Consider the following 115,343-nt stretch of genomic DNA (forward strand, 5'->3'; position numbering starts at 1 on the left):
ACCATTACTTTTCGCGTTTGCGGCGGCCACATGGGTTTCCTGTAACAACAACGATGAAGGAAGCGCCCAAACCATCGACGGCGCGTACAAGCTCGTCAGCGTACGCGGCGGCATTGCCGGCACCAACGACACCTTCAACGACGGTTCCATCACCTGGACATTCGAAAACAACGGCACCGTCACGGTCTGGAACACCAATACCGACGACAGCAAACAAGATTTAATGGAATCGGGCGAATACCTGTACACCTTCCAGCCCAATCCGGCCACGCCCGAGAGTTGCGCAGAAGCACTGTATATAGACGGCGTAAGTTATGGCTGCTACGGGTTAAACGGAAACACCATGACGCTCAACCAAGTGGAGAATGACGGTTACGAAGTCACGCTGGAGAAATTGAACATCGTGGTCGATTAAAAAAATCCCGCCGAAGCAGGATTTATATGGTTAGCGGCGCGCCCACTTTTTCGTGTAGACCTTATTTCCAGACATCACCTTAATCACGTAAATGCCCTTGCGGAGGCCAGACGTGTCCACAAAAAACGTATTCTCCCGTCTGTCGGCCAAGTGGCAAACTTCTTTCCCGGTAAGTGTCGTCATCAGGATTTCACGTTTCTCCGACGCTTTTCCGGCCACCGAAATCATGACGAAATCGTCGGTCGGGTTCGGGTAAATCGTGATGCCTTTGGTATTGCCGCCGAGCAGGTCAAGCCCGATCGGGTTTTCAAATTTGTTGGTGCCGTCCGGGTTGAGTTCCGTGCCGTTATCGGCGGGCACATGGTCCGGTTTCTTAGGCTGCGCATGGCCCAAAGCCAAGGCCAGGCACAAAATTGCAGTAGGTAGTAGTTTCATTCTATTGAGACTGAACCCATTGGAGAGAAAGTTCAGTGGTGCAAACATAATAAAAAAATAATACCAATTGCATTTCGTCGATTATTTTTTGCATTTTATCGGATATGGGCGTTGCCTGCGGCCCGGGCTGTCCACTATATCTTTTCCGGCTTGCTCACGCCGCCGCAAAAGGATGCCGTTTCCATCCCTAACGCGGGCCGCCGTAAAAAATGAAACCTTGCGCGGCAAAACGGAACCATTTGTTTAGTTTTGTTTCAAAGCCCAGCCTATGAATCCTGTCCAGTTACTCGATCTTGTCCAGCAACACGGCGCACCGCTGTACGTCTACGATGCCGAAAAAATCCAAGGCCAATACAAACGCCTCACCGACGCCTTTTCCAAAGTCGAACAATTGCGCATCAATTACGCGGTCAAGGCATTGTCCAATATCGCCATCCTCCAGCTGTTCAAGAAAATAGGTGCCGGGCTAGACACGGTTTCTTTACAAGAAGTGCAATTGGGTTTGCACGCGGGCTTTACGCCAGACCGGATCATCTATACGCCCAACGGGGTTTCTTTCGAGGAAATCGAGCAGGCGGCCCAACTCGGCGTCCAGATCAACATCGACAATCTTTCGGTGCTGGAACATTTCGGGCAACTGCACCCGACGGTTCCGGTATGCATCCGGATCAACCCGCACGTCATGGCCGGCGGCAACAACAATATTTCGGTCGGGCACATCGACAGCAAGTTCGGGATTTCCATCCACCAGATGCCGCACCTGTTGCGCATCGTCGAGAATACGGGCATGCACATCAACGGCATCCACATGCACACCGGCTCAGACATCCTGGACATCGAAGTATTCCTGTATGCCGCCGAAATCCTGTTCGAAGCCGCGGCGCAATTCAAGGAACTGGATTTCATCGACTTTGGTTCGGGGTTTAAGGTGCCGTACAAAAAAGGCGACATCGAAACCGACGTGGAAGATTTGGGCAAGAAACTCTCGAAACGGTTCAACCAATTCCAGAAAGCGTACGGAAGGCCGCTTGCGCTGGCCTTTGAACCCGGCAAATTCCTGGTGAGCGAAGCCGGATTTTTCCTCGCCAAAGTCAACGTCGTCAAGCAAACCACGTCAACCGTATTTGCGGGCATAGACAGCGGCTTCAACCATTTGATCCGGCCCATGTTCTATGGCTCGCAACACGCCATCGAAAATTTGTCGCATCCCAAAGGCAAAGAGCGCTTCTATACGGTCGTGGGCTACATTTGCGAGACCGATACCTTCGCCACCAACCGGCGCATCACCGAAATCCGCGAAGGCGACATTTTGTGTTTCCGCAACGCCGGCGCGTACTGTTTCTCGATGAGTTCCAATTACAACTCGCGTTTTAAACCAGCTGAAGTGTTGTGGCGTGACGGAAAAGGTATTTTAATCCGGGAAAGGGAAACCTTTGAGGATTTGCTGAAGAATCAAATCATGATTGACCTGCGCTAATTTTTCAGTTCCGGATGCCGCGCCGATTTCATCCGTGCCAGCAGTTCAAAAATGGCGAGAAGGACAACGGCAAGGACGAATCCGCGCAAAAGGAAAGACACGATCACCAGCGCGATAAATGGGATTTCGCCATCAAAGTAACCCGGCGCATAATCGCGGTGCAGGCTTGTGGTGATGATCACGAACCGCTCGAAGTAAAACCCGATTTTCATCAGAAAGACGACCAGCAAAATGTAGAAAGGCTTTCGGCCGAGTTTCCGGTGTAACAACGTCAGCGGGAAAGCCGTCGCGCAAATCAACATCAGCCAATACGCGAACGCATATCGCCCGGTCGCGCGGTGTGTGAAGGCAAATTCATCGGGAGAAACAATCATCCCGGCAATGAAAAACAACGTAGACACCACAGTGTAGCCAATGACCATCCATCGCACCAACGCGATGACTTGCTTTGTGCGGAACCGGTTCTTGAAAATCCGCTCAATCAGCAACAGCCAAACCAGCAACGGCAAGAGCGAAAAAATGACGTGCACGTCGAGAAAATCCAGGATTGCGGCGGCAGTTTCCATCTTAGTGCTTCACCCATTTTACAACGGCCGTTTTTCCGTCTTGCGATACTTTGATGACATACCATCCGGCGGCAAGCCCAGAAACGTCCAACGCGACATCGCCGTCCGCGCGCCGGTTGATGATGGTTTGCCCCATGCTGTTCAAGACCTGTATTTCGGCTTTGGAACCAATCGTAAAGTCGATGGTAATGGCATTTTCCCCAGGATTCGGATATATGCTGAACATGGCTAAGTCAGCAATATCGGTATGCAGCGGCGGCGGACACGTGCCATCGGCCACAAAAGGCATGAACCAACGCAAGCAGTCCTGCAAGATGGCGTCGCCTTCGTCGGTTTCCACATCGCGTCCGAGCCAGACCGAAACCTGCGCGTCGTCCGGGCATTTCGGCACGATGGCGAAAGCTTCAATGTTGATGTTGCCATCGGTAGGATTCGGCAGAAAATACTCGTTCACCAAATTGAATTTGCGGGCCGAACCCGTTGTCACGACCGAAGTCAGATCGGTCACTTCGAGATAATTCGCGTCGATGTTGTGCAAGATGTAGAGCATTCCGGTGGTACGGTCAAACGCCAGATCGGTACTTTCGAGCCGGTTGGTTTCGTATTTCCCTACGTACAGAAAATCGTTATTCACGGCCGGGTTCACGTCGAACACCCAAAGGTAGCCTTCGTCCTGGTGCGCCACGAACAGCAACCCGCCCATGCCTTTCTGTGACACATACAAATTCCCCGTTTGCTGGCTTACAAAACCGGCTTCGGCCAGCGCCGCATCAGGGATAAAGACGATGCCTTCCGTACCGGTGTTGCCCGTGTCTTCCATCGGCGAGGGCGATTGCAGTAAATCCCAATGGCGCGACTCGGTCAGGTTACCGAAACTGCCGTTGTGGGTAAACTTCCTGATCTCATAATTGTTTTCGTCGATGGTGTAAAATTCATTGGCCGAAAAATCAACTTGCGTAATGCCTTCCGGACCGTCCGGCAACGTGCGGTTCGCGATTTGAGTGAAGCCGGTAGCCGAGGCGTTCATCTGCAAAATCCGCAGCCGTCCGTCTCCTTGTACGCAATATAAACGCTGCGTCACCGGGTTCCAATGCAATCCGCTCAAATCATTGATGCCGTCGGTATTCATGACGGCGGTCAGGTTGTCGGCTGTATTCCAATTGACCGATGGCCATGGTGATTGCGCAAAGGCCACTGCCGAAAACAGCAACGCGAAAAGGAAAGGTTTGGTCATGTCATTAATTTTCAAGGCCAAAGATACGAATTGCACTATGGCATAAGTTAAAAATGTATATTAGCGAGATGACGCATTTGGGGAAAATAACACTCGCATTGATTTGCTTGGGCTGGCTGTGGCTGCAGAAAGTAATCGTCGTGGAGTACATTTTCCACTATGGTTGCCAATGGCTGCCGCAATCAGGCTTTTACACCGAACGGCAAATCATCGGGACGATTTTCTTGAACCTGATTGATTTCGTGATTTGCGTGGCGGCCTGTTACCTGATTGAACAGACCAACGCAAAATACTGGCAACGCTTCTTTCTTTATACCGTCATCATTTCGCCGATCATGCTGGAATTGTCTGATGTATTCCATGATAAAAGCTGCGTACAGGCGTGGCGAAACCTGGACAAAATCTGGTGGTATGCGCTGGTCCAATTGCCAGTCTGGGCGTTTGTCGTGAACCGCGGCTGGGTGTACCGGCGTTGGTTCAACCGCTTTGATTTCGTATTGTTCGCATTGATTTTCATCGCGTACCATTTCATCAAAAAATACTGAGAACATTTGACTTTGGCATAACACGGCTGCGGCGAAGTTTTTTACCTTTACGCTTCGAAACCCAATTCTTATGAACAGAAGAAAATTCTTCCGAAACGGCTCGCTTGCCGCACTCGGCACAACCCTGATCAGCCCGCTCGAACTATCTGCAGGCACTGGCTCTTTCGATGTTCTGTCCAAAGGTAAGAAGGCGAAAAACATCATTTTTATGGTGTCGGACGGGATGAGTTCGGGCACGCTCAATATGGCCGATTTGCTCAAGAACCGGAAACTTGGCCAAGGCACGCATTGGATGCAACTCTACAAAGACAACCGCGTCGCGCGTGCACTCATGGACACGGCCTCGGCAAGTTCCATCGTGACCGATTCGGCGGCGGGAAGCTCCAGTTGGGGCGGCGGCGTACGCGTACCGAATGGTGCGTTGAACATGTCGGCAAGTGGCGAGAAATATCTGCCCATTTTGCAAAAGTTCAAACGCGCCGGGAAGAAAGTCGGGTGCGTGACGACGGTTCCCATTACACACGCCACGCCCGCCGGTTTCTGCGTCAATCAGGCCAGCCGCGGCGAACAAAGCGAAATCGCGGAACAATATCTTGAATTGGGTTTTGATGTAATGATGGGCGGCGGCCACAAATACTTTTCGGCCGATCGCCGGAAGGACAAAAAAGACATGTATGCGTCGTTCCAGGAAAAAGGCTGGCACGTGGCGCGCACCCGCAACGAGATGTTGGCCGCCAGCGGAAAACCACTGTTGGGCGTTTTCGGCGACGATGCCTTACCCTTTTCCATTGACCGGGAAAACGACGCGGAACTTCAAAAGAATACGCCTACATTGGCCGAAATGGCGCAAAAAGCGATTGACCAGATGAAGAACCATCCGAAAGGATTCGTCATGCAGATCGAGGGCGGAAAAGTGGACTGGGGCGCGCACGCCAATGACGTAGCGGCTTTGTTGTATGACCAAATCGCGTTTGACGACGCCATCAAGGTGGCGATTGATTTCGCCGAAAAAGACAAGGAAACGTTGGTCATCATCACAACAGACCACGGCAACGCCAACCCAGGGATTATTTATGGCACATCGGCCAACGAGAATTTTGACCGCATCCAGCGTTATACCAAGACCAACGAATGGATTTTGAATGCCATTACGCCTCAGTCCTCTACGACGCAGATCCGGGAACTGATTGCGGCCACAAACGGCACGACCATTTCTGACGACGACGCCAAGGAAATTATCTCTTACTATCAAGACCTCAATAAAAAGAGCGAAGACGGCCTGTACAACTATAAAAAACTGCCGTTCAAGGCATTCGCCGAAATGCAGAAGAAAACCAACTCCGTAGGCTGGATTTCTATGGAACATTCTGGCGATTATGTAGAATGCTGCGCATTCGGGCCGGGTGCTGAATTGCTGAAGCCTTTCGTCAAGAATACGGATTTGCATTATTTGATGTTGCAGGCTGCGGAAGTGGAAAATAAGTTTTAACTTATTTTCCACTTCCTGACATTGAGGGTTTGGACTTCGTCCAAACCTTTTTTTTTTCGCTGCCGCGGTTTTTTTCAACTTTGCCTCGCCGCAAAGTAGCAAAAGGCGATGCGGCCATGAAATTGGCTAAAAAAATCGAATCGAGCGCGAAAAGAAATTAACTCGCCTGCGGCTCAAACAGAATTTCTTTTGAACGCACGCGCTTTGATTCCGATTTTTTCTAAACGCCAATTTCACGTACGCCGCGACTAAGCGGAACATTTTATTATTTCGGCTCGCTAACGCAGCGCCCGAAGTAAGGACGTTTCCAAAATTGGCTTCCGGTTAGGTAAATTACCATTGTTTCCACAATGGTTTCGGTTTGGTTCTTCGGCCTACGAACCCAAGGCGTAAGAAAACAAGGAAAAAGCTGACGCGGAAATACCGTAGAGTGACGACCAAAGGAGGAACGGCTAGGTATTGTATCGAAGCTTTGACGTAGTTTTCAAGACTGGTTCGTGAGCCTTGACCTTTTGTTACTTTTGCGTCAAGGCAAAAGTAAACCGCCGGTAGGCAATATTTTGTTTCTTTTTCTAAAAGAAAAAATGCCTCGGTTTGGACCAAGTCCAAAAGAAAGGCCGGATGTCGCGGCTACGACAAAACCCCTAGCCCGGATGGAAGCGACATCCTTTTGCGCAGTGCAACGGAGCAAAAGATACAGCGGACAGCCGGAAATAGCTCCAAAAAAAAAGCCGACTCGCACAAGCCGGCTTCACATTACGAACTACTAAACTAACTTTTCTTTCTTTCCTCTTTCAGCGGAGCGGTCTTTGCTCTTTCAGCGAAGCGGTCATTCCTCTTTCAGCGAAGCGATCTTTCTTCTTCCTACTACTTCAGGATGATGAACTCGCAGCGGCGGTTGATGGAATGTTCGCCCTCGGAGCAGTCGTTGCCGCATTTCACGAGTTGTACGCGTTCGCCGTAGCCTTTGGAGCGCAGGCGTTTGCGTTTGATGCCTTGCTTGACGAGATATTCGAGCGTGGAGGCCGCGCGGCGGTTGGACAGTAAGAGGTTGTACATGTCTGATGCGCGAGAGTCTGTATGCGCGCCGATTTCGATTTCCATGGCCGGGTATTTCCGGAGCAGGTCGACGAGCACGTCCAGGATGCGCGCGGCGTCTGGCTTGATGTCCCATTTGTCGAGGTCGAAATAGATGTTCTCGAGCACGATCTGGACTTTGCCGTCCTGGCGTTTGTTGATGATTTCCTCGGCGTCGTCATAGCATTCCATGAACAACTCGATGGTGTAACGCAACTTGCCTTGTTCGTTGGTGGTGAATTCTTCGGCGTGCGGGATGTAGAAATCCTTGATGGCCTCGATGCGGTATTTTTTGTTCGGTTCGGTCACGAAACCGTATTCGGCTTGTGCGCCCACAACGATTTGCGCGATGAGTTGGTTGGTATCCGGGTCGTACAGGCTTACGGTTGTGCCCGGCAGCGGATCTTTGGTGTTCTTGTCCTTGACCTCGCCTTCCACGAAATAGCTTTCCTCGTTTTCTTCTTTGTAGAAGCTGTATAGGTTGTCTGAGCCTTTGCGGTTAGACGCGAGATAACCTTTGTGTGTTTTGTCGTTGATGATGTAACCGAAATCGTCCATGCCGGTGTTGATGGTTTCGCCCTGGTTTACCGGTTTTGCAAATACGCCGTCATAGGCCTTGCTGGAGAAAATGTCCAATCCGCCCATGCCTTGGTGGCCGTCGGAAGCGAAATACAGAATGGTACCGTCGTCTGAGATGAACGGGAATTGTTCGCGGTGCGGCGTGTTGATGCTCGTGCCCATGTTGGTTGGCGTCCCGAATGTGCCGTCTTCATTGACATCGACGACATACAAATCAAAAGAACCCTGCCCTCCGGGCATGTCGCTCGAAAAATACAGCTTCTTGCCATCTCGCGTGAGCGTCGGGTGTTCTACAGAATAATTGTCTGACGAGAACGGCACGCGTGTGACGTTCACCCAATCGTTGTTCTGGAACTCGGCGCGGTAAATACTCACGTGCGCCACTTTTTCTCCATTGACTTCTACCCTTTTCGTGTTGGTACGGCTGAAGAACATGACACGGCCGTCCGCGGAAAATGTCGGGTTGCTTTCGTGGGTTTTGGTGTTGATGGATTTCGGGAATGGCTGGATGCCGGTGAGCAATCCTTTGTCGGACACACTGGCGTTGTACAAATCCAGAAACGGCTTGTCATTCCAACCGTATGGCCCGGCGGCGGCGTTCCTGTAAGACGAAAAGGCAACTTTGTCTCCATAGAACGCAATCCCGAAATCGCCGTTGCTGGTGTTCTTGGCCATGGGTTGGATGATGTAATTCCAAGGCAGGTTGCGCTTGAGGTTGGCCATGAATTTGGGCGTATTGACCGGGAATTTGAGGTAAATCGCCATGATGGAATCGGCCTTCGTATAATCGCCGGTGCCCATGAGCGCGTGTGCGTACCTGAACTGGTATTCCTTGTTGATGCTGTCTTTTGCCGTGGCGAACATTTGCCCGTAGGCGCGCGCCGCATCTTTCATCTGGAAGTTGTTGAAATACGCATCGCCCATGTTCTGCAACACTTTCTGGCTTTGCGGCAACTGCTCGTACATGGCGGCCGCTTTCACGTAGGAACGCTCCGCGAAGAGTTTATCGGCCTGTTTCTCGCTGATCTTCTGTGCCGAGGCCAGCGTCACACTCAACGTACAAATCAAATAAAGGTACTTTTTCATGCTGGTCATATTAGAAGAATCGTGGTGATTTGTCATAGCCTTTTCCTTTGGCGCCGGTGTCTGAACCGATGTCGTACAAGAGGAAGAATTCGTGCGTGCCTGAGTTGAAATTCCCGAGGTTGGTCAGCGTGTAATCGTAGGAATAGCCGATGCGCAACGCCGGTGTGACATAAACCCCGACAAGCCCGGCCACCGAATCGTCCATGCGGTAACCCACGCCAAATTCGATGAAACTGTTGTAAAGCATGTTGGCCGTGACATCGAGCGAAACCGGAGCGCCGGAAACCGCCTTGGCCATGAATGCAGGCTTGAGCTTCAAGCGATCGCTGACGTTGAACACGTAACCGCCCGTAAAGAAGTAATGGATTTCCTCGACGCCAATGGTCGCAATCGCGTTTTGACGTTCGAGGTGTTTGGTGCGAAGCAGGTTTGGCGCCGACAACCCGATGTAATACTGCTCGCCAAAATAGAATGCCCCGACGCCTAGATTCGGGAAAGTTTGGTTGATGTTCTCCGCGAAGGCTGGATCTGGGGTCGTGTCCGAATATTGGAAGCCATTGAAATCGGCGTTGAAGAACGTAATCCCGGCTTTTACACCGAAGGAAATCTTAGTCGATTCACCGGTTGGGATTACATAGGCGATATCCGCATAGAGGTTATTTTCCTTGACCACGTCACCGATTTCGTCGCTTACGATGGAAAGGCCGGCCTCTAAACGTTTCCCTACCGGCGCATGCCCAAATACGTTGACGGTTTTTGGTGCGCCCACTGCCCCAACCCATTGCGTACGGTACAAACCGCCGACATTGATCACGCCGGGTGTGTCTGTGGCGTAGCCGGGGTTGATGACGCTCATGTTGTACATATAGTGCGTGTATTGCGGATCCTGCTGCGCCGTGGCCATGGCCGAAGCGAAGAAAACAGCGGCCAGAAGGATTTGCTTTATGTTTCGTTTTTTCATCATAATTACCTGCTTAAATAAACCCTGCCCTGAAGCGGCTCGCGTTGTCCATCGTTAAATTCGACTATGAAGAAGTAGACGCCTATCGGCAGGTCGCCGCCCATTTTCAGTCCGCCCTGGCTGGCTGTTCCGTCCCAGTTCGGCGTATTGATGTTGCCTTTGTAGAGGATGTTGCCGTAACGGTTGTAGATTTCCAGCTTGAATCTCGGATACAGTTCGGGCAGGTTCACGATGACGAATGTATCGTTGATGCCGTCGTCATTCGGTGAGAAACCGTCCGGAATGATGATGTCATCGCAAACCGTCAAATCTACGGTTACGGCCAATCGTGTTGGGCTTTCGCAACCCGAACCGGCAATATAAGTCGCATAATAGGTGATGCCGTTCTGAAGGAAATCGGTTGACGCATAAGCATTGCCGCCAGTTGGCGCGTCATACCAGACCACGGTGTCGCTACCGGTAATGTTGGCGGACAATTCAGCAACAGTCGGTCGGTCTGAACCGCAGAACTCGTTGCCCAACGGAATCAGCACAGGCGTACCCAATTGCACGACGTTAAAGGTCACTGGTGTAAAATCGGTCCCCGAACCCGCACAAGGGCTGGATGTCGTTGTGATGGATTGAATGGTCAAAGTCGTGCTTCCTGCGTTGGCCAATTCGGCCGCCGGAATAACGAAGCTTGCCACGCCGCCAGCAAAAGTAACGGTAACGGTGTTCGATGCGGTATTCGCACCGGACAAAGCGTAAGCCAGCGTATAATCGCCATCGACCAGATTTGTCGCGCCTGTTATCGAAACGGTGTTTTGGAAACCAATACACGTGCTGCCCGCAGCCATCGTTGCGCCCGCAGCGTTCGGTGCCGAGGAAATCTGGAACGGTGCCGAAGCGTTCTCGCTCAGGTTGCTGCATCCGCCCGATTGGCTAACGATTCCAGTGATTGTTACGGTGTAATTGCCGTTGGTTGTAAAGTTCGCTGCAGGGAAAGTCAATTGTCCTGCACCAGACGCGATCGTTCCCGTTACAGTACCAGTAGCTGGGTTCGCGCCCGGAATCGCATAGTTGAATTGGTACGTGCCGTCCGGTACATTCGCCGCACCGGAAACCACCAACGTCATGTCGGAACCCAAACAGAAATTCACCACTGATAGGTTGGCGCTGTCCAAATCGGCAATCGGGTTGATGACTACGGCCGCCTGTACATTAGTCAGCGCGCTTGAACAATTGGTGATGATGTTGGCGATGTTGGTAAACGTAATGGTCGTAGCGCCCGGGTTGACGAGAATCGAAGCCGGAATGGTGAAACTTGCACCACCGCCAGTCACGATAAGTGCGATGGATTGCCCCGTTTGAGTGTTTGCTCCAGACAAGTCGTAGCTGATGGCATACGTGCCGTCAGCCATTCCTGACAAGGTTACCGCGGCCGCATCGCCCAAACAAATCGAGGACACGACACTGAGGTTGGCGCCCGTCAAAGCCGGAGCAGGCAAAATAACCAACTGAACGGGTTCGGTATCGGTACCGCAACTGTTGGTAATCGTATAATTGTAGGTATACGTGCCGCCGCCCAACGACGAAATAGTGATTGGGTTGGTCACGACGGTATTCGATGAATCTGTCCAGACGCCATCGGGTTGCGCCCCGGTTAACAAAGTATTCAAGTCAAACGTGCCCGCCGATGTACAAACACTTTGCGAACCGCCAAACGTACCCGCGTTCGGTGCCGGTGAAATATTGACCGTCACGGTAGCCGTATCGGACGTACATGGCGATGTACCGCCGGTAACCGTATAAGTGAAGGTAAACGTGCCTGCGCCCAAAACCGATGGATTGATCGGGTTGGTGATCACGGTGTTCGATGAATCTGTCCAAACACCGGTCAAGTCCTGCGTGCCGTTGAGTGCCGTGAACAAATCCACGGAAGTCTCACTGACACAACTGTTGATGAGCAATGTTGCGCCCACGCCACCAGCATTTGGTGCCTGGGTTACCGAAACGACAACATTCGCTGTCGCCGTGCTACAGAAGCCGCCGCCTACGGTGTAAGTATACGTGCCAGCCGCATCAACCGCTGGGTTAAATACGCCGGTACCGCTAGCCAAAGCCGGTGACCACGTACCGCCCGGTTGCGGCGATCCGGTCAAACTCGCAAACAAGTCTGCTGGCGATTGGTTTGAACAGAAGAAGGCCGTACCGTCAGCGCCCGCATTCGGCACCGGATTGACCGTCACGGTAACCGTTGCCGTATCGTTGTCGCAAGGCTGCGTACCGAAGAATGTATAAGTATAAACCCCGGCCGGATCAACCGCTGGGTTGAACACACCGGTGCCACTCGCCAAAGCCGGTGACCACGTGCCGCCTGCCATTGGCGTGCCTTGTAATGAACCAAACAAATCCTGTGAGGCGCTGTCTGTACAAAGGGTCAACGTTCCGTCTTGTCCGGCATCTGGGCCTGGCGTCACCGAAACTGTTACGGTAGCCGAATCGTTTCCACATGAAGGTGCGCCAATAATGGTATAGGTATAAACACCCGCCGCATCTACCGCAGGGTTGAACACACCCGTACCGCTTGCCAAAGCCGGTGACCAAGTACCGCCCGTTTGGGCATTGCTCCCTAATAAAGTAAACAAATCTTGTGGATCGGCATTCGAACAAAGACTTGCCGTAGCGTCCTGACCTGCATTTGGTGGTGACGCCAAGGTTACGGTCACGGTAGCAGTATCGTTTCCGCAAGGTAGCGCGCCCACTACGGTATAGGTATAGGCTCCGGCAGTATCAACCGCTGGATTGAACACACCTGTGCCGCTCGCCAAAGCGGGTGACCACGTGCCGCCGGTTTGGGCAGTGCTGCCTAACAAGGCGAACAGGTCCTGCGATGGCGCCGTATTACAGATGGTAACGGCCGCATCGCTTCCGGCATTGGCCGATGGCGTGATGCTGACGGTAACGGTCGCTGAATCGCTTGCACAAGGCGCAATGCCAGCCACGGTGTACGTGTAAGTGCCCGCCGCATCAACGGCCGGGTTGAACACCCCCGTTCCGCTCGCCAAAGCCGGTGACCAAATGCCGCCGATTTGTGGTGTGCCGCCCAATGAATTGAAAAGATTGACACCGGTGGTGTTCGAGCACACGGTAAGTGTTCCATCGAATCCAGCATTTGCAGGCGTGTTCACCGTTACGTTGACCGATGCGGTGTCATCCGGGCATGGCGCTGTTCCTGCAACCGTATAGACGTATGTTCCTGATGCGTCCAAAGCGGGATTAAAAACGCCCGTGCCGCTAGCCAAAGCTGGTGACCATGTACCGCCTGTTTGTGCAGACGCCCCAAGCAGCGTAAAGAGATCAACGGCCGCACTGGTCGTACACAAAGAAAGATTGGCCACATCGTCACCGGCGACCGGCGGTTGAGTAACCGTCAACGTTACGGAACCGTTGGCCGGTGCGCTACAACTTGGCGCTCCCGAAGTAGCGACACCCACCAAGGTATAGGTGATATCGCCGATGATGCCTCCAGTAATGGTCGCGTTTCCGGCCGCATCGAGTTGAATGGTCTGGTTGCCGCCTCCAGTATTGTAAGTGACGATGGCGTTCGGCGTTCCTGTAAAGGTAATTGTCGCGTCACTCCCTGAACATACCGAAGTAGCGCTCGCCGAAATCGTCACCGTTGGCGGTGGCACGACGGTAATGGTAACCGATCCGGTAGCCGGTTGTGTACAACTTGGCGTGCCCGAAGATGCAACGCTCACCAACGTATATGTTGTGGTCGTTGCGAAAGTATTGCTGATGGTCGCCGACCCCGCAGCATCCAAGACTATGGTCTGGTTGCCGGTGCCGTCGTTGTATGTTACTGTTGCATTTGGCGTTCCCGTAAATGTGATTGTTGCGCTTCCGCCTGAGCAGACCGAGGCACTCGATGCAATCGCAACGGTTGGTGGCGGCAAAACGGTAATGATTACTGACCCATTGGCAGGCGCGCTACATCCAGGTGTTCCTGATGTGGCGACGCTTACCAGCGTAAAGGTCGTAGTAGATGTAAAATTCTGCGCAATTGTGCCGGTTCCGGCGGCGTCCAAGACAATGGTCTGGTTGCCGCTTCCATTATTATACGTGACTGTCGCATTGGGCGTTCCGGTAAAAGTCACCGTTGCGCTTTGGCCCGAGCAGACGGTCGCATCGGCCGATATGCTGGCCGTTGGCGGCGGAGTCACGGTAATAGTCACCGAACCGGTTGCCGGCGCACTACAACTCGGCGTACCCGAAGTGGCCACGCTGACCAAGGTGTAGGTCGTGGTCGAGGTGAACGTTCCCGAAATCGTCGCCGTGCCCGAAGCATCAAGTACAATCGTTTGGTTGGTCGTTCCGTCGTTATAAGTCACCGTCGCATTGGGCGTTCCCGTAATGGTTATCGTCGCATTATCGCCCGAACAGACCGTCGCGCTGCCCGAAATAGTTACGGTTGGCGGCGGCGTAACGGTTACCGTCACAGCACCTGTGGCCGGTACGGAACAACCGGGCGTACCACCCGTAGCGACGCTCACCAAAGTAAATGTAGTGGATGTCGTGAATGTTGAGGAAATCGTGGCGTTGCCGCTCGCATCGAGTACGATGGTTTGGTTGCCGCTTCCCGTGTTGTACGTAATCGTAGCGTTCGGCGTGCCCGTGAAAGTTATCGTGGCATTTTGCCCGGAACAAATGGTAATGCTCCCCGAGATGGTGGCAGTTGGCGGTGGCAATACGGTAATGGTAACGCTTCCGTTTGCCGGCGCACTGCAACTCGGCGTACCCGAAGTGGCAACACTCACGAGTGTAAAGGTCGTATTGGCGGTGTATGTTCCAGTGAGAGTTGCCGTGCCCGCCGCATTCAAGACGATGGTTTGGTTGCCGCTTCCGTTATTGTACGTTACGGTGGCGTTCGGCGTTCCCGTAAAAGTGACCGTGGCGCTTTGCCCTGAACAAATCGTACTATCGGACGCTATCGTTACCGTTGGCGGCGGCGTAACCGTAATCGTGACAGATCCAGTGGCTGGCACACTACAGCTCGGCGTCCCCGACGTGGCCACACTCACCAGCGTAAAGGTCGTGGTCGAAGTGAAATTTTGTGTAATAGTGGCAGTACCCGCAGCATTCAAAATAATGGTCTGGTTGCCGCTTCCATTATTATAGGTAACGGTCGCATTTGGTGTTCCGGTGAACGTTATCGTCGCACTTTGCCCGGAACAAATCGTCGCACTCGATGCAATCGTTACAGTTGGCGGTGGCAGAACCGTGATGGTGATTGTGCCCGTAGCCGGCGCGCTGCATCCCGGCGTACCTGATGTGGCCACGCCGACTAATGTAAAGGTCGTGGTTGCAGTAAAGTTCTGCGTAATCGTAGCGATTCCGGCAGCGTTGAGCGTGATGGTCTGGTTGCCGCTGCCATTGTTGTAAGTAACGATGGCATTCGGCGTACCGGTAAAAGTTATCGTTGCACTTTGTCCGGAGCAAATCGTCGCACTTGATGCAATGGTAACCGTAGGCGGCGGCACAACCGTAATGGTGATGCTTCCGGTAACTGGCGCGGTACAACTCGGCGTGCCCGCTGTCGTGATACTCACCAGCGTAAAGGTCGTGGTCGATGTGAAATTTTGCGTAATGGTAGCGGTTCCGGCTGCATTCAGGACAATAGTTTGGTTGCCACTGCCATTATTATAAGTGACCGTCGCATTTGGTGTGCCCGTAAAAGTGACCGTCGCGCTCTGTCCTGAGCAGACCGTGGTATTGGACGCGATAGTAACGGTTGGCGGCGGAACAACAGTGATGGTTACCGTACCCGCGGCCGGCTGCGTACAACTTGGTGTTCCAGCCGTAGCCACGCTTACCAAAGTAAAGGTTGTGGTCGACGTATAGGTGCCGCTGATGGTAGCTGTTCCGGCGGCGTTGAGGGTAATGGTTTGGTTGCCTGGCGTGCCCGTTACCGTGTAAGTCACGACAGCATTTGGCGTTCCCGTGAACGTCACGGTGGCATTTCCGCCGGAACAAATCGTCGTGTTGGATGCGATGGTCACCGTTGGCGGCGGCACCACTGTGATGGTAACGCTTCCGTTTGCCGGCGCCGTACAACTCGGCGTACCCGAAGTTGCAATGCTGACGAGTGTAAAGGTCGTAGTCGATGTAAAGGTCAGGGAAATCGTAGCCGTACCCGCCGCATTCAGGACGATGGTTTGGTTACCGCTGCCATTGTTGTAAGTGACGGTCGCATTCGGCGTTCCTGTAAAAGTAATCGTGGCGCTTTGGCCTGAACAAACAGTCGCATTGGCCGAAATAGTCACTGTTGGCGGTGGCACTACAGTAATCGTAACAGAACCGTTAACCGGTACACTACAACTCGGAGTTCCGGCGGTAGCGACGCTCACTAAGGTAAAAATCGTGGTCGATGTGAAATTTTGTGTAATCGTAGCGGTTCCGGCGGCATTGAGCGTAATTGTCTGGTTGCCGCTGCCATTATTGTAAGTGACGACTGCATTTGGCGTGCCTGTGAAAGTTACCGTCGCACTTTGTCCGGAACAAACGGTTACATTCGATGCAATGGTGACCGTCGGTGGCGGAACAACCGTAATGGTAACGCTGCCCGTTGCCGGTGCCGTACAACTTGGCGTTCCCGCCGATGTGACACTGACCAAATTATAAGTGGTCGTGGTTGTGAAATTCTGTGTAATCGTGGCCGTGCCCGCAGCATTCAAAACGATGGTCTGGTTGCCGCCGCCCGTATTATACGTGACCGTTGCATTCGGCGTTCCCGTAAAGGTAACCGTCGCGCTCTGCCCAGAACACACCGTGGCGTTGGCGCTGATGGTGACCGTAGGTAATGGTGCGACCGTGATGGTGGTTGACCCATTTAACGGTGTTGTACAACTTGGCGTTCCTGCTGAAGCCACGCTCACCAAAGTGTACGTGGTCGTGGCCGTATAGGTTTGTGTAATCGTAGCCGTTCCCGCCGCATTGAGCGTGATGGTTTGGTTGCCACTTCCATTATTATAGGTCACTGTCGCGTTGGGCGTTCCGGTAAAGGTCACCGTTGCGCTTGATCCTTGGCAAACTGTCGTGTTTGCCGCGATGGTGGCCGTTGGTGGTGGCAACACCGTAATGGTTACTGTTCCCGTTGCTGGAGCCGTACAAACCGGCGTACCGCCTGTTGCGATTCCCACCAATGTATATGTGGTGGTGGCCGCGTAATTTTGGGTGATGTTGGCCGTACCCGCGCCGTTGAGGACAATCGTCTGGTTGCCCGGCACACCGCTTACCGTATAGGTAACCGTTGCATTTGGTGTTCCCGTGAAAGTGACTGTAGCAGATCCGTTCTGACAAACACTAGTGTTGGTGCCGATGGTTACCGTTGGCGGCTGGATCACCGTAACCGTAACCGAACCTGCCAACGTTCGCGTACAGCTAGGCGTTCCAGAAGATGCCACGTTCACCAAATTAAAGGTGGTCGTCGTTGTATAATTTGCCGTAATAGTTGCGGTGCCCGCGGCATTGAGCACAATGGTCTGGTTACCGCCGCCGGTGTTGTAAGTCACGGTTGCGTTCGGTGTGCCCGTAAAGGTTACCGTTGCGCTGCCACCGGCACACACACTGACATTCGATGCGATGGACGCGTTCGGCAACGGCAGTACATTCACCGTTACGGTTCCGGCCACCGTTTGGCTGCAACTCGGTGTCCCGGCCGATGCCACACTCACCAATGTATAAGTAGTCGTTGCTGTAAAAGCCTGGTTGATGGTGGCCGTTCCGGCGGCATTGAGCGTAATGGTTTGGTTGCCGCTGCCATTATTATAGGTAACGGTGGCATTCGGCGTTCCCGTAAAGGTAACCGTCGCGCTATTTCCGGAACATACCGTCACATTTCCGGAAATGGATGCCGTGGGCAAAGGCAAAATCGTGATGATAACGGTCGATGAACTTGGTGTACAAACGCCATTATTTACGGTATAGGTAAATACATATGGACTGCCGGCCAAAGTCATCGTCGCAGGATTGAGCGTACCGAGCGCGCCATTCGTCGTGGCAATCGGGCCAGTCCAACTACCCGTATTGTCTGGCGTGCCGCCTAAAAGCCCAAATAAGTTGAACGGTGCTGTTGTCGCGACTTGGTTTACACAGATGCTTCTGTTACCATTTGTCCCGGAGTTGTTCGGAGCAAGCAGTTGCACCTGCACTTCTAGCCTACTCTGGCTTTCGCATGGCGGGTCAACGGTTGTCGCAAAATAGCTCTGGCCATTCACCAGCGGCGTAGATGTGGGCAACTGTACCGCCGAAGTAGCCGTTGGATACCAATTGTTGACGCCGCTCGCCACAAGGTTTGCAATCGTAGCGCCGGACGTGTTACAAAATTGTTGGATTGGCGGCCCGGTTGGCGTCGGGACAACACCTACATTAACGAAAACCGAAAGCCTTGAACTTTCGCATCCTGTATCTGGATTGGTCTGGCTGGCGTAATAAATCGTGCTGTCTACCAGTTGGGTATTTCCAGGCAAAGGCGTACCGCCCGATGGCGTCGTGTACCATTGCACGTTGTTTCCGGCCGCAATCAGGTCGTTGATTTGCGCATCAGTCGCATCGCCCACGCAAACGCCTTGAAAACTAAGGCCTGTCGGGGCAGAATAAATCGTCACGGTCACTTGAACACGCGCGCCGCAACCCGCCGTACTGTCGGCCCAATAATCTTCTCCGTTCACGAGGCCCGACGCACCTGAAAGCGGCGCACCGCCCGTCGCGTTGGCATACCACACCACGCCGCCGCCGTTGTTGGTAGCAACAAGACTGGAAATGGTCGGCGATTCGAGGTCGCAAAATGATTGGGTGTTATCGGACACCGTCGGACATTGCGCCAAAACACTGGCCGTGCCCAACAAAAACGTGGCGATAAAAAAGAAGAATATGTTTTTAACTTTGGTAGTTATTCCCATAAGCGCGAAGAATTGACAAATTTTTAAAATCCGTCATGTCATTCTACTCCTTGGCCAAAAGGGAAAACCCTTATTTTCATTGCATTTGTTAAAAAACGACACGCCGTAACATGCTACTATATTACTACAAATTCAAGCGTCGCTATTTTTGGACTGTTCAATATTATGAACAAAGTCATTAACAATAAATTAATAGGATTTCGATGTCGTACAAAAAATACAAAAGGCTCTTTTCAGAGCCTCAATTTATTATTACCTAACGCAACCGCCGCTTCAATCCGGATTATTTGTCCTTGTAATTCTCGATATTGTACATCAAGATGACATTCTTTTGGTTGATGTAAAGCTGCTTGCGGCCGCCTTGTTTCTTACGGGTGATAATTGAAATCGTAAACGGATTTCCTTCCTCATCGGCACAGGAAAAGCCATAAATCAGGTCGTCGTCGTTTTCCTCTTCGGGCTGATAGGTCACGATCTTGTACAACTGGATTTCCTGCGAATACACGATGATGCGGTCTTTCTTGGTATCGAGGGTAATGATCAACTCGGTCTTCTGCAGCGGCGACCAATCGCCCCATTTGCCTTTCTCGTTCTTTTCGAGCACGCTGAAACCGGTCGCCTTGAACCGATACACTTGCGCCGATGCCTGCATGCCGACTGCCAAAAATAATATGATGATGAGTGTCTTTAATTTTGCCATTATCCTAAATGTATTGCTTCTTTTTTGGCCTGCTCGAATTCGGCCATCATCTCGGCGACGATTTGCCCGGCGGGTTTGATTTCGTGGATCAGGCCAGCGATTTGCCCGATTTCCAGTTCGCCTTCGTCCATGTCGCCCTCGAACATGCCTTTCTTGGCGCGCGCGCGTCCGAGCAACGCTTTCAAGTCATCCACTGAAGGTGATTTGGCGTACAGTTCCTGCAAATCGTTGTAGAATTTATTTTTGATGAGCCGCACCGGCGCGAGTTCCTTCAAGGTTAATTGCGTGTCGCCTTCCTTAACCTTAACTATCATTTCCTTGAAATTATTGTGCGAGGACGATTCGTGCGACGCCGCAAAACGGCTGCCCACCTGAACGCCATCGGCACCGAGCACCATCGCCGCCAACATGCCGCGACCGGTAGCGATACCGCCAGCCGCAATCAAAGGGATTTGAATTTGCTCGCGTACCATAGGGATCAAAGTCAACGTCGTCGTTTCGTCGCGGCCGTTGTGCCCACCGGCTTCAAAACCTTCGGCAACAATCGCATCAACGCCGGCTTCCTGCGCCTTGAGTGCGAATTTTGTACTGCTGACCACATGGACAACTGTAATCCCGTGTTCTTTCAGGAATGGCGTCCAGGTCTTGGGATTTCCGGCGGACGAAAATACAATCTTCACACCTTCCTGAACGATGATGTCCATGATTTCCTCAATGTTCGGGTACAACATCGGTACGTTGACCCCGAACGGCATTTGCGTTTCCAGCTGGCATTTGCGGATGTGTTCGCGCAGTACGTCGGGATACATCGAACCTGCGCCAATCAACCCTAATCCGCCTGCATTACTGACCGCGCTCGCCAACCGATGGCCGCTGTTCCAAATCATGCCGCCCTGCACGATCGGGTATTTTGTATTGAAAAGTGCTGTAATCCTGTTCACTTATCCTTTGATGAGTTTGCCCGATTGGGTGGTTTGGCCCGCCGTGAGCGTATAAAGATAAACGCCGCTGCCCAAGTTTTCGAGATTGACCAAGCGGTCATGCGAACTAATACTTTTCTGCGCCACGACTTGACCCAGCGGATTGTAAATGGTCATATGGGCTTGCGACACGTTGTCAGGCAACAATATGGAGATTTGCTCTTGCGCCGGATTCGGGAAGACGACGAATTTGGACGCGCCGACTTCTCCGGTAGCCAAAGATGCAAGGTTTAGCGCAGCCATAAAGTCCGGGATTCCGTAGCCCATTTCATCGGTTGGGTTTTCATACAGGCTCGCCGATTCGCGGACGACTTGCATGACTTGTGCGTTGGTTAACTGCGGATAGGCCTGCCAGAACGAAGCCACCATTCCGGCCATGATCGGGCCTGAAAACGACGTACCGCTCGCCGTGACCACCGCACCCGACGGATTGGCCACCACAGACGCTTGCCCTTGCGCATCGACATCGGGCTTGACGCGCCCGTCGAAACTCGGGCCGATCGAACTGAAAGACGCATAATCGCCGAAAGCATCCACGGCACCGATGGTAAAGGCGTTGATGGCATCGGCCGGTGTCGCAATGAAGGGATCGCTGGAGTTGCCTGAGTTTCCGGCAGACACGACCATGATCATGCCGCGCGTAAAAGCGATATTGGCACCGCGCGCACTGAATGTGGTTTGCCCGTCCATATCTTCATAGGTATGGCTGTAGTTCGGGTTGTCGTATCCGAAATAACCCAAGGACGTATTCACGACATCTACGCCAAGGCTGTCGGCGCGTTCGACGGCTTCTACCCAAAATGATTCCTCGATTGGGTTTTCGCCGTTTACGTCTTCGGTGATGAACAAGTAATAAGACGCATCGGGCGCCGTGCCCACCAATTGGTTCTGGACATAGCCGCCCATCGTGGACAATACCATCGTACCATGCGAACTGCGTGTGTAAATATCCTCATTGCGGTCCACGAAATTGTAACCGCCCAGAATCTGGTTGTTGTCCCGCAGGCGTTTGAACGGTTGTACGGTATTTACACCCGGAAAACCGGCATCAAGCACCGCCACAATCTTACCTTGGCCGGTGTAACCTTGCTGGTGCAGGAATTGGCCGTTGAGCATTTCAATCTGGTTGGCCGAACTGCCATATGGGAAATCAACCTGCGTGTCGAGCGTCTTGGCCGTCGTATGCGAAGCGTTCTGTCGACGCGGTTTGCCGGCAGGATTCAGCGACGGATTTGCGAACTGGACATGATCGACGAAATTAAAAGCCGCCAAGGCATTGATTTCGGATTGGCTGCCGCGGACATGGATGGCATTGAGCCACTTGGACTTGGCCATCACTTCCACCGTTCCGAGTTGGGCGATTTGTTCGATGAAACTTTGTTCAATCGGCGCATCTTTGGTATCGAGGCCGATGCCTTGCGCGACGCGTCGGTCGAGCGAACGCTGTGAAAGCATAGTCAACGGATTGCCCAGATACGTATCGGCGTTGGGCTTGTCATTGAAATACACCCATGCGTCTTCTTGCGCAAAAGCAACAGACGAAGCCAACAAAGCGAATATGAAATAGATTTTTTTCATGATTTTTTGAAAATTATCCAAAGCTACAAAATTGTCGCACAGGAAAATGCAACGCGAAAACTTTTTGGCTATTTGGAGATGACGCCCGAACCAATCAATTCATCATCGGCATACCAAGCAACAAATTGCCCCGCGGTAATCGCCGACTGCGGTTGCTCGAAAGACACGTAAAGGCCGTCTGCAAACTTGTGCAAAACGGCTTGTTGCAATGGCTGGCGGTACCGGATGCGCGCCATGACCGGCATGGTTTCACCTGGCGCCAAGGCCAAATCTTCGCGCACCCAATGGATTTCGTCCTCGCGTACGTACAACGCCTTGCGGAACAATCCCGGATGCGCATTGCCTTTGCCAGTGTAAATCGTGTTGGTTTGCACATCGGTGGCAATGATGAACAGCGGTTCGCCCGTGCCGCCCACATTCAGGCCTTTGCGCTGCCCATTGGTGAAATAATGCGCGCCTTGGTGCTTGCCGACGACTTTACCCATATCCGGCGCGTAGGAAAACCCTTCCGCTTCACGGATGAGCGCCTCGGCGGCATCGGGAAACACTTCGCGGTTGGTATAGACCGGATGGTTTCGGTCCACTTCGTAAATCAGTCCTTCCTTTGGTTGGAGTTGTTGCTGCAGGAATTCGGGCAAACGTACCTTCCCGATGAAACACAGCCCTTGGGAATCTTTTTTCTCGGCCGTCACCAAATACATCTTCGCGGCAATTTCCCGCACTTCGGGCTTGGTCAGTTCGCCAATCGGGAACAACGCTTTTGACAATTGTTCCTGTGAAAGTTGGCATAGGAAATACGATTGGTCTTTGTTCTTATCAATACCGGCAAGCAGTTGGTATATTTTTTTCCCGTCAATATCTGTTTCAGACTTCCGGCAGTAGTGCCCGGTTGCGACGTAATCTGCTCCCAGCTCCAAGGCGATTTTCATGAATACGTCAAACTTGATCTCGCGGTTGCATAGCACGTCCGGGTTGGGCGTGCGGCCTTTCTCGTACTCAGCGAACATGTAATCTACGATGCGCGCCTTGTATTGTTCGCTTAGATCGACGGTCTGGAAAGGGATACCGAGTTTTTCTGCGACGAGCAGGGCATCGTTTGAGTCTTCCAGCCAAGGACATTCGTTGGAAATCGTGACCGAATCGTCGTGCCAGTTCTTCATGAACAAGCCAATGACTTCATATCCTTGCTGCTGCAAGAGATACGCCGCCACACTCGAATCCACGCCACCCGAAAGCCCAACCACTACTCTTTTCATGACTTAAAAATAGGCGGCAAAGGTACGATGAAATTTTTAATCTTCTACGGGTTTGGGAACGGTCTTGGCGAACTTACGGCGGAGCGGATATTTTTCCTTCTTCTCGAATTTTCCGCCTTTGTAGAATTCCCAAACGCCTTTCTTGAGGCCGTTTACATATGGCCCTTTTGATGCCAGGTTTCCGTCTGAATCGCGGTAAATGGCAATGCCGTCGGGTTGCCCTTTTTTGTAGGTGACTTCCTCCAGGACGATACCGGATTCCGTGTATTTTTTATAGGCGCCTTCGCGGATGCCGTTCACATAATTTTCCTCTTCGGCGATTTTCCCGCTTTTGTAGAATGTTTTGCGGGCGCCGCTCAATTTACCGGCCTTGTAGAATTCGATGGTCATGACGACAGGCGATGCTTCATGGTAATATTTCCACTCGCCTTCGTACTGTTTGTTGACGACATTGCCCTCGCTGACCTTGTTGCCTTTCTGGTCGTAGAAAATCGTGTAGGCGCCGTTGCCTTTGGTGAAATCACGGGTGGCAATCATGACATGCGCCTTGGTATCGTCGTAAAACTTGAAGATGCCGGTTTCCTTGCCGTGGTCAAAAGCACCTTCGTATTTGACCCGTTTGGATGTTTCATAATAGCCTTTCCATGGGCCGTGTTTCTTGCCGGCGGCATCGACTTGATTGTCACTTTGCTGCTGGGCCGAAAGCGTTCCAAACAAAAAGATCAAGAGTAAGACCATCGCTTTTTTCATCGTCAAAAATTTTGAATATAACTGCGGGGCGCGGGTTTTAGTATAAAGGTATGTAACAAAGTACAATTTCAACGACTTGTTCCGAAAATCAAAACCATGGAATTACCGAAATTCTTTAAATCAACCACCCGAAAAATCATCCTTGGAATGGCCGCTTTTCTGGCGCTGGTGGCGCTCTTCAAGTCTGGCGTACACGTTGGCCAATGGCTGTTCGTGAAACTGCACTAAAAACAAAGCCGCGAATCCACGAATCAAAAATTCGAAAATTCGCGGCGGTATTTTTCCTGTAATTACTTTTTCTTCTGGGCCGCTTTCTGTGCTTCGGCCTGCTCCATCAATTCCTGCATCTTCGCCTGGAACTTGCTCTGCTTTTTCGGCTTGAGCTTGTTCTCCTGGATCTGCGCGTGGATTTTCTTCTCGTCCACGACATATTTCTTGATGACGATCATGATCCCGATAGTCACCAAGTTGGAAATGAAGTTGTACAATGACAAGCCTGAACCGTAGTTGTTGAAGAACAAGAGCATCATGATTGGCGAGAGATAAATCATCACCTTCATGATTTTCGCCATGTCCGGCATGCCTTCCTGCGGCGGTTGCGCCATAGCCTGATCTCCGGTCGTCATCTTCATGTAGATGAAAATCGCAATAGATGCCAAAATCGGGAACAACGACACGTGGTTGCCATACACCGGAATGGTGAACGGCAAATGGTAAATCGCATCGAAAGACGACAAGTCATCGGCCCAAAGGAAACTCTTCTGGCGCAACTCGATCGCGGCCGGGAAGAACTGGAACGACGCGTACATGAACGGCAACTGGATCAGCGCCGGGATACAGCCTGCCATTGGGTTCACGCCGGCTTTCGAGTACAACGCCATGGTTTCCTGCTGGCGCTTCATCGGGTCTTTCTTGAATTTCTCGTTGAGTTCGGCCATTTCTGGACGCAGCACTTTCATTTTCGCCTGAGACAGGAAAGACTTGTAGGTAATCGGCGACATCAGGAGCTTGATCAGCAACGTAAACAAAATGATGGCGATGCCGTAAGCGAAATAAGAACTGATCAGCCCGAACAACGGAATGAAGATCCAGCGGTTGATCCAGCCGAAAATGCCCCAGCCCAAACTGATGATGCGCTCCAGGCCGCGGTCATACTTCTTCAGGATGTTGTAATCCGTCGGGCCATAATACCAGTTCATCTTGTAGTCGAGTTCGCCGCCCGAAAACGCCAATGGCGCGGTCATGCGCATTTCCTTGGTGAACGTCGAGTCGTGTTTTTCGTTGTTGGTCAAATCGTTCGAATACAACTTGGCCGATGCCAAGGGTTTTTCGGTCATCAAGATCGATGTAAAGAAATGCTGCTTGAAGGCAACGTAAGTCGGTTTTTCGATGTCTTCTTCCTGATTGGATCCGGCCGAAACGTAATCGTGTTTGCCGTCTTCGTATTGGTAGTTGATTTCGGTATAACGGTTTTCATACGAAATGCTCTTTTCGTTGCGGAAGGTTTTCATACCCCAGTTCAACTCGGTCGGCGACGACGTGTTGAGCACTTTGGCCAAACCTTGCGAACGGATGTTGAAATCCAGCATGTAATTTTCCGGTTTCAACACGTATTTGTATTCCAGGAACTCATTGGCGCCGGCCTTCAGGCGCATGGTCAAGATCTGGTCTTTCCCGGATTGCGTCAGCGTGGGCTCGAAATACAATTCCTTGGTGTCGAGCACGCGGTTGTCATTGGTCTTGAGCTTGAGGTTGAGTTGCGCGTTGTTCTTATTGACGAGTTCAACCAATTGGCCAGAACCTTTTTCGAACTTCGTGAATTGCTTGAGCGTGGCTTCGGAAATATAACCGCCTTTGTTGGCGATCTTGAGTTTGATCAAGCTGTTTTCCAAAACGGTGTAACCTTCCTTGGCCGATGCCAGCGTACCGGAATACGCGAATGCGCCCAACGTAGCCTTGAGTTTCGCCATTTGCGCCGAATCCTTGAACGTCGTGTCCACGGCCGTAATCGCGCTTTTGATGCTTGCATTGCGGATTTTCTCTTCCTTGGCGACTTGCTCCTTTTTGGCTTTCTCGGCGGCTACTTGTTTCTCGTCGGGTGCGTTCATGAACATGATCCACATCATGATCCCGAAGATTAAGATGAATCCGATGATCGAATTCCTGTCGAACTTTTTTTCTTCCATGTTTAAAATTCAAAGTCCAAAGTTCAAAGTTTTCGGCCACTCTTGCGCCTAACTTTGAACCTTGAACGTTATTTTTGTTTTGCCTTCACCGTCGCCGCTACAAAACTCACGAACAACGGATGCGGGTCGGCTACCGTACTTTTGTATTCCGGATGGTATTGCACGCCGATGAAAAACGGATGGTTTTCAATCTCGATGATTTCCACCAGCCCGGTTTCTGGGTTGATGCCCGACGATTTCAGACCGGCGCTTTCCAGCTGCGCGGCGTATTCTCCGTTGTATTCGTACCTGTGGCGGTGGCGTTCCATGATGCTTTTCACGCCATAAATTTTGCGGGCCAGGCTGCCTTCCTTCAAATCGCACTTCCACGCGCCCAGACGCATTGTGCCACCTTTGTCGGTGATGCTTTTCTGGTCTTCCATCAAATCGATGACCGGGTGCGACGTGCCTTTGTTCATTTCGGTGGAATTGGCGTCCTTCAGCCCCAAAATATTGCGGGAATATTCGATGACGGCCATTTGCATCCCGAGGCAAATCCCGAAGAACGGAATCTGCTTTTCGCGGGCGTAACGCACGGCTTCAATCTTGCCTTCGATGCCGCGCTCGCCGAAACCGGGCGCAATTAAAATCCCGTCGAGGTCTTTGAGTTTTTCGGCAACGTTGTTGGCGTCGATGTGCTCTGAATGTACCGACACCACATTCACTTTCGTTTCATTTGCCGCGCCTGCGTGGATGAACGCTTCCAAAATGGATTTGTACGAATCCTGCAATTCTACATACTTCCCGATCAGGCCGATGTTCACGACGTGCTTCGGATTTTTCAGGTGTTGCAGGAAAATATTCCAATTCTTTAAATCAGGCGTATTCTTTTTCGGGAGCGCGAGTTTCTTGAGTGCCACAACGTCCAGTCCTTCTTGAAGCATCATGTTCGGGACTTCGTAGATCGTGGACGCGTCGATGGATTGAATGACGGCTTCGCGTTTGACGTTGCAGAACAACGCCAATTTCTGGCGCAGTTCGTCCGACAATTCGTGTTCGGTACGGCATACCAGGATGTCGGCTTGGATACCGCTTTCCATCAGGCTTTTCACCGAGTGTTGCGTAGGCTTCGTTTTCAGTTCGCGGGCGGCGGCCAGATAAGGCACGAGCGTCAAATGCACGACGATGCCGTTGTTCTCGCCCAATTCCCAAAGCAACTGGCGCACGCTTTCTATATAAGGTAACGATTCGATGTCGCCCACCGTACCGCCGATTTCGGTGATGACGATGTCATAGTCGCCGGAATTGCCCAGCAACTGCATGCGCTCCTTGATTTCATTGGTGATGTGCGGCACGACTTGTACGGTCTTGCCCAAGAATTCGCCGCGGCGTTCCTTTTCGATGACCGACAGATATACGCGGCCGGTGGTGACGTTGTTGGCCTGCGAGGTCGGGATGTTCAGGAAGCGTTCGTAATGGCCCAGGTCGAGGTCGGTTTCTGCGCCGTCGTCCGTCACAAAGCACTCGCCGTGTTCATAAGGGTTGAGCGTGCCCGGATCGACGTTGATGTACGGGTCAAATTTTTGGATGGCTACCCGGTAGCCGCGTGCCTGGAGTAATTTTGCGAGTGACGCCGCGATGATGCCTTTCCCGAGGGAAGACGTTACGCCGCCGGTCACAAAAATATACTTCGTTTGGTTCATTGTAGTTGTGTTGTGTGGTAAAAAAACGTGGCAAAAATACGATTAATAATTGACAATGGATAATGGATAATTGACAATTATTTTGGGGAAACGGCAGGCTTGGAATTCACGCAAGATGGGCCGCCGCCAGCCAAGAACTACTGCCTGGACCGAGGGTATTGTCTGCGGATGTTACGCACCAAATCTTCCAAACCGTTTAACTGTAATTCGTAGACTTGCTGCATTTGCTGGCCGAGCAATCCGGCGGGGAAACCCTTGTTTTTATACCAGACGAGATAATATTCGGGAAGGTCAATGAGGTAACGGCCTTCGAATTTGCCGAACGGCATTTTGGCATACGCGAGTTTGATGAGGAATTCTTTTTCTGGAACCATGTTTCGGGTGAGGCCGCGTTAGCGATGGAAACGGCATCCTTTTGCAAAGCGCAGCGGCGCAAAAGATATAGTGGACAGCGCGGGCCGAAGGCAACGCCCAAAACAATTTAACGCCATTGGCAGGTAATTTCCTGAACCAAGTCGGGATGCAGGCTCAGTGCCACCGGGCAATGGTGGCCGACACGTTCAAGTACGGTGCGGTCGCGGTCTTCGTGCGTGCCGGTCATGGACAAGGTGACAATGATTTTGGCGATCTTGCGCGGATCCGATTGCATCACTTTGGTGACTTCGGCCGTGGAGCCGGACAAATCAATGCCCATCGTGTCGGCTTTGATGGCCATAGTCGTGAGCATGCAAGTAGCAAGTGAGTTCGCGATCATGTCCGTCGGCGAAAATGCCGCGCCTTTTCCGTGGTTGTCCGTGGGCGCGTCTGACAATACCGTGCTGCCCGATTGCAAATGGACGGATTCGGTGCGCAGCCCACCGACGTAGGTTACTTTTGAGGTCATTGTGCTTCTTTTACGGAAAGGTCTTCCTGATATTCCAACACGTAAACGCCTTTGTTTACAAACCCTTCGCCCGAAGTCGTGTAGGCAAATTTGCTCTCGACCTGTTCTGTTTTTTCGATAGCCGCCTGGTTGAAAGGCTTGTCTTGCGATAGGCGCAGCATGGTATCAAATGTCACGTCGAAACCTCGCACGGCGTATTGGCTTGGAAAAATCTTGTTGTCGCGTTTGTAATGGTTTTCAAATGCGCTGGCCGCCGCACTATTGTTCTCGCGTGTCATCGACGGATACAGCAACTTGAGAATGGTGAGGCGTTTCATGGAAATCTCGTCGTAATCGAGCGTTTCGTTGGCTTCGAGAATGGCCAGTTGCAACTGGAAATTCGCCATTTCGTTAAGCAACAAATTGGTCGTACTCAAGATCATGCCCGTTTTTTCGGTGTCGAGTACGATGAAATTCTGGCGGTCTTTCACGAGCAAACTCTTCAGGCTTTCGATGCTGATGTTGCCGATGTCATCGAGGCCTACAAACTGTGCCTCTGGACAATTCCTTGCAATGAATTCCTTGCTGGTGGTACGTTTGGGATCGTTCACGATGATGATGTTCCCGTTTTTTCGCATCATGTAATCCAGCACGGCCATGCGCCCAACGTCGGTCGACGGCATGGCTTGGTAAAGGTTTGCGTAGGGTTTGCCCGATTCTTTGGACAACGGCGAAATCACTGGAACGTCGGCCTTGTCGAGCAGTTCGGCAGCGCGTTCGGCGTGTTGCTGGTAAAACGGCCCGATAACCGCATCGACTTCCTTGAAATTGTTGCCTTGGATAAGCGATGCCACATTCGAATTGGCTTTACTTTCCTCGGAGTCGTAAATCTTGACATCGATGTTCATCCCAAGGGTTTTGGCTGAATCGATGGCCACGAGCGCGCCGGCGTAAAAGTCGAGCGTCATGTTCAAAAAGGCGTCTTTCTTCAACCTTTCAGCGACAGACTTCAACGAATCGCCCTGTATTTTCGAGGCGTTGAACGGCAGCATCAATACCAACTGCTTCTTTTCGCGTGATGAGATTTTCTTGGTTAAGTCTGTGGTCGCGTCCGTCCTTTCAGCGATGACCGATCCGCGGCCCGGCACTTTCAAGATCATGCCTTCTTTTAGGCCGTCTTTAAGCTGCGGGTTTAAAGTCATGAGTTCTTTTTCTGAGATGCCGAACATCTGCGTCAGGCTGAAAATAGTCTCTTTTGGCTTGACCTCGTAGTTGGCGTAGCCTGAAAATTTGGTGTTTTTCGGCTCGGTTGTCGTCGTTGCGGCTGGCTGTTGCTCTGGCGTTTTGGCCACCGGTTTTTCGACGATTTCGGTATGCGTTTCGGTCGCGCCGCTGCCCGAGACGACGAGTTTGTAACCAATCGGCAGGTTCTTTTCGATGCCCGGATTGCGCTGTTCGAGTTCGGCCACGGTCATACCATATTTCTTGGCGATACCGAATTTGGTTTCTTTTGGTTCCACCACGTGGTATGACACATTTCCGGTTGTAGTGGTTTTGGTTACTTTGGTAATCGCGGGCGCTGGCGTTGGTTTGGCAACAGGCGTGGTCTCAACAGCCGCTCCAGTGCCGCCCGACGCCGGAATCTTGATGGTTTGCCCGATCTTCAAGCCTTGGCTCAAGACGGGGTTGGCCGCTACGATTTCGTCCACGGATACGCCGTATTGTCTGGAAATACTAAAAAGCGTCTCCTTGGGTTTTGCCGTGTGCGTGGTGGCTTTTGTAACTGGTTTTGTGACCGCAACCTGTGCCCCGGACGGAATCAGTAACACATCGTTTTCCTTGATTCCCGCTTGTGCATCTGGGTTGAGTTTGTAAATGTCGAAGGGCGTAATGCGGTACTTCTGTGCGATTTGGGTAACGGTTTCGCCCTTTGCAACCGTGTGCTTGGCCTGGCCGAAACTGGCCCAGGATGTAAACAGCAACACGATGATGGCATGCATGGCGCGGTTGATTTTCATACAGGTTAAGTTTTAGTTCGTCGTGCGGATGGTGAGCACTTGCCCAATCTGCAATCCTTTTTTGAGCAGGTCTTCGTTCTGCGACTTGATGTCGTCCACGGACACGTTGTATTTCCTTGACAGGCTATACAATGTTTCCCCTTTTTCCACTTTGTGTTTCACTTCGGCGCCGGCGTCTGCGGTAGTCGTATCGGCTGGCGGCTCGTAATATTGGATGCGCGGTGCCGGTTTTTCCACAGGCCTTTCCGCTGGCTTTTTCGCGGGTTTCGGCGCAGGCGTTTCGGCCACGACTTCACCCGATGCGCCGCCAATAGAAAGCACTTGCCCCGGTTGCAGGCCGCGTTTCAGGATGCTTTCATTTTGTTGCTTGATGGCATCCACCGATACGCCGTAACGCCTGGCGATGCTGAACAGCGTTTCGCCTTTGGCCACGGTATGCGATGTGGAAACGCCCGAATCCATGCGTTCTGCGGCGGTTGTTTCCGCAACTGGCTGGACGTCCGGATCAACTTGGTTTTCCACCGGTTCTGCCGGTGGCGCTTCCGTCGTTTTTTTCTTGCGGACGGTGGTCGTGGTTTTGGTTGTCGTCGTTGTGGACGTGGTTTCGTCACCCGACGTTTGGGTAGATGTTTGCGTGTTGGAACTACTGTCAGCGACCACCTGATCGGCCGCTTCTTCTTTTTTCGGCACCATCAGTTGCAACACCATGCCTTGGCTGATGCCGTCTATGGCGAATTTGTTCAACCGATAGATTTCTGCAGGTTCAATCTTGTATTTCCTTGAAATCATCCGTACCGTTTCGCCAAGTTGCACTTGGTGGCGGATCATTTCAAATTCTTGTGCAAAAGCGTTTTGGAGCGAAAAGACAATCAATAAAACCAATAAAAAACGTTTCATCTTTTCTTTTTTAAGTTTCTATTCCCACTCAATGGTTGCCGGTGGTTTTGAACTGATGTCGTAGACCACCCGGTTTACGCCGCGCACTTTATTGATGATGTCGTTGGACACTTTCATCAGGAAATCATAAGGCAAGTGTACCCAGTCTGCCGTCATGCCGTCTGTGGATTCTACGGCACGGAGCGCCACGACTTTTTCGTACGTACGCTCATCGCCCATGACCCCGACGCTGTTCACTGGAAGCAAAATTGCGCCAGCCTGCCAGACTTTGTCGTACAAACCCCATGATTTCAAACCGTCGATAAAGACGGCGTCAACCTCTTGCAATATACGAACTTTTTCCAAAGTGATGTCGCCGAGGATGCGAATTGACAATCCCGGTCCTGGAAACGGATGACGGCCCAGCAATTCAGGGTCTATGCCCAGTGTTTTGCCTACGCGGCGCACTTCGTCCTTGAACAACATCCGGAGCGGTTCAACGATTTGCAGTTTCATGAAATCGGGCAATCCGCCGACGTTGTGGTGCGATTTGATGGTGGCCGATGGTCCTTTCACCGAAACAGACTCGATGACGTCTGGGTAAATCGTGCCTTGGGCGAGCCATTTTACATCTTCCAACTGGTGCGCTTCATCGTCAAAAACCTCGATGAACACGCGCCCGATGGCTTTGCGTTTCAGTTCCGGGTCTGAAATCCCGGCCAGCGCGTCCATGAAACGTGCCGTGGCATCTACCCCTTTCACGTTCAAGCCCATGTCTTTGTATTGGTGCAATACGTTTTCGAATTCGTTCTTCCGGAGCAAACCGTTGTTGACGAAAATGCAGTATAGGTTTTTGCCGATGGCTTTGTTGAGCAATACCGCCGCCACGGTAGAATCTACGCCTCCCGAAAGCCCAAGAACGACTTTGTCGCCGCCGATTTTCTGTTGCATTTCGGATACGATCTCGTCCACAAACGCATTTGGTGTGAAGTTTTGTGGCACGTGGGCAATCTTCACCAGGAAGTTGTACAGCATTTTTGTACCGTCGGTAGAATGGAACACCTCCGGATGGTATTGGATCGCGTAGGTGGTTTCGCCCTCGATGCGATAGGCCGCATTTTCCACATCATGCGTCGATGCCAGCAAAACGCCGCCGTCCGGCAATTTCTTGATCGTGTCCGAATGCGACATCCAAACTTGTGAATTCTCGAGTACTTCGTGGAAGAAATCCTCACCCGATTTGATGTACGACAAATTGGCCCGGCCATATTCGCGTGTGTTGGATGGCGCTACTTCGCCGCCGTTGAAATGCGCCAGGTATTGCGCACCGTAGCACACGGCCAACAAAGGCATTTTTCCGCGGATCTGCGACAAATCCGGGTGCGGCGCGTCATCGCCACGGACCGAAAATGGGCTGCCCGACAGGATGACCGCTTTGTAGGCCGAAAGGTCTTGCGGAATGTGGTTGTAAGGAAAAATTTCGCAGAAAATATTCAATTCGCGAACGCGGCGTGCAATGAGTTGTGTGTATTGCGAGCCGAAATCAAGGATAAGGACGTTGTGTTGCATGCGCAAAAGTAGGTTTATTTTTCAGCCTGAAAAAATTTTAGAAGCGGGTTTTTGGGTGTTTTTTCAACCAGTTTTCAACGGAAGGCCGATGCGAAAAACGAACTGATTTGCAACACATTCACACCCGAAATATGCTTTTTAACGAAAAAACCTGCTTTTTAACAGAAAAATTTTTTTCGGCCAGCGGTCTCAGTAATTTGGCTGTCCCAAACCTAATGAACCTACACATGAAGACTTATCTTAAAGTTGCGATTCTTTTCCTGAGCCTGACACTCATCCAGTGCAGTGCCGACGACAACACGCCATCTGCTTCATTGACTTATAACGGTGCCGAGTTCAAACTCGGCAGCGGCAGCACATTCAATACGTACAAGAACGAAAGCGACCGCGGCATTTGGCTCAATATCCGTGAAAACGGCAGCGCCGATGCCAAAAATATCCTCATTACGCTCAACCACGCGCCGGGTTCGCACACCGGGACTTATGAATTGCGAAACAACATGACCGCGCCCGGCATTGCCGGTGTTACGATTATGGACGATGACGTAAAGCAACTCGCAGGCGGCAATACAAGTGGCCCAGCAGGAACCGTGACGGTTGAAGATTACGGCAACCACAAATTCAAGGTTACATTTAATGACGTTGTCCTCGATCAGGATTCGGCTACCGAGACCAGCATCGAAGGCAACTGTACGCTGACATTCGTTTCGGCGCAATAAATAAAAGCATCACCCAATTTTTTACTGTTAAAATGCGTTCCTGTCTGAAAGACCGGCTCCCATTGTTTTACCCAAATTGAACAACAACATGAAAACACGCACCCTTTATCTTGCCTTTGTCGCGGCGGTATGCCTGGCCACGATGGCGCTCATCAAACCTGCCCCGAAAGATTACGAACGGGAAATCTACGCGGTGGAAAGCGCGTTCCAAAAAATGACGGTAGAAAAAGGCATCGCCGAAGCATTCTGGTTTTATGCCGATGATAATGCGGTACTCAAAAGACAAAACGACACGCTAATCAAAGGCCGCGTGGCCATCCTGAAATACTACGCGGAGCAAGACCTTAAAAACGCGTCGGTGCAATGGTCGCCGGATGTTGTATCGGTATCGCAGTCCGGAGACATGGCCTACACTTATGGGAAATACGTCTGGACGATCGGGTCAGGAAGCAGCAAAAAAGAAATCAAAGGCGTTTTCCATACGGTTTGGAAACGACAGAATGACGGCAGTTGGAAATACGTCTGGGATTAACTATTCCTTGTAAATGCTGATGGACGCTTTATAACCGTTCGCGATGGCCCAGCCGTTTTGGAACAACACAGCGCCATTTTCGTCGAGCACGACCAGTTCGGCCGTATTGGGCGGCGCGTAACCTTCTGAAAGTGATTCGAATTCGATCATGTTTCCACCGACTTCAAAAGTAATGTCGAACCCAGAAAACTCGCCGTCGAGGATGATTTGTTGGCGGGTTTCTATCCCATTCACAAAAATCTTGATGACATCGCCGTCGACCTTATCGTAATCGCGGTACAGGATGCGGCCGGTTTTTGACTTGGTCCTGATTTCCCCGAGGAATTGGTTGCGTTTGACCTCGACTTCCCAAACCTGATAACTCTGTTTGTTGAGTTTCTGCTCGACCTCGGTGTGCGGATTGTCAAACTGCGTCGTGGCTTTCCCGAAATTGCTGTTGAGTGGTTTGTCGTCGAGTGTGCGCGAAGGTTTCGGTTCGGGCAATGAACTGAATAGTGATTTTTCGGGCGACGGCGTTGGCGTAACCACCGTATTGCTGGTGCCGGGCTTGGGCACATTGATGGTCTTGCCGCCAAATTCGGGCTGGGCCGCCGCGCAAGCCGACCATATAAAAAAGAGCAATCCCAACAACTGGCGCATGGCAATTTTTTGGTAAAAATAAAAAGAAAAGCGCTTGTAGCCTACACATTAACTTTTTATAAATACTTCTGCCACAGCGCGCCATAGGCCCGTGGAAAAACTGTTCATAATTAATTAAAAAAACTTCCGTTATGGGTAAGAAGATGGACAAGGCAAACTTTATTTTTGCTGGTGACATTTACTTTTTAACCCTTAACGAACAACTATGGCGTTTTTCAATGTATTGCTTCAGGTTCCGGTAACCGATTCGCTTGCAACCGCGCAACAGGCAGCCAACACCGCTGCTGCGGCCGCTCCCGAAAAAATCTCTTACCTCGACTTCCTGCTCAAGGGCGGCGTGATGATTTATCCGCTGATTTTGTTGCTCTTCTTTTGTATCTATGTCATCATCGAACGCTATCTGGCCATCAAGAAAATGACGCGGCAAGACCCGAATTTGGTGGGCGATGTAAAGCAACAACTCAAAAACGGAAAACTCGAAAACGCGGTAATGCTTTGCTCGCGTGACACGACATCATCGTCGGTGATCTTGAAAAGCGGCGTGTCGTTGGTGGGTTCGTCGCGGGTGGCCGAAATTGAATCGGTCATGGAGCGCACCGCCGGTATTGAAATCGCGAACATGGAGAAGGGCTTAGGTTTCCTCGGGCTGATTTCCGGTATCGCGCCAATCCTTGGTTTTATTGGTACGATTGCCGGTGTCATCAAGATTTTCCACTCGATTTCGGCCACAGGTAATTTGAATATCCAGACCATTTCAGGTGGTTTGTACGAAAAGATGATTTCGTCGGGTGCCGGTTTGGTTGTGGGCGTCGTGGCCTACTCCGGCTACCATTTGCTCAATATGCTCATTGACAGCTATTCGGCCAGGATGGAAAAGAATATTCTCGATATTGTTCACGCAATCCAGGATCCAAATGGCCATTAAGAGAAGAAATAAAAGGTTCCATCCGGAAATCCCGGTGTCGTCCATGAGCGACATCATGTTCTTTTTGTTCTTGTTCTTCCTGATCATTTCCACCTTGGCCAACCCGAATGTCATCAAGCTGACGCTTCCAAAGGCAGACAGCACCGAAACCACCAAGAAAGACCACTTGAGTCTTTCGGTAACCAACGACAAGCGCTATTTCCTCAACAAGGACGAAATTGATTTTGCCAGCCTCGAACAGGAACTTGCCGCGCGCACGGCCGCGGCCGGAGACAATGTCGTAGTCATCCGTATTCCGGCAGATCTGCAGGTGCAGGATTTGGTGGATTTGATGCAAATCGGGGTGAAACTCAAGTTGAATTTCGTCATCGCAACGGCACGACAATGATGCGCGCCGTACTGTTTGTAGCCATTGGTGGCGCGGCCGGAAGCGTGTTGCGCTACCTGAGCTCGGTGGCGGTGAACAAGTACGTACAATCTTCTTTCCCGTGGGCGACTTTTGCTGTGAACATCGCCGGTTGTTTCTTGATTGGTTTGCTGATGGGGTTTTTCATGAAACAGCCCGCGCAGGACGATGGCATGAAATGGCTTTTGGTGACGGGCTTTTGTGGCGGCTTTACAACTTTTTCGGCGTTTGCACATGAGAACGTGGCGCTTTTCCAAACCCAACAATACGGAACCGCCTTCCTGTACACGGCGCTCAGCGTAGTCCTGGGCATGCTCGCGGTTTGGCTGGGCCTTTTACTCACGCGATAGCCTCTAAAAACACGGATTGCCCAAGTTACAGCTGGTGGACTCACACCGCGAATCCACGAATTTGACGCTGATCACAGAAACGAATGCCCAATGTCAGTTTCTTCTGGCCACTAGTAACTACTAAGCATAAGCGTCACAACTGGCGCACTCACACCACGAATCCACGAATTCGACGCCGATCACAGAAATGAATCTCTAATGTTAGGTTCTTCTAGCCACTAACAACTAGCCACTATTACCAACCCAACATCTTGTTAAATCCTTTCCCGTTTCCCAAAAAAATGTAACTTCGCAGCCTATGAATGAACAGGACATCAACGGGATAACACAACTGTTGGCTACGCCGAAGAAAATCGCGGTCATCCCGCACCGCAGCCCAGACGGCGATGCCATGGGTTCGACCCTTGGGATGTATCATTTCCTGAAGAAATTGGGCCATGCGCCAACGGTGGTTTCACCGAATGACTTTCCAGGTTTTTTGGCTTGGTTGCCTGCGTCTGAAACGGTTGAGGTTTTCGAAAACAACAAACCGCGCGTGGGCAAAATCCTGAAAGATGCCGATTTGGTCATCGTCATGGATTTCAATGCCTTGCACCGCACCGGCGACATGGAGAACGTGCTCAACAAATTGACCGCGCCGTTCATCATGATCGACCACCACCAAAAGCCGGATACTTTTGCCACTTACACGTATTCTGATACGAAATTCGGGTCGACGTGTGAAATGCTGTACCATTTTATTGGCTTTTTGGGCAAAAAGGATTTGATCGACAAGACGATTGCGGCCTGCATTTACACCGGTATCGTGACCGATTCGGGATCGTTCCGGTTTCCGTCCACTACGCCAACCACGCACCGCATCGTGGCCGAACTCATCGAATTGGGCATCGACAACTCGGAAATACACAGTTTGATTTTTGACGACGCCTCATACGAAAGCCTACAGTTGCTGGGCCGCGCGCTGGACAACATGAAAATCATGCCCGGCGGGAAAGTATCGTACACGACCTTGTCGCAGGCCGAACTCGACCAACACCATTACCAAAAAGGCGACACCGAAGGCGTGGTGAATTATGGTTTGCGTATCAAAGGTGTTATTTTTACGGCCATTTTCATTGAGCATACAGACGAGAACATCATCAAGATTTCGTTCCGTTCCAAGGGCGATTTCGACGTGAACCAATTCGCCCGGAACCATTTTAATGGCGGCGGGCACATCAACGCGGCGGGCGGAAAATCGACGCTATCGCTGGCTGAAACCGTACAACAATTCGAGACCATCGTCTCAGCCCTAAATAGGTAATATGAGATTTCTTAAAAACATCCCTGCCGTACTGGCCATTTCCCTGCTGATGGCGTGTTGCGCGAAACACCAGCAGCCGCGCGAACCCATTTCGCATTCGCAAGGCACGTTCATGCGCGAATCTGTGGCACGCAATAAAAAACTGATTGCGGGTGAAGAAGGAAAAATCGATTCCATCATCAAGAGCGAGCCGCAGCGTAAGTATTTTGCCTCGAAAAAAGGCTATTGGTATGCGTATGAGGTACGGAATGAAAAAGACACGCTTCGGCCACGCAAAGGCGACATCGCGTATTTTGAATACGAAGTCAAGGATTTCTACGGCAACGTAATTTATTCCGAAGTGCAGAACCGGCCGCAAGTGTATCGCGTGGACCGGCAGAACATCATGATGGGCTTGCGCGATGGCATCAAGCTCATGCGCAAGAACGAGAAAGTGGTTTTCCTGTTCCCGTCGCACATGGGCTACGGCTATCACGGCGACAACAAACGCATCGGGCACAACGAACCGTTGGTGTGCACCGTCACGCTGAACAATTTTGAAAAAGACACCGAAACTACTCCCGAATAATGAAACGTCTATTATTTGCGCTGGGCATTTGCCTGACGCTGCTGTCCTGTAAAGAGGAAAACACCAACCTTCCGGACGGTTTGTACGCCCAGATCACGACCGATAAAGGCGAAATCACCTGCAAACTTTTCTATGAGAAATCACCGGTAACGGTTGCGAATTTCGTATTGCTGGCCGAAGGTAAAAACCCGTTCGTGAGCGAAAGATTCAAGGGCAAGCCATTCTATGACGGACTAAAGTTCCACCGCGTGGTCAATGATTTCATGATCCAGGGCGGCGATCCGGACGGCGATGGGTCTGGTGGTCCGGGGTATAAATTCCGCGACGAGTTCTCAGACCTGAAATTCGACAAACCGGGCATGCTGGCGATGGCCAACGCCGGGCCGGGCACCAATGGCAGCCAGTTTTTCATCACGCATGTTCCGACGGAGTTCCTGGAAGGAAAGCATACGGTTTTCGGTGAAGTCATTGGCGATGGCATGAACGCGGTAAACAGCATCGAACAAGGCGATGGGATCGAATCCGTGAAAATCATCCGCAAGGGCGAAGCAGCCAAAAGGTTCGACGCGCCGAAAATCTTCAATGACTATGTAACGACAGATTTGGCCAACCGCAAAAAGCAGGAAGCCGCCGATGCCGAAAACCGGAAATTATACGAAGAAAAATTCCAGGCCGTAATCGCTAAGAACGCAGCAGACCTGCAAGCAAAAAAAGCGAAAGCGACCAAACTCAAATCGGGCATTCATTACTATGTGATTACCCCGGGCAATGGACAGAAACCGAAGACAGGCTCACGCATTTTTGTGAACTATGCTGGTTTCCTGGAAAGCGGAAATATGGTGGACACCAACATTGCACCGCTGGCCAAAGCCAATGGTTTGTATGGTGAAGAGGAAGAAGCCATGGGCGTTTATCGTCCGTTGCCGCTGACAGTAGGGCAATACCGAAATATTTTCCCGGGTTTTGTACAAGCGCTCAACCAATTACAAATCGGTGAAAAGGCCCTGTTTTTCTTCCCGTCTGAACTCGCCTACGGGCCGCAGGGCTCAGGCAGCGTGATTCCGCCGAACGCCAATCTTATCTTTGAAATCGAACTCAAACAATAGCGAAATTTAATAACTGTTACCATGAAATTGAAACTCATTGTGCTGATGCTGCTGGCCGTGACCACAGCGTTTCCGCAGGCCAAGAAAAAAGCGCCTGCCGCAAAACCCAAAACTACCGCTGCCAAAAAAGTAGTGAAAAAAGCACCGGCCACGACCGAAGGCATTTTTGCCACCATCGAAACCTCAAAAGGAAATATCACCGTGGAACTGACCTACAAAGCCACACCGGTTACGGTAGCCAATTTTATTTCTTTGGCCGAAGGAACGAATACTTTGGTAGGCGAACAATTCAAAGGGAAGCACTTTTTCGACGGACTTAAATTTCACCGCGTCATTGCGAACTTCATGATCCAGGGCGGCGACCCGCAAGGAAACGGCTCGGGCGGCCCGGGGTATGCGTTCAAAGACGAAATCACCGATGCCAAGTTCGACAAAGCCGGAATTTTAGCGATGGCAAACTCAGGCCCGGCCACGAACGGAAGCCAATTCTTCATCACGCACAAAGACACGCCCTGGCTCAACGGCAAGCACACCATTTTTGGATATGTCACCAAAGGCCAGGATGTTGTGAACGCCATTGCACAGGACGATGTAATCAATAAAATTACGATTTCCCGTAACGGTGCCGATGCCAAAGCGTTCGATGCCGCAAAAGTTTTCGCCGACGACTACAAGCTCATGGGCGATGTAAAAGCTTTGGCTAAAAAACAACGCGAGGAAATGAAGGCCAAGGAAAAAGCGGAATACAAGGAAAAATACGGCGCTACAATGATGGACAAAACCACCCAACTCGCCAACGTACGCCAGACCGCAACCAAGACCGAATCTGGCTTGGAATACAAAATTGTCAAAGCCGGAAGCGGTAAAAAACCAGCCGATGGCACAACGGTATATATTCACTACGCCGGGTTTTTGGAAGACGGCAGCCTGTTTGACAGCAGCTACGCCGACGTGAGCAAAGCCTTTGGGAAATACGACGAAAACCGCGACAAGCAAGGCGGCTACAGACCATTCCCTTTCACGGCAGGAAAAAAAGACGGCCTGATTCCGGGCTTTATCGAAGCAATGGAAAAAATGAACATCGGCGACAAACTGGTGGCTTTCATTCCGGTGAACTTGGCTTGGGGTGAGCGTGGCTCAGGCGATGTCATCCCACCAAATTCAAATGTCATTTTCGAGATTGAGTTGCTCGATGAAATGCCGAAATAAAAAACGCCATCCCATAAAAAAATCCTGTTCCATGAGCAGGATTTTTTTTTGACATTACGGCTAAAACTTCCAGTCGAAATCATCGAGGTTTTTCGCCACGACGCCCAATTCCACTTTTGTCACTACGCCGAATTCCGCCTGTAAAATAAGCCAGTTTTCTTCGTTGAAATGGTTTTCGGTCATGTCGAATATTTCCGTTTCCCAGCCCTTAATCTGTTTTTGCAAATCCGACTTCAGTTTTTGTACATCGGCACCGATGACGCTAAAGCCAAAAAGTTCCAATTTGTCATGCGCACCAATGATATAGCCCAGCCGGAAATCCTCGTCGGCGTAAAACGTCAACCGCAACTTCGTTTCGTTGTAAAGCCAAATGATGTTCTGGTCTTCGTCTTCGAAGGAACGACTGGGTTTGCCGTATAGCTTTTCGACATCTGGGCGTTTCATGCCGAACAGGAGTTTATCGATGCCAGATTTTGGGGAGATTTTCATCTTTTCCTATTTAGATACCAAATGTAATTATTTTTACGTTCTGCGTTAAACACCAAACATGAAACGATTATTAGTGGCTGTGCTGATACCGATGCTTGTCGTCGGTTGCCGGAAAAACGACGTTACAAAGAACCATGTCGGTCAACACAACCTGGATATCGTTGGGGAATGGTTGCTCGATACCATCGACGGAGCGCGGATATTTGACCGGTACAACTTTGCCTTTCACTCAGACGGCACCTGTGACAATAAGAACGGATTCTATATGCGTATCGACCCGGGCACATCGGACCGGTGCGGAACGTGCAGCGTTTACATGGGTACGAAAGCCACTTATCAAATCGAAAACGACAGCCTTCGAATCACAGACCAAAATGGAAACCCGTGGCTCAACTTCAAAATCGACAAGATCGGCCCTGCCGAAATGGTGCTGATAAAAAGCTCTAGTTCCGAACGACCGAATTTGGCCAGGTATCATTTTAAAAGCGTGCCGCAACCGGTCGGCGAAAACGTACCCTATGATGCGGTCATCGTCACGCGCGGCGCATGTTTCGGAACCTGCCCGATCAACGGCACATACATCGATAAACAAGGGGAATTTTACTTCAATGGCATCGACTACAACTCCCAGAACAACTTCCTGACGTCGAAGGGCAACACCAGCACTTTCAAGGCATTCGAAAAACAGTTTAACAAGGCTGAGATCACGAAACTAAAAGACGGCTACTTTTACGGCGCTACCTGCGGCGAGACAAACTACGTGACATTCATCAAGGACGGGAAAATATACAAAACCGTCTCCGACTACATGGGCGCATCGCCTGCCCTGTTCCAACAGACTTATGAAAGACTCAGCTATCAATACCAAAGGCTGAATCTCGATTATGTCTACAACCCAAAGTTTGATCATCGGATCGGGCTGGGCGCATTTGAAGGAAAAAAGGAAAGATATTGCATGTCAGATTCCGAAGAATTTTACCTTCGCGTCCTGCTGGAGAAAAGTAAGACGTCAAATGCGGCATTTGAAGCGAAATACAAACTCGGTACGTTCAATTGGGAAGAAGTAACAGACAGCGTCAAGCAAATCGACACAGACGGACGGTACTTTCGCATCGTGATGCACAATGGGAAATCGCAGCAATATGATATCGGTTTCAATTTCATCGAACGCAACAAATCGCAACTCAAACCACTACAGTAACTGCAAGGTCAGATGCGGTTTAACCCGTTCAAACCATTCGTCCTTTAAAATACTCAGGATAATGCTGTCGCGGCGCGTGCCGTCTATGTTTTTCATGTTGCTGCGCAAAACGCCTTCCACGGTACAGCCAATGCTTATCATGGCCGCGATGGAGTGTTTGTTCAGGTTGTTGGCCCGGAATTCCACGCGCGCCATACCCATTTCCTCGAAAGCGTAAGACAGCAACAGGAATTTACAATGCTTGTTTAAACCCGTGCCGTGGAATCGTTCACCATACCAGGTGTAACCGAGTTGCAACGTCTCGTTCGCGAGTTGGATGTCATAAAACCGCGTACTTCCGGCGTATTCACTCGTGCGTTTGTCAAAGACGATAAATGGGAATTCGGTCTGCTTGCTTCGGTTTTCGACCGCCAGCCTGATGTACTCGGTAAAGTTCGTACGGCCGATTACGGGCAGCGAAGAAAATTTCCAGATGGCCGTTTCGTTCTCTGAAAACGATACAAGATGTTCGATGTCGTCCAGTTGCAAAGGCCGCAACAAGACGAGATCGTCTTCCAAAATGAGGTTTTGGTTGAATTCAAATGCCATCAATATTCAAATGTGCCGTACGGGCTTGCTATGGTCAGTTTTGTTGCTGTGGCCGCTTCTACCCTGCCGACGATTTGCGCTTCGATGCCGAACGACTGCGAAATTTCGATGATGTCTGAAGCGATTGACGCCGGCACATACAATTCCATCCGGTGCCCGCAATTGAACACCTGGTACATTTCCTTCCAGTCTGTGCCCGATTGTTCTTGGATGAGCCTAAACAAAGGCGGCACCGGAAAAAGATTGTCTTTGATGACATGCACATTTTCAACGAAATGCAACACCTTGGTTTGCGCACCGCCGCTGCAATGCACCATGCCATGGATGTCTTTCGGGGTATATTTCTCCAGGATTTTCTTGATGACCGGTGCATACGTCCGGGTTGGCGAAAGCACCAGTTGGCCTGCGTCTATCGGCGAATCTGCCACGGCATCGGTCAGTTTTACTTGCCCTGAATACACCAATTCGCCGGGAACGGCCGCATCAAAACTTTCCGGATATTTCTCAGCCAAATACTTCGCAAAAACATCGTGTCGCGCCGAGGTCAAACCGTTGCTGCCCATGCCGCCGTTGTATGACTTTTCATAGGTTGCCTGTCCGAAAGACGCAAAGCCCACAATCACATCGCCCGGTTTGATGTGGGCGTTGTCAATCACATCGCTGCGTTTCATCCTGGCGGTCACCGTAGAATCCACGATGATGGTGCGCACCAAATCGCCCACGTCGGCTGTTTCGCCGCCTGTGGAATGAATGGTTACGCCAAAAGTTTTCAATTCGGTGATGAGTTCTTCGGTACCGTTGATGATGGCCGAAATGACTTCGCCCGGAATCAGGTTTTTGTTGCGACCGATGGTCGAGGAAAGCAAAATGTTGTCGGTGGCGCCCACGCAAAGCAAATCGTCGATGTTCATGATGAGCGCGTCCTGCGCAATGCCTTTCCAGACCGAAATGTCGCCGGTTTCCTTCCAATACATGTAGGCCAAAGACGATTTCGTGCCCGCGCCGTCGGCATGCATGATCAGGCAATAGTCTTCATCGCCCGTCAAATAGTCGGGAATGATTTTACAGAATGCCTTCGGGAATAAACCTTTGTCGATGTTCTTGATGGCGGCATGCACGTCTTCCTTAGACGCCGACACACCGCGCTGCGCGTAACGTTTGCTTGGGTTTGTCATGGTTGTGTTGTTGGCGCAAAGATAATCCTTAATTGACAATGGATAATTGATAATTGATAATTTTTGGGCGTGCCGGCGCTCCGTAAACTACGCGCCGTCGCGCTGTCCGCACTCGCTTTTGCAGACCTTTGGGGTTTTACTCCACTGCGCTCCGTACAGTTCGGCTGCGCCTCGGGTTTAAAACCCCAAAGGTCTGCAAAGAGCTCAAACAATGCTGCCATCGCTCACGCAACCGCCGGAAGCTACTTCTCCACAATCATGATTTCGACGCGGCGGTTTTCATCGGCTTCCTCTTCGGTCTTTTCGGGAATCGGGTGAATCGGGCGCGAAATCCCGTAGCCTTTATAAGACAGCCGTTTCCGGTCTATCTTGTTGCGCAGCAAAAACATGTACACGGCACGGGCGCGCGCCGTGGAAACATCGTATTGGTCTTTTTCGAGCTGGCAGCAAATGTGGCCTTGTATTTCAATCTTGAGCGTCGGGTTTTCTTCCATCACGCAAAGCAAGTCATACAGTACCGGTTTCGACTTGGGCACCAACACCGCCGAATTGTTCCGGAAGTTGATGTTCTGCAACTTGATCTTGTCGCCCACTTTCGCATTGCGCACCAACTCCGTCAATGCTTTGCGGTAATCGGGCTTGGTTTCAGGCCTGATTTCCTCGTAGATGATGGTTACTTTCCGGTTCGCGGCTTGCTCTTCGGCCTGGTCAAAATCTTCCCCGAAACCTTTGCTCTCGTAATTGTCCTTGATCTTGATGCCTTTGTTCCGAAGGAAATGATACACTTCCCGCACGCGCTTCAAAGACAACGTGTCGTTGTAGCTGTTCGAGCCTTCCCAATCGCAATACCCGTAAATCTTCAATACCACGATGTTCGGGTTTTCCTGCAGCGTTTTCTCGATGGTTTCCACGGCGTCGTTGGTCAGGAAATATTTGTCGAAGTCAAAGAACACCTCAACACTTTGCTGTGTCGCCACAGGTTGCGCCAGCGAAAACAGCGGAAAAAGTACGATGAGTAACAGTTTTTTCATCGGTTCAGCTATCGGTGATTAATATTTCCACCCGACGGTTCGCGGCCGCCTGTTGCAGCGTTTGCTCGGGAATCTTATAAATCGGGGCGGCACTTCCGAAACCTTTGTAGCCCAAACGGTTCAACGGAATGCCTTTTTGGAGCAAATACGTAAAGATGAATTTGGCGCGGCGGTAGGACAGTTTCGTATCGGCCGTGTTCGGGTTGCAGCAAATGTGCCCGTGTATCTCAATGCGCAATTTCGGGTGCGACACCAAAACCTCGTACAACTCTTCCATTTTCGGTTCAGAGTCGGGCAATACCTTTTCAGAATTGAAATAAAAATTGATGTTGTGCAGCCGCACGATGTCGCCTTTTTTTACACCGCTAAACTTGTCGGCGATAGACTTGTCTTGCTCTGGATCGTCGAACGTTTCTTCGGCTTTCTGCGCTGTGGTTTCAACCGTTTTGGGCTGTACGAAGAAAATATCGACGCGCCGGTTCTCGGCCGCATCCGCCGATTGTCGGAAATTCTCTCCAAAAGGCTTTTTCTCCACTCCCGGACGAAGTGCGATGCCGTTCGCCGCTAGTTGCGCTGCTACGGATTCAATGCGCCTCGAGGCAAGCTGCACGTTGTAATCGCTGGCGTCAATGCTATCGCAATACCCGGATAGCTTCACGATTTCCGCAGATTGGTTTGCCTTCATCCAAGCACGGAATTGTTCCTGCGAGGCCGCATTCGGGATGTCGGCGTTGAAGTCGAAAAAGACACTGAAGGTTTCCTGCGCGGCCATCGGCAACGACAAGAGAAACAAAACCAAATGCCAGTAGCTGTTTCGCATCAGTTCTCTACAATCAGGATTTCAACCCGTCGGTTCGCGGCGCGTTCTTGTTCATTCTTTTCCGGCAACGGGTAAATGGGCTGCGTACTGCCGAAGCCTTTGTAGGACAAACGGCCTTTGTAAATATCGTTCGCAATCAGGAAATTGTATATCGCCTTGGCGCGCTGTGTAGACAAATCCAAACGGTCTACCGGCTGGCAACACAAATGCCCGTGGATCTCGATCTTGAGGTCAGGATTCTCCAGCAAAACCATGAGCAATTCGAACATCTTCCCGCGTGATTCGGGCACGATAGCGAACGTGTTGATCACGAAATTCAAATTCTTGAGCTCGAATTTTTCGCCGGGCTTGGCTTCATTTACTTTCCGCATGAAAACCGTGTCAAGCTTGAAAACCGTTGTCTTTCCGTCCGGGCTTTTGGTCTTGATTGTAGATTGGAACGCGATCTTCGGCTTCGGCGTTGGTTTGATCCCCAAGATTTCGTTCTCGCGCGGAATGTCCTTTTCCTGCAAATAGAAAATCACCGCTTTCCGGTTCTCGGGCTTGTTGCCCGACTGTTTGAATTGTTCCCCGAAACTGACGGTCTTGAAGTCGTCGCGTATCTTGATCTTGTCCTTGACGAGGTCGTAAATGTTCGCCACGCGACGCGACGCCAGCGTATCGTTGAATCCGGTCGTGCCGTCTTCGTCGGTAAAACCGTGGATCGCAACGATCTTTACTTTCGAGTTGGCGGCCATCCATTGCTGGAGTTTGGCGGTTTCGGACGCCGTAAGCGCAAACTTATTGCTGTCAAAAAAAACCGGGAATTGTTCCTGCGCAGAAAGGTTGAGGAACGTCAAAAGCATAACGATTAGGGCGTTGCGTAGCATTGTTCGTTTATTGGATAACGAAAGTTACGGAAAAAAATTGGTTGCCATAAAAAAAGCCCGCTTTGCAGCGGGCTTTTTCTTGATCCGGATTACTTCGTGAAAAGCAATTCGCGGTATTTGGTCAGTGTCCAGATTTCGTCGTCCACCAGCAACTCGAGCTTGTCGCAATGCTCGCGGATGATTTCAAAATATGGTTTCACCACATCGCAATAACTGGCGGCCATTTTCTCCGCGCTGGTCAAGGCGTTCGCTTTCTTGCGTGCTTCGGTCATCTTCTCGACGTTGCTGTTGATGCCTTCGATGTGCGCCGAAATCTCCTTGATAAGCCCAATCTGCTCCTTGGCGATTTTCTCAAAATCTTTCCCGAAGATTTCCTTGAGTCCGCGGACGTTCTCGATGAGCGTATTTTGGTAACGGATCGCGGTCGGGATGACGTGGTTGCGGGCGATGTCGCCGAGCACACGGCCTTCGATCTGGATTTTCTTGGTGTATTCTTCCAGTTCGATTTCATAACGCGCTTCCACTTCTACGTGGTTCATGATGCCGAGTTCTTCGAACAACGCAAACGCTTGTTTCGACACCTTGGCTTTCAAGGCTTCCGGGGTGGTCTTGCGGTTGCTCAGGCCACGCTTTTTGGCTTCTTTTTCCCAGGCGTCGCTGTAGCCGTCGCCTTCGAACAAAATGTTCTTAGACTGCTTGATGTATTCGCGCAATACGTTGAAGATGGCTTCGTCTTTCTTCAAACCTTTCTTGTCGATGAGCGCATCCACTTCTTTCTTGAAATCTTTCAATTGCTTGGCGACGATGGCATTCAAGGTCGTCATGGCGTTGGCGCAGTTGGCCGATGAACCGACGGCGCGGAATTCAAATTTATTGCCCGTAAAGGCGAAGGGCGACGTACGGTTACGGTCTGTATTGTCGAGCATGACGTCTGGAATCTTGCCCACGACGTTGAGTTTCAAATCTGTTTTTTCGGCTGGCGACAGTTTGCCCGACGACACGCCTTCGAGTTCAGACAAGACCTTGAACAATTGGTCTCCGATGAACACCGAAATGATGGCCGGCGGTGCTTCATTGGCGCCCAAACGGTGGTCGTTACTCGCCGAGGCGATGGACGCACGCAGCAATTCCTCGTAAATATTCACGGCCTTGATCGTGTTGATGAAGAAGGTCAAAAACTGGAGGTTGCTCATCGGCGTTTTGCCCGGAGCGAGCAGGTTTACGCCTGTATCGGTGGCCATAGACCAGTTGTTGTGTTTACCCGAGCCGTTCACGCCTTGGAAGGGTTTCTCGTGCAACAACACTTTAAAGTCATGGCGCTCGGCTACCTTTTGCATGACGTCCATGAGCAATGAGTTGTGGTCGACGGCCAAGTTGGCTTCCTCGAAAATCGGGGCAAGCTCAAACTGGTTCGGCGCGACTTCGTTGTGACGCGTCTTTACCGGAATGCCCAAATACATACACTCTTCTTCCAATTCACGCATGTATTGCAACACGCGGCTCGGGATCGAACCAAAGTAATGGTCTTCCAACTGTTGCCCTTTCGCAGAAGTATGGCCCAACAGCGTACGGCCGGTGAGCAAGATGTCCGGGCGTGAATTCGCCAGCGCTTTGTCTACCAGAAAATACTCTTGTTCCCAACCGAGCGTCGGGGTTACTTTCTTTACATTCTTATCGAAATATCGGCACACGTCGGTAGCCGCTTCGTCGATGGCATGCAGGGCACGCAACAACGGGGTTTTATAGTCCAGCGCTTCGCCGGTGTATGAGATGAACACGGTAGGAATACACAACGTCGTGCCGTAAATAAAGGCCGGTGAGGTCGGATCCCAAGCCGTATAGCCGCGCGCTTCAAAGGTATTGCGGATGCCGCCGTTCGGGAAACTTGACGCATCAGGTTCTTGTTGCACCAATTGGCCGCCGCCGAATTTCTCGAGCGAACCGCCTTCAAAATCGGTTTCGAAGAAGGCGTCGTGCTTCTCGGCAGTGGTTCCTGTCAAGGGTTGGAACCAGTGCGTATAGTGGGTTACACCTTTAGACAACGCCCATTCTTTCATGCCCATCGCAATATAGTCGGCCAGTTTGCGGTCTATCTTGCTGCCGTGCTGGATGGCATCGCGCACACCATTGAATGCATCCTTGGTCAGGAATTGCTTCATGGTGCTCTCGTTGAAAACGTTGGTAGCGAAAATGTTCGATTTTCTGTCGGCCTCTTCAAACTTAACCGGTTTTCTTCCCGATGCTTCCTTTAGGGCCTGAAAGCGTAATGTTGCCATAATTTTTGTGTTTATTAAAGTTTAACCCCTATTAATTTGTTGCAAATATATAATTTANCGCTTATAAAAATGAAATACCCCTAAAAAAATAGGGGCTAATTGTTGAAAAATATATTTTCATCGATAAAATGCAGCCAAATGAAATACTAAAGCGCTTTTTTAGAAGATAATTTCGGGGTATATTTGGAATCCTATCTATTAAGTATGATCGTCTGGGCACTTTTCCTGTTGGCCATTGCCATCTTTCTCGCGCTCGATCTGGGCGTATTCAACAAAACACCACACATCATTTCCAGCAAAGAAGCCGGAAAATGGACCGCCATCTGGGTAACGCTGTCTTTCGCCTTTTCGGGCATGGTGTATTGGTTGTACCAATCGGGTTACGTAAACAACCCGAACCACTTGCGCCCGGGCGACGCCGTGGTGAAATACATTACCGGCTACTTAATCGAGCTTTCGTTGAGTGTGGACAACATCTTCGTGATCGCGCTGATTTTCGCGGCCTTCAAGATTCCGCAGAAATACCAGCACCGGGTGTTGTTCTGGGGCATTATCGGGGCGATATTCTTCCGCGGCCTGATGATTTTCTTCGGCGTGCTGCTCATCAACAAATTCCATTGGATTACCTACGTGTTCGGCGCGTTCCTCATTTTCACGGCGGCCAAGATGCTGTTCAAGGGCGACGACGATAACTTTGACCCGAAACATTCATTGCCCTATCGCATCGTCGGCAAATTGATGCCCATCGTACACCATACCGACGGCAAGAAGTTCTTCCACATCGAAAACGGGAAACGATATGCCACGCCGTTGTTCGTGGCGCTGATCGTCATCGAAACCATGGACGTCGTGTTCGCTGTAGACAGCGTACCGGCTATTTTGGCGATTACTTCCGACCCTTTTCTGGTCTTCAGCTCCAACATTTTTGCGATACTCGGTTTGCGCTCGATGTATTTCTTCCTGGCCAACATGATCAAGAAGTTCATTTACGTCGAATACAGCCTGGTGGCCATACTCGCGTTCGTGGGCGTTAAAATGCTGATTGCCGATTGGGTCGAATTCCACGAATGGGTATCGTTGACGTTCATTGCAGTCGCCTTGGGCATTGGCGTACTGGCTTCGCTCAACAAAATGGCCGACGATGACCAAACCGCATAAAAAAAGGAACCCGAAAGTTCCTTTTAAAATATGTTTGCTGTTTTTTACAACCTGATGACATCGCTTTCTTTGATGCCGTATGCCTGGACCACCGCGTTGTAATCGTTCAGGTCGATGTTCATCCGGTTCTCGAAATAACCTGGAATGATTACAATCCTAAAGGTCTGGTTGTCTAAATATTGAGGTGTTGTGCCAATATCGTAATCGCCGCCGGCATAAATGGTGAAATCCACCGGGCTGAAATCAAAATCGTAGTCAAATTCGCCCTGAGGCAAGAAGAGTGTTCTTGGGATCGGCTGCCAGATCGGGGTTTGCGGGTCGATGGTTCCTGACAAGCGGTACATGACCACGCTGTCAGAATCATACGGCGCCAGTCCGAACTGGTTCCAAGTGTAAAACAAATTGTAACCCAAATCATTCGAAAAGCCGAAATCCACGTTCAACAACTCGATGACCTGCGCTTCCGGACCGGCTGGACCCCGCGGCCCTTCCGGACCTTCGCAACTTGATAATGCCGTAATGCCAATGAACGCCACGAAAAGAAGTATCTTTTTCATAATCTAATTTTTTAAAGGTTTATGCTTGGCCGACCGGCCGCGCGTCTAAATTACGGCTTTCAAAAACCAAACCAAAAATTTGCACCCCGATTTTGGGAAACAATTAAATACCTTTATGACCATGGACGCACCGCTTAAATTACATATGGTCTTGCTCGGCGGCAAACCCGCAGGCCGTCTTACCGAACAACACGACATCTTCTTCGGCATCGGGAAAACCATAAACGACCTTGTTCCGCAGATGAAAAAGTTCTGGCCGGACGTAAACCTGCACATCGATGTCTGGCGCGAAGTGACTTGCGTGGGCGAATTCCGCATCGAGGTCGTTCCGCGGGCCGAAAATACGCAACCTGAAAAGTTGTTCTTCCTGAACCTCGGCGGTTACAAACCCGGCGAATTCGAGGAATACCATTACAAGGAATTGGTCGTGGCCAGGTCGATGGCCGACGCCATAAAGCAAGCCAAAGGGACGGCATTTTACAAGGAGTTCGGTTTTGACGGCGCGGTATCGCACATCGACAACAAATATGGCATAGACGTGGACGATGCTTTCGAGGTGACCGACATCTTTGACCTGTTCACCAAAGCACAGTACGCCCTGAAGATCACCACCGGAGAAACCGCGCCCGATGCGCTGCACATCGGCTACCTACCGCTGAAAAGCCTATAAAAAAAGCCTCTCCGGGGAAAGGCTTTTTCAAGAACAGCATTGATTTTATTCCTTGATGATTTTGCGCACGAGCGTGCCTTCGTCGGCGGTCACCTTCACGATATAGATTCCGGACGCATGGCCAGACAAATCCAACTTGTCGGCAACTTTTGCGCCCAACACATTGTATATCGTGATCTGCTGGATGTTCAGGCTGTTGTTGTCCAGGTGCAGTTGGCCGCTGGTCGGGTTCGGATAGATTTGAATTGCCTCCATGACGTTCCGCGGATTGCCCAACAACTGCACATTGATACACTCCGACGTCGCAGTGCAACCATTGGTATCCATGATGCAGGCATAATTCCCGCTCACCGAAGGGCTGAAGATTTGGCCCGTTTCGCCTGCTATGGCCGCGTTGCCATTGTCGCAATCTACCCACTGGTAAGTCGTTCCGGCGACATCACGTACGGCCATAAGTGTCGTGCCGTCAGAGGACACTTCGGCAGTCAGGGCGTTTTGCGAATCGGTCACGATTACCGGAAGCGTAAACGTATCGGTCGTGCTTGGCGCGCACACGTTGTTGGTTACGGTCAAGGTCACGTTGTGCGTCCCCGGGCAGTTGAATTCATGTGCGGGCGCGTTCTCGGTCGAGGTGTTTCCGTCACCGAAATCCCAAAGCACCGAATCGTAATTCACGCTCAGGTTGTTGAAGGTCACACTCGCCGATTGGGTTTCGGGATTGTAATCTGCAGTCGGCAAATACGCAAACGCGGCATCGGCCGTAAGGCACTGTTGCTCATCGAGGTATTTCACGGTGATCGGGATGAACAAATTGAACATCTCGAATCCGTCGGCCTGCAACACCGGTATGCCGTAGTCCTTCGAAAACCATTGGTAGGAAACCGTTGTGGTAGGCACTGGAATCGTCACGCCCGATATCGTGATTTCGTCGGTACGTTGCGTCACGCATTTCACTTTCAGGACATCGGGAAAAACGCCCATCGGTGTGGTGAGCGAACCCCAGCCTTGCACGGTATTGGTGCGCGAGGTCGATAGCGAATAGCTGAAATCAGTTCCCATGTTGGCCATGTCGATCTCAAAATGTCCGGTGTTGGTATAGCTGTCGCCATAGTTCATCGGGAAATTGTAGAGCTCGTCCGGATCGTCATAGTCGACGGTCAGCGGGATCGGGATGCCCGAAATTTCGACGGTCATGCCGCGCATCTTGTTGGCCACACCCGAAGCGTTCACGTTGGTGTGCTCCACGATGTTGCTGATGGTGTATTCGCCGATGTTGATGTCGTCCATCACCGGCGAGGCCAATTTAAAATTATTGTTGAATTGCGAATTGCAGTTGAACAAATAAAAATGAGACAGGCACCAGGACAACTTGTACCCGGCGTTGTTCGGGTTGTTCCAGCCGGTCGATTCCTGCGACGCGGCGGTAAGGTTCGAAAAATTCCAATTGTAATTGGCGCCCGTAGCGGCAAAATTCGCCAGCGACGCATTGGCCGTACTCACGGTGAACTGCTCATCGGCCACCGCGAAATCGGCCGAGGTATACGTCACTTGCGCGACCGAAAAAATGGAACATAGAAGTGCTGGGAGAAATGTAATTTTCTTCATAAGCATGGAAGTTTAGTTGATAAAATAGCCCGCCAAAAACCGGGTTTAAAACCTCATTTCCAATCAAATAGACCGGAAACGGTATACATAAAGTTACTTTCGGGGTTTGGCTTGGGGAAACTTTTCCGACAAACAGGACACTTTCCGGACAAAATACACGACCACTGCCGCACATCGGATTTATTTGCCGCTAACCGACATAAAAAAAGCCGCTAAAGCGGCCAATAAATGTATTTTCAGGTGGAATTCCGTTATTCTTCCTCTTTCACGGGCACCGTCTGCGTCATGCGTCGGCGCGCTTCCATGTCCAGGAACTCCTGCTTCTTGCGCTCGTTGCGGTGCTTTACGTACAACACCGTGCCGATGATGACACCGAACTTCACCACCACAATCACTAAAATAATCACCATTTGGGCAACGGCCACTGAATCCATAACAAAGATTTATTTCGCCAAATAAAAGGCTTTTATTCCAACATTCCAATTTTTTTGGGCGTGCCGCCGCTCCGTGAAACTCCGCGCCGTCGCGCTGTCCGCAGTACGCGGTACTTTGCTCCCATCGCTCACGCGGCCGCCGGATGTTACATATTCCTGCGGTACTGTCCGCCCACCTCGAACAACGCCGAAGTAATTTGGCCCAGCGAACACACTTTGGTCGCTTCCATGAGTTCATCGAAAATGTTCTTGTTCTGGATCGCCGCTTCCTGGATGGCCGCGAGCTCGTCGTCTTCCTTGCCTTTGTTGGCGTTGTGCAAGTTGTCGAGCATGGCAATCTGGTATTGTTTCTCTTCCTCGGTTGCCCGGATGACTTCCGCCGGGATGACCGTTGGCGAGCCTTTCGAGCTCAGGAACGTATTCACGCCGATGATCGGGAATTCGCCCGTATGCTTGAGCGTTTCGTAATACAACGATTCTTCCTGGATCTTCGAGCGCTGGTACATGGTTTCCATCGCGCCCAGTACGCCGCCGCGTTCGGTGATGCGGTCAAATTCGGCCAGGACGGCTTCTTCCACCAAATCGGTCAATTCCTCGATGATGAACGAACCTTGTATCGGGTTTTCGTTTTTCGCCAAGCCCAACTCCTTGTTGATGATCAGTTGGATCGCCATCGCCCGGCGCACCGATTCCTCCGTCGGCGTCGTGATGGCCTCGTCGTAGGCATTGGTGTGCAGCGAGTTGCAGTTGTCGTAAATCGCGTACAATGCCTGCAACGTCGTGCGGATGTCGTTGAAATCAATTTCCTGCGCATGCAGCGAACGGCCCGACGTCTGGATGTGGTATTTCAGCATTTGCGCGCGCTCGTTCGCACCGTATTTGTTCTTCAAGGCCTTCGCCCAAATCTTGCGCGCCACACGGCCAATCACGGCATATTCAGGATCGATGCCGTTCGAGAAGAAGAACGACAGGTTCGGCCCGAACTCGTTGATGTTCATGCCGCGGCTCAAATAATATTCAACGTACGTGAAACCATTGGCCAGCGTAAAGGCCAATTGCGTGATCGGGTTGGCGCCCGCTTCGGCAATGTGATAACCCGAAATCGAGACCGAATAGAAGTTGCGCACGTTGTTGCGGATGAAATACTCTTGCACGTCGCCCATCAGTCGCAAGGCAAATTCCGTCGAGAAGATGCACGTGTTCTGCGCCTGGTCTTCCTTGAGGATGTCGGCCTGTACGGTTCCGCGCACCTGCGCCAACGTCTTTACTTTGATGTCGTTGTACACATCGGCAGGCAACACCTCATCGCCGGTCACGCCCAAAAGCATGAGACCGAGGCCATTGTTGCCTTCCGGGAGTTCGCCCTGGTATTTCGGACGCGCGATGCCTTTGTCGTCGTATTTGGCCTTGAGCACCTTCTCGACCTCATTTTCGAGGCCGTTTTCCTTGATGTATTTTTCGCAGTTCTGGTCAATGGCCGCGTTCATGAAGAAACCGAGCAGCATCGGCGCCGGGCCGTTGATGGTCATCGACACCGACGTGAGCGGATGCACCAGGTCGAAACCTGAATACAATTTCTTGGCGTCGTCCAGACAACAGATCGACACACCCGCGTTCCCGATCTTGCCATAAATGTCAGGGCGTACGTGCGGATCGTTCCCGTACAACGTCACCGAGTCAAAGGCCGTGGACAAACGCTTGGCCGGCATGCCTTGGCTCACATAGTGGAAACGCTTGTTGGTGCGTTCCGGCCCGCCCTCGCCCGCAAACATACGGCTCGGGTCTTCGCCTTCGCGCTTGAACGGATACAACCCCGATGCGAACGGGAATTCGCCCGGCACGTTTTCCTGCAGACACCATTTCAGGATGTCGCCCCACGCTTCGTATTTCGGCAATGCTACTTTCGGGATTTGGGTGTGTGAAAGCGATTCGGTATGCGTGGCAATCTTGATTTCCTTGTCGCGCACCTTGAAGGCATACACCGGATTCTTATACTTGTTGACCTTGTCGTCCCAAGTGGCGATGATTTCCCAATTGTACGGGTCGAGGTCCATTTTTACCTTGTCGAATTGCTGCGAGAGCAAATTCAGGAACACTTTGTTTTCTTCACCGGCCGCCGGGATTTCGATGCCGGACTTGCTGATGGCAGGCGCTTTACCGGCCACGCTTTCGATGGTTTTGTAAATCCCGAAAAGCTTCTGCGCGACTTTTTGCTGTGCCGAAGCGGTTTCATCGTACTTGCGGTTGTTCTCGGCGATTTCGCTCAGATACCTGGTACGGTGCGGCGGAATCACGAAGACCTTCTCGCTCATTTCCTTCGAGATGTGGAAGTCTGACGCCAATCCTGAATTGGTCTTTTCGTGGATCTTGTCCATGATGGCCTTGTACAGGTTGTTCATGCCCGGGTCGTTGAACTGCGAGGCAATCGTCCCGAAAACAGGCAAGACATCGAGGTCGGCATCCCACAATTGGTGGTTGCGCTGGTATTGTTTTTTCACGTCGCGCAGGGCGTCGAGTGCGCCGCGTTTGTCGAACTTATTGATGGCGACCAAATCGGCGAAATCGAGCATGTCGATCTTTTCCAATTGCGTGGCGGCCCCGAATTCGGGCGTCATGACATAAAGCGACACGTCTGAATGGTCCATGATTTCGGTATCGGATTGCCCGATGCCCGACGTTTCCAAAATGATCAAATCATAGTTGGCCGCCTTGATAACTTGGATGGCATCGGCGACATATTTGGACAGCGCGAGATTGGACTGCCTCGTAGCGAGCGAACGCATGTAAACACGCGGATTGTTGATGGCGTTCATCCGGATTCGGTCACCGAGAAGCGCGCCACCGGTTTTGCGTTTCGACGGATCTACCGAAATGAGTCCCACGGTCTTGTCAGGGAAATCAATCAGGAAACGGCGCACGAGTTCGTCCACCAAAGACGATTTTCCGGCGCCGCCCGTTCCGGTGATGCCCAGTACCGGCGTGTTCGAGTGTTTATTCTTATTGATGATGGTATCAAGCGTTTCGCGGGCCACGTCCGGGAAATTCTCGGCCGAGGAGATGATGCGCGCAATGGCCGTCGGGTTCTTTTCGTCCAAGTGGTTGATCTCGCCATTGAGTTTGTCGCCCACCGCAAAATCTGCCCTTTTCACCAAATCATTGATCATGCCTTGCAACCCCATGGCGCGTCCATCATCGGGCGAATAAATCCGTTCGATGCCGTAGGCGTGCAGCTCCTCGATTTCCGAGGGCAAAATTACCCCGCCGCCGCCGCCGAAAATCTTGATGTGGCCGGCGCCTTTTTCCTTGAGCAGGTCGTACATGTATTTGAAATACTCGTTGTGTCCGCCTTGGTACGACGTCATCGCAATGGCATTGGCGTCTTCCTGAATGGCCGTGTTGACGACTTCCTCGACGCTGCGGTCGTGCCCCAGATGGATGACCTCGACACCCGTGGCCTGGATGATGCGGCGCATGATGTTGATGGCCGCGTCGTGCCCGTCGAAAAGCGAGGCTGCGGTGACAATTCGGACTTTGTTGATTGGAGTATACGGTGTTGCTTGTTCCATGGTATTTGTAAAAGTGGTGCAATTTACGAAAACGATGGAGATGGCGCAAATGGCGCTGTATCCAACGTTTTCGTTGGCTGAAATAAGCAACGGGTCCTATTTGACATGCTGCTAAGCGGCGTGTTTCGCTGCCGCGGGCTTTCTTTTGTCTGCTGACAAAAGAAACAAAAACAGCTAGCGGCCTTTTTCTCCGCTTGATTTTCGACGCCAAGCCGCCGATCCGCAACCACAGCCGCTCGCGCTACGCACTCGTCTTCGTGGTTTGCTTTACATTTTTGCTTTCGCTACGCTCATCATGCGCGTCGTAGGCGGCTTTGGCTTGAAAATCCATGCGATGAAAAAGAATGCCGCGCCCACCCGCCGAAACAGCGTCTAAACCATGAGTTGCTTCCTAGCCGATTGTTTTGAGCATTCGTTTTTACACCTAGCGCAATGCACCCTCGCGTGCGCTGCCATCCTACTTGCATTTAAGCTTTTCCAACTCCATTGCGGACTTTTTGATCCCGGTCATAAACGCGGCCAAGTCTTCCTCAAATACGAAAATGCGCTGGTGGTCAAAGCCCGTGCGGGTTTTCTCGCTACAGGACATCCGGAGATACAACCCGTTGCTGCTTCGGGCAATGTCAAAGAAATACGTCCGCGACTTTCTGGCGAGTTTCAGGGTTTGGAGGTCTTTGGGCATGTGTTTTTTGCGGCAAGGTATCGTAGCCAATTGGAAGGCGGTTACGGTTTTGCCGTAAGATTTGTTAATGGACCATCCGTCCTTACTGCGATTGATCCATTTTTCACCCCGTATGTCAGATAGCCGACAATTGTGCGAAACCCCGTCGGGTATTTTTGAACAAAAAAACAACCATGAAACATTTGCTATTTGCGGTGGCGGCTATCCTGATGTTATCTTGTGAAGCCGAAGGCGACCTGACAAGGCGCGAAATCGGATCCCTGCCCATTGGTGCCGGGGCGGAACGGCTTTATTCGGGAACGTTCTCCGGAACGCCCGGGATCGAAGCCTCAGGCACGGCGGCCATTATCAGAGATGGCGATGACATCAAGCTGTCTTTTGAATACTTCCTGATTTCGGCCGGCCCTGACCTTAAGGTATATCTGTCAACGTCGGCCAGCCCCGATACTTTCATCAACTTAGGCGCCTTGGGCAACGGCATGACGCAAAATTACGCGGTACCGCCTGGCGTCGACTTCAGTCTATACAACCACGTATTGATCCATTGCCAGCAGTACAATCACCTGTACGCGGTGGCACATTTAAATCCTGAAGAATAAAACGTATGAGAACCATTTTCACCATCCTATTTTGCATCGGTGCTTCGGGTGTTTGGGCTCAAGGCTGCAGCGATGCGGGCATCTGTAGTTTCTCCGCGCCGCACGACACCATCGTAGTCAAGAAAAACACCTTAGAAATTACGGCGGTTGCCGGGGCCGGAGACGCCGACACCAAATACTTTTCGCCTTTCATATCCTACACGCGGGGCTTTCGCGGCGGATGGCAAGGATCCGTAAAAATCACCTCATCACTGGCCACCGGGCAATTCGGCGAGCGTGCCTCCATAGGCGACGCCTTCCTGACGGCTTCCTACGCTCCTGCCAGCACCAAACCGCTGCGGTGGTCATACAGCGGCGGGGCCAAAATCCCGTTCAACCGGGCCAACCTTAAGATCAACAACCATCCGTTGCCGCTGGACTACCAAAGCAGCTTGGGCACGTTTGACTTGCTGGCGTCGGTCAACGTGGGCTTCCGGAGCTGGGATTTCAGCGGTGCGGTCCAGATTCCGGTGATCGACATCAACGCCAATTCGTATTTTGCGGAATATTCGGGCACCGATGATTTCCCGACTACCAATGGGTTCAAGCGCAGACCGGATGGACTGCTTCGCGCGACTTACACTCTTGACCGCGTCGTCCGTGGGGTGACATTCAAGCCAAACCTCCTCGCGATTTACCATTTGGGCGACGACACCTATGAAGACGTTAACGGACAACGCCGGCCCATAGACGGCTCGCGGGGACTGACTATCAACGGCAATCTGATCGTGGAAAAAAACTTGACCTCGGGCAGTATCATCCTTTCGTTGGCTACGCCATTTGTTGTCAGGGATGCGCGGCCGGACGGACTCACCCGTAGTTTTACGGCCGCCTTGGGTTATATCGCCCGATTTTAGCCGCCATTATGCCCTTTATTTGCCTTCGAAAAGTGCCCGTTTTTTTCTAGGCGTCCGTCGTCCTAAACTCCATCCGACACTTTACCGACCGGGAGGTCAGTTGCTGGCCACAGATGGACAAAAAGAAAGGACTGCCCCTTTTGGAGACAGTCCTTTTTCCGGAGGATTTTTGGGAATTACTCCTTGCTGTATTCCATGTTCACATTCCCGGTAACCATAGCGAACAGTGAGGTCACCGAATTATAGATCGGATATTGCTGGTCGCCCTCAGACTGCATGGTGTTGCTCTCGGCATCGAGAAGCAACTCGGTAGCCACCATCGCGTCGCCCGAAAGGTGGCGGGTGATGATGCGGTCTCCCTGGCGTGTCCAGGTACCGGTTTCGGTCGTGGTGCTGCAGGTAAGCGACGTGCCCAGATTACTCAAGATGCTCTGCGACCACTCGCGCTCATAGGTGCCGTCGGCGTTGAAGGTAATGTTTGAATCCGCGTAACAATTAGACTCGGTCATGAGATTCATCGAGCTGTCGCCGTCATTGTCAAGGTCTTGCGCATTGCCTACCATAAACGAATTCAACCCAAAATTGCCGACCACTTCATTCATCGAAGTCATATCGATGTTGTCGTCGTCGTCCTGACCATTGCCGTTGTCGTCTTCATTTTCGGTGTACTTGGTGAACGTCAGCTGCAAGTTCCCCGTCAAAGCGGTGAATAGAGACGTCGCGTTGTTCCATCCGGTGTAAGAACCGTCTTCTTCGGTGGCCGTCAGCGTATGGTCGTCGGCGTCAAAGTTGAAGGTCATGTTCAGGCTGCCTTCGCCCGAGGTGCGGGTCGTGGTCACGGTGTTGCCGCTTTGCGTATACGTGCCCGAAGACACCATCATGTCGCAATCCAGGCTGGTGCCGCCGTCGGCCGCTGTGGTCATGCTCATGTGCTGCTCATAGGTACCGTCTTCACGGAAGCTGATCCATGACGAATTGTAGCAGCTGCCTTCGGTGGTCAGGTCTGTGTTGCTGTCGCCGTCATTGTCGAAATCCTGTGCGGTGGGCACCGCCATCCGGGAGAGTTCCCAAGTTCCGGTCAGGTCGTCGGTAAGGTTTTCTGTGTTTTCGTCGTCATTGCTGTCGCAAGAATAGAACGCCAGGCCAGCCGCCACTACACACGTTAGAAGTTTCCAATTTTTCATGGTGAGTAAGGTTTAAGTTTATTGGAACAAAATTAAACCTTGCCACAACGCCTAATTTTACAAGACTTCCCGGAGATGTTATAGGGTTATTACAGCGAAGGCGCCGAAAACGGTACTGAACATCTGCCGCAACGTGTGGTGATGGCGCGCTTTCTAGTAGTTTGTCAGCGGTCTGCCAAGGGTTACTTTCAGTAGGAGGTCTAAAGTTGGGGCGACTTTTTATTAGGAAGTTAGGCTGAATTTGAAATACTTGTTAGTATCGGTGATTGTGTACCGAGTGAGATATGCAATTCAATTAACTTGTAAGTTCATTAGCAATCATTTCTGCCTGTTTCAAAACTGTTTCGGTAGCTAACAGCTGCATATCCGGCGGATAACCAAATTGTCTTAAGATTCTTTTTACGGCTACTTTCAGTTTCGCCTTTACACTCTCCTTGATGGTCCAATCAATGGATGCATTGTTCCTAATGGTTTCGGTAAGGACAACTGCCAATTCCCGCAATTTATCAACTTCCATCAATTCGCGTGCACTGTCATTATTTGCTACAGCAGTATAGAAGGCATATTCAAATTCGGTCAACCCCATTGATCTTGCCTTATCATCTGTTGCGACAATTTCTTTGCTCAAGCTGATGAGTTCGTCAATTACCTCAGCCGCAGTCAGGATTTTAGCATGGTATTTTTTTATGGAATTCTCCAGCATTTCGAGAAACGAGCGGCTCTCTACCAAGTTCATCTTCGATCTCGATTTTATTTCGTCGTTCAGAAGTTTCTTCAGCACTTCGAGAGCAACGTTCTTGTGCTGCATCCCTTTCAGTTCCAGCAGAAACTCTTCCGAAAGAATCGAGATGTCCGGCTTTTTGATTCCGGCAGCGTCAAAAACATCAATTACTTGCTCTGAGACAAGCGCCTTGTCAATGACCTGACGTATGGTCGTTTCAATTTCTTCATCTGTCCTTCCTGAACCTGTTGCATCGAATTTAGCAAGCCGGGCCTTTACCGCTTGAAAGAACGACACTTCATCCTTTACGTCCATTGCCTGGTCATGAGGAATGGCAATGGCGAAGGCTTGAGAGAGTGCGGTCACTTCGTTGATGTAACGTTTCTTCCCGTCCTCCAAACCCAAAATATGTTCTTCGGCCGCCAATATCAAGGATAACTTTCTGGACGTGTCGGATTCAAAATAGGTTTCATATTCGAAGCCGTGATACATATTCGAGACCACTTCCAGTTTTTCCAACATCAGTGCGACGGCTTGTTCCTGCACAATGGTAGGGTCGCCTTTTCCGCCCGCATCTGCATAAAACGACAGTGCCTTTTTCAAGTCTGACGCAATACCGAGGTAGTCCACTACGAGGCCACCCGGTTTGTCTTTGTAAACCCTGTTGACGCGGGCAATGGCTTGCATCAGGTTGTGGCCTTTCATTGGCTTGTCGATATAGAGCGTGTGCATACTCGGCGCATCGAAACCGGTAAGCCACATGTCGCGGACGATGACCAGTTGCAGTTCATCTTCGGTGTTTTTCATCCGATTGGCCAACAGCCTGCGTTGTTGTTTGGTTGTACTGTGCTTCGAAATTTTAGCGCCCTCTGAGGATGCTGCGGTCATCACCACCTTGATTACGCCTTTGGTAATATCATCTGAGTGCCATTCGGGCTTCAGGGCAATGATGGCGTCGTAAAGTTCCGCGGCAATGCGGCGGCTCATGGCCACAATCATTCCTTTACCTTCGAACACCTCCTGACGTTGGCTAAAGTGTGCTACGATGTCTCTTGCGATGTTGGCCACGCGATTCTCACTGCCCACCAGCGCTTCAAGTTGCGCCCACTTGGCTTTGGCCTTTTGGGTGCTGGTCAAATCTTCCTGCGCCAACTCCTCATCCAGTTCTTCAACGAGTTTCTTCCCTTCTTCGCTCAGGTTTACTTTGGCCAGACGGCTTTCATAATAAATACGGACGGTTGCGCCGTCTTCTACCGCCTGTGCAATATCGTATACATCCACGTAATTTCCGAAAACCGCCGGTGTGTTGACATCGGTATTTTCAATCGGCGTTCCGGTAAAACCCAAATATGTCGCATTGGGCAGGGCATCGCGCATGTACTTGGCGAACCCGTAGACGATTTTCTTCCCGACGATGTTGCCACTTTCATCTTTATCATCAATTGTCTTGGCCTTGAAGCAGTATTGCGTCCGGTGCGCCTCATCGGCAATCACGACAATGTTTTTCCGTTCTGACAGCAACTCATACACGTTGCCTTCGTCTGGCTGGAATTTCTGTATGGTCGTAAATACGACGCCGCCCGACGCCACTTTCAGCAACTCCTTGAGATGGTTGCGGTCATCGGCTTGTACCGGAAACTGGCGCAACAGCTGTTTCGATGCCGCAAAGGTTTCAAACAATTGGTCGTCGAGGTCGTTGCGGTCTGTGATGACCAAAATGGTAGGGTTGTCGAGCGCCAATACAATCTTTCCGGTATAAAAAACCATCGACAGCGATTTGCCGCTGCCCTGCGTGTGCCAAACCACACCGCCTTTACGGTCACCGATGGGTTGGCTGCTAACGCCCGGCACGCCATAACTCTCCGGCGACTCCATCGCGGTGTGTTGCAGATTTGAAAACCCGGTTGCGCGCAACGTGGACTCTACGGCACGGTTCACCGCATAATACTGATGGTATGCCGCTATCTTCTTTACAGTAGAAATGGTCGTGATGCCCGTGTCGGCATCTTCCTTTTTCGATTTTTCGTAAACGATGAAATGCCGAATCAAGTCTATCAACGTTTGCTTATTCAGCATGCCGGCGATCAATGTTTCCAACTGGCTGACCAAGTGCGATGCCTCCGCCTTTCCGTCTGCTGATTTCCAAGTCATGAACCGGCTGAAACCTGCCGAGAGTGAACCGGCCTTGGCTTCAAAACCGTCCGAAATAACAGAAAACGCATTGTAGGTAAATAGTCCCGGAATAATGGCCTTATACGTTTCCAGTTGGCGGAAAGCCGACAGGCAGGTCGTCTTTTCATCTGCGGCGTTTTTCAGTTCAATGACCACCAACGGAATGCCGTTGACGAACAACAGGACATCGGGGCGTTTGTTGTGTCCGTTTTCGATGATGGTGTATTGGTTGACCACAAGGAATTCATTGTTTTCCGGATTTTTAAAATCGACCATCCAAACCTGTTCTCCTCGATTGTCTTCACCAACTTGCTGCGATACCGGAATGCCTTCCGTAAGCAACTTATGAAACGCCTCATTGTTGACAAGCAATTCGGGGGAAGCAATCCGCAAGACATCCTTAATCGCTTCGTCTAGAACATTTGGCGGTAAATGGGTGTTGATTTTACGCACCGCACCGCGAAGCCGCTCAATCAACAGCACTTGTTCAAAACTATCCCGTTCCGGCGTTTCACTGTCGGGTGCAATGGCGGGGCCGTACACATAAGTATAGCCCAACGCCTGAAGCCGTTCGATGGCGAGTTGTTCGATGAGGGATTCGGTGAGGTGGGTCATTTGAAAAGTTTTTCGATGATTTGTTTTATTTCGTACGAATCAATTCCACCGTCTGGCTTATCTCTAGTAATAATGAGTTGCTTATCGGCGTCGCTATTTTCAGTATATTCAACAATTCCACTTTTTTGATACCATTCTTTCTTTCGTTTCCATTTGCTGCGATATTCGTCATCTGTTAGCATTCCTAAATGCTCCCAATAGTAAATGATTCCCGTATCTGCATCTTCGATAGTGAAATCGGGATGGATTGTAATTCCTCTCTCATCGGTTATTGCGGCTTCATAAACATATTGAATTTTATTGTGATAGAGTTTATCCGCAATTATTACTTCAGACTTTGAAATCATAAACTCTCCTTTTTCAGACACTTGGACGTATTTGGTATCATAGAACTTTTTATTCACCATCTTCAACTCAGGAATGCTAAATAAGTCTGTCAACCTTCGACCAGTTTCAGAATACTCGCCTGTCGTGAACTTACGGTAATCATTAAAACTCCCTTGATGAAGAACAACTATTCTATCTTCCTGTCGCGTCAAAGCCGTATAAAACAGTTCTCTTGAAAGTACGGGACAAGGATTTGGCAAAATAAATAATACAGTTTTAAATCCACTTCCTTGAGCTTTATGTACCGTTATTGAATACGCTAATTCAATTTGAACATCACCATCTTCCTGAAAGTCGCTTTCCTGAAATGAATATGCGTAGTCAGGCTGTGATGAGAAAGCGATATATACTGGTCGTTTGTATTTTTTTTCGTCTGAATTCCATTGACCGTAGGCGCCAATATGTAAGCCGATTTCACCATTGGCAAAATACTTCAGTAAATTTTCGTCCGCGATCCTATCGGGGTTAAAAATGTAATTCCAAGGCTTATCCCACTTCAAGTTTCGAAGATTAATCACTTTATCACCGAAGACAATTCCGTCATCTCCGACTGGCTTAGGCATTTTGCGTGGCGAATTCCTTAATTGTCCATTGTATCTTGAATAATATTGCCCCGGAAATATTGCCTTTTCCTTTGTTTTGCCTCGGAAAGTCTTTTGAATTTTCTGATTCAGAACTTTCGTACCATATCCAGCCGTACGTGTCGGCGACAAAATTTGCCAATTCTCAATTTCTTTTGCCGAGTTAATATTAAATCCTGACCAACGATATTCTTCAATGTAATTTCCCCCGAGTGAAGCGTCAAAATTAGTTTGAACATCCCGAAGTACTTTATTTGGAAGGGATTCAAGTAACTTTTCAATTTCCGCATTGGTAACTTCAATTAAGATTTCTTCAAGATGCTTTACATTGTGCCATTCAATAAATTTGATATTATCCCATTCAGCCTCTTTGTTAGCGGCTATTTCCTTGAATATGTCGCCTTCGGCTTTTTTAATTTCGTCGTCGCTGAACCATTTGCCAAGCCTGACATCGAGCCGCTCGATTTCTTCTTCGGGCAAATTATCTTGATCGAATTGCCTGAATAACAATTTTAATTCGGCAATGCCTTTGCCTTCTTGTTTCAAAAATTCGATACAATCTACAAAAGGGCGCCCAACACCAATTGGCGGCAATTGTCGGTAATCACCGACAAGAATAAATCGGTCCACCCCTGCGAGACAATCCAGCAACGCAGCGAGTTGTTCTTCCGTAAGCATTGAGGACTCGTCCACTATGACGGTATCATAGCGTACTTGCTCAGCGTCAGGATTCAAAAAATAGCTTTGAGTTTCTGGATCATATCTGTCCAAAGAATACAAGAATGTCGCTAGCGTTTGGGCATCCTTTCCCATGTTTACCCGTGCCTTACCCGTTGGGGCAAGCCGCAAAATTGTTCCGTTAGCAATAAAATCTTGTTCACAAAACAGATTAAGCAATGTTGTTTTCCCCGTACCAGCAGGACCAATCAAAACCGATACGCGACTGTTCGATAAAGTTTCTAAGGCATTGGCCTTCTCTTGCCTTGCGCGATCGTCTCGTTCCTGATACCATTGCGGAGTGTTTAACTTAATCTGACCAAATTTATCATCAATAAGTTGCCGCCAGTTCTGTTCAATTTTAGGATCAACATTTCGTCTAACTCTTTTTTTAACGAAATTCTGAATCTTGTTCTTTATAGATTCAAGCCTTGTCAGCTTAAAATAAAAGCGTTCTTCCTGAGCATCAAGTTCGTGCTCCATGATTTCTTCGCTCAAAAATTCTTGTATAGCCATTAAATTTCTCAATGACGGATTGCATATTGGCAAAATTGGAAGCTCATCGAATTTTGTCACAAATTGAGAATCCGTCAATATCGAGTTACCGTTTAACGCTTCGGCTTCCAATAATTGAACTCCATATGCCCTAATTCGTTTCTGATCCAACGCCGAAGATATTTTAGTTAACACCGGCAATGGAAAACGTTCAAATATTTTCCCATCTGCAAAAACTGCTTTATCAATAACTGATACCGGAAAACTAATGGAATTTAACCGACTGGATTCGTATAATAAGTAAGGATTTTCCAAAAACTCAAGTTGAACCTTTTTTCGTTCATTGATAACCGTTGCAACCTGTTTTAAATCCACATTCATTCGGCTCAATAGCTGTAAAAAATCTTTTTCTTCACCGCTTAACATTTTCCAGGTTTGCTTTTCAGTGTCGCTCATATTTACCGCTATGTTTTTTGACAAAAATGAAGTGTCGCCTTGAAATAACGCATCGACAAAATCCCATGGATTTTTTATCACTTCTCCATTTGCATCGCGAATCAATTTATCCAGTTCCCAGGCTATTAAGCTACCATCCGCTATCTTTAAACCCGACAATACCGAGCCCAAGCCGGGAAATGGCCCTCGCATTTTCCATAGCCTTGATAATTCGGCGTCAATCCACCTGAATTGTTCTTCATAATTCTTATCGGGCAACAGCGCTTCAAACTTTTTTAGCTTTTCATGCAGGATGAGTAGCGATTCAATAGCCGAATCATTCGAAACCCATTCTGACCCATAAGAAAACTCGTCAAACGTTGGGGCGAAGGCTAAGTAGTCGGGGATATGGATCGTATCATCGTTCTCGGCGATTTTGAAAAACTCTTGGTAGGGTAATAAAAAGCCATTTTTAAAATCGTCGCGAATAGTATGATGAACAGGCCTTTCCCATAACGTACTGCGAAATTTTTTAGGGAGCGCTTCGTCGTAATCGTATTCTTTCAAGCCCCCAATTTCAGATATATGCCCGACACCTATCAATATCCGAGAAGTCGTGTCGATAAACGGGACGTTTTTGGCATAAATAAAAACCAGCGAACTGTTCGGCTTGATCGGTCTGATGAAAGTATTAAGAAGCGATTGCTGGTTGTCAATCTGTTGAACCCATCCATTTGCGAACCCCAAATCAGGTTCTTTATTCACATCATACGGAATTTGAAAGGCAGCAGCTTTTTCTGAAGTATCGTCGCTTGAATTCTTACGCATCCAACTATACGGGATAACGGAAAAACTATAACCGGGATAATGATAGGTGGTTTCCCTATAATGCCCGTAAAATTCGCTATTGTTGTCGTTCTTGGCGTACGGATGATTTACTTTTTTATAAATACTGTGGGGTGACATAAAATGCACCTTTTCTCCAACGCACGGCGGTAGTTCATCATGTGGCAACTCATGCAACCAACGCTCCGCATTTTGTTCCTCTAGTTCTGCGTTCTTACTCTCATTGATTCTCGGCAAAAACATACAAGAACCGTTTTCTCTTGGGTTGCAGCACACCTTGCCTTTCCAGCCTGCATCATGCCATGGAACTCTAACTGATAAGTGTCGCGTAGGGATGTTCATATAACGACTATTATTATTAAAATACTATTTTATAACCTGAAGAGCTGTAGGGTTACTTTATCATACCCTTAAATTCGTCAATTTTCTTAAAACCTTCAATCTTGGCAAGTGCTTCCAACATTGCACTCGTCCAAATTCCCGTATTAGGCAACTGAAACCATAAAGGATTTCCTCCCTGGCTCGGATAACCAATGTCATCACCGTACCCATTCCAGCGCATCGCCAGCCGTTCATCCCGTCCTTCCCAGATACCGTAAGCAACGGCAAAATCGCCATCGTCATAAATGATTGTGTGTTTATGAAATTTATAAGGTTTTACGCGCTCTGGTCTCATAATCCTTAAGTTTACATTTTCACCCGCACCTCCCCACTCATCAACTTCGGTAACAACGTATCGCGTAAGGCGGTGAGGGTGCGGATTTGGGTTTGGTCGGATTTACTTTTCTTAAACAAAGGGCTAACTGCATTTTCAAACTTTTCGAAAACGTAATCAGGAGGAGTTAGTATAGGCATGTTGTTCAAAACTTCGGTAGTCATGCTCGGAACAGCAGAGCCAACATTCATCGATGCAAGATCTTGATCTTTTAAGAAATAATACACAAATTTAGCGACATTAGGTTTTTTCATTTCTGTATAAAACATTGTGTCTACCGTCCAAAATGGGTCATTCTGATACATAATATTATTTAATGTTCCCTTTCTAGGAATTAGCACGGATTCTTTTTCATAGAGCGCCTTTTCAGCGTATCGCATCAAGCCTCCGGAACCATATACGGGGATGGTTCCATCCGCAAGTGACTTATGGTCCTTACCATACTTGACATTGACAAAATCAGAAAGGGCTTTCTCCTCCCACTCCTCCTTCGCTTCCTCCACAAACCACTTCCTGAACAACGTTTCCGCCATTTTCTCAAGCGTGGCATTTTGCCGGTGCAATAAGTCTATTTTATCGTCTAGGGAAGAAAGGATGGCGGCGATGGCGGTTTGTTCGGGGAGAGGTGGCAAAGAGACCTCCAATGGATAAACATGATTTCTATTCAATGTTGGCACAGCACTACCGACATTGAATGATTTAAAATCAATTGTTTTTAAAAAATAATAAACGAAAATCTCATTATTTCCTTTAAAATCTTTAACATACAACGTCGTGTTGTGCGCCCAAAACTCATCTCTCCATAAGAATGAATTACCGAGATTTCCACTTCTGCCGATTGTTACACCAATACCTTTTGTAGTTGATTTGTTGTGGTAACCAATTATTCCATTTGATCCTGCAACCGGAATTTTACCATCAGCCATTTGAGTTTTTGGCAAATCGTGTCCCCTTTGCAATGTGATTATATCTCCTAAAGTACAATCCTTCCACTCTCCCATCTTCATCCATTTAAAGGTTGCGTACTCATCCATTGAATCTGGACCACATCGGTATCCTGTACCACCTTAAACCCAAGGCTTTTCTTTTTCAAAACCTCGCTGGCCTTGAACCGAAAAGATTTTTGAAACGGCTTTGATTCGTGGGTGATGTTGATAATCAACATGTCGCCGTGCGCCAACCCATCTAAATGGATGCGGTAATTAACCGATGTTTCCTTTCGGGTAGAAGGGCGTATGGTTCTCTTCCTGATGACTTCAGTCATATTATTGTAATTGCTATTTAAGTTGCTCTGCATCCGCTTCTTCTTCTTCTTCTTCTTCTTCTTCTTCTTCCACCTGCATACGATTTGTTACTTTCGTATGCCTATCTTAAATGATATGTATACGATTTCGCGTTTTTGTATACATATTGTTGCTCATCTGCATACGTTTGGTTGTTTTGTTATGCATATTATTCATGCACCGATTCTATCTGTTGGTCGTTCTTATGATTGTTCTGCGGTACAGAGTTCATCAGCAGGTTACACAATTGCATGTTCATATAATAGTTGGTCCTGCCTACCTTTACCTTTTCCAGCAGTTTGTGCTCTACCAGTTTGTTTAGATATTTGGTGGCCGTGATGCGTCCTACGCCTAGTGTCTTGCATACAAAATCGATTTTAGTATAGGGGTGCGAAAACAGATTATTCAGAAATTCATGCCTATAGCTTCTTCCCAGCAAAGGCCTTATTTTGTGTTTGTATTGCATCATCAGCGTCGATATGGCTTTTACCTGCGCGATGGTCTGCTCGGCCGTTTGCTCGACGCCTTTAAGCATGTAAAGGATCCAGGCCTCCCACTCGTTATCATCCCTGACCGCCTGAATTCTTTGATAATACTCAGCTTTATTGTTGATGACATAACGACTGAGATACAAAATAGGCAAATCGAGGAGGTTCTTTGAAATCAGGTACAGAATATTGATGATCCTTCCGGTGCGCCCGTTTCCATCATAAAAAGGATGGATGCTCTCGAACTGGTGGTGGATGATGGCCATCTTAATGAGCGGGTCTAGATCGCTGACGCTATCATCGTTAATAAAAGTTTGCAGGTTATCCATGTATCGCTCAATCGCGTTTTTTTCTTGAGGCGGCGTATAAACAATTTGGCCCACCTGATTTTTCAGCGTGGTGCCAGGCACGCTTCTGAAGCCTGCGCTGTTCTGTTCAAGCTTTTTCTGGATCTCTTTAATGCAGCTATTGAGCAATAATTTGTCTTTCCGGATGATTTGAAACCCTAATTTCACTGCCTCGGCATAACTCAAAACTTCCTTGGTCGACGCGGAAATGGCAAATTCTTTCATTTGCGCATCAGCTTTATACAAGTCGTCATGAGTGGTAACAATATTTTCCACTGCCGAACTATCCTTTGCTTCCTGCAATACGAGCGTATTGATCAAAATTGTCTCATTTGGGATGGTAAGGGCAATCCCTTTCAATTCGGCCAGCTTTCGGTTGGCGGCATTCAATTGCCGCAGTACCTTCCTGGTTTCGACATCGACGGCCAAAGGCAGCAAAGGAATTTCGTAACTCATGGCATATTGATTTTACCCAGGTTGTCCCTGATGATTTTATTGAGCGCCACTTCCTCCTTCAACTGTTCTTCCAACTCCGCTTTTAAGGCCGAAAAGCGTTCCACGAAATTGAAATCGTCTTCCTCATCGGGCAAACCTACATAACGGCCAGGCGTTAATACATAATCGAGCGATGCGACTTTTTCTATCGGCGCGGCGGCGCAAAATCCGGCGATGTCTTTATAATCGCCGTCCGGGTTGCGCCAGTTGTGGTAGGTGTCGGCAATGCGCATGACATCATCGTGTGACAATTCCTTCGTACGGCGGTTAATTAAATGCCCGAGGTTGCGCGCATCGATAAAAAGGATTTCCTTGCTACGGTCGCGGAATTTACCATTGCTGCGGTTGCGGCTCATGAACCACAAGGCCGCCGGAATCTGGGTGTTCAAAAATAATTTTGCCGGTAGGTTAACGATACAGTCGATCAATCCGGCCTCAACCAATGCTTTACGAATGTCGCCTTCGCCCGATGTCTTGGACGTCAGCGCGCCTTTCGCCAACACGACGCCCGCTTGTCCACTCGGCGCCAAATGGTAAATAAAATGTTGCAGCCACCCGAAATTGGCATTGCCAACGGGCGGAACGCCGTAAGCCCAACGCGCATCCTTGCGCATCAATTCACCGCCCCAGTCGCTCACGTTGAACGGCGGATTGGCGATGATGTAATCGGCCTTGAGGTCTTTGTGTGCATCATTGAGGAACGAGCCTTCGTTGTTCCATTTCACCTGCGACGAATCGATCCCGCGGATGGCGAGGTTCATCTTGGCCAAACGCCAGGTGGTCTGGTTGCTTTCCTGCCCGTAAATGGAAATGTCATTGACGCGGCCTTGGTGGTCTGCCACGAATTTTTCGGATTGCACAAACATCCCGCCCGACCCGCAACAAGGATCGAATACGCGGCCTTTGTAAGGTTCGAGCATTTCCACCAACAACTCGACGACACTCCGAGGCGTGTAAAACTGGCCGCCTTTCTTGCCTTCGGCGAGCGCAAATTCTCCGAGGAAATATTCGAATACGTGACCAAGTACATCGGCGCTCCGGGCTTTGGCATCGCCCAGCGCGATGTTGCCCACCAGGTCAATGAGTTCGCCCAGGCTGGTCGGGTCAAGATTCTGGCGCGCAAATACTTTCGGCAACACACCTTTGAGCGACGCGTTCTCGGTTTCAATCGCGTCCATGGCTGCATCTACCGTAACGCCTATGGTAGGCTGCTTGGCGTGCGACTGCAAAAAACGCCACCTTGCCGACGGCGGTACGAAAAAAACATTCTCGGCCTTGTATTCGTCTTTGTCTTCAGGGTCGGCACCGCTGGCCTCTTCGGCTTTTAACCGGTTGTATAATTCTTCAAATGAGTCGGAAATGTATTTGAGGAAAATGAGCCCGAGCACGACGTGTTTGTATTCGGCCGCATCGATGTTCTTACGAAGCTTGTCGGCAGTTTTCCACAGTTGTTTTTCTAAGGCTTCCTCGGTTACCTTTTTTTGTTTTGCCATTTTATGGATAAGGGTTACAATTGGTGCCGCCGTTCTTTTTGTGCCCGGCGTACGGTTGCTCAAACATAACAATATTTTTTGTATGCTATCGCCGTTTCAGACCAATTACATTTTTTTTCGGACGAATTTCTTTTTATTCAAATTGATGTGTGTGAAAAGTTTGCCCAGCGAAAAATTTCACACAAAATCCGTGTGAAAATATTTCCGTTGTAAAAAATCCACACAAAATGGTCAAGTTTTTGACACCGAAAAGCCATACCCGTTAGCCATGAAAAATAATTCCTCGATAACCAGACTCCTTGGTGTTACGCAACAGCAAATGGCGATGCTCCTGAGCGTGAGCGCGAGCCACTGGTCTATGTTCGAATCCGGCCAGCGTTCCCTCCCCCTCCACGCCACCCAAACCCTCGCCGCGCTCCTCACCCACGTCCAGCAAAAAACCGCCAAACCCAGTCCGAAAAATGTCGAGGCCGAGCAAACCTTGTTGAAGCGCCTGCTCCACGAAAACGCCTACCAGCAACGCCTGGCCGAGCGCAAACTCGCCGCGCTGGACAAGAAATTGGACAGCCAACGGCGGCTGCAACAAGTGGCGCAATACCTGGAAAACCAAAACCGGCAGGACAAAAAACTAACGCCGCCGCACCACAAGCAGCTCATCGCCAAGGCGCAAAAACCCAAACCCGATGACGGCACCACCCGATTCGCACTCGAACTCAAACTGGAACTGCTCGCCCTCGAAGAAAAACTGTTGCGGTCTAAACTGGAGCCCGGAAGCAATAAGGAATAGCGCATTTGCCGCCAAACACCGCGAATGCGCGAATTTCTAGCGGCCAATCATTCGCATTTCACCAATCGTAGGACTGCATCCTCTATTGCATAATCTTGACACGAGTGCCCAAGCCAGCACAAAATTCAATTGTGAAAACGTCATCCCCTTTTTAGCGCTGCGCCAGCGAGCTAAAAATATTAAACCCATTCCGTTTAGTCGCGCCATCGTTTGCGCAGGCGGGCACCTGCCGCGCGAAGACGGCGTAAATTTGCCCGCTGTCTGAGACGTAGGCGAGTTCGGGCAAATTAGCTGGCAAGTGCGAGCAGGTCGCCGAGCAAACGGGCGCTAGGCATTTTTGCTTCTTTTGTTGCCAGACAAAAGATGGCCCCGCCGGCAGGCGCACCAGAGCACGAAGTGTGACAAAAAGAATTAAGCTCGGGTTGAAAATCCGCGCCATCAAGGCAAAGCAGTCGCACCGACAGGTGACTAATGCGAGCAGATCGCCGAGCAAACGGCAAAGAAACCCAGCGCGGCTGTCAGGACGCCATACGCCTCATAAGTCAGGTGCGGTTGCGGCAAGGCAATTGTAAATGAATTTCAAACGAGTTGTTAACGATTTGTCAATGAGACAAATAAAAAGATTTCTGGCACACGCCTTGAAAACCGCCGGGCAAGTTCAACCAATAAAAAATAGAAATCATGAACTACTCAGTACACACCCTGACACAAGTAGCCGATTGCAACGTGTTGCTCGCCCTGGCTACCAAAGAGAAAGCTGACTTGACATTCAAGAGACTTTCTGACGAACGGATGACCGCAAGGTTCACCGAGACCGCCCTCGAACTCGACGCTGCCCTGCAAGGGGTAATTGCCGAGATCGCAGCCACCGAGACCATCATCAGCGTGTTGCCCGACGGCCCTTCCAAAGACGAGGCCATGGATAAGAAAACCAGACTGGAGTACAAGAAGTTCACCATCGAGAACAGGCGCGAAAGCTACGGTTCGGTAGCACTTTTGGAAAAGGAAATGGACCTGGCCAGGGTAAACCAGGAAATCACCGAGGTGGACGCTTTCATCACCGCCATCGAAACCAAGAAACAAGAATTGGCAGGATAATTACTTTACACCACGACAAAGCAGGCTCAGGCCTGCTTTTTTTATGCCGCCATGGCGGCAACACCAAATCGCGGTGTTCCGCAGCCCCGAAGTAAAACCTTTTCCCATTTTTTATACATTTGCGCGTCGCGGATCCAATGCGAGTCCACTTCGGGGCGCCGCGCAACGTGGGGAGGAAAACATCTGACCCACTACCTGCCGGCAGCGACGCCGGCAGCCTTTTTTGCGCTTCCGCAAATTCACAGAACCGAACGCTCCTCTCATTTTTTCTAGCCGCTAAAACACATCGATTTTACAGAAAGCCTGTTGTGAAAACGTCGGCCCTTTTTAGCGCTGCCCCAGCGAGCTAAAAATATTAAACCATTCCGCTTAGTGCGGCCTTCATGAAAATTGCGTGAAGAAAAACTGAGCCAGTGAGCGTTAAGAACTGCGGGCTGTTTGAGCGATAGCGAGTTCTCCGCAGTTCAGCGAAGGCAGCCAGTTTTTCAGCAAATTTTCATGCGCCGCCGCGTTTTGTTACTTTGCCGCGGTGCAAAGTAAGTCGCACCGACAGGTGACTAATGCGAGCAGGTCGCCGAGCAAACGGGCGCATCGCCTTTTGTTACTTTAGCTCACCCCTTAATATTTCACAGTAGTGTTCGCTCCGTTCGCCCTTCGGGCTCGGGTTGCGGCGAGGCAAATCGAGTTTGCGAGATTCAACGAATCCTTTAAAAAAGCAATGAAAACTGTGAGTTAAAGTAAGCCCAGCGGCAGCGACACAGAGCACGAAGTGCGACAAAAGAACTAAGCACGGATTGCAAATCCGCGCCAACTTCGCAAATCCGCGCTATCCTCATTACAAATCCACACCATCGGTTCCGAGCCAACACGAATTCACAAATTCAGCACTCAGACCACTTCTCCTAGCCACCAGCAACTAGCCACTAGCAACTAGCCACTAACGACTAGCCACTAGCAACCAGCAACTCGTAACCAGCCACTAAAAAACTAAAACCAATTCCCTATTTTTGGGAAAAATGGCGTGGCCCGACGCCGATACCATCAGCGGCAGATACATTCCCGCCCAGAAACTAAATTCAATCCTATGATTAAAGCCATAGTCAACAAGCATTCGGTCGCCATCTGCTTGGCCGCATCGGTGATTTTAATGGTCATCGCAGCCATGAAATATCCCGGAGGTTCGCTGCTCGACAAAAATTCGGTCGGGTTTGGCTGGTCAAAAAATTTCTTCAGCAACCTCTTTGAGGAAAAAGCGATCAACGGATCCGAGAATCCGGGCAGGATTTGGGCCATCGCCGGCATGGCATTCCACTCGGTGGGTTATGGGCTGTTCTTTATCCATATGTCCAAGAAAATCGCTTCGGGACGCTGGGCCGGTGTACTGAGGTTTATCGGTATTTTAAACATCATATTCATATTCTTGATTGCGACGCCCTTGCACGACATTGGGGTGATATCCATTGTCCTGACGTTGCTGGGCCTATTCACCGTCACCGTTTTTCTGCTGAAGTCGAGACGCCATTGGCTCAAATTCTTTTGTATCGCCTGCCTGTTGACCTATTACGGGTTCTTCATGTGCTTCGGATTGGGTTACCTGGACGCATCGTTCGTCATGCAGAAAATCTATGTGGTCAGTTCGATGCTGCTGGTGATTGCGCTGGAGTATTTTACAGGGCGGGATGACTTTATGGAATTAAGCGGAAAAAGTAAGCAAAAGCGATCTTAATGGCTACCGCCCGAAGCGCGAATAAAAACCTTCGCCGGATTGCAAATCCGCGCCATCGGTATTGCAAACGCATCTTAATACCGCTCACACCACCCGAACCGCTTGGCAATCACTTCATCTTTCTCGGCCTTGATGTAATTCAGGTAGGCCGTCGCCACCGGAGAAAGCGGTTTGCCCTTGAGCCAAATCAGGTACCAGTTTGATTTAATCGGAAAACCCTTTACCGGAATGATTTGCAATTGCCCGTTTTCGAGTTCATTTTTGATCCCGATCAAAGGCATGATCGAATAGCCAAGCCCGGCAATGACCGCTTGCTTGACCGTTTCGTTGCTGGTGAGTTCCATTTTCTTGATGACCGGCAGGTTGTTCCGCAACACGTATTTTTCCATGACGTGCCGTGTGCCCGAGCCCTGTTCCCGGTAAATCAGCGGGATGGACCCGAAGATGCTCTTGTCGTGCGGTGTCTTGCGAAACCGCTGCTGGCCGTTGCCCACGACGAACAATTTGTTTGGCATCAATTCTACCTTTTCCACCCGCAACTTGTCTGGCAAGACACTCACCAATGAAAAATCGACTTCGTTCTTTTCGAGGCTGGCGACCACTTGCGCCTTGTTGGTGACGTCCATCAATAGTTCTATGCCCGGGTTGCTGGTGATGAAATCCGCGACGAAGTACGGTGCCACATATTTTCCCGTCGAAACGACCGAAAGTTTGAGCTTTCCCGTGAGCTGGCCCCGGTGGGCATGCATCCTGAAATTGATGGCGTGCACTTCGTCCAGGATTTTTTCTGCCGACCGCGCAATCTCTTTCCCAAAATCGGTCACGTAGAGCTTCTTGTTTACGATTTCGATGAGCGGCACATCAAACTGCTGCTGAAAATTTTTAAGCTGTATCGACACCGCCGGCTGCGTGAGGTGCAACTCGTCCGCAGCCTTGGTAATGCTCATGGTTTGCGCGATTTTAAGGAATACGCGCAACTGGCCCAAAGTGTAGTTCATAAAATTTAGTTATGTATCACATTACAAATTTAAATAAAAACTTATGGAAAATATGCTACAACTTTGCGTCAAAATCAAAACACATGACACGCATTACAGTAGCCAAAGGCGACGGCATCGGGCCGGAAATCATGGACGCCACGCTGGCCATCATCAAGGCGGCGGGCGCAAAAATCGAAATCGACGAAATCGAGGTGGGCGAAAAAGTCTACCTCTCGGGCAACACGTCAGGCATCAGCAACGAATCCTGGGACATCATCCGCCGGAACAAGATTTTCCTCAAAGCGCCCATCACCACACCGCAAGGTGGCGGGTACAAAAGCCTCAACGTGACCACACGGAAGTTCCTCGGGTTGTACGCCAACATCAGGCCGTGCGTAAGCCTGCATCCGTTCGTGGATACCAAACATCCTAACATGGACTTGGTCATCATCCGCGAAAACGAAGAAGACCTATATGCCGGCATCGAGCACCAGCAAACCGATGAAGTGGTGCAATGTCTCAAATTGATCAGCCGTCCGGGCTGCGAGAAAATCGTGCGCTACGCCTTCGAATACGCCAAACAGTACGGGCGAAAAAAGGTGACGTGCTTCACCAAAGACAACATCATGAAGCAAACCGACGGCCTGTTCCATCAGGTATTTGACGAAATCGCCAAAGAATACCCGGACATTGAAAACGAACACTGGATCATCGACATCGGTGCCGCGAAATTGGCCGACACGCCCGAAGCGTTCGACGTCATCGTGATGCCGAACCTCTATGGCGATGTCATGAGCGACGTGGCGGCCCAGATTGCGGGGTCGGTCGGGCTGGCCGGATCGGCAAACATCGGTGAACAATGTGCCATGTTCGAAGCCATCCACGGGTCGGCGCCCAGACGTGCCGGGCAAAATATGGCCAATCCATCGGGGTTGTTACAGGGTGCCATCCAGATGCTCACGCACATCGGGCAGGCAGACATAGCCGAGAAAGTGCAGAATGCCTGGCTGAAAACGATCGAAGATGGCATCCACACCTATGACATTTTCAAGGAAGGTACCAGCACTAAAAAAGTTGGTACCAAGGAATTCGCGCAGGCGGTCATCGAAAACCTCGGGCAAAAACCATCGACGCTGAATGCCGTACGCTACGCCACGGATGTACAATTGCAGTTGCCAAAATACGTCCGCAAAGCGCCATCGGCCAAAAACCTCGTAGGTGTGGACCTTTTCGTCCACTGGGGCGGTTCTGACCCGAACGATCTGGCGGGAAAGGTGAAAAAAATCAACAACGCCGGCGCAAGCCTTACCATGATCACCAACCGCGGCATCAAGGTGTATCCGGACGGTTTCCCTGAAACATTTTGCACAGACCATTGGCGTTGCCGGTTCAAGCCGGTGGAAGGCAAACACATCGACAAATCACACATCGTCAAGTTGCTCATAGAGGCCGAAAACAATGGCGTGGATGTCATCAAAACCGAAAACTTGTATGAATTTGACGGCAAGCCGGCCTTTTCGCTGGGCCAAGGCCAATAAACCCAATCATTATGGATTTACAGTTACTGAAAGGACAATTTTCCGCTACCGATGCCATCGACCTGCTCACCCAAGTCGTGCAGGTGAAAATACAGTTCCACGAACGGAAAATCGAGCGGACGCACAACGAAGAAGACATCAAGATGCGGGAAACCAGAATCAAAGAGTTGCAAGACGGTTTGCATGCAGCTAAGACAGCATTGCGCAACCAGCAATCCTGCGCGCTGGAATCGACCATTTCAATACACTAAGATGAAACACGATGTAATATTCACGGTTTGTATGCTGCTCGGCGCCGCATGCCTCTCTAACGCGTTCGGCGCCGTTTGGCTGTCTGAACTGTGGGCCGGATCGTCCATCTTCTTTTTCCTGAACGCCATCAAACAAGGAAGCCATGACGCCCGAAAAAGCAGAGACTGACGTGACCATGACTTCGGCAAGGCATTATTTTGAGGACCGACACTTGGTGATCGCGACAAAGCACCGCAAGGAAGCTGTCATTACTCCGCTAGTAGATCGATCGCTGGGTGTCATTTCCCAAATCGCCGAAGGTTTCGATACCGATGTGTTGGGCACGTTTACGGGAGAGATTGAACGAAAGGACGATGCGCTCACCACCTTGCGCAACAAATGCCTGATGGCGATGGCGCTGTCGGGTTGTGACTTGGGCATCGGGAGCGAAGGGTCATTCGGGCCACATCCTACGTTGTTCTTTTCGCATGCCGACGATGAACTCGTGGTGCTCATCGACCAGAAAAACGGGCTGGAAATCGTAGCGCGCGAGCTCACGACAGAAACCAATTTCAACGGGGCATTCATCCATTCGGAAGCCCAACTGGACGCCTTTGCCGAGCAAGCTTTGTTTCCGTCGCACGCCCTGATTTTACGCGACAACAAAGACAGCCACAAGCAGGTTTTCAAAGGCATTACCGATGCCGATGCGCTGCGTTCTTCGTATCGGTACCTCATGGAACATTTCGGGACGGTGTACTCGGAAACCGATATGCGCGCCATGTACAACCCTACCCGCATGAAAGTCATTGAACGCGCCACGCGAAAGCTGCTCGAGAAGGTACACTCGTGCTGCCCGAAGTGTGACACACCCGGCTTTGGCATTACACAAGCCAAATCAGGCCTGCCCTGCCGCCTTTGTCATGGCCCAACCGATTCAACACTGAGCCATGTGTATACGTGTGCAAAGTGTCACCATACGGCCGAATCAAAATTTCCGCACGGCAAGACTTCGGAAGACCCGATGTATTGCAACAACTGTAACCCCTAAAGTCAACATTATGAAGACACATCACACAAACGACATCAGCATGAAAACGCACTACACCGACCTGATCCACGGCGATTTTTCCCGGGACAGCGCCAAGACGCTACTGTTCGACTTGATCCAATACAAGATCAATTTCCATCATTTACAGGAGTTCAGCGATGAGGAACGCAATGGCGAGATCTCGACACACTCCAAAAAAAGAATGGAAGAATTGGCCGGTGAGAAAGAAGCACTGAAAGACTTCCTGGATGCATTGGAAGTGCAAGACCAGGTCAGGATCAATTGCATCGTCACACTCCAAACGATTTAACGCGTTGCCCGAAAGCCGCGAGATTTAACCATTTGATAACCCTTTATTTGTCATAACACCAATATCCACGGCGACTTATTGTTCAACAAAAAAGACAAAAAATGGAAAAGAAATGGAAAACTAACGGCAACAAAAGCATTGATTTGCTTGTGCAAGGGCGGCCACGCGCCACGCTCAATCTCTCGTCAGATACGATTACTTTGCCCGACGGCACGGTCTATCGGTTAAAAAGAAAAGGCATTTTCCGATCGCGCCTGATTGTTACAGATGCCGCGAATAAAGAACTCACGCGAATCAAACCCGTTCGATGGTACGGCACCAGCTACAATTTCAGTTGGAAAGGACAGGGCTATGTGCTTAGCGTGGGCAACAATCCGCTGGCCGAATGGCGGATCAGTTCGGGCAAGAAACTTATCTTGTCGTATGGGCTGGATGCCTCGGCGGGGAAAATCCAACTGAAAACCGGTGGCACCATAGACGGCGATCCTTTCTTCGACTGCCTATTGTACTACCTCATCCGGCCCGCCTATCACGAACAATCGGGCACCGACGAAACCACGTTGCTGTTGCTCTTGACCGCTGCCGGATAACCAGATGTGAACCTGCCGCGGATTTACCGCATGGCTCGACGGCAGTGTTGCCAAATAACAATTTGATAATGTGGTTACTGGACCGAAATCTTGATTTCGGCGTACCTTTAGGGAAAGGTTATCGTCATGGAAACAAATTGGATAATTATTGGTGGCGTCATCGTTCTGGCGCTCGTGCTGATTGTCTATCTCGTGCGTAAGAACCGTGCAGACGAGAAGGAGGTGACGGAATTTTTCAATAAAGAATCGTCGAATTTCAATGATGACGAATCGGAATTGAATGATGAGCGATAAAGCCCAAGGGTTCGACAAAACAGTTGGCGAATTAATACCCAGTTCAATGATGAGGCGCGAACGCCAACAATCATGACCGTCGTGTTACCCTATTTAAGGGTATGCGTTAGCCCTACAAAAAAGCCATTACTGTCATGCGACGGGTTTCGCTCCACGCCTTTCGCGTTGCCGTTGGAAATGTGGACGTGCCGAACACCGAACATCACGGCGGTCTTCTCGGTGACGTTGATTTCGGATCCCAGTCCGTATTTGGTGAGCCCGTTCAGTTTCAAGCCCAATCTGCCATCCTGGTCGGTAGGTTTCGGAAACTCGGTTGCCGTGTAAACGAACCCGCCTCCTGATTCGAAATACAATCGCCAGCCCGGCTTGTTGAGCGCATAGAACCTGGCGAACGGCCTGATGGCAAATCCAGTCGTCTGGTTGAAATCATCCCGGGGAAAAAGCACATCCAGCTCAACCCCGACAGACATGAACTTCCTGAGTTGGTAGTTGATTCCCGTATTATTGCTTGGCAGGAACATATACGGATACTTGTAACCCCAAGACACGCCGATCTCATTGTAAAACGATAGCCTGCGTGCCAATGACGGGTCTTTCTTCATCAACAAAAGACAAGTTCCCACTGCCACGGCAGGCACAATAAAACCCATGGAGGTATGCAGCTTCAACGGTTCAAAACCGAGCGGGTTGTTGTACCAGCGGTCGCCATAGCTGTATTGCGCCGTGACCGTATGAAAAGAACAGATGAATAAAAGAACCAGGATAATTTTTTTTGTCATTTTCTCGCTTTTTTAAACCATGGGGACAGACTAGGTTAACGGCACGTGGTTTAATGAAGTTTCCGTTATGCGGCGCGAATATACGACTTGAAAGGTTTCCTCGACAAGGCTGACATCGAAGAGCTACCGGCTGGCGGGATACAAAATCTTGGTCAGTTGGGCAAAGCCGTTGGCTCCGGGCTTAAGATTGAGGTATTTATCGGCAATCCGGCCGTTGCGGTAAATGATGAACGTATTGGACACTTCCGGATTAATCTGATTCAAGTGGCACTCTGACTCGACATCCGAGAAAGACGGCACGTGTGTAAGGGCCGTGTGGGTGATGTTCAATTTTCTGCCCAAGGTTTCCAGTTGGGTGTTCCGCATGGGCTTGCTGTAACCCGATGGGTCGCCATAAATAAAGTAAACCTTCAAGGCGTCGCTTCTTTTGGCGGCTTCCTGCTCCAGGAAAACAAGCCATGCTTCGATTTCACTCCAGTTGGGCCGCGTCCCCACGAAATACAAAATACCGTCCCGACGTCCGTACTTGCACACCGGACAGGCGCGGGATCCTTTGTCGGGGCCATAGGCATGGAAGGGCATGAAAGACGGTTGCCTGTCGCCGATTTCGAGCCCTGAATACTCCGGCATTTTTTTTCCTGGATAGCCGGGGACATGAAGCCCCAACGTGATATCGTGTTGCATATACTGCACACCGCGTTGGGTCGCTACTTTTTCTATGCCACTGCCTCCTCGGTTTTCTGGCGGATATTTTTCGGTATATGGCAACAACAATAAATCGTCGTCGAAATTAATATCGTCCACATAGTACGGGTTGGCGAGGTTGGGTTCCTTCACAGATAAGTGGATGTGCGCCGGGATGTCTTCGCCCGGATATGGTGCGGGCCTGACGGTCGCGATGCGGTATCGCCCGTCGGGTCCTGTTTTTATCCAGCCGCGGATGTGCCCGTGACGAAGGGCCTCTTGATGGAGCCCGGGACCTGGCGTGTATTTGCCTGTATCATCGGTTTGCCAGTAGTAGAGGATGACACCGTCCGCCGGGGATTTCCCGTCGCGTTTGAATACAGTTCCCGAAATGACCAGACGCGTTCCCGGCTCATGCCAGCCAGCGCTCGTATCTGTTGGGAAGATCGCTTCGGGTATTCCCGCATACATGAGTTCGCAACCATCACAACCACCGCCGATGACTTCGGTTTGGTAGGTTTCTTTCTTGAACTTTTCAGTCGGATACTTTTGACATCCAATAAAGACGATGCTTGCCAAAGCAGTTACAATAAGGGTTTTTATGTCCATGGTTTTTTAGGCCAAAATTGTCGAGTTACGACCAAGAAAAAAAAACCAATGTTGCGACACGTGTTTATTCTATGGCAAGCCGTTGGCTGGCAGCAAGGGCGGCTTTGAAGGTTTTGGCATACACCCTACTTAGACGGAGAATACTACCATCGGACAGACCGATGTCATAGTCGCCGTTACGTCGGGAATGCACCGAGGCAACAAACTCGATATTCACCATGTGCGATTTATGGATGCGGACGAATCGCGCAGGATCAAGTCGCTGTGCCATGCCGGTTAAGGTGCCGGTCAAAAGATAATTACCCGACCGGTGCCGAATGTCTACATAGGGCGGGCTGGCAGTTACCGCAATGATGCCCTCAACATCCAATAGCACTTGGCTGTTCCGTCGACCGGTTACTTGAATCCGGCTGGGAAACCCAACGGCAGGCACCGCCCCGTCACCGTTTGACCTCGTCACGGTAACATATACGGCAACCGCGCCATAAATCAAGGCGGCGTAAACCGGGTACATGGTAAGTGCGTATCGAAAGGTTTGGCCATAACCGAAAACCTGCGGATAAAAAAGCGCCGACAATGCCCAAACCAATGCCGGGTACGCCAACAAGTGCAGCACGGCAGCAGCCAGCACCAGCAACGGAAGCCATCGGCGTGCCCTTGTTTTCGCGACTCTCCAGACAAACCACGGCAATGAAATGGCAAACAGCAACCAAAACGTACTGAACAAAGACGACTCCGACCCATAGAACCCCGTGCCATGGAATTGGGCATAGGTGTAATCGGTGGCCACGTTGACTGTCGCCAGCCCAATGGCCGTCGCCGTAAGGTAAACTGTTTTTGGTCCGTCGAATGGATGGCGAAAGATCTCTGCTGGCTTCATGCCTCGTACGTTGAGTTTCGTAAAGATAGCAAATAATGACACATACCAAGGGTACACAAATCGCTGCGCGGTCGTCCGCAAAACTGGGGCATCCGTTTACCCCAATGAACATGACATAAAAAAACAAAACTTTAACGGCACGCTCTTTGCCAGCGCGCCGCGCTTTAATAATTTTACCACTATGAAGAAAATCCTTATTCTACTCGCTTTTGTGCCGTTTGCCGCCAATGCCCAACTCGACGGCCTGCTCAACAAGGCCAAAGAAAAAGTATCTACCGTAACCGGCGTGCCTACCGGAAATACAGACATCGCCGCCGGATTGAAAGAAGCGCTCAACAAGGGCGTCGAAAAACAAGTCTCGAAACTCACCGCTGTAGACGGGTTCTATAAAAACGAAGCCGTAAAAATCCTGATGCCGGGCGAACTGCAAAAAGTCGATAAGACGTTACGGAAAGTAGGCATGGGCAACCTGGCCGACGAAGGCATCAAATCCCTGAACCGCGCGGCTGAAGATGCGGTAAAGGAAGCCACACCAGTCTTCGTGGCCGCCATCAAGAACATGAGCATCGCCGACGCCAAGAACATTTTGTTAGGCAAAAACGATGCAGCCACAAATTACCTCCAAACCGCCACTTCGTCTGAACTGTACAAAAAATTCCTTCCCATTGTACAGCAATCCATCGGGAAAGTGGGCGCCGACAAAATCTGGAATTCCATCATCTCGAAATACAACAACATGCCGCTCGTGTCAAAAGTGAACCCCGACATCAACGACTACGTCACCCAGAAAGCCCTTGAAGGCGTGTTCAAGATGATTGCCGTCGAGGAAAACAACATCAGGACGGATTTGTCTGCCCGTACTTCGCCGTTGCTCAAGAAAGTATTTGCGATGCAGGACAAGAAATAATTCAAAGTTCAAGGTTCAAAAGTTGAAAACCTTGAACCTTGAACTTTGAACCTTGCACCCATAAATCTCAATTACCATGAAAAAACTCCTCCCTATCACAATACTGTTCATCCTTTCCGGTTGCGCGGAACTCCAGCAAGCCGTCAACCAACTGCCGCAAGCCGGCGGGTTGAGCAACGCCGAAATCGCTTCCGGATTAAAAGAGGCGCTCAACAACGGCATCAGCAAACAAGTCTCGAAACTGACTTTGAAAGACGGTTTCTACAAGAATGAAATGGTCAAGATCCTGTTGCCCGACGAGTTGAAGAAAGTGGACAAAACCCTGCGCGATGTCGGGCTCTCGAGCCTCGCCGACGAAGGCCTGAAAGTGCTCAACCGCGCGGCCGAAGATGCCGTAAAGGAAGCCACGCCGATTTTTGTGGATGCCGTCCGAAACATGACCTTCAATGACGCCAAGAACATCCTGCTGGGCGCAGACAATTCGGCTACCGTCTATCTGCAAAACAGCACTTCATCACAATTGTACGCGAAATTCAATCCGGTGGTCAAAAAATCACTCGGCAAAGTGGGCGCCGATCAGGTCTGGGCCAACATCATCACCAAATACAACAGCCTGCCGCTCACGCAAGACGTCAACCCGGACCTCAACGATTACGTGACCAACAAAGCTATGGACGGCGTATTCAAAATGGTCGCCGTCGAAGAAAAGAACATCCGTAAAGACGTTACCGCCCGCACGTCGGAATTGTTGAAGAAAGTGTTTGCGGTGCAGGACAAGAAATAGTTCAAGGTTCAAGGTTTCAGGTCCAAAGTTGAGAATCCCGTCACCCTGACTTTGAACGTTGAACTTTGAAATCTTTAAAACTTTTGGTTCCCAGTAACATAGAAATAACACACCTTTAACACTGTATAATAAATTCCCCGCTTATCTTTGTTACATAATAAAGGGTTTTTATTATTTGGTTAGAGTTAGTTAAAAAGAATGCCGGTCATTGTAAAATGGCCGGCCTTTTTTTTGATCGTCGGTGGTTGGCCGTTCGACGTTCAACGTTCGACCTTCGACCTTCGACGTCAGTCATCACGACACAGGCTCGGCCATCCGCTGGTGCAACGCCTTGAAGTACGCGAAGGCTTTCACCAACCGCGAGCCATACCAGGAAAACATTTCGCCGTCCACGAAAACCGTTTTGGCGTGGTGCGTAAAACGGCCAATCTCGAAAGCGTCTTCGTCCTTGAACGGATAGGGTTCAGACGGCAAGAACACCACATCAGGATCGCCCTGAATCCTGATCTTCTGGATGATGATTTCCGGATAACGGCCCGGTGTTTTCGGGTTGCCTTCGTAGATATTCCTAAACTTGTTCAGCCGCAGCATTTCGTTGATGAAAGTATTTTCGCTGGCCGCCATATACGGGTTTTTCCAGATGAAATACGCCGCTTTTTGTTCAGGGAATGGCGCGATGAACTGATAAAAGTCGGTGCGCGCGAAGTTAATCTTGTCGACCCATTTCTGCGCTTCGGTTCGGCGGTTGAAAAGTTGCCCGAAGTCGGAAATCATTTGCAAACTGTCGTCAATCGTAACGATATCGGTCACCCAAACCGGGCATATTTCACGCAATTCGACCACCATTTCGGCGGTATTCTCTTCTTTGTTCGCGATGATGATATCGGGTTGCAAAGCGGCAATCTTCTCCTTTTTCACTTGCTTAGTTCCGCCGACGATGGCTTTGGTGGATTTCAAATGAAACGGATGCACGCAGAATTTCGTGATGCCCACAATTTCGGCTTCCAAACCCAAGTCGTACAACAGCTCGGTCTGCGACGGCACGAGCGACACGATGCGTTTCGGCGTATTTTCAAACGAAAGGCGATTGCCCAATTGGTCTGTCAAAGTCTTCATTTCCCGCTCCCGAAATGGTACAAATCGCGTTCATAGCTATTGTCAAACACCCAAACCTCAAAATCGCTGAACACGTTGCCGTTGCGGTAACTCACCAATTCCATTGTCGTGGTTTGGCTGCGGTAGGTCACGGTCTTTTTATTGCCCGCCGTTTTGGTCGAAATAAAACCAAAGCCCGCTGGTTCAATACCTGTTTTAAACGCCTCAAAAAATTCTTTGTTCCTGGTTTTGATAAACAGCCTGTTCTTGGCCGCCGTACCCAGTTCGTGGAAAACCGTCAGGTGCAACGTGGCCGCGTCGGCTTTTTGCGATGACATCATCACGATGTCGCCGCGTTGCGGCTTTTCGGAAGTATGCTCATCCATAAGCCGCCAACCCAAATCAAGGAAATATTGTTTGATTTCCGCAGGCGCTTTCGGCTGCAGTTCGGCCAATGCAGATGGCGTTACGGTCTGCGAAAAACCCCACGCGAAAAAAAGCAATGTCAAAACCAACAGGTGTTTCATCTCAAGGCCAATATCTTTTCCATTTCCTGCTGCACAATCAAGGCTTCTTCCCGCGCCTTTTCGGCAAAGTCGTCGCCGCCTGAGGCATAAATGATCCCGCGCGAAGAATTCACCAGCAACCCGATGTTCTCAGACATGCCATACTTACACACCTCGGCCAGACTGCCGCCTTGCGCGCCCACGCCCGGAACCAAAAGAAAATTGTTGGGAAGCATTTTACGGATATCGGCGAAATATTCCGGCTTGGTTGCGCCGGCCACATACATCAATCGGTCGGCATTTTCCCAGGTTTTAGAGGTCTCGATCACGTGCGCATACAACGGTTTGCCGTCGCTATCCTTGGTCTGGAAATCAAAAGCACCTTCGTTAGAGGTCAAGGCCAGCAGGATTGCGAACTTGTCTTCAAAAGCCAGAAACGGCTCCACCGAATCCTTGCCCATATACGGCGCCACCGTCACCGAATCAAAACCCATATCTTCTAGGAATGCCTTCGCGTACATAGACGACGTATTCCCGATATCGCCACGCTTGGCATCGGCAATGGTGAAGATTTCAGGATAATTCTCGTTCAAGTAGTCAATCGTTTTCTTCAATGATTGCCAGCCATTTACGCCGTGGGCTTCGTAAAAAGCTGTATTGGGTTTGTACGCCACCGCCAAATCATGCGTGGCATCGATGATGGCTTTGTTGAACTCAAAAATCGGGAATTCGGCATTGGCCAAATGCGCCGGGATTCTCTGGATATCTACATCAAGCCCGATGCAGAGGAATGATTTTTTTTCTAGGATTTGTTGGGTCAGTTGTTGTGAAGTCATGGTGCAAAGATAGTTTTTTAGGAGCTATTTCCGGCTGTTCGCTGTATCTTTTGCTCCGCTGCGCTGCGCAAAAGGATGCCGCTGCCATCCGGGCTAAGGGTTTGTCGAAGCCGCGACATCCGGCTTTTATTTTGGACTTTGTCCAAACCGAGGCATTTTTTCTTTTAGAAAAAGAAACAAAATATTGCCTACCGGCGGTTTACTTTTGGCTTGACCCAAAAGTAACAAAAGGTCAAGGCTGACGAACCAGTCTTGAAAACTACGTCAAAGCTTCGCTCCAATACCTAGCCGTTCCTCCTTTGGTCGTCACTCTACGGTATTTCCCGCTCAGCTTTATCCTTGTTTTCTGACGACTTGGGTTCGTAGGCCGAAGAACCACACCGAAACCATTCTGGAAACAATAGTGATTTGTCTAACCGAAAGTTGGTTTTGGAAGTCTTCTCTTTTCGGGCGCGGCGATAGCGAGCCGAAAATATAAACCCAATCCGCTTAGTGCGGCCTTCAGGAAAATTGCGTAAAGAAAAACTGAGCGAGTGAGCGTTAAGAACTGCGGGCTGTTTGAGCGCTAGCGACCCGAGCGCAGCGAATTGGCGAATTCCGAAAAAACAATATTGATCCATGAGCAGTTCTCCGCAGTTTAGCGAAGGCGGCCAGTTTTTTAGCGAATTTTCATGTGCCGCCGCGTTTTGTTACTTTGCCGCGGTGCAAAGTAAGTCGCACCGACAGGTGACTAGCCCGCGGCAGCGAAAAACAAAAGGTTTGGACAAGTCCAAACCAAAGAAAAACGCTGCGGCTGGCACCACATTGCGTTAGCGATTGCAGCGACATCCTTTTACGCAGCGGAGCGCAGTAAAAGATATAGCACTATCGAGAGCGAAGTGCAACTTTGTTCGAAGATATCGAGCGAAGCTCAGCGCGGCCCGCAGGGCAACGCCATAAAAAAAGCCGGTAAAACCCGGCCTGTTTTTTAGAACACTTCGCTTGCTTCTTTCAGCTTCTCTGTGTTATTTACCAATTGAATCTCGTCGATCATTTTCTGGATGTCGCCGTTCATGAAGTTGGGCAAATCGTAGATGTTCATGTTGATGCGGTGATCGGTCACGCGGCCTTGCGGGTAATTGTACGTGCGGATTTTGGCCGAACGGTCGCCGCTGGACACTTGGGACGAGCGCTTTGCCGCGTCTTCTTCCTGCTTCTTGGCGAGTTCCATTTCGTAAAGGCGCGAACGCAACACCGTCAAGGCTTTGTCTTTGTTTTTGTGTTGCGATTTCTCGTCCTGGCATTGCGCCACCAAACCGGTCGGGATGTGCGTCAAACGCACGGCACTCTTGGTCGTGTTCACCGACTGCCCGCCCGGACCTGACGAACAGAAATAGTCGATGCGCACGTCGTTCATGTCGATCTGGACATCGAATTCTTCGGCTTCGGGCAATACCATGACCGTGGCCGCCGAGGTGTGCACGCGGCCTTGGGTCTCGGTTTGCGGCACGCGCTGTACGCGGTGTACGCCGGCCTCGAATTTCAGCGTGCCGTACACGTCTTCGCCGGTGACTTCAAAAATAACTTCCTTGAAGCCGCCCGCGGTGCCTTCGTTCATATCGACAACAGAAGTTCTCCAGCCGCGGCCTTCGCAGTATTTGGTGTACATGCGGTACAAATCGCCGGCAAAAATCGAGGCTTCGTCGCCACCGGTGCCGGCCCTGATCTCGACCATGACGTTCTTGGCGTCTTCTGGATCTTTCGGGATGAGCATGAACTTGATCTCTTCTTCGAGTTCGGGCAACCTGGAACTGGCTTCGTCGAGCTGTAGCTTGGCCATATCGGTCATTTCCGGGTCTGAACCGTCCGCAATGATTTCCTTGGCTTCGGCAATGTTGCCCAAAATATTGACGTACTCGTCGCGTTTGTCGGCGAGCGCCTTGAGGTCTTTGTATTCTTTGTTGAGCGCAACCCAACGCTTTTGGTCGGCGATGACATCGGGCTGGATGATCAGGTCTGACACCTCATCGAAACGCTGCTTCACAATCTGTAATCTGTCTAACATTTCCTTGTGTAATTGGAGCGCAAAAGTACGAAAAAATGTCACACCGATGCAAGGTTGGTTGTGCGGTAATTTTCCTAAATTTGGGCAAGCCGAACCGATTTCCCCAGCGCTGCAAAACCTATGGAAGCCATCCACATCAGACCTGCCACCATCGACGATTTCGAATATGTGTATCAATTCATCAATACGCTCGAAGGCCAAGTGTTTGACCGTTCGGCGCAATGGGAAATTTATGTAGCAAACGCCAGCAACGCGAACAACATTTACCTCATGGCTTGGGCGCACGCCTTGCCCGTCGGGTATTTGAGTTGCCATGCGCAACACCTATTGCACCACGGCGGTTTGGTAGGTGAAATCCAGGAAATGTTCGTCACCGAAAACGGACGCGGACGCGGCATCGGGAAACTGCTTTTGGACCGTTGCAAGGAAATCGCGAAGGCCAATGGCGTGCTGCAATTGGAAGTGACTTCGGGCCTGATGCGCGAAGATGCACACCGTTTTTATGAGCGCGAAGGTTTCTTGTTTACCCACAAGAAGTTTAGTTTTGCGTTGTAAAATGAATATTATGAAGAAAATCACGATTGCCGCCGCGCTCGTTGCGACATTGACTTCTTGCAAACAAAGAAACGACACTGCCGCCGCACGCCAAATCGCCAAGGCCGAATGGCTCATCGGCGCATGGGAAAACAAAATGCCCAACGGCACGCTGAGCGAAAACTGGGAAGAGCAAAACGACTCGGTGTTCAAAGGCCAGAGTTTTTTCATCCACGGGAAAGACACCATCCATTCAGAAAGTATGGTGTTGCTCGAAGAGAAAGGCACGCTTATTTACCGGCCGACCGTAAAAGGACAAAACGCCGACAAACCTATCGACTTTAAATTGACCTCGGCGACGGACAAGCAACTCGTGTTTGAAAACCCAGGGCATGATTTCCCGCAAAAAATCAGCTATACGAAAATCACGAACGATTCGCTGGTGGCCGAAATATCCGGCCAGCAACAAGGCAAACCGGTCAGCGAGAAATTCGGCATGAAAAAGAAACCATGAGACTCAAAACCTTACTCTTACTCGGCCTTGCCTTTGGCGCGTGCCGCAATGAAAACAGCAAACCTTCGGCCGCCGCGCAACAACCGGAAAAATACGCGCTGATCAAAAAAGCCGATTGGTTCTTGGGCGATTGGGGCAACCAATCCGCCAGCGGAAATTACGCCGAAAGTTGGGCAAAGGCGAATGATTCCACGTACCAGAGCCGGGCTTCCTTCGTCGTGGGGAAAGACACCGTATTTGCCGAAACCGTAGACCTCGTCCAACGCGCCGACACGTTGCAATACATCGTTTCGGTTCCGGGGCAAAACGAGGAAAAACCCGTGGCGTTCAAGATGATTTCGGCGACAGAAAATAAATTGGTATTCGCAAACCCCACGCACGACTTTCCGCAGAAAATCACCTACACCAAAATCACGAACGATTCGCTGGTGGCCGAAATCTCGGGCCAGCAAAAGGGCAAACCCGTGACTGAGCTTTTCCCGATGAAGCGGAGATAATCAGCGGCGCGCCTCGAAATAACGGGCGAATGACTCGCAACTGGACAGTTCTTCCGCCTTCGGATACTTTTTGTAAAGCCTTTTATAGTACGCATTCGAGGCCAGCAATGAGTCGTAATTGACCTGCGATTGCTTTTCGTATCGCATGGAATTGTAGTCGTAGCTGAGTTTGAATTTCTCGCACCGTGTGGCCATCCGCAGACAAAGCATCCGGAATTTCTTGGTCTTGGCCTGATCCATCGCCTGCAAATAGTATTGCTTCGCAAGCAAATTGCCGTGGTATTCCGGCTCGTCGGGCATTTCGTCCGGTTCTTCATTGGTGGACCAGCCATAACGCCGCATCTGGTAACTATTGCCCTGATAATTCATGTTCAAGTAGCAAGTTGCGACAAGGAAACTGTAATAATCACGGTCTTTGTTTTTCGGGTCGTTGCTCCTTTTAAGGTAATCGATGAGCTTTTCGGTGACACCGGATTTGGTCAATTCAATGCTGTCGCGCCGCGTGATGAATTTCGGCGTATAAGGGATTTCGTAAAACGGGTTGTGATCAAGGTGTGTTGTTGCGCCAGCCGCTTCCGCTTTCCGGAAACTCGCCAACGCGTTGTCAAGCTGGTTGGTCCTGATGTATTTCATCCCGAGCAGGTCTTTCAACCGAACGTATCCGGTTTTAATAGCCGTGAACTTCCACTGCGAAAAATCGTCTTGCGCCGTGTTGCTTTCGATAGCCTCGAGTAACGCCGTGAGCTGGCCGGTTGAATACATGGCGTCGATGTAATCCATGTAGTCGTAATAATAGCGCCCGTAGTATAACTTTTCATTTTTGCCCGAACGCCACATGACTTCATCGGTGCTCAACGCGTATAACAGCGCGGCATCGGTCGTATTGCCCAGGTATTCCAGTTCGCGCCCGACAGAAAACAAGATTTTCCGGTTTTGTTTGGCATAGTCGCTCATCAAGAATGGTTTGATGTCGTTCGGAATGATGGCGTTGCCATTTGGTTGCCGCGCGACGAGTGCCAGCGCCCTGATGCTCTGTAGTTGGTTGAGATAATCCGGATTTTTGGAAGGTTTTTTCATCAGCACCGCAATTTGCTCCAGACATCCGTTGTAATTGCGCGTCAGAAAAGCCAGATGCGCTTTGGCCACAGCAAGCATTTCGGTATCTTTCGCCGTCCCGATTTTGGTGTTTCGGACAAAATCGAGCAATTGTCTGGCATACAAACGATCTTCTTCGGAACGCTGCAACACGACGCGTTCGTTGGCGTATTCTTCGCTGTTTTCGTCTTCCTTATGGTTGCCGTCGAGCGCAGGACTGAGGTGCGAATAATAGGGCGTCAAGATCCAATCCTCCACTTTGTTGATTTCGCGTTGCACCAAAAAAGGCAACGCAGCCGAATTTGGGTTATTCGCATGGATCAATTTAAGTTGATCCAGGGCGCGGTCTACCTTGCGCATCGTCATCAGTTCATAAATGTTGGCGATTTCTGTCTTGTTGCGTGCCAGCCTGAACAAAGCGTCAAAATCCGGAAAAACACCGTAGTCAAAATCGCCGATGACGCGGTTGCGCTTGTCGGGCGCATGGGCAAATACGAGCGCACCGTAATAATACCGCTTGGTCTGGTCTGGCTCGTGCAACAACCTGAAATACAAACTCCAATGATAGACGATATCCTCGGTTTTGGTATTGGCGACATGTGCATCGAAAATCCGGTTGACCAAAGCGCCGTCGTCGTTGTAATGCGCCAAGCGGATGGCCAGGAAATAATACCTGCGCTTCAGCTCGGAAGATTTCACTTGACCGGCGCGTTTCAGGGCTTCGTCGATCCATTGTTGGCGCTCCGGGATAGTGGCCGTTGCGTTGCGTTCCCACGGATCGTCGTACCGGGAATTGTACTTCTCGGCGCGTTTGGCGAAGAACAGATAATTCACCGCGTCATAGTCTTTGATTTTGTACAGATAGCTGATCATGGCATTGGCCGCGCCGGGCTTGATGGCGGTCGATGGCAAGGCATAAACCGCTTCCTCAATGGTGGCATTCGGAATCTTCCCTTTGCAGTACTTTGCCCACAATGATACATTCGGATAACCGAAAGCGGTGTCCGAATAAACATCGTCCGGGCTGCCGTAAAAGACGCTCGTCGTGTAGTTGAACAAGCTGTAGCCGGGATAGTCGTTGAGATACGCGTGGAAAAAACAATACCGCGTATCGCCCTCGAACGAATATCCGCAACTGTAACCCGGTGTCAGGCTAGTCAGTAAAAAGAGTGTACAAATGATTGATTTCTTCACTTTTATACAGTTTAAGTTGTGTCTGGTCGAGATGGAAAAAAGCGACCGTGATTTGATCGTCCAGCCGGACGCGTTTTTTAATGCGTGCCACGGCGTCGGCCAATTGTTTCCCGGATACCATTTCGTATTTGATGCGGTCGCCACGTCGGACATAAAACCCATCAACGACGATGTCCTGTGTGGCCTCGAACCACATCGGGCGCAAAGGCTTGAGCGTTTGGTTGAAATCTGATGGTTCGGCGCGCAGCAGCTTTGCGAAACGGTCGTTCTGGTAAACGAGCATCCAGGAATATGTCGGCAATGCGATATCGAGCGGCAACGGGTATTCGCTACCGAGATAGCTGTCGAGTTCGCGCATATCAAGGATTGAATTCGTTGATTTGTCGTCGAGCGGATTGTTCAGGCTGTAACACATCAGCATGACGCGATCCACAGGCGGCACGCCCATTTCCTTTTGGTATTTGTACGGATACAAACGTAACGTGCAGGAAATTTGCTTGCCCGAAACCTTCTTCAGGGCTTCCAGAAAATAGAAATAGTTGTCTTTCGTGGATTTGGTCCAGTCGCAATCCATTTGGTATTCGGTAATGGAATCTCCGGAGAAACGGCCTTGCCGGGCATATTTATGCAACAGGAAATTGACGTTGCCGGCCAGCGCATCGAGTGATTTTTTGGTCGCGTTGCGAAAAACCTCGTTGCGGATGAACACCGTCGGGACGATTTTGAGGCTGTCGTTGTGGTAATACAACTGCAATTTTGCCGTCGGCCGGTTGCCCAGAATGCTGTCTGGTTCCACCTCAAAAAACTTCACGTACAACTTACCGACGTGCGCCGCCTGAATCAATGAATCCTCGGCGCGGGAAATCTGCGAATCGCTTTTCCAGAAATAAAATGCCCGTTCTACGCGTTCGGCCCGATGCGACGTGCATCCGAGCAGCAACAGCAGCGCCACAAAACCCAAAAATCGTGTCATGTAAGATGTGGTTTCCCCTTCGCGAAATTCCGATTAAATGTAATAGGTTTTTCTATTGTGTATGCGGTTGTTCATATCTTTTTTCGTGGGCTTTCCGGATGCGAATCAAGTTGTTGAAAAATTCTATTAAGATTTGTTCTAAATAATTTTGTACAACGGTTTTCCGGGATTACATTTGCGGCGTTATTTTTATCAAATCTAAATTAATGTTCAAGCCTGCCCTTTTTGTCTCCGCCTTATTGATGGCCTGCAACCTCTCAGCACAAGACACCGCCCAGTACAATTACCCAGAAACCACCTCGTGGGACAACGACACAGTAAAAACAAAAAACGGTGATGTATTGCCCGAAATCACCCTGAATGCGCATCGTGAAAAAACAGCGGTCAGCGTTGGTAAAGCGGGCATTTCGCCGATGGATTTGCCACAGGCGACGGCGGTTATTTCCGGCGCCGTCATCGAAGCCCAACAAATCAATACCATGAGCGACTTGCTGAAGAACACCAACGGCGTGTACATCATGGGCACGACCGGCGGTTATCAGGAAGAAATCGCTTCGCGCGGTTCATCGATGGGAAGTTCGAACACGTTCAAGAATGGCGTGCGCTATTTCAACGGCATGAACATCGAAACCAGCGGTTTGGAACGTGCCGAAGTACTCAAAGGCAGCGCGGCCATCCTGTACGGAAATGTCACGGCGGGCGGCGTTTTGAATCTGGTGACGAAAAAACCAAGATTTGATTTCGGCGGCGAAGTAGGCTTCCGTTCGGGCAGTTTCAACGAATACAAACCGACATTTGATGTGTATGGCAGCCTCGACCAAAAGAAAACAGTGGCGTATCGCGTCAATGCGGCGTATGTGAATGCGCAGAGCTTCCGCAACGAAGTACAAGCCGAACGTTACTATTTCAACCCTTCGTTCCTGGCGAAACTCGGCAAGAATACCGAACTTTTAGTGGAAGGCGACTACCTCAACAGCACCGCCACTCCTGATTTCGGCGCGGGCATCGTCAACTATGAAATCGTCGATATCCCGCGTGAGCGATTTTTGGGCGTGAGCTGGGGTTATTACGATGCGCAGCAACTGACCACGACGGCGACATTGACCCATGAATTATCGGACCGATGGAACCTGACGTTCATCAACGCCATCCGTTACTACGATACCGATCTGTTCAGCAACACGCGTCCGAACGCTTCGGGCGGCACGGTTTCGGCAACCGGGAACTGGAACCGCAACCTGCAACGCAGCCAAGTGAAAGACAATTACTTCTTGCAACAGCTGGATCTGAAAGGTGAATTTGCCACGGGAAAAATCAAGCACCAACTCTTGGCGGGCGCCGATTCGGAACGGTACAAAACCTACACGACGGCTTACCTAGGTTTCTCCAACAGCAATTTATTCTATGGGAATCCGGCGCATCCGGAAGGCATTCCATATTACGACACCGTCAATATTTTCGAGGATTACGATCCGTCGAATGAAGTGGCGATCAACAGCCTGAACCGCAATACGCTGACGACTGTTCCCGTGAGCCGATTCGGGATTTACGTGCAGGATTTGGTGTCGTTCAGCAAGCATGTGAAACTTTTGGCAGGCATCCGTTATTCGTACCAAGACACCGAAACGCTCATCCGCCGTTACACGACCAATACCGACGACGCGCCGCTGAATGCCTATGACGACGCTTTTTCGCCGCGCATCGGGCTCATCATCCAGCCGACCGAGAACCAGTCAGTCTTCGCAACATACTCGAATTCATTCCAGGTGAATACCGGTACAGACATCAACGGCAACGCGCTCGAGCCGTCCATCATCGACCAATATGAAGTTGGCATCAAGAACAAATTCTTCGGCGAGAAATTGTTTGCCAACGTCACGGTCTATCAAATCACGAACAGCAACCTAGCCCAGATTTCGCTGGAAAACGGCAATACCAATTCAAATATCAAGGAATTGGCGGGCGAAACCCGTTCGCAAGGCGTGGAACTGGATTTGAGCGCCAACCCGATGGCCGGCCTGACAATCATTGCAGGCTATAGTTTCAACGAAACCAAATACATCAAGAGCAATACGTTCGTGGAAGGCAGCGAATTGCGTTACAACCCGAAACATACGGCCAACCTCAGTGCCAATTATCGCTTTGAAGCGGGCAAATTCAAAGGACTTTCCTTTGGGGTAATCAATACGTATTTCGGTGACCGATTTGCTGGAAGATCGACGACGGCGGCCAACCCGAACTACAAACTCATTCCGCTTGACGGCTATTTCCAGATGGATGCGACGCTGGCCTACAAATGGAAAGATTTCACGCTCCAGACCAAACTGGCCAACATCTTCAACGAACTCAACTACAACATCCACGACGACAACAGCCTCAACCCTATTGCGCCGAGAAATTATTCCGCCGCCATTAATTACACGTTCTAATGAAACACGCTACCGTCAGAAACCTGCACCGCGACCTCGGTTATTTTTACCTGGGATTGATTATTTCCTTTGCCCTTTCCGGCATCCTGATGAACCACCGCGACATGTGGCATCCGGAAAAATATACGGTGGAAACGCGCCCAGTGAATGTCGGGCCGATTGACGAAGCCGCCGTCACCGAAAAATACGCGAAGGATTTGGGCGAGAAACTCCAAATCAAGGACAAATTCCGCCGACACAACGTGAAGAAAGGCAATTTGCGACTGTCATATGAAAAGCATGATGTGGAAATCGACCTGAAAACGGGCGAAGGTGAAGTCGTGGCTTTCAAGAACACGCCATTGATTAGCCAGACCATGAAGCTGCACAAGAACACGTCGAACTGGTGGATTTATTACTCGGACATCTTCGGACTGTCGCTCATCCTGATTGCCGTTACAGGCGCATTCATGATCAAGTATGGAAATTTTACGTTTAAGAAGCGCGGCTGGAAACTGGCGGTTGCCGGATTGGTTTTCCCGCTTATTTTCCTGTTTTTGCTGGCGTAACCTACGATATCGTCCATAAAAAAATCCAACCGTTGCGTTGGATTTTTTGTTTCGGATCGGGAACCGGATCAATGCTGTTTTTTCCTGCGGCCGAGCCAGATCATCACACCGGTCACCGGAAGGCTGGCGACGAGTAAACTAATACAGAATGCGAGGATTTTACCCGGCAACCCCAAGATGGCGCCCGTATGGATGTCATAGTTCATGCGCAGGAGTTTGTCTGACGGCGTGGCCTCCGGGAAACGGCCGTAGATGTGCGACACTTTTTTTTCCTTGAGCGAATATTGGTCATAATACCGATAATCGATTTTCCAGTACGTACCCGATTCCGGATTGGCGTTCGCGGCGATGGACATGGTATCATTCTCAGGCGGATGCACTTCGATGGATTGCGCTTGAGGATAGGTGCGGCGCATCTGCAACCAGACTTTATCCACCGGGTTGGGCACTTTGTCCAGCAGGTTCTTCTGCGATCCCGGATCTTCGTACACCAGCGATTTTTCGCCACCGGCCGCCTTGTAATACGTGAACGCAAACCATTGGAAACCCCAAACCAGTCCGGTCAGGGCGAAAATCAGCGCAAGCCAAGAGATGTAAAAACCCGTGATGTTGTGCAGGTCATAGTTCTTCCGCTTCCATTTCATGCCGTCTTTCCAACGGAACCAAAAACGCTGTTTCGCGGCTTTTTTGTTCTTCGGCCACCACAAAATGATTCCGGATATGAGCATCAAGATGAAAATCAACGTCGCCGACGCCACGACGGTTTGCCCGAGTTCACGCGGCAGCCATAAATAAAAATGGCCGTCAAGGATGAAATGGAAAAAAGTCTCATCGAGGTTCACGGTTTCGATGACTTTGCCCGTGTAAGGATTCAGGTAAACAATGTAGTAGTAGTCTGGCTCGTAGCTGTAGAAAATGGCTTCCACCGATTTGTCGGGCGTGTTGTATTTGAGCGCGTGCAGCGTCTTATCCGGCAAGACACTTCGTGCGATGGATTCCAGCACAGACGGCGCCAGCATGGGTTTGGCCTGCCGCTCGACAAAGCGGTAATCCTGTGTGGCATTTTGGATCTCTTCCTGAAAAGCATAAACGCATCCGGTGATCGCGACGATGAAAACGATGACGCCCGTAATCAGGCCAAGCCACAAATGGAGGAATCGGATGCGTTTCTTGAACATGCTTTTCATTTGGACAAAACTTGAAAAAATTAAAATTTATAGGTCAAACCGGCCACGACACTGCGCAGGCGTTGCGGTGATACGGTTGACCAGCCCGAATAATATTCCTCATTCAGGGCATTGTTGAGCTTGAGCGTCACCAGGAATTTAGGCGCGTTGTACGACAGCGCGGCATTCAATACCGTGTACGAAGGCAGCTCGAACGAACCCGTCGTGGAACGGTTCAACGTCGCGAATTCACTCACGTAATTGCCGCCGAACCCAATCCCGAGTCCTTTAAGTTTTCCGGCCGTCAGCGCATAGCTCACCCACAGGTTGGCCGTGGTTTCCGGTCCGGCTTCTTCCGGACGCATGCCCACATACCCGTCGGCCGGGTTGTCCTTCACGACTTCGGCGTCATTGTGGCTGAAACCGGCCACGATGTTCAAACCAGCGATCGGGTTGGCGATGATGCTCACCTCGACACCTTTGCTTTCCACTTCGCCACCTTGCGATGGAATGCCGCCCACGGTCATCACGCGGTTCCTGACATTGATGTTGTAATAGCTGGCCGTAATGGCGATGCGGTCTTGGTACAGGTTGGTTTTCACCCCGAATTCATATTGGTTGGCGTGTTCCGGATCAAATGTCATGAGGTAGCTGTCTGGCGCCCCGGGCGTGCCCACCAACGACGGATCTACATTCCGGAATCCGTTCATGTAATTGGCAAATACCGACAATTTATCTTTAATGGGTTGGTAGACGACACCGAACTTGGGCGACAGCGCCGTTTGCCCTTCCGATTCCTCAGTTGACCATGAAGCCGTTTTCCCTTTGAAATGGTCGATGCGCAGGCTGGCCATGGCAGACAATTCGGGGGTGATGTTGAACACGTCCGACACATATGCGCTGTACACTTCCTGACGCGCATCGGACGCGCCTTGAAACGTACCGGCCAGCAAGTTGTCTGTACCGGCCGCAGTCAAGTCGCCGGTATCGGTGCCTGTTGACAACGAGACTTGCCCGTTGGCCACATAGCCGTTGCTGCTGTCGATAATCGATGAACGGTAGTAATCAAGCCCAGCCACGACGCGGTTGCGGAAATCGCCGATCTTGAAATCGCCGATGAAATTCTGCTGGATGTCCTCGGTAATCGTTTCCGAATTGAGCTTGGTGATGTAACGGGTAAACGAATCGCCATTGAGATCATCCCACAAATAATGATAGTAGCCGTCGGTCTTGGCGTTGCTGCGCGACAGTACGGTTTGCGACGTCCATTGGTCGGATAATTTATAAGTCATTTGCGCCTGCAATTTGAACGACGGATTTTTCATCGTCAACTCATTGCTCGTAAACGAATTGCGGTAATTCTGCTCGAAAAGCGTCATGCTGTTGAACGACAACGGGCCGTAGCGGTTGAGGAAAATCATCGGTGCAATGGCCGATTCGCTGCTCATGAGCTCGGCCGTAATCAGGAACGATAGCCTTTCATTGGCCGTAAAAGCGAGCGTTGGAGCGAAAAACAACGAGCGTCCGAAGCCGGCATCCTGAAAACTGTTCTCTTTCTGATACGCCGAATTGACGCGCAACAACACATCGCCCGTCTTGGTCAGCGGTACGTTGATGTCGGCTGTTATGCGATCCAATCCGTACGAACCGGTGTTGTACCCGATTTCGCCACCAAAATAATGGTAGGGTTTCTTGGTGACGATGTTGATCAGTCCGCCATAGGAAATGACGCTGCTGCCGAACAACGTGCCCGACGGACCTTTGATGACTTCGATGTTGTCTACATTGGCCGGATCTAGGCTGCCGTTGGTAAGACCGGGCAACCCGTTGAGCATGGTGGGCTGCACCGAGAATCCGCGCATGGAATAATATTCGGCACCGTCGCCGCCGCGGCCTGTTGATTCCCACAGACGGGTGACACCAGTGGCATTCTTGAGCGCGTCGTTGAAATTGGTGACGGCTTGTTCCTTGAGCAATTCGGCCGAAATGGCGTTGTAAACCTGCGGGTTTTCGAGGTCTTTCAGCGGCAACTTGCCCACGGTGGTGCTTTCCTTCCTTTTGAATTTGTTGTTTGGATTCGTCAGGACAACCTCAGTCAGGCTCTGAATGGAATCTTTTTTTGTGGCTTGATTTTCCTGGGCTAAAGCGGGCGAACCCGTCGCAAGTGCGCAAATAAAAACCGCACCTCTCAGTGCAGTTTTCGGTATGGTTTTGTAATAGGGAAACATTTATATTTATTTAGAATGAATTAAAACAACGCAAATGTACAAGTCAAATTCAATCTATGCAACACTATTTAGACTAAATCTTAATAATATTTTACAAATGATTGATTGCGATGCGGTTACTATATAAAACGGAAACAATATCCGCAGAAGGATTTGCGTTCGTAAAGAACAAACCATCAAAAAACCAATATCATGGCCGAATTACAACACACCGGCGGCGCAAAGACCAAGAAGATCAGAAGCCGCAAACTCAATGCAAAAGTCGATTTGACCGCAATGGTCGATTTGGCGTTCCTGCTGATCACCTTTTTCATGCTCACGACCACGTTGAGCAAACCGAAATCGATGGCGCTCCTCATGCCCGACAAGGACGGACAAGCCGGAAAAGTGGATGAAAACCGTACGCTCACCATTTTAATCGGTGCAGACGACAAAGCGCGATGCTACATGGGCATCGCCGGAAACCAGAAGCTTAGGGAAGTGGCAATCGGTACAAGGGAATTGCGCAATGAAATCAAGCAAGCCAAGCAAAAAGCCCACGCCTATTCCATCGCCAACAACAAGCCTGACGGATTGATCGTGATCATCAAACCAGACAAGACGTCCAACTACGGCAATCTGGTGGATGTGCTCGACGAAATGGAAATCAACGACGTGGCCACGTATGCGATTGCGGATATCGAAAAGAAGGAGATTGCGATGCTTAGGTAGAAATTTAAAGTTTGAAGTTCAAAGTTCAATGTTGCTTACACTAGTCAAACCTTGAACTTTGAACTTTGAACCTTGAACCTTGTTTTAATTCTTCTCCGGAATATTCTTCAAAATCTCCAACACGAACTTCCAATACTTTTGTGCCGAAGAAATGCTGGCGCGCTCGTCCGGTGAATGCGCACCGTGAATGGTCGGGCCGAAGGAAATCATGTCCATACCGGGATAATTCGTGCCCAAGATGCCACATTCCAGCCCGGCGTGGCAGGCCACGACTTTAGGGCTTTCGCCGTTGTTCTGTTTCTTGTAGATATCGATCAGGATTTCGAGGATTTCGGAATTGACGTTTGGCGTCCAGCCCGGATATGAACCGGAGAATTCCACTTCGCAACCGCACAATTCGAAGGCGGCGCGCAAGGCATTAGCCAAATCCATTTTTGACGATTCCACAGACGAACGCGTCAAACAACCCACCGTGATTTCGCCATCTTTGATGACCACGCGCGCGATGTTGTTCGAGGTTTCTACCAGATCGGCCATGTCTGCGCTCATGCGATACACGCCGTTGTGCGCTGCGTAAATGGACCGCAGAATGCCTTCCTGAACGCCCAAGTCCATGACTTTTGCCGGCAAATCCGATTTCTTGATTTCAATTTCAAGTTTCGGCTCGGTGGTTTTGTATTCGGCTTTGATATCGCCGATGATTTCCTGCATGTCGAACACATAGGCTTCGTCGTACATGCCGGCCACGATGACTTTCGCCACACTTTCGCGCGGAATGGCATTGCGCAGGCTGCCGCCGTTGACCTCGGCAATCTGCAACCCGAAATTTTCAAAACCGTCAAACAACAAACGGTTCATAATCTTGTTCGCGTTGCCCAGACCTTCGTGGATTTGCATGCCCGAATGGCCGCCGTTCAATCCTTTTACCGTTATCGTGTAGCCAACCGAACCTTCCGGTACGGCTTCTTCCTTATAACTTCTCTTGGCCGTGACGTCAATGCCGCCGGCGCAACCGATGTCGATTTCGTCGTCCTCCTCGGTATCCAGGTTCAACAGGATTTCGCCCTTGAGAATGCCGCCTTTGAGGTTGAGCGCGCCGGTCATGCCGGTTTCTTCATCCACGGTGAACAATGCGTCAATGGCCGGATGCGGAATGTCTTTGGATTCCAGTATGGCCATGATCGTGGCCACGCCCAAACCGTTGTCTGCGCCGAGTGTCGTGCCGCGTGCGCGTACCCAATCGCCGTCGATGTACATGTCGATGCCTTGCGTGTCAAAGTCAAAAACGGTGTCGTTGTTTTTTTGGTGCACCATATCGAGGTGGCCTTGCATGACGATGGTCTTGCGGTTTTCCATGCCCGGGGTAGCAGGTTTGCGGATGATGACGTTGCGGATGTCGTCCTCAAAAGTCTCCAGCCCGAGATCATTGCCGAATTTTTTCATGAATTCGATGACGCGGTCTTCTTTCTTAGACGGACGCGGTACGGCATTCAAATCGGCGAATTTATTCCAGAGTGCTTTGGGTTCGAGGTTGCGGATGTCGTTCATTAGTGGCTAGTGGTTAGTGGCTAGATGTTATATCTAGCCTCATGATTATACTTTATTGCGGCTGCAAAGTTACGAATTTTTAGCGGCTAGTTGTTAGGCCAGCAGCTAGTTATTAGTGGCTAGGAGCTAGATGTTTTGGCAAGAGAAAGTTACCCAACGCATGTAAAAGTTGTCAATTAACCGCTTAGCCAAATCACTCGCGCAGGCGTTTAGTTAGCATTTCAATGTTTCGGCTAGAACATTTACCTGGCAACTAGCCACTAGCCACTAACAACTCTTTTCTATCTTTACCCCAATGAAAAAGAAGTACATTCTTCCGTTACTGCTACTGGTGCAAATCATCGGGTTGCGCGTGCTGGCGTTGTTCCCGGAATTCGTGGAGCGTTTTTACACCAACGGGTTTTACCGCGTGATTTCGGGCGCAGAAAGAACGCTGTTGGGCTGGATTCCGTTTTCGGTGGGCGATGTTTGTTATGCCGTGCTGATTGTGTTGGCGATGCGTTGGGTTTGGAAAAACCGTAAAACTTTCAAGGCGCAATGGAAAGACAACCTGCTGAAAATATTGAGTGCCGTATCTGTCTTTTATTTCTTTTTCAACCTGTTCTGGGGCTTGAATTACCTGCGGGTGAAATTGCCCGAAAAACTCGACATCGCTACGAAATACAACAACGCCGAACTGCTGGATTTCACCGAAAAACTCATCGCGAAGACCAATGCCATCCAATTGGAACTCACCAAATGTGATACAGCCCGCGTGGTGTTTCCGTATTCGCAGCAGCAGGTCTTTGAGAAAAATCTCGACGGTTACGCAGCGCTTGCCAAAACCAGCGGCAGTTTCCATTATGACCGGCCTAGTGTGAAAGCGTCGTTGTTCTCCTACCCGTTGACCTATATGGGTTTCGGCGGCTATCTGAACCCGTTCACCAACGAAGCGCACGTGAACGATAGGCTGCCGATGTACGGTTTCCCGATGACCGCCGCGCACGAAATGGCGCACCAGATTGGGTATGCCAGCGAAAGCGAAGCCAATTTCGTAGGCTTTTTGGCTTCGGTCAAAAACGATGATTTGTATTTCAAGTATGCGGGTTACACCACAGCGTTGAAATATTGCTTGGGCAATTGGGAAGTACGCGATGAAAAAACGTTGAAAACCTTGCTAAAGACCATCAACCCGGGCGTGCGCAAAAACTTCCAAGACAGCAAATTGTTTTGGGAAAGTTATGAAACGTTCATCGAGGAAGGTTTCAAGATTTTCTATCACAACTTCCTGAAGTTGAACCAGCAGGAAGGTTTGGAAAGCTATAGCCGGTTTGTGGACTTGTTGGTAAATTATTACCGGAACCGGGCGTTGTAGTTTTGGACGGTGTCCAAAACCTAACGCAATTTCTTTTAAAAAAGAAAGAAAAAATCGCTTATCAGCGGGATTTACTTTTACCTCATGGGTTAATATTTTTCATAGGAATTCGGTGAACCTCGTAAACTCGGTTTGCCTTGACGCAAAAGTAACAAAAGGTTTCGGCTGATTTTTATTTGCTTGATTTTCACGGTTTCATTGCGCGTCACGCCAGCTGAGCCGCTCGTCGCGCACTCCTCGACTTCTGCACCTGGCTGTTCACAGTAACGTTAAACATTTTCTTCGGGCGCAACTTCAACCGGAAAATCTACGGAAACTAAAATAGGCCGAAGAACCAAACCGGAACTATTGTGGAAACGATGGTAATTTCTCTAACCGGAAGCCAATTTTGGAAACGTCCTGATTTCGGGCGCTGCGGCAGCGAGCCCGAAACAACAACCCATTCCGCTCAGTCGCGGCATGCATGAAGGATTGCGTTAAGAAAATCGGAGCCGGAAGCGTTAAGAACTGCGGGCTGTTTGAGCGCTAGTGACCCGAGCGCAGCGAATTGGCGAATTCCAAAAAAACAATATTGATGCATGAGCAGTTCTCCGCAGTTTAGCTTTCGGCGAGGATTTTTAGCAAACTTCATGGCCGCCCGGCATTTTTGCTTCTTTTGTTGCCAGACAAAAGAAGGCCTAGCGGCAGCGGCACAAAGAGATAAAAATAATGGTTTGGACAAGGTCCAAACCGAAAACAAAGCCTGCGGCTAGCACTACGCTGCGTTAGGGATGGCAGCGGCATCCTTTTATGCAGCGCAGCGGAATAAAAGATACAGCGGACAGCCCGGCGCTTGCGCAACGCCCAAAAATTTCTTTATCTTGTAACAAAAATCATCAAACCCTACTAACGGGCATGAGTGAAAACCTCGAACAGTCTTTTGTAGCGCAGCTGAAGCAGAACCAGAATATCATTCACAAGATATGCAGGTTGTACACTTCGGGCGAAGACGCGCACAAGGATTTGTTCCAGGAAATCACGATCCAGCTCTGGAAAGCCTATCCGAAGTTTCGGGGCGATGCCAAATTCTCGACCTGGGCGTACCGCGTGGCGCTCAACACGGCCATTACGCTGTACCGGAAAAGTACGCGGACGGTGCAAACGGTTTCTAACGAATTTGACGGCAGCCGCCATTTTATCCCGCAGGACGAATACAATTACGAGGAAGAGGAACAGATCAAGTTGCTCTACCAGGCCGTGCACCAGTTGAGTGACATCGAGAAGGCGTTGGTGTTCATGTATTTGGAAGACAAGGATTATGCGGAGATTTCGGAAACGTTGGGGATCAGCGAAGTGAATGCAAGGGTGAAAATGAACCGAATTAAAGGGAAACTAAAGAAAATTTTAAATCCGTGAGTATGGACGAATTGGATTTGTTAAAGAAAGATTGGCAGCGGAAGTCGTTCGAGCAGGTCTCTGAATCGGAGATCTACAAGATGATCCACCGCAAGTCGTCTTCTATCGTGAAATGGATATTGATCATCAGCATACTGGAAGTGTTGCTCTGGACCGGCGTTGGCCTTATTTCGAGCGCCGACGATTACCTGAAACCATACAGCCACGACGGAATTTTGGTTGTACTGAAAGTCGTGGGCTGGGTCAATTACGCCGTGGTATTGGTGTTTATTTATTTGTTCTATAAAAACTATGTGACGATTTCGGCGACATCGGCTACCCGGACGCTGATGCAAAACATCCTCAAGACGCGCAAAACCGTCAAGTATTATGTTTGGTATAATTTGGCGATGGTGGCCTTGAGTTTCATCGCGGGGCTGTGGCTCGCGCTTTACTACAGCGATAACGGCATCCTGTTGCGCGAAAAGATGGAGCATGAAACCAAGATCATGTGGATCACTTTGGCCTTGTTACTGTGCGTGGTGGCGCTTGCGGTGTTTATCTTCTGGCTTTTTTACCGATTATTGTACGGCATATTGCTCAGGAAGTTGCTGGCCAATTACAAAGAACTCAAAAAAATCGACCTCGAAAATTAAAACCTTACCATGAAAAAATTACTGTTTGTTGCTGCAATTTTCGCTTCGACGCTGGCCTTTGGGCAAAACGCAGGCACGTCTGGTAACGCCAAATCATTGTTATGGAAAATATCGGGCAACGGATTGACTGCGCCGTCTTACCTATACGGAACAATCCACATTACGTGCGATGCCACGCTCGAGAAACCAACGCTGGACGCCATTGCCAATACGGCGCAATTGTATCTGGAGCTTGATATGGATGATCCGCAAATGCAGATGACCATGGTGCAAGGCATGATGATGAAGGAAGGCAAGACGATGAAAACCATGATGAGCGACGCCGACTACAAAATGGTGGATGCGTATTTCACCCAGACACTGGGCATGGGCTTGGCCGCGCTCGACAAGATGAAACCGTTCATGCTCACTACGTTGGTGCTGCCGTCGATGCTGGATTGCCCGATGCAGTCGGTAGAACAGGAACTGATGCGGGTAAATGCATCGCAGAACAAGGAAGTGCTCGGGCTGGAAACGGTACAGGAACAGTTGGCGGTGTTCGATGCGATCCCGTACGATGTGCAACTGGCCGAGCTCATCAAATCTGTCCGGAACAATTTCGCGAACGATAAGGCCGAACTGGTAAAGATGTACGCGGTTTACCAGAGCAAAGACATCGATGCCATGCAGTTGATGACCGCCGAATCCGAGAACAAAATCACGGCCGATTACCAAGACGAATTACTCAACGACCGAAACGCGAACTGGATTCCGAAAATCGAGCAAATCGCCAAGCAAAAGCCTACTTTCTTTGGCGTAGGCGCCGGGCATTTGGGTGGCGGAAAAGGCGTGATTGCGCTGTTGAGGAAAAAAGGATATACCGTGGAGCCGGTCAATTAGGTCGCGTTGCGCAATGTCTACGACCTTCTTGCCTCTTTCAGCATAGCGGTCTTGCTTCTTTCAGCATAGCAGTCTTGCCTCTTTCAGCGCAGCGGTCTCAATACTTCCACTGCCGCGTCTTGTCCAGCTCTTCCTGCACTTTTAATTCTTCTTCAGGAATCACTTTCAAAAACGACGGATGCTGCTCGATGGCGTATTCGATTTTCTCGACGATTTGGTCGATGGTATCGTTGTCATAATCAATGTCGAGCGGCGGCTTGACGATGAACGATTGCAGGATGCCTTTCTTTTTCATCCTTAGTCCTTTCTTGTCGAACGACCGCCTGAAACCGTCAATCACAATAGGCACCACAATGGGTTTGTGTTGCTTGATGATGTGCGCCGTGCCTTTGCGTACCGGTTTGAAAGACTTGGTTGTTCCTTGTGGGAAAGTAATCACCCAACCGTCGTTGAGTGCGATCTTGATGTTCTCGGTGTCGTTCGGGTTGACTTCGCGCTGTACATCTTTGCCCTTGGCGCGCCAGGTGCGTTCGACCGTAATGGCGCCCACGTACGCCAGAATGCGCGGCAACCAGCCTTCCTGCATGGTTTCCTTGGCCGCGACATAATAAATGTTGAGTTTGGGTTGCCACAAATACCCGATGCCTTTGATGTTATCGACCCGTCCGCTCAGGCTGGCATTGAACACATGGAACATGGCCACGACATCGGCGAAATAGGTTTGGTGGTTGGCGATGAACAGCACGTTGGTGTCGGGCAATTCGGTAATGATTTCTGAGCCTTCGATCTGCAACTCGTTGAAGCCACGATAACGCCGGTGCGTCATGGCACCCAAGATGCGGATGAGCCACTTCTTGATGAACAATATGTGTCCAAAAGGATTGCGTTTGAATAAACCCATAGCGAAATTCAATCCGGCAAATTTACGAAAACATACGGGTTAACGAACGGCTTTTAGGACTTCTTTCAACTCGCTGAGCATCATGGCCGTAGCGCCCCAAACCGCATGTTCACCCACATTGAAAACCGGAACGTCGATGGATTGCGAGTACGACGTGGCCATGCGGCGCAGTTCCGTAAACTGGTCGTCGAGCAAGACCGAAAGTGGCATCTGAACCATGGCGGCCACTTCGCGCGGATCGGGAATGAATAGCGGTTTCTCTGGTAGGTAACCCAAAAACGGCGACACCTTGAAATTGCTCGGTGGAATATAGAGTTCGCTAAAGGGCGACACAATGGTCACGGCGTCGCGGTGTACCCCGATTTCTTCTTCGGTTTCCCGGAGTGCGGTGTGCAGCGGAGAAGCATCGAAACTTTCGATCTTTCCACCCGGAAACGCAATCTGCGACGAATGTACACCTTTGTAGGAATTGCGCTGGATGAGCGTGAGCACGGCTTGCGAATCTTCCGGGTACACGAGCATCAGCACGGCCGCGCGCTTGGGATTGAGCACCGAAAAATCAATGTCCTTTACTTTTTCAAGCCGTTCGGGTGGCGACATTTTGGCGTGCGCCGCTTCGCCGGGAAGCGCGACTTGTGTTATCTTTGAGACGATTTGGAGAAAGTGGGAGAATTGCATGATGCTTTTTTTGTAGGCTTAAAGGTAAGAATAGTGGCTAGTTGTTAGTGGCTAGTGGCTAGATAATTTTGGAAACCGCAAACTGTCTCGAATCAACCGGATGCATCGTACGCCTTGTTACCAAAAAAACAATAACGTGTATTGTTCCAATGACCACAAACCAACCGCTAAGAGAAATATCTAGCAACTAACAACTAGCAACTATAAACTATAAACCAGGCCACCTATGTACTCCAAAGCCGAAATGCAACAGCTCAAAAAAGACTTCTGGATCGCGTTCGCGCAGGAATACCCGAGGAAATGGTTGCTCTACGACACCAAGATCAAGGACTTTTCATTTAAGTTTTACGCCGACAACAAGAAAGTAGCCGTCATGCTCGACATCGAGATGAAGGACGATGAAAAGCGCATCGCCTATTTCGAAAAACTGGAAAGCCTGAATACCGTGTTGGCCGAAGACTATCTGGACGACGCGGTTTTTTGGCACGATTTGGTGCTGGAGAACGGCAAAACCATCAGCCGGGTTTGCGTGGAACGTTACGGCATGGGGCTGACCAACAAGAACCAGTGGCCGGAAATCTTCGCCTTTTTCGCCGAGAAAATGCAGGCGTTCGAATTGTTTTTTTACGAGTTCGAGGACTTCATACAAGACATTTGACGGATTTTCCCGTTTTAACTTGGCCGAAACAGGAAAACTTCTATTTTTGAAGAAAAACCCCTCGGATGAAAAAATTACTCGTGACGCTGTGGCTGGCCCAATGCTGGCTGGCCGTAGCGCAGAAAGACTACGCATTTGTCTACCAGACGGACTCCATCATCAACAGCGGCATCAGGCTCCATGACGAGGAAAAATACGAGGACGCGCTCAAATACTACGATAAAATCGTCCCGACCGACCCCGAGTATTTCTGGGCGCAATATGAAAAGGCGTTGACGCTTTCGCATGCTGGTAAAAAGGAAGAATTAGGCGCGCATTTCACGCGGCTGTACGATAGCGGCTCAATGAAAAAATATCCGGAACTGTACCTATTGTACGGTAGTTTTCTGAGCGATGCCGAATCTTTTGACCAATCCGAAAAAGTCTTCAACGAAGGATTGCCTTACCAGCCCAATAGCTCTGGCTATCTCTACAACATGGCGATTCTTTACCTGCGGAAGGAAGAAAACCAGAAAGCGCTGGATTTGCTGAAGAAAACCATCACACTCAACCCGAATTACGCGTCGGCGCACTATTTCCTGGGTTTGCTGGCCTATGACAACGGCAAAATCGGCGAAGCCACGATGGCCATGATGAGTTATCTGGCGATTTCCCCGAAAGGGCGTTACGCGAAAGATGCCGTGCTGAAACTCAATGCGAACTATGCCCAGAATTACCTCGGGAAAAACCAGCTGGTATTTTCGGCGTCGGGCGACAATTTCGAGGAATTGGAAGTCATCCTGCGCAACGGGTTACCGCTCAAGAAAGCCTACAAAGTCAAGTCTGAGATTGACGACATCGCCATCAGACAGTCACAGGCCGTGGCCGATTATGCGCTGGAACACAAAGCAGGCGACGGGTTTTTCGAAACCACGTACTTGCCCTGGATTGCCGACATGAACCGAAAGAATTTCTTCGAAGGCTATTCGTATTACATGTTGCTGGGGCTGGAAGAAGAATTGGGAAAGAAATTATCATCGCACAAAAAGGAAATCACGACGTTTTACGAGCAGTATGTGGACACCGATTTCTGGGATGCCTTCGGGAAAAGAAAAGTGGATCATTTCGGGACGGTGCAGGATGTATTGATTTCGATTTCCGATGGAAAACCGTTCCTGGTGGGCGCCGCGGCCAAAACCAAGGAAGGAAAGTTCAAGAAACTGAACGACCAAGGCAACGTGGCCGCCGAGCTCCAGTTCAAGAACGACATGGCCGAAGGCTTGCAGAAATACTTCAACAAGGAAGGCCGGCTTACCGAAGAAGTGAATTACACCGCGGGCAAACGCAACGGAAAAGAAACCTCGTATTTCTCGAACGGGCAGGTTTCGGGTGTGTATGACTACAAAGACCATGTGCTCAACGGTTCGGGGATAAGTTATTACCCGACCGGCGGCAAACAATGTGTCTCGAATTACAAAGACGACAAACGCCACGGCCTCCAAACTTGTTACTACCCGAACGGCACCAAGAAATCCGAACTGACCTATACCGACGGAAAGGCCAACGGCATGTACACGTTTTACAACGAGTCTGGCGATTTGACGCGCCAATACAACTATGTGGACGATGAATTGGAAGGCGACTATTTTGAATATTACGACGGTAAAATCCTGAAGAGCGAGGCCAAATACAGCAAAGGAAAACCTGTCGGCAGCATCAAAAGCTACTATCCGAACAAGGCGTTACAGGCGGAATCGATTTACGCTGATGGCAAAATCACGACCTACCGCGCGTACTATCTCAACGGGAAATTGTCTGACGAAATCACTTATGATGCCAACGGCGACACCGATACCTATGCGTATTACGACTGGTACGGACGCAAATATTACGTCGAGAAATTCAAGTCGGGCGAAATCAAGAGCGGCACGCAATACACCAAGGCAAAACCCGAAGGCGTCGCACTATCGCTGTCCAAAAAGCCCTACGTGATCACGGATTACGACGGCAACCCGATCTTGAAAGGAAATTTCGATAAAGGAAAGAAAACCGGAGAATGGACGTATTACCACAGCAACGGCAACGTCCGTCAGAAAGAGCATTACACGGCCGGTGAAGAAAATGGCCTGACCCAGAATTACTATCGCAACGGCTTGCTCAAAAGTGCGTACAACATGAAAGACGGCAAGATCAGCGGCCTTTACGAAAGTTACGATGATGGCATCATGACGCAATCGATTTACCAGACCGACGACGAGCAAAACGGCCCGTACCAAGCCTTCCGCGAAGACGGCAAAGTATCGCACGAGGGATTTGTCGTGAACGGCACGGTCGTGGAAGACCAGACTACCTACTGGATGAGCGGCCAGCCGATGTTCACCAACCATTACGTGGACGGCGAAATCGTCAGCGTGGATTTTTACAATCCGAAAGGCGAAAAAGAAACGACCGCGGATTACGTGGGCAAGAACGGTAAAATGACCTACAGTTTCTACAACAAACTCACGACGGTAGAGGCCGAGATGGCCAACGGTGAACGAAACGGGACATTCCGGCGTTATGAGAAAAACAACGTCACGATGATTGAGGCGGCTTTCGTCAACGGAAAAGAAACCGGCGCGTACAAGAATTTCAGCCCGACCGGCGCGTTGCACGTGGAAACCAATTACTACAACGGCGAGCGCCACGGCCAGAGCAAACGCAATGACTTGAACGGAAAACTTCGTTTGACCGAGCAATGGCTGTTCGGCGACGATTACGGCCAAACCGTACGCTACTACAACAACGGCAAGAAGATGTGCGAATACACGTCGTTGGACGGCGACATCGAAGGCGAACAAAAATACTACAACATGGCAGGCGAACCGGTGCTGACGCTGTTCTATGAAAACGGCGTGCTGAAACATTACATGAAGCTTGATGCTTCGGGCGCAGTTGCCCAGCGCGAGGATGTTTCTGCCGAAACCGCCGACATCGTTTCACAATATCCGAACGGCAAAACCGCCATGCAACTCACGTTCAAAAAAGGCATTCTCGAAGGCAATTTCGTGGTGAACGGCACCGACGGAAAACCGCAATATAGCGCGCAGTACGCCAACAACTCCTACAATGGCGAACGGCTGGAATACTATCCCAGCGGAAAAATCTACAAGAAAGAACAGTTCAAAAGTGGCAAATACCACGGCAAGCAGGAATACTTCGCCGAAGACGGAAAACCGCTTTTCGTGGCCAACTACGCAGAAGGCGACCTGCACGGCGATTTCCTCCAATACACCAACGGCGTGCTGACGCTCACCAAAAAATACGATACCGATGAATTGGTTTACACGTCTAAATAAATGCCTGTTTGGGCTGATCCTGCCGGCGACGCTTTGGGCGCAGGGCAACGAGCCGAATGCCACGCTCGCCGAGTATAAAAAATCGTATCCGGACTTCAACGAATTGATCGTAAACGAGACACGCAGCTACAACCTGTCCATCGTCAAGAACAAGTTGGAAATCCTGCAGGACAATTACCAGGAATCGATGATCTTGGCCGAACCGGGCATCCACCACAACGAGGAATCTTTTTCGTATTCGGACCTGATCAAAGTACGCAGCTACGAAGCCTATACGGCGATTAACGCGAACGGCCGCGAGAAGAAAATCAAGGTCACGCAGGCCAACGAGAAAAAGTACCGAAACGACGGCGTATTCTACGACGACATCATGGAAAAGCAACTGATTTTCCCGAACCTGGAAATCGGCGCGCGGAAAATTTACCGCTACCAAGCAGAATTCACCGATCCGTTCCTGTTGCACCATTTCGTCTTCGCCAACGGCATTCCGGTCAAGAAAGCGGTATTTGAGGTCGTGGCCGATAGAGACATCGAGATCGGGTATAAAGTCTTCAACGACAAGCAAAACCTGATTTCGTTCGAAAAGTCCGAAAAGAAAGGAAAAACCATTTACCGCTGGACGGCCAACAACATCAGTCCGGTAAAATTCGAAGCCGGAAACCCGGGCATGCTGTATCAGGTGCCGCACGTGAACGTGTACATCAAGCAGTATAAAATCGAGAACAACGCGCACACCGTACTGGACGACACGCCGAAACTCTACGCCTATTACCAAGGTTTCGTGAAAGACCTGAACAAGACCGCCGATCCGCAATTGGAAGCGCTGGCCCGCGAGGTTACAGCCGGCAAAACCACCGACCCGGACAAAGTCAAGGCGGTGTTCTATTGGGTGAAAGACAACATCAAATACATTGCGTTTGAGAACGGATATGAAGGTTTTATCCCGCGGGAAGCGGCGAAGGTTTTAGAGCGTAAATTCGGCGACTGCAAAGACATGGCGAGCATCATCACGGCCATGTGCGGTTATGCCGGGGTAAAAGGCGTTTCGCTGGCCTGGATCGGGACGCGCGAAATCCCGTATTCGTATGATGAACTGGCCACCCCGTCTGTGGACAACCATATGATTGCCGCCTACAAAAACGGCGACAATTATGTATTTCTCGATGCCACCGACAAGGAAACGCGCTTCGGGCTGCCGAGTGCGTTCATCCAGGGCAAGGAAGCCATGGTGGACACGGGCAACGGTTACCAGATTGTCCGGGTACCCACCGTGCCTGCACCGGCCAATTCGGCCGAAGAAAAAGTGACGCTGAAAATCGAGGGCGAACGTCTTGTCGGATCCGGAAAATCAAGCTACAACGGCCATTCGCGGAGCCATTACTTGCTGCAATTGGGCGACGCCACCGGAAAACAACGCTTCGAGATGGTGAAAAGCCTGGTGTTGAAAGGCAGCAATAAATTTCAATTGGGCCAATACACCGAGGAAAACCTGACCGACCGCGATTTGCCGTACGTCATCAACTACGATTTCGTGCTCGACAATTATCTGGTTAAAGTGGACAACGAACTGTATGTAAACCTGTTCCTCGACCGTTATTTCGAGAACAGCAACCTGGAACCGGACCGCGTGTCATCGTTTGAATTCGACTTTTTGAACGGGCAGCACACCACTTATGAAATGGCATTACCCGCCGGATACAAGGTGCAACACGTGCCCGCCGATGCGGGTATCGACAATGCGCTGCTGAAA

99 protein-coding genes (2 of these 99 running past the window's edge) are annotated in these 115,343 nt (G+C 50.2%); 44 read left to right on the forward strand and 55 right to left on the reverse strand.

Annotated features, from left to right (window positions below; translation table 11 throughout):
- Window positions 1–415, forward strand: the 3' portion of a protein-coding gene (locus ACM9J1_RS13090; protein ID WP_415582519.1) for a hypothetical protein. The gene continues 11 nt to the left of window position 1, outside the view; the window shows 415 of its 426 coding nt (coding positions 12–426); the start codon falls outside the window, past its left edge; its stop codon occupies window positions 413–415.
- A gap of 30 nt (window positions 416–445) precedes the next feature.
- Here the strand turns inward: ACM9J1_RS13090 and ACM9J1_RS13095 are convergent, their stop codons facing one another.
- The gene (locus tag ACM9J1_RS13095; protein ID WP_415582520.1) at window positions 446–850 is read right to left on the reverse strand and encodes a T9SS type A sorting domain-containing protein; all 405 of its coding nucleotides are present in this window, start codon (window positions 848–850) and stop codon (window positions 446–448) included.
- Window positions 851–1,118: 268 nt separating this feature from the next.
- Here ACM9J1_RS13095 and lysA point away from each other — a divergent pair, with 268 nt between their 5' ends.
- Window positions 1,119–2,327 carry a diaminopimelate decarboxylase gene (lysA, locus tag ACM9J1_RS13100; RefSeq protein WP_415582521.1) on the forward strand — a complete coding sequence of 403 codons (1,209 nt, stop codon included), beginning with the start codon at window positions 1,119–1,121 and terminating at the stop codon, window positions 2,325–2,327.
- Here lysA and ACM9J1_RS13105 read toward each other — a convergent pair.
- Complete coding sequence (locus tag ACM9J1_RS13105) at window positions 2,324–2,893, reverse strand: hypothetical protein (protein ID WP_415582522.1); 570 nt, start codon at window positions 2,891–2,893, stop codon at window positions 2,324–2,326. The genes lysA and ACM9J1_RS13105 overlap by 4 nt on opposite strands.
- 1 nt (window position 2,894) lies before the next feature.
- The gene (locus tag ACM9J1_RS13110; RefSeq protein WP_415582523.1) at window positions 2,895–4,127 is read right to left on the reverse strand and encodes a T9SS type A sorting domain-containing protein; all 1,233 of its coding nucleotides are present in this window, start codon (window positions 4,125–4,127) and stop codon (window positions 2,895–2,897) included.
- Window positions 4,128–4,180: 53 nt separating this feature from the next.
- Between ACM9J1_RS13110 and ACM9J1_RS13115 the strand changes: the two genes are divergently transcribed.
- Together ACM9J1_RS13115 and ACM9J1_RS13120 are read left to right on the forward strand one after the other, a co-directional pair.
- Window positions 4,181–4,672: a hypothetical protein gene (locus ACM9J1_RS13115; RefSeq protein ID WP_415582524.1), complete on the forward strand. Its 492-nt coding sequence runs from the start codon at window positions 4,181–4,183 to the stop codon at window positions 4,670–4,672.
- A gap of 70 nt (window positions 4,673–4,742) precedes the next feature.
- Window positions 4,743–6,161 (forward strand): alkaline phosphatase, encoded by a 1,419-nt coding sequence (locus tag ACM9J1_RS13120; protein WP_415582525.1) that lies wholly within the window; start codon window positions 4,743–4,745, stop codon window positions 6,159–6,161.
- 867 nt (window positions 6,162–7,028) lie between these two features.
- Here ACM9J1_RS13120 and ACM9J1_RS13125 read toward each other — a convergent pair.
- The 8 genes from ACM9J1_RS13125 to ACM9J1_RS13160 form a co-directional block, all read right to left on the reverse strand.
- Window positions 7,029–8,903: an OmpA family protein gene (locus ACM9J1_RS13125; RefSeq protein ID WP_415582526.1), complete on the reverse strand. Its 1,875-nt coding sequence runs from the start codon at window positions 8,901–8,903 to the stop codon at window positions 7,029–7,031.
- 10 nt (window positions 8,904–8,913) lie between these two features.
- A complete protein-coding gene (locus ACM9J1_RS13130; protein WP_415582527.1) occupies window positions 8,914–9,867 on the reverse strand; it encodes a PorP/SprF family type IX secretion system membrane protein in 954 nt (317 codons plus the stop codon).
- Between the two features lie 2 nt (window positions 9,868–9,869).
- Window positions 9,870–18,806, reverse strand: a complete 8,937-nt coding sequence (locus ACM9J1_RS13135) for an Ig-like domain-containing protein (RefSeq protein ID WP_415582528.1) — start codon at window positions 18,804–18,806, stop codon at window positions 9,870–9,872.
- 283 nt (window positions 18,807–19,089) lie between these two features.
- The gene (locus ACM9J1_RS13140) at window positions 19,090–19,506 is read right to left on the reverse strand and encodes a hypothetical protein (RefSeq protein WP_415582529.1); all 417 of its coding nucleotides are present in this window, start codon (window positions 19,504–19,506) and stop codon (window positions 19,090–19,092) included.
- On the reverse strand, window positions 19,506–20,447 hold the full coding sequence (locus ACM9J1_RS13145; RefSeq protein ID WP_415582530.1) for an NAD(P)H-dependent flavin oxidoreductase: 942 nt from the start codon (window positions 20,445–20,447) through the stop codon (window positions 19,506–19,508). The genes ACM9J1_RS13140 and ACM9J1_RS13145 overlap by 1 nt, the downstream gene beginning before the upstream one ends.
- Window positions 20,448–22,064 (reverse strand): S8 family serine peptidase, encoded by a 1,617-nt coding sequence (locus ACM9J1_RS13150; RefSeq protein WP_415582531.1) that lies wholly within the window; start codon window positions 22,062–22,064, stop codon window positions 20,448–20,450.
- Window positions 22,065–22,132: 68 nt separating this feature from the next.
- A complete protein-coding gene (gene mnmA / locus ACM9J1_RS13155; RefSeq protein WP_415582532.1) occupies window positions 22,133–23,320 on the reverse strand; it encodes a tRNA 2-thiouridine(34) synthase MnmA in 1,188 nt (395 codons plus the stop codon).
- 36 nt (window positions 23,321–23,356) lie between these two features.
- Window positions 23,357–24,070, reverse strand: a complete 714-nt coding sequence (locus ACM9J1_RS13160; RefSeq protein WP_415582533.1) for a toxin-antitoxin system YwqK family antitoxin — start codon at window positions 24,068–24,070, stop codon at window positions 23,357–23,359.
- A 96-nt stretch (window positions 24,071–24,166) separates the two neighbouring features.
- Between ACM9J1_RS13160 and ACM9J1_RS13165 the strand changes: the two genes are divergently transcribed.
- Window positions 24,167–24,298, forward strand: a complete 132-nt coding sequence (locus ACM9J1_RS13165; RefSeq protein WP_415582534.1) for a hypothetical protein — start codon at window positions 24,167–24,169, stop codon at window positions 24,296–24,298.
- A 62-nt stretch (window positions 24,299–24,360) separates the two neighbouring features.
- Here ACM9J1_RS13165 and yidC read toward each other — a convergent pair whose 3' ends face one another.
- The 7 genes from yidC to guaA form a co-directional block, all read right to left on the reverse strand.
- Window positions 24,361–26,256 (reverse strand): membrane protein insertase YidC, encoded by a 1,896-nt coding sequence (gene yidC, locus ACM9J1_RS13170; protein ID WP_415582535.1) that lies wholly within the window; start codon window positions 26,254–26,256, stop codon window positions 24,361–24,363.
- A 68-nt stretch (window positions 26,257–26,324) separates the two neighbouring features.
- Window positions 26,325–27,938, reverse strand: coding sequence for a CTP synthase (locus tag ACM9J1_RS13175; protein ID WP_415582536.1), 1,614 nt, complete (start codon window positions 27,936–27,938; stop codon window positions 26,325–26,327).
- Between the two features lie 137 nt (window positions 27,939–28,075).
- Window positions 28,076–28,312: a DUF3820 family protein gene (locus tag ACM9J1_RS13180; protein ID WP_415582537.1), complete on the reverse strand. Its 237-nt coding sequence runs from the start codon at window positions 28,310–28,312 to the stop codon at window positions 28,076–28,078.
- Between the two features lie 107 nt (window positions 28,313–28,419).
- A complete protein-coding gene (locus ACM9J1_RS13185; RefSeq protein WP_415582538.1) occupies window positions 28,420–28,821 on the reverse strand; it encodes an OsmC family protein in 402 nt (133 codons plus the stop codon).
- Complete coding sequence (locus ACM9J1_RS13190) at window positions 28,818–30,818, reverse strand: LysM peptidoglycan-binding domain-containing protein (protein WP_415582539.1); 2,001 nt, start codon at window positions 30,816–30,818, stop codon at window positions 28,818–28,820. The genes ACM9J1_RS13185 and ACM9J1_RS13190 overlap by 4 nt, the downstream gene beginning before the upstream one ends.
- 12 nt (window positions 30,819–30,830) lie before the next feature.
- Window positions 30,831–31,715 (reverse strand): LysM peptidoglycan-binding domain-containing protein, encoded by an 885-nt coding sequence (locus ACM9J1_RS13195; RefSeq protein ID WP_415582540.1) that lies wholly within the window; start codon window positions 31,713–31,715, stop codon window positions 30,831–30,833.
- Between the two features lie 18 nt (window positions 31,716–31,733).
- On the reverse strand, window positions 31,734–33,263 hold the full coding sequence (gene guaA, locus ACM9J1_RS13200) for a glutamine-hydrolyzing GMP synthase (RefSeq protein WP_415582541.1): 1,530 nt from the start codon (window positions 33,261–33,263) through the stop codon (window positions 31,734–31,736).
- A 215-nt stretch (window positions 33,264–33,478) separates the two neighbouring features.
- Here guaA and ACM9J1_RS13205 point away from each other — a divergent pair, with 215 nt between their 5' ends.
- The gene (locus ACM9J1_RS13205) at window positions 33,479–33,982 is read left to right on the forward strand and encodes a hypothetical protein (RefSeq protein WP_415582542.1); all 504 of its coding nucleotides are present in this window, start codon (window positions 33,479–33,481) and stop codon (window positions 33,980–33,982) included.
- 88 nt (window positions 33,983–34,070) lie between these two features.
- Window positions 34,071–34,514, forward strand: coding sequence for a YybH family protein (locus ACM9J1_RS13210; protein WP_415582543.1), 444 nt, complete (start codon window positions 34,071–34,073; stop codon window positions 34,512–34,514).
- Here the strand turns inward: ACM9J1_RS13210 and ACM9J1_RS13215 are convergent, their stop codons facing one another.
- Window positions 34,515–35,153: a hypothetical protein gene (locus ACM9J1_RS13215; RefSeq protein ID WP_415582544.1), complete on the reverse strand. Its 639-nt coding sequence runs from the start codon at window positions 35,151–35,153 to the stop codon at window positions 34,515–34,517.
- 205 nt (window positions 35,154–35,358) lie between these two features.
- Between ACM9J1_RS13215 and ACM9J1_RS13220 the strand changes: the two genes are divergently transcribed.
- From ACM9J1_RS13220 to ACM9J1_RS13250, 7 genes are all read left to right on the forward strand, one after another.
- Window positions 35,359–36,078, forward strand: a complete 720-nt coding sequence (locus ACM9J1_RS13220) for a MotA/TolQ/ExbB proton channel family protein (RefSeq protein ID WP_415582545.1) — start codon at window positions 35,359–35,361, stop codon at window positions 36,076–36,078.
- Window positions 36,068–36,466 (forward strand): ExbD/TolR family protein, encoded by a 399-nt coding sequence (locus ACM9J1_RS13225; RefSeq protein ID WP_415582546.1) that lies wholly within the window; start codon window positions 36,068–36,070, stop codon window positions 36,464–36,466. Before ACM9J1_RS13220 ends, ACM9J1_RS13225 begins: the two co-directional genes overlap by 11 nt.
- Window positions 36,463–36,834, forward strand: a complete 372-nt coding sequence (gene crcB, locus ACM9J1_RS13230) for a fluoride efflux transporter CrcB (protein ID WP_415582547.1) — start codon at window positions 36,463–36,465, stop codon at window positions 36,832–36,834. The genes ACM9J1_RS13225 and crcB overlap by 4 nt, the downstream gene beginning before the upstream one ends.
- A 298-nt stretch (window positions 36,835–37,132) precedes the next feature.
- Window positions 37,133–38,137, forward strand: coding sequence for a DHH family phosphoesterase (locus ACM9J1_RS13235; protein ID WP_415582548.1), 1,005 nt, complete (start codon window positions 37,133–37,135; stop codon window positions 38,135–38,137).
- A gap of 1 nt (window position 38,138) precedes the next feature.
- Window positions 38,139–38,705, forward strand: coding sequence for a gliding motility-associated peptidyl-prolyl isomerase GldI (gene gldI / locus ACM9J1_RS13240; RefSeq protein ID WP_415582549.1), 567 nt, complete (start codon window positions 38,139–38,141; stop codon window positions 38,703–38,705).
- Window positions 38,705–39,811, forward strand: coding sequence for a peptidylprolyl isomerase (locus tag ACM9J1_RS13245; RefSeq protein ID WP_415582550.1), 1,107 nt, complete (start codon window positions 38,705–38,707; stop codon window positions 39,809–39,811). Before gldI ends, ACM9J1_RS13245 begins: the two co-directional genes overlap by 1 nt.
- A 21-nt stretch (window positions 39,812–39,832) precedes the next feature.
- Window positions 39,833–41,020: a peptidylprolyl isomerase gene (locus ACM9J1_RS13250; RefSeq protein ID WP_415582551.1), complete on the forward strand. Its 1,188-nt coding sequence runs from the start codon at window positions 39,833–39,835 to the stop codon at window positions 41,018–41,020.
- Window positions 41,021–41,080: 60 nt separating this feature from the next.
- Here the strand turns inward: ACM9J1_RS13250 and ACM9J1_RS13255 are convergent, their stop codons facing one another.
- On the reverse strand, window positions 41,081–41,509 hold the full coding sequence (locus tag ACM9J1_RS13255; RefSeq protein ID WP_415582552.1) for a hypothetical protein: 429 nt from the start codon (window positions 41,507–41,509) through the stop codon (window positions 41,081–41,083).
- Between the two features lie 58 nt (window positions 41,510–41,567).
- Here ACM9J1_RS13255 and ACM9J1_RS13260 point away from each other — a divergent pair, with 58 nt between their 5' ends.
- Window positions 41,568–42,710, forward strand: coding sequence for a DUF6438 domain-containing protein (locus tag ACM9J1_RS13260; RefSeq protein ID WP_415582553.1), 1,143 nt, complete (start codon window positions 41,568–41,570; stop codon window positions 42,708–42,710).
- On the opposite strand, the gene ACM9J1_RS13265 is transcribed toward ACM9J1_RS13260, so the two are convergent.
- The 6 genes from ACM9J1_RS13265 to ACM9J1_RS13290 all read right to left on the reverse strand — a co-directional run bounded on the left by ACM9J1_RS13265 (window position 42,702) and on the right by ACM9J1_RS13290 (window position 49,469).
- Window positions 42,702–43,298 carry a GNAT family N-acetyltransferase gene (locus ACM9J1_RS13265; protein WP_415582554.1) on the reverse strand — a complete coding sequence of 199 codons (597 nt, stop codon included), beginning with the start codon at window positions 43,296–43,298 and terminating at the stop codon, window positions 42,702–42,704. The genes ACM9J1_RS13260 and ACM9J1_RS13265 overlap by 9 nt on opposite strands.
- Complete coding sequence (locus ACM9J1_RS13270) at window positions 43,298–44,473, reverse strand: AIR synthase related protein (protein WP_415582555.1); 1,176 nt, start codon at window positions 44,471–44,473, stop codon at window positions 43,298–43,300. Before ACM9J1_RS13270 ends, ACM9J1_RS13265 begins: the two co-directional genes overlap by 1 nt.
- Window positions 44,474–44,715: 242 nt before the next feature.
- The gene (locus ACM9J1_RS13275; protein ID WP_415582556.1) at window positions 44,716–45,504 is read right to left on the reverse strand and encodes an OmpA family protein; all 789 of its coding nucleotides are present in this window, start codon (window positions 45,502–45,504) and stop codon (window positions 44,716–44,718) included.
- A 4-nt stretch (window positions 45,505–45,508) separates the two neighbouring features.
- Complete coding sequence (locus ACM9J1_RS13280; RefSeq protein ID WP_415582557.1) at window positions 45,509–46,324, reverse strand: OmpA family protein; 816 nt, start codon at window positions 46,322–46,324, stop codon at window positions 45,509–45,511.
- Window positions 46,324–47,193: an OmpA family protein gene (locus tag ACM9J1_RS13285; protein ID WP_415582558.1), complete on the reverse strand. Its 870-nt coding sequence runs from the start codon at window positions 47,191–47,193 to the stop codon at window positions 46,324–46,326. Before ACM9J1_RS13285 ends, ACM9J1_RS13280 begins: the two co-directional genes overlap by 1 nt.
- Before the next feature lie 89 nt (window positions 47,194–47,282).
- The gene (locus tag ACM9J1_RS13290) at window positions 47,283–49,469 is read right to left on the reverse strand and encodes a glutamine synthetase III family protein (protein ID WP_415582559.1); all 2,187 of its coding nucleotides are present in this window, start codon (window positions 49,467–49,469) and stop codon (window positions 47,283–47,285) included.
- Between the two features lie 204 nt (window positions 49,470–49,673).
- Here ACM9J1_RS13290 and ACM9J1_RS13295 point away from each other — a divergent pair, with 204 nt between their 5' ends.
- Window positions 49,674–50,627: a TerC family protein gene (locus tag ACM9J1_RS13295; protein WP_415582560.1), complete on the forward strand. Its 954-nt coding sequence runs from the start codon at window positions 49,674–49,676 to the stop codon at window positions 50,625–50,627.
- A 44-nt stretch (window positions 50,628–50,671) separates the two neighbouring features.
- Here the strand turns inward: ACM9J1_RS13295 and ACM9J1_RS13300 are convergent, their stop codons facing one another.
- Window positions 50,672–51,184 carry a hypothetical protein gene (locus ACM9J1_RS13300; protein ID WP_415582561.1) on the reverse strand — a complete coding sequence of 171 codons (513 nt, stop codon included), beginning with the start codon at window positions 51,182–51,184 and terminating at the stop codon, window positions 50,672–50,674.
- A 121-nt stretch (window positions 51,185–51,305) separates the two neighbouring features.
- Between ACM9J1_RS13300 and ACM9J1_RS13305 the strand changes: the two genes are divergently transcribed.
- Window positions 51,306–51,854 carry a DUF1543 domain-containing protein gene (locus tag ACM9J1_RS13305; protein WP_415582562.1) on the forward strand — a complete coding sequence of 183 codons (549 nt, stop codon included), beginning with the start codon at window positions 51,306–51,308 and terminating at the stop codon, window positions 51,852–51,854.
- 45 nt (window positions 51,855–51,899) lie between these two features.
- Here the strand turns inward: ACM9J1_RS13305 and ACM9J1_RS13310 are convergent, their stop codons facing one another.
- The 4 genes from ACM9J1_RS13310 to ACM9J1_RS13325 form a co-directional block, all read right to left on the reverse strand.
- Window positions 51,900–53,459 (reverse strand): T9SS type A sorting domain-containing protein, encoded by a 1,560-nt coding sequence (locus tag ACM9J1_RS13310; protein WP_415582563.1) that lies wholly within the window; start codon window positions 53,457–53,459, stop codon window positions 51,900–51,902.
- Between the two features lie 251 nt (window positions 53,460–53,710).
- The gene (locus ACM9J1_RS13315) at window positions 53,711–53,893 is read right to left on the reverse strand and encodes a hypothetical protein (protein ID WP_415582564.1); all 183 of its coding nucleotides are present in this window, start codon (window positions 53,891–53,893) and stop codon (window positions 53,711–53,713) included.
- A gap of 146 nt (window positions 53,894–54,039) precedes the next feature.
- Entirely contained in the window at window positions 54,040–57,459 is a 3,420-nt protein-coding gene (locus ACM9J1_RS13320) for a methylmalonyl-CoA mutase family protein (RefSeq protein WP_415582565.1), read from the reverse strand.
- A 457-nt stretch (window positions 57,460–57,916) separates the two neighbouring features.
- On the reverse strand, window positions 57,917–58,141 hold the full coding sequence (locus tag ACM9J1_RS13325) for a DUF3276 family protein (RefSeq protein WP_415582566.1): 225 nt from the start codon (window positions 58,139–58,141) through the stop codon (window positions 57,917–57,919).
- Window positions 58,142–58,314: 173 nt separating this feature from the next.
- Here ACM9J1_RS13325 and ACM9J1_RS13330 point away from each other — a divergent pair, with 173 nt between their 5' ends.
- Window positions 58,315–58,740 (forward strand): DM13 domain-containing protein, encoded by a 426-nt coding sequence (locus ACM9J1_RS13330; protein WP_415582567.1) that lies wholly within the window; start codon window positions 58,315–58,317, stop codon window positions 58,738–58,740.
- A 5-nt stretch (window positions 58,741–58,745) separates the two neighbouring features.
- On the forward strand, window positions 58,746–59,636 hold the full coding sequence (locus ACM9J1_RS13335; protein ID WP_415582568.1) for a hypothetical protein: 891 nt from the start codon (window positions 58,746–58,748) through the stop codon (window positions 59,634–59,636).
- A 176-nt stretch (window positions 59,637–59,812) separates the two neighbouring features.
- Here ACM9J1_RS13335 and ACM9J1_RS13340 read toward each other — a convergent pair whose 3' ends face one another.
- The 8 genes from ACM9J1_RS13340 to ACM9J1_RS13375 all read right to left on the reverse strand — a co-directional run bounded on the left by ACM9J1_RS13340 (window position 59,813) and on the right by ACM9J1_RS13375 (window position 72,610).
- Window positions 59,813–60,820 carry a hypothetical protein gene (locus ACM9J1_RS13340; RefSeq protein ID WP_415582569.1) on the reverse strand — a complete coding sequence of 336 codons (1,008 nt, stop codon included), beginning with the start codon at window positions 60,818–60,820 and terminating at the stop codon, window positions 59,813–59,815.
- Between the two features lie 295 nt (window positions 60,821–61,115).
- Window positions 61,116–64,328: a type I restriction endonuclease subunit R gene (locus tag ACM9J1_RS13345; RefSeq protein ID WP_415582570.1), complete on the reverse strand. Its 3,213-nt coding sequence runs from the start codon at window positions 64,326–64,328 to the stop codon at window positions 61,116–61,118.
- A complete protein-coding gene (locus ACM9J1_RS13350; RefSeq protein WP_415582571.1) occupies window positions 64,325–68,131 on the reverse strand; it encodes an AAA family ATPase in 3,807 nt (1,268 codons plus the stop codon). Before ACM9J1_RS13350 ends, ACM9J1_RS13345 begins: the two co-directional genes overlap by 4 nt.
- Before the next feature lie 52 nt (window positions 68,132–68,183).
- Entirely contained in the window at window positions 68,184–68,465 is a 282-nt protein-coding gene (locus tag ACM9J1_RS13355; RefSeq protein WP_415582572.1) for a hypothetical protein, read from the reverse strand.
- Window positions 68,466–68,476: 11 nt separating this feature from the next.
- Entirely contained in the window at window positions 68,477–69,505 is a 1,029-nt protein-coding gene (locus tag ACM9J1_RS13360) for a restriction endonuclease subunit S (RefSeq protein ID WP_415582573.1), read from the reverse strand.
- A 2-nt stretch (window positions 69,506–69,507) separates the two neighbouring features.
- The gene (locus ACM9J1_RS13365; RefSeq protein ID WP_415582574.1) at window positions 69,508–69,768 is read right to left on the reverse strand and encodes a hypothetical protein; all 261 of its coding nucleotides are present in this window, start codon (window positions 69,766–69,768) and stop codon (window positions 69,508–69,510) included.
- A 188-nt stretch (window positions 69,769–69,956) separates the two neighbouring features.
- Window positions 69,957–71,078: a Fic family protein gene (locus ACM9J1_RS13370; RefSeq protein ID WP_415582575.1), complete on the reverse strand. Its 1,122-nt coding sequence runs from the start codon at window positions 71,076–71,078 to the stop codon at window positions 69,957–69,959.
- Window positions 71,075–72,610 (reverse strand): type I restriction-modification system subunit M, encoded by a 1,536-nt coding sequence (locus tag ACM9J1_RS13375; protein ID WP_415582576.1) that lies wholly within the window; start codon window positions 72,608–72,610, stop codon window positions 71,075–71,077. The genes ACM9J1_RS13370 and ACM9J1_RS13375 overlap by 4 nt, the downstream gene beginning before the upstream one ends.
- Window positions 72,611–72,878: 268 nt before the next feature.
- Between ACM9J1_RS13375 and ACM9J1_RS13380 the strand changes: the two genes are divergently transcribed.
- Window positions 72,879–73,397, forward strand: coding sequence for a hypothetical protein (locus ACM9J1_RS13380; RefSeq protein ID WP_415582577.1), 519 nt, complete (start codon window positions 72,879–72,881; stop codon window positions 73,395–73,397).
- 151 nt (window positions 73,398–73,548) lie between these two features.
- On the opposite strand, the gene ACM9J1_RS13385 is transcribed toward ACM9J1_RS13380, so the two are convergent.
- A complete protein-coding gene (locus ACM9J1_RS13385) occupies window positions 73,549–73,890 on the reverse strand; it encodes a hypothetical protein (RefSeq protein WP_415582578.1) in 342 nt (113 codons plus the stop codon).
- A 188-nt stretch (window positions 73,891–74,078) separates the two neighbouring features.
- On the opposite strand from ACM9J1_RS13385, the gene ACM9J1_RS13390 reads away from it, so the two are divergent.
- Together ACM9J1_RS13390 and ACM9J1_RS13395 are read left to right on the forward strand one after the other, a co-directional pair.
- Window positions 74,079–74,495 (forward strand): hypothetical protein, encoded by a 417-nt coding sequence (locus tag ACM9J1_RS13390; protein ID WP_415582579.1) that lies wholly within the window; start codon window positions 74,079–74,081, stop codon window positions 74,493–74,495.
- Between the two features lie 1,084 nt (window positions 74,496–75,579).
- A complete protein-coding gene (locus tag ACM9J1_RS13395) occupies window positions 75,580–76,221 on the forward strand; it encodes a hypothetical protein (protein WP_415582580.1) in 642 nt (213 codons plus the stop codon).
- 74 nt (window positions 76,222–76,295) lie between these two features.
- On the opposite strand, the gene ACM9J1_RS13400 is transcribed toward ACM9J1_RS13395, so the two are convergent.
- On the reverse strand, window positions 76,296–77,219 hold the full coding sequence (locus tag ACM9J1_RS13400; RefSeq protein ID WP_415582581.1) for a LysR family transcriptional regulator: 924 nt from the start codon (window positions 77,217–77,219) through the stop codon (window positions 76,296–76,298).
- Between the two features lie 83 nt (window positions 77,220–77,302).
- Here ACM9J1_RS13400 and ACM9J1_RS13405 point away from each other — a divergent pair, with 83 nt between their 5' ends.
- The 7 genes from ACM9J1_RS13405 (at window position 77,303) to ACM9J1_RS13435 (ending at window position 81,215) form a co-directional block, all read left to right on the forward strand.
- A complete protein-coding gene (locus ACM9J1_RS13405) occupies window positions 77,303–78,739 on the forward strand; it encodes an NADP-dependent isocitrate dehydrogenase (RefSeq protein WP_415582582.1) in 1,437 nt (478 codons plus the stop codon).
- Window positions 78,740–78,750: 11 nt separating this feature from the next.
- Window positions 78,751–78,990, forward strand: coding sequence for a hypothetical protein (locus tag ACM9J1_RS13410; RefSeq protein WP_415582583.1), 240 nt, complete (start codon window positions 78,751–78,753; stop codon window positions 78,988–78,990).
- A 1-nt stretch (window position 78,991) separates the two neighbouring features.
- Complete coding sequence (locus ACM9J1_RS13415) at window positions 78,992–79,159, forward strand: hypothetical protein (RefSeq protein ID WP_415582584.1); 168 nt, start codon at window positions 78,992–78,994, stop codon at window positions 79,157–79,159.
- On the forward strand, window positions 79,134–80,021 hold the full coding sequence (locus ACM9J1_RS13420; RefSeq protein WP_415582585.1) for a DUF6671 family protein: 888 nt from the start codon (window positions 79,134–79,136) through the stop codon (window positions 80,019–80,021). Before ACM9J1_RS13415 ends, ACM9J1_RS13420 begins: the two co-directional genes overlap by 26 nt.
- Window positions 80,022–80,031: 10 nt before the next feature.
- Window positions 80,032–80,331 (forward strand): hypothetical protein, encoded by a 300-nt coding sequence (locus ACM9J1_RS13425; protein WP_415582586.1) that lies wholly within the window; start codon window positions 80,032–80,034, stop codon window positions 80,329–80,331.
- Between the two features lie 101 nt (window positions 80,332–80,432).
- Window positions 80,433–80,921 carry a hypothetical protein gene (locus ACM9J1_RS13430; RefSeq protein WP_415582587.1) on the forward strand — a complete coding sequence of 163 codons (489 nt, stop codon included), beginning with the start codon at window positions 80,433–80,435 and terminating at the stop codon, window positions 80,919–80,921.
- A gap of 126 nt (window positions 80,922–81,047) precedes the next feature.
- On the forward strand, window positions 81,048–81,215 hold the full coding sequence (locus ACM9J1_RS13435) for an LPXTG cell wall anchor domain-containing protein (RefSeq protein ID WP_415582588.1): 168 nt from the start codon (window positions 81,048–81,050) through the stop codon (window positions 81,213–81,215).
- Between the two features lie 89 nt (window positions 81,216–81,304).
- Here the strand turns inward: ACM9J1_RS13435 and ACM9J1_RS13440 are convergent, their stop codons facing one another.
- The 3 genes from ACM9J1_RS13440 to ACM9J1_RS13450 form a co-directional block, all read right to left on the reverse strand.
- Window positions 81,305–81,994, reverse strand: coding sequence for an acyloxyacyl hydrolase (locus ACM9J1_RS13440; RefSeq protein ID WP_415582589.1), 690 nt, complete (start codon window positions 81,992–81,994; stop codon window positions 81,305–81,307).
- A 123-nt stretch (window positions 81,995–82,117) separates the two neighbouring features.
- Window positions 82,118–83,287: a dioxygenase family protein gene (locus ACM9J1_RS13445; RefSeq protein ID WP_415582590.1), complete on the reverse strand. Its 1,170-nt coding sequence runs from the start codon at window positions 83,285–83,287 to the stop codon at window positions 82,118–82,120.
- 64 nt (window positions 83,288–83,351) lie between these two features.
- Window positions 83,352–84,167 (reverse strand): LytTR family DNA-binding domain-containing protein, encoded by an 816-nt coding sequence (locus ACM9J1_RS13450; protein WP_415582591.1) that lies wholly within the window; start codon window positions 84,165–84,167, stop codon window positions 83,352–83,354.
- A gap of 181 nt (window positions 84,168–84,348) precedes the next feature.
- Between ACM9J1_RS13450 and ACM9J1_RS13455 the strand changes: the two genes are divergently transcribed.
- Both ACM9J1_RS13455 and ACM9J1_RS13460 read left to right on the forward strand, forming a co-directional pair.
- Entirely contained in the window at window positions 84,349–85,074 is a 726-nt protein-coding gene (locus ACM9J1_RS13455; RefSeq protein WP_415582592.1) for a DUF4197 domain-containing protein, read from the forward strand.
- Window positions 85,075–85,150: 76 nt separating this feature from the next.
- Window positions 85,151–85,858, forward strand: coding sequence for a DUF4197 domain-containing protein (locus ACM9J1_RS13460; protein WP_415582593.1), 708 nt, complete (start codon window positions 85,151–85,153; stop codon window positions 85,856–85,858).
- A 294-nt stretch (window positions 85,859–86,152) separates the two neighbouring features.
- On the opposite strand, the gene ACM9J1_RS13465 is transcribed toward ACM9J1_RS13460, so the two are convergent.
- The 4 genes from ACM9J1_RS13465 to prfA all read right to left on the reverse strand — a co-directional run bounded on the left by ACM9J1_RS13465 (window position 86,153) and on the right by prfA (window position 90,339).
- Window positions 86,153–86,974 (reverse strand): ABC transporter substrate-binding protein, encoded by an 822-nt coding sequence (locus ACM9J1_RS13465; RefSeq protein WP_415582594.1) that lies wholly within the window; start codon window positions 86,972–86,974, stop codon window positions 86,153–86,155.
- Window positions 86,971–87,480, reverse strand: coding sequence for a hypothetical protein (locus ACM9J1_RS13470; protein ID WP_415582595.1), 510 nt, complete (start codon window positions 87,478–87,480; stop codon window positions 86,971–86,973). The genes ACM9J1_RS13465 and ACM9J1_RS13470 overlap by 4 nt, the downstream gene beginning before the upstream one ends.
- A complete protein-coding gene (pyrF, locus tag ACM9J1_RS13475) occupies window positions 87,477–88,295 on the reverse strand; it encodes an orotidine-5'-phosphate decarboxylase (protein ID WP_415582596.1) in 819 nt (272 codons plus the stop codon). The genes ACM9J1_RS13470 and pyrF overlap by 4 nt, the downstream gene beginning before the upstream one ends.
- Window positions 88,296–89,262: 967 nt before the next feature.
- The gene (gene prfA, locus ACM9J1_RS13480) at window positions 89,263–90,339 is read right to left on the reverse strand and encodes a peptide chain release factor 1 (protein WP_415582597.1); all 1,077 of its coding nucleotides are present in this window, start codon (window positions 90,337–90,339) and stop codon (window positions 89,263–89,265) included.
- Between the two features lie 120 nt (window positions 90,340–90,459).
- Between prfA and ACM9J1_RS13485 the strand changes: the two genes are divergently transcribed.
- Genes ACM9J1_RS13485 through ACM9J1_RS13495 form a run of 3 tightly spaced genes read left to right on the forward strand, consistent with a single transcriptional unit; the run spans window position 90,460 to window position 91,884 of the window.
- Window positions 90,460–90,894, forward strand: coding sequence for a GNAT family N-acetyltransferase (locus ACM9J1_RS13485; protein WP_415582598.1), 435 nt, complete (start codon window positions 90,460–90,462; stop codon window positions 90,892–90,894).
- 10 nt (window positions 90,895–90,904) lie between these two features.
- Window positions 90,905–91,387, forward strand: coding sequence for a DUF6265 family protein (locus ACM9J1_RS13490; RefSeq protein WP_415582599.1), 483 nt, complete (start codon window positions 90,905–90,907; stop codon window positions 91,385–91,387).
- On the forward strand, window positions 91,384–91,884 hold the full coding sequence (locus ACM9J1_RS13495) for a DUF6265 family protein (protein WP_415582600.1): 501 nt from the start codon (window positions 91,384–91,386) through the stop codon (window positions 91,882–91,884). The genes ACM9J1_RS13490 and ACM9J1_RS13495 overlap by 4 nt, the downstream gene beginning before the upstream one ends.
- On the opposite strand, the gene ACM9J1_RS13500 is transcribed toward ACM9J1_RS13495, so the two are convergent.
- On the reverse strand, window positions 91,885–94,173 hold the full coding sequence (locus ACM9J1_RS13500; RefSeq protein ID WP_415582601.1) for a hypothetical protein: 2,289 nt from the start codon (window positions 94,171–94,173) through the stop codon (window positions 91,885–91,887).
- Window positions 94,133–95,146 (reverse strand): hypothetical protein, encoded by a 1,014-nt coding sequence (locus ACM9J1_RS13505; protein ID WP_415582602.1) that lies wholly within the window; start codon window positions 95,144–95,146, stop codon window positions 94,133–94,135. Before ACM9J1_RS13505 ends, ACM9J1_RS13500 begins: the two co-directional genes overlap by 41 nt.
- Window positions 95,147–95,352: 206 nt before the next feature.
- Here ACM9J1_RS13505 and ACM9J1_RS13510 point away from each other — a divergent pair, with 206 nt between their 5' ends.
- The gene (locus tag ACM9J1_RS13510) at window positions 95,353–97,575 is read left to right on the forward strand and encodes a TonB-dependent siderophore receptor (RefSeq protein ID WP_415582603.1); all 2,223 of its coding nucleotides are present in this window, start codon (window positions 95,353–95,355) and stop codon (window positions 97,573–97,575) included.
- Window positions 97,575–98,123 carry a PepSY-associated TM helix domain-containing protein gene (locus ACM9J1_RS13515; RefSeq protein WP_415582604.1) on the forward strand — a complete coding sequence of 183 codons (549 nt, stop codon included), beginning with the start codon at window positions 97,575–97,577 and terminating at the stop codon, window positions 98,121–98,123. The genes ACM9J1_RS13510 and ACM9J1_RS13515 overlap by 1 nt, the downstream gene beginning before the upstream one ends.
- Before the next feature lie 68 nt (window positions 98,124–98,191).
- Here ACM9J1_RS13515 and ACM9J1_RS13520 read toward each other — a convergent pair whose 3' ends face one another.
- Both ACM9J1_RS13520 and ACM9J1_RS13525 read right to left on the reverse strand, forming a co-directional pair.
- On the reverse strand, window positions 98,192–99,310 hold the full coding sequence (locus ACM9J1_RS13520) for a PepSY-associated TM helix domain-containing protein (protein WP_415582605.1): 1,119 nt from the start codon (window positions 99,308–99,310) through the stop codon (window positions 98,192–98,194).
- Between the two features lie 20 nt (window positions 99,311–99,330).
- Window positions 99,331–101,517 carry a TonB-dependent siderophore receptor gene (locus ACM9J1_RS13525; protein ID WP_415582606.1) on the reverse strand — a complete coding sequence of 729 codons (2,187 nt, stop codon included), beginning with the start codon at window positions 101,515–101,517 and terminating at the stop codon, window positions 99,331–99,333.
- 192 nt (window positions 101,518–101,709) lie between these two features.
- On the opposite strand from ACM9J1_RS13525, the gene ACM9J1_RS13530 reads away from it, so the two are divergent.
- Window positions 101,710–102,228: an ExbD/TolR family protein gene (locus tag ACM9J1_RS13530; RefSeq protein ID WP_415582607.1), complete on the forward strand. Its 519-nt coding sequence runs from the start codon at window positions 101,710–101,712 to the stop codon at window positions 102,226–102,228.
- A gap of 84 nt (window positions 102,229–102,312) precedes the next feature.
- On the opposite strand, the gene ACM9J1_RS13535 is transcribed toward ACM9J1_RS13530, so the two are convergent.
- Window positions 102,313–103,776, reverse strand: coding sequence for an aminoacyl-histidine dipeptidase (locus tag ACM9J1_RS13535; RefSeq protein WP_415582608.1), 1,464 nt, complete (start codon window positions 103,774–103,776; stop codon window positions 102,313–102,315).
- 295 nt (window positions 103,777–104,071) lie between these two features.
- Between ACM9J1_RS13535 and ACM9J1_RS13540 the strand changes: the two genes are divergently transcribed.
- From ACM9J1_RS13540 to ACM9J1_RS13555, 4 genes are all read left to right on the forward strand, one after another.
- The gene (locus ACM9J1_RS13540) at window positions 104,072–105,130 is read left to right on the forward strand and encodes a DUF3810 domain-containing protein (RefSeq protein WP_415582609.1); all 1,059 of its coding nucleotides are present in this window, start codon (window positions 104,072–104,074) and stop codon (window positions 105,128–105,130) included.
- An 894-nt stretch (window positions 105,131–106,024) separates the two neighbouring features.
- On the forward strand, window positions 106,025–106,525 hold the full coding sequence (locus ACM9J1_RS13545; protein ID WP_415582610.1) for an RNA polymerase sigma factor: 501 nt from the start codon (window positions 106,025–106,027) through the stop codon (window positions 106,523–106,525).
- A 2-nt stretch (window positions 106,526–106,527) separates the two neighbouring features.
- A complete protein-coding gene (locus ACM9J1_RS13550; protein ID WP_415582611.1) occupies window positions 106,528–107,160 on the forward strand; it encodes a hypothetical protein in 633 nt (210 codons plus the stop codon).
- 9 nt (window positions 107,161–107,169) lie between these two features.
- Window positions 107,170–108,039, forward strand: a complete 870-nt coding sequence (locus ACM9J1_RS13555) for a TraB/GumN family protein (RefSeq protein WP_415582612.1) — start codon at window positions 107,170–107,172, stop codon at window positions 108,037–108,039.
- A gap of 97 nt (window positions 108,040–108,136) precedes the next feature.
- Here the strand turns inward: ACM9J1_RS13555 and ACM9J1_RS13560 are convergent, their stop codons facing one another.
- Window positions 108,137–108,940, reverse strand: a complete 804-nt coding sequence (locus ACM9J1_RS13560; protein ID WP_415582614.1) for a lysophospholipid acyltransferase family protein — start codon at window positions 108,938–108,940, stop codon at window positions 108,137–108,139.
- A gap of 39 nt (window positions 108,941–108,979) precedes the next feature.
- The gene (locus tag ACM9J1_RS13565) at window positions 108,980–109,618 is read right to left on the reverse strand and encodes an NUDIX hydrolase (protein ID WP_415582615.1); all 639 of its coding nucleotides are present in this window, start codon (window positions 109,616–109,618) and stop codon (window positions 108,980–108,982) included.
- Window positions 109,619–109,844: 226 nt separating this feature from the next.
- Between ACM9J1_RS13565 and ACM9J1_RS13570 the strand changes: the two genes are divergently transcribed.
- The 3 genes from ACM9J1_RS13570 to ACM9J1_RS13580 form a co-directional block, all read left to right on the forward strand.
- A complete protein-coding gene (locus ACM9J1_RS13570; RefSeq protein WP_415582616.1) occupies window positions 109,845–110,276 on the forward strand; it encodes a DUF4268 domain-containing protein in 432 nt (143 codons plus the stop codon).
- A gap of 65 nt (window positions 110,277–110,341) precedes the next feature.
- The gene (locus tag ACM9J1_RS13575) at window positions 110,342–113,593 is read left to right on the forward strand and encodes a hypothetical protein (protein WP_415582617.1); all 3,252 of its coding nucleotides are present in this window, start codon (window positions 110,342–110,344) and stop codon (window positions 113,591–113,593) included.
- Window positions 113,568–115,343: the 5' portion of a DUF3857 domain-containing protein gene (locus ACM9J1_RS13580; protein ID WP_415582618.1), read on the forward strand. The gene runs 165 nt beyond the window's last position; 1,776 of the gene's 1,941 nt are visible here — the first part of the coding sequence; the start codon lies at window positions 113,568–113,570; its stop codon lies beyond the right edge, outside the window. Before ACM9J1_RS13575 ends, ACM9J1_RS13580 begins: the two co-directional genes overlap by 26 nt.

It is taken from the genome of Flavobacterium longum, from assembly GCF_965137575.1.
Taxonomy (GTDB): domain Bacteria; phylum Bacteroidota; class Bacteroidia; order Flavobacteriales; family Flavobacteriaceae; genus Flavobacterium; species Flavobacterium longum.

What these genes read in the sequence shown, in the direction of transcription:
- ACM9J1_RS13095 (WP_415582520.1), bottom strand. Translation starts at nt 850, where the DNA reads ATGAAACTACTACCTACTGCAATTTTGTGCCTGGCCTTGGCTTTGGGC.
- lysA (WP_415582521.1), top strand. Translation starts at nt 1,119, where the DNA reads ATGAATCCTGTCCAGTTACTCGATCTTGTCCAGCAACACGGCGCACCG.
- ACM9J1_RS13105 (WP_415582522.1), bottom strand. Translation starts at nt 2,893, where the DNA reads ATGGAAACTGCCGCCGCAATCCTGGATTTTCTCGACGTGCACGTCATT.
- ACM9J1_RS13110 (WP_415582523.1), bottom strand. Translation starts at nt 4,127, where the DNA reads ATGACCAAACCTTTCCTTTTCGCGTTGCTGTTTTCGGCAGTGGCCTTT.
- ACM9J1_RS13115 (WP_415582524.1), top strand. Translation starts at nt 4,181, where the DNA reads ATGTATATTAGCGAGATGACGCATTTGGGGAAAATAACACTCGCATTG.
- ACM9J1_RS13120 (WP_415582525.1), top strand. Translation starts at nt 4,743, where the DNA reads ATGAACAGAAGAAAATTCTTCCGAAACGGCTCGCTTGCCGCACTCGGC.
- ACM9J1_RS13125 (WP_415582526.1), bottom strand. Translation starts at nt 8,903, where the DNA reads ATGAAAAAGTACCTTTATTTGATTTGTACGTTGAGTGTGACGCTGGCC.
- ACM9J1_RS13130 (WP_415582527.1), bottom strand. Translation starts at nt 9,867, where the DNA reads ATGATGAAAAAACGAAACATAAAGCAAATCCTTCTGGCCGCTGTTTTC.
- ACM9J1_RS13135 (WP_415582528.1), bottom strand. Translation starts at nt 18,806, where the DNA reads ATGGGAATAACTACCAAAGTTAAAAACATATTCTTCTTTTTTATCGCC.
- ACM9J1_RS13140 (WP_415582529.1), bottom strand. Translation starts at nt 19,506, where the DNA reads ATGGCAAAATTAAAGACACTCATCATCATATTATTTTTGGCAGTCGGC.
- ACM9J1_RS13150 (WP_415582531.1), bottom strand. Translation starts at nt 22,064, where the DNA reads ATGAAAAAAATCTATTTCATATTCGCTTTGTTGGCTTCGTCTGTTGCT.
- mnmA (WP_415582532.1), bottom strand. Translation starts at nt 23,320, where the DNA reads ATGAAAAGAGTAGTGGTTGGGCTTTCGGGTGGCGTGGATTCGAGTGTG.
- ACM9J1_RS13160 (WP_415582533.1), bottom strand. Translation starts at nt 24,070, where the DNA reads ATGAAAAAAGCGATGGTCTTACTCTTGATCTTTTTGTTTGGAACGCTT.
- ACM9J1_RS13165 (WP_415582534.1), top strand. Translation starts at nt 24,167, where the DNA reads ATGGAATTACCGAAATTCTTTAAATCAACCACCCGAAAAATCATCCTT.
- yidC (WP_415582535.1), bottom strand. Translation starts at nt 26,256, where the DNA reads ATGGAAGAAAAAAAGTTCGACAGGAATTCGATCATCGGATTCATCTTA.
- ACM9J1_RS13175 (WP_415582536.1), bottom strand. Translation starts at nt 27,938, where the DNA reads ATGAACCAAACGAAGTATATTTTTGTGACCGGCGGCGTAACGTCTTCC.
- ACM9J1_RS13180 (WP_415582537.1), bottom strand. Translation starts at nt 28,312, where the DNA reads ATGGTTCCAGAAAAAGAATTCCTCATCAAACTCGCGTATGCCAAAATG.
- ACM9J1_RS13185 (WP_415582538.1), bottom strand. Translation starts at nt 28,821, where the DNA reads ATGACCTCAAAAGTAACCTACGTCGGTGGGCTGCGCACCGAATCCGTC.
- ACM9J1_RS13190 (WP_415582539.1), bottom strand. Translation starts at nt 30,818, where the DNA reads ATGAAAATCAACCGCGCCATGCATGCCATCATCGTGTTGCTGTTTACA.
- ACM9J1_RS13195 (WP_415582540.1), bottom strand. Translation starts at nt 31,715, where the DNA reads ATGAAACGTTTTTTATTGGTTTTATTGATTGTCTTTTCGCTCCAAAAC.
- guaA (WP_415582541.1), bottom strand. Translation starts at nt 33,263, where the DNA reads ATGCAACACAACGTCCTTATCCTTGATTTCGGCTCGCAATACACACAA.
- ACM9J1_RS13205 (WP_415582542.1), top strand. Translation starts at nt 33,479, where the DNA reads ATGAACCTACACATGAAGACTTATCTTAAAGTTGCGATTCTTTTCCTG.
- ACM9J1_RS13210 (WP_415582543.1), top strand. Translation starts at nt 34,071, where the DNA reads ATGAAAACACGCACCCTTTATCTTGCCTTTGTCGCGGCGGTATGCCTG.
- ACM9J1_RS13215 (WP_415582544.1), bottom strand. Translation starts at nt 35,153, where the DNA reads ATGCGCCAGTTGTTGGGATTGCTCTTTTTTATATGGTCGGCTTGCGCG.
- ACM9J1_RS13220 (WP_415582545.1), top strand. Translation starts at nt 35,359, where the DNA reads ATGGCGTTTTTCAATGTATTGCTTCAGGTTCCGGTAACCGATTCGCTT.
- ACM9J1_RS13225 (WP_415582546.1), top strand. Translation starts at nt 36,068, where the DNA reads ATGGCCATTAAGAGAAGAAATAAAAGGTTCCATCCGGAAATCCCGGTG.
- crcB (WP_415582547.1), top strand. Translation starts at nt 36,463, where the DNA reads ATGATGCGCGCCGTACTGTTTGTAGCCATTGGTGGCGCGGCCGGAAGC.
- ACM9J1_RS13235 (WP_415582548.1), top strand. Translation starts at nt 37,133, where the DNA reads ATGAATGAACAGGACATCAACGGGATAACACAACTGTTGGCTACGCCG.
- gldI (WP_415582549.1), top strand. Translation starts at nt 38,139, where the DNA reads ATGAGATTTCTTAAAAACATCCCTGCCGTACTGGCCATTTCCCTGCTG.
- ACM9J1_RS13245 (WP_415582550.1), top strand. Translation starts at nt 38,705, where the DNA reads ATGAAACGTCTATTATTTGCGCTGGGCATTTGCCTGACGCTGCTGTCC.
- ACM9J1_RS13250 (WP_415582551.1), top strand. Translation starts at nt 39,833, where the DNA reads ATGAAATTGAAACTCATTGTGCTGATGCTGCTGGCCGTGACCACAGCG.
- ACM9J1_RS13255 (WP_415582552.1), bottom strand. Translation starts at nt 41,509, where the DNA reads ATGAAAATCTCCCCAAAATCTGGCATCGATAAACTCCTGTTCGGCATG.
- ACM9J1_RS13260 (WP_415582553.1), top strand. Translation starts at nt 41,568, where the DNA reads ATGAAACGATTATTAGTGGCTGTGCTGATACCGATGCTTGTCGTCGGT.
- ACM9J1_RS13265 (WP_415582554.1), bottom strand. Translation starts at nt 43,298, where the DNA reads ATGGCATTTGAATTCAACCAAAACCTCATTTTGGAAGACGATCTCGTC.
- ACM9J1_RS13270 (WP_415582555.1), bottom strand. Translation starts at nt 44,473, where the DNA reads ATGACAAACCCAAGCAAACGTTACGCGCAGCGCGGTGTGTCGGCGTCT.
- ACM9J1_RS13275 (WP_415582556.1), bottom strand. Translation starts at nt 45,504, where the DNA reads ATGAAAAAACTGTTACTCATCGTACTTTTTCCGCTGTTTTCGCTGGCG.
- ACM9J1_RS13280 (WP_415582557.1), bottom strand. Translation starts at nt 46,324, where the DNA reads ATGCGAAACAGCTACTGGCATTTGGTTTTGTTTCTCTTGTCGTTGCCG.
- ACM9J1_RS13285 (WP_415582558.1), bottom strand. Translation starts at nt 47,193, where the DNA reads ATGCTACGCAACGCCCTAATCGTTATGCTTTTGACGTTCCTCAACCTT.
- ACM9J1_RS13290 (WP_415582559.1), bottom strand. Translation starts at nt 49,469, where the DNA reads ATGGCAACATTACGCTTTCAGGCCCTAAAGGAAGCATCGGGAAGAAAA.
- ACM9J1_RS13295 (WP_415582560.1), top strand. Translation starts at nt 49,674, where the DNA reads ATGATCGTCTGGGCACTTTTCCTGTTGGCCATTGCCATCTTTCTCGCG.
- ACM9J1_RS13300 (WP_415582561.1), bottom strand. Translation starts at nt 51,184, where the DNA reads ATGAAAAAGATACTTCTTTTCGTGGCGTTCATTGGCATTACGGCATTA.
- ACM9J1_RS13305 (WP_415582562.1), top strand. Translation starts at nt 51,306, where the DNA reads ATGGACGCACCGCTTAAATTACATATGGTCTTGCTCGGCGGCAAACCC.
- ACM9J1_RS13310 (WP_415582563.1), bottom strand. Translation starts at nt 53,459, where the DNA reads ATGAAGAAAATTACATTTCTCCCAGCACTTCTATGTTCCATTTTTTCG.
- ACM9J1_RS13315 (WP_415582564.1), bottom strand. Translation starts at nt 53,893, where the DNA reads ATGGATTCAGTGGCCGTTGCCCAAATGGTGATTATTTTAGTGATTGTG.
- ACM9J1_RS13320 (WP_415582565.1), bottom strand. Translation starts at nt 57,459, where the DNA reads ATGGAACAAGCAACACCGTATACTCCAATCAACAAAGTCCGAATTGTC.
- ACM9J1_RS13325 (WP_415582566.1), bottom strand. Translation starts at nt 58,141, where the DNA reads ATGCCCAAAGACCTCCAAACCCTGAAACTCGCCAGAAAGTCGCGGACG.
- ACM9J1_RS13330 (WP_415582567.1), top strand. Translation starts at nt 58,315, where the DNA reads ATGAAACATTTGCTATTTGCGGTGGCGGCTATCCTGATGTTATCTTGT.
- ACM9J1_RS13335 (WP_415582568.1), top strand. Translation starts at nt 58,746, where the DNA reads ATGAGAACCATTTTCACCATCCTATTTTGCATCGGTGCTTCGGGTGTT.
- ACM9J1_RS13340 (WP_415582569.1), bottom strand. Translation starts at nt 60,820, where the DNA reads ATGAAAAATTGGAAACTTCTAACGTGTGTAGTGGCGGCTGGCCTGGCG.
- ACM9J1_RS13345 (WP_415582570.1), bottom strand. Translation starts at nt 64,328, where the DNA reads ATGACCCACCTCACCGAATCCCTCATCGAACAACTCGCCATCGAACGG.
- ACM9J1_RS13350 (WP_415582571.1), bottom strand. Translation starts at nt 68,131, where the DNA reads ATGAACATCCCTACGCGACACTTATCAGTTAGAGTTCCATGGCATGAT.
- ACM9J1_RS13355 (WP_415582572.1), bottom strand. Translation starts at nt 68,465, where the DNA reads ATGAGACCAGAGCGCGTAAAACCTTATAAATTTCATAAACACACAATC.
- ACM9J1_RS13360 (WP_415582573.1), bottom strand. Translation starts at nt 69,505, where the DNA reads ATGGGAGAGTGGAAGGATTGTACTTTAGGAGATATAATCACATTGCAA.
- ACM9J1_RS13365 (WP_415582574.1), bottom strand. Translation starts at nt 69,768, where the DNA reads ATGACTGAAGTCATCAGGAAGAGAACCATACGCCCTTCTACCCGAAAG.
- ACM9J1_RS13370 (WP_415582575.1), bottom strand. Translation starts at nt 71,078, where the DNA reads ATGAGTTACGAAATTCCTTTGCTGCCTTTGGCCGTCGATGTCGAAACC.
- ACM9J1_RS13375 (WP_415582576.1), bottom strand. Translation starts at nt 72,610, where the DNA reads ATGGCAAAACAAAAAAAGGTAACCGAGGAAGCCTTAGAAAAACAACTG.
- ACM9J1_RS13380 (WP_415582577.1), top strand. Translation starts at nt 72,879, where the DNA reads ATGAAAAATAATTCCTCGATAACCAGACTCCTTGGTGTTACGCAACAG.
- ACM9J1_RS13390 (WP_415582579.1), top strand. Translation starts at nt 74,079, where the DNA reads ATGAACTACTCAGTACACACCCTGACACAAGTAGCCGATTGCAACGTG.
- ACM9J1_RS13395 (WP_415582580.1), top strand. Translation starts at nt 75,580, where the DNA reads ATGATTAAAGCCATAGTCAACAAGCATTCGGTCGCCATCTGCTTGGCC.
- ACM9J1_RS13400 (WP_415582581.1), bottom strand. Translation starts at nt 77,219, where the DNA reads ATGAACTACACTTTGGGCCAGTTGCGCGTATTCCTTAAAATCGCGCAA.
- ACM9J1_RS13405 (WP_415582582.1), top strand. Translation starts at nt 77,303, where the DNA reads ATGACACGCATTACAGTAGCCAAAGGCGACGGCATCGGGCCGGAAATC.
- ACM9J1_RS13410 (WP_415582583.1), top strand. Translation starts at nt 78,751, where the DNA reads ATGGATTTACAGTTACTGAAAGGACAATTTTCCGCTACCGATGCCATC.
- ACM9J1_RS13415 (WP_415582584.1), top strand. Translation starts at nt 78,992, where the DNA reads ATGAAACACGATGTAATATTCACGGTTTGTATGCTGCTCGGCGCCGCA.
- ACM9J1_RS13420 (WP_415582585.1), top strand. Translation starts at nt 79,134, where the DNA reads ATGACGCCCGAAAAAGCAGAGACTGACGTGACCATGACTTCGGCAAGG.
- ACM9J1_RS13425 (WP_415582586.1), top strand. Translation starts at nt 80,032, where the DNA reads ATGAAGACACATCACACAAACGACATCAGCATGAAAACGCACTACACC.
- ACM9J1_RS13430 (WP_415582587.1), top strand. Translation starts at nt 80,433, where the DNA reads ATGGAAAAGAAATGGAAAACTAACGGCAACAAAAGCATTGATTTGCTT.
- ACM9J1_RS13435 (WP_415582588.1), top strand. Translation starts at nt 81,048, where the DNA reads ATGGAAACAAATTGGATAATTATTGGTGGCGTCATCGTTCTGGCGCTC.
- ACM9J1_RS13440 (WP_415582589.1), bottom strand. Translation starts at nt 81,994, where the DNA reads ATGACAAAAAAAATTATCCTGGTTCTTTTATTCATCTGTTCTTTTCAT.
- ACM9J1_RS13445 (WP_415582590.1), bottom strand. Translation starts at nt 83,287, where the DNA reads ATGGACATAAAAACCCTTATTGTAACTGCTTTGGCAAGCATCGTCTTT.
- ACM9J1_RS13450 (WP_415582591.1), bottom strand. Translation starts at nt 84,167, where the DNA reads ATGAAGCCAGCAGAGATCTTTCGCCATCCATTCGACGGACCAAAAACA.
- ACM9J1_RS13455 (WP_415582592.1), top strand. Translation starts at nt 84,349, where the DNA reads ATGAAGAAAATCCTTATTCTACTCGCTTTTGTGCCGTTTGCCGCCAAT.
- ACM9J1_RS13460 (WP_415582593.1), top strand. Translation starts at nt 85,151, where the DNA reads ATGAAAAAACTCCTCCCTATCACAATACTGTTCATCCTTTCCGGTTGC.
- ACM9J1_RS13465 (WP_415582594.1), bottom strand. Translation starts at nt 86,974, where the DNA reads ATGAAGACTTTGACAGACCAATTGGGCAATCGCCTTTCGTTTGAAAAT.
- ACM9J1_RS13470 (WP_415582595.1), bottom strand. Translation starts at nt 87,480, where the DNA reads ATGAAACACCTGTTGGTTTTGACATTGCTTTTTTTCGCGTGGGGTTTT.
- pyrF (WP_415582596.1), bottom strand. Translation starts at nt 88,295, where the DNA reads ATGACTTCACAACAACTGACCCAACAAATCCTAGAAAAAAAATCATTC.
- prfA (WP_415582597.1), bottom strand. Translation starts at nt 90,339, where the DNA reads ATGTTAGACAGATTACAGATTGTGAAGCAGCGTTTCGATGAGGTGTCA.
- ACM9J1_RS13485 (WP_415582598.1), top strand. Translation starts at nt 90,460, where the DNA reads ATGGAAGCCATCCACATCAGACCTGCCACCATCGACGATTTCGAATAT.
- ACM9J1_RS13490 (WP_415582599.1), top strand. Translation starts at nt 90,905, where the DNA reads ATGAAGAAAATCACGATTGCCGCCGCGCTCGTTGCGACATTGACTTCT.
- ACM9J1_RS13495 (WP_415582600.1), top strand. Translation starts at nt 91,384, where the DNA reads ATGAGACTCAAAACCTTACTCTTACTCGGCCTTGCCTTTGGCGCGTGC.
- ACM9J1_RS13505 (WP_415582602.1), bottom strand. Translation starts at nt 95,146, where the DNA reads ATGACACGATTTTTGGGTTTTGTGGCGCTGCTGTTGCTGCTCGGATGC.
- ACM9J1_RS13510 (WP_415582603.1), top strand. Translation starts at nt 95,353, where the DNA reads ATGTTCAAGCCTGCCCTTTTTGTCTCCGCCTTATTGATGGCCTGCAAC.
- ACM9J1_RS13515 (WP_415582604.1), top strand. Translation starts at nt 97,575, where the DNA reads ATGAAACACGCTACCGTCAGAAACCTGCACCGCGACCTCGGTTATTTT.
- ACM9J1_RS13520 (WP_415582605.1), bottom strand. Translation starts at nt 99,310, where the DNA reads ATGAAAAGCATGTTCAAGAAACGCATCCGATTCCTCCATTTGTGGCTT.
- ACM9J1_RS13525 (WP_415582606.1), bottom strand. Translation starts at nt 101,517, where the DNA reads ATGTTTCCCTATTACAAAACCATACCGAAAACTGCACTGAGAGGTGCG.
- ACM9J1_RS13530 (WP_415582607.1), top strand. Translation starts at nt 101,710, where the DNA reads ATGGCCGAATTACAACACACCGGCGGCGCAAAGACCAAGAAGATCAGA.
- ACM9J1_RS13535 (WP_415582608.1), bottom strand. Translation starts at nt 103,776, where the DNA reads ATGAACGACATCCGCAACCTCGAACCCAAAGCACTCTGGAATAAATTC.
- ACM9J1_RS13540 (WP_415582609.1), top strand. Translation starts at nt 104,072, where the DNA reads ATGAAAAAGAAGTACATTCTTCCGTTACTGCTACTGGTGCAAATCATC.
- ACM9J1_RS13545 (WP_415582610.1), top strand. Translation starts at nt 106,025, where the DNA reads ATGAGTGAAAACCTCGAACAGTCTTTTGTAGCGCAGCTGAAGCAGAAC.
- ACM9J1_RS13550 (WP_415582611.1), top strand. Translation starts at nt 106,528, where the DNA reads ATGGACGAATTGGATTTGTTAAAGAAAGATTGGCAGCGGAAGTCGTTC.
- ACM9J1_RS13555 (WP_415582612.1), top strand. Translation starts at nt 107,170, where the DNA reads ATGAAAAAATTACTGTTTGTTGCTGCAATTTTCGCTTCGACGCTGGCC.
- ACM9J1_RS13560 (WP_415582614.1), bottom strand. Translation starts at nt 108,940, where the DNA reads ATGGGTTTATTCAAACGCAATCCTTTTGGACACATATTGTTCATCAAG.
- ACM9J1_RS13565 (WP_415582615.1), bottom strand. Translation starts at nt 109,618, where the DNA reads ATGCAATTCTCCCACTTTCTCCAAATCGTCTCAAAGATAACACAAGTC.
- ACM9J1_RS13570 (WP_415582616.1), top strand. Translation starts at nt 109,845, where the DNA reads ATGTACTCCAAAGCCGAAATGCAACAGCTCAAAAAAGACTTCTGGATC.
- ACM9J1_RS13575 (WP_415582617.1), top strand. Translation starts at nt 110,342, where the DNA reads ATGAAAAAATTACTCGTGACGCTGTGGCTGGCCCAATGCTGGCTGGCC.